The 113,755-nt window shown below is 66.2% G+C and carries 97 protein-coding genes, 2 tRNA genes and 1 pseudogene (1 of these 100 cut by a window edge); 49 read left to right on the plus strand and 51 right to left on the minus strand.

Annotated elements, in window-relative coordinates; all coding sequences use genetic code 11:
* Positions 1-594 precede the first annotated feature (594 nt).
* Positions 595-1,764 (plus strand): trypsin-like serine peptidase, encoded by a 1,170-nt coding sequence (locus tag AC1DOQ_RS03815; RefSeq protein ID WP_477360434.1) that lies wholly within the window; start codon positions 595-597, stop codon positions 1,762-1,764.
* Positions 1,765-1,786: 22 nt separating this feature from the next.
* Here AC1DOQ_RS03815 and AC1DOQ_RS03820 read toward each other — a convergent pair whose 3' ends face one another.
* The gene (locus AC1DOQ_RS03820; RefSeq protein WP_477360436.1) at positions 1,787-2,563 is read right to left on the minus strand and encodes an enoyl-CoA hydratase; all 777 of its coding nucleotides are present in this window, start codon (positions 2,561-2,563) and stop codon (positions 1,787-1,789) included.
* Between the two features lie 83 nt (positions 2,564-2,646).
* On the opposite strand from AC1DOQ_RS03820, the gene AC1DOQ_RS03825 reads away from it, so the two are divergent.
* Complete coding sequence (locus tag AC1DOQ_RS03825) at positions 2,647-3,909, plus strand: MFS transporter (RefSeq protein ID WP_477360438.1); 1,263 nt, start codon at positions 2,647-2,649, stop codon at positions 3,907-3,909.
* 79 nt (positions 3,910-3,988) lie between these two features.
* On the opposite strand, the gene mltA is transcribed toward AC1DOQ_RS03825, so the two are convergent.
* Together mltA and apaG are read right to left on the minus strand one after the other, a co-directional pair.
* A complete protein-coding gene (gene mltA, locus AC1DOQ_RS03830; RefSeq protein ID WP_477360440.1) occupies positions 3,989-5,275 on the minus strand; it encodes a murein transglycosylase A in 1,287 nt (428 codons plus the stop codon).
* Positions 5,276-5,391: 116 nt separating this feature from the next.
* On the minus strand, positions 5,392-5,766 hold the full coding sequence (gene apaG / locus AC1DOQ_RS03835; protein ID WP_477360442.1) for a Co2+/Mg2+ efflux protein ApaG: 375 nt from the start codon (positions 5,764-5,766) through the stop codon (positions 5,392-5,394).
* A gap of 97 nt (positions 5,767-5,863) precedes the next feature.
* Here apaG and rpe point away from each other — a divergent pair, with 97 nt between their 5' ends.
* The 8 genes from rpe to AC1DOQ_RS03875 all read left to right on the plus strand — a co-directional run bounded on the left by rpe (position 5,864) and on the right by AC1DOQ_RS03875 (position 12,567).
* A complete protein-coding gene (gene rpe, locus AC1DOQ_RS03840; protein WP_477360444.1) occupies positions 5,864-6,538 on the plus strand; it encodes a ribulose-phosphate 3-epimerase in 675 nt (224 codons plus the stop codon).
* Positions 6,538-7,248 carry a phosphoglycolate phosphatase gene (locus AC1DOQ_RS03845; RefSeq protein WP_477360446.1) on the plus strand — a complete coding sequence of 237 codons (711 nt, stop codon included), beginning with the start codon at positions 6,538-6,540 and terminating at the stop codon, positions 7,246-7,248. The genes rpe and AC1DOQ_RS03845 overlap by 1 nt, the downstream gene beginning before the upstream one ends.
* A 207-nt stretch (positions 7,249-7,455) precedes the next feature.
* Positions 7,456-8,958, plus strand: coding sequence for an anthranilate synthase component I (gene trpE, locus AC1DOQ_RS03850; RefSeq protein WP_477360448.1), 1,503 nt, complete (start codon positions 7,456-7,458; stop codon positions 8,956-8,958).
* A 1-nt stretch (position 8,959) separates the two neighbouring features.
* Positions 8,960-9,523: an anthranilate synthase component II gene (locus tag AC1DOQ_RS03855; protein WP_477360450.1), complete on the plus strand. Its 564-nt coding sequence runs from the start codon at positions 8,960-8,962 to the stop codon at positions 9,521-9,523.
* A gap of 1 nt (position 9,524) precedes the next feature.
* Entirely contained in the window at positions 9,525-10,559 is a 1,035-nt protein-coding gene (trpD, locus tag AC1DOQ_RS03860; protein WP_477360452.1) for an anthranilate phosphoribosyltransferase, read from the plus strand.
* A gap of 1 nt (position 10,560) precedes the next feature.
* Complete coding sequence (locus tag AC1DOQ_RS03865; protein ID WP_477360454.1) at positions 10,561-11,196, plus strand: LysE family translocator; 636 nt, start codon at positions 10,561-10,563, stop codon at positions 11,194-11,196.
* A gap of 9 nt (positions 11,197-11,205) precedes the next feature.
* Positions 11,206-12,006: an indole-3-glycerol phosphate synthase TrpC gene (gene trpC, locus AC1DOQ_RS03870; RefSeq protein ID WP_477360456.1), complete on the plus strand. Its 801-nt coding sequence runs from the start codon at positions 11,206-11,208 to the stop codon at positions 12,004-12,006.
* Positions 12,007-12,060: 54 nt separating this feature from the next.
* Positions 12,061-12,567, plus strand: coding sequence for a TonB C-terminal domain-containing protein (locus AC1DOQ_RS03875; protein WP_477360458.1), 507 nt, complete (start codon positions 12,061-12,063; stop codon positions 12,565-12,567).
* A 9-nt stretch (positions 12,568-12,576) separates the two neighbouring features.
* Here AC1DOQ_RS03875 and AC1DOQ_RS03880 read toward each other — a convergent pair whose 3' ends face one another.
* The 9 genes from AC1DOQ_RS03880 to AC1DOQ_RS03920 form a co-directional block, all read right to left on the minus strand.
* Positions 12,577-12,825: a DUF1272 domain-containing protein gene (locus AC1DOQ_RS03880; RefSeq protein WP_477360460.1), complete on the minus strand. Its 249-nt coding sequence runs from the start codon at positions 12,823-12,825 to the stop codon at positions 12,577-12,579.
* A gap of 27 nt (positions 12,826-12,852) precedes the next feature.
* Complete coding sequence (locus AC1DOQ_RS03885) at positions 12,853-14,229, minus strand: serine hydrolase domain-containing protein (RefSeq protein WP_477360461.1); 1,377 nt, start codon at positions 14,227-14,229, stop codon at positions 12,853-12,855.
* A 64-nt stretch (positions 14,230-14,293) separates the two neighbouring features.
* The gene (locus AC1DOQ_RS03890; protein WP_477360964.1) at positions 14,294-15,307 is read right to left on the minus strand and encodes a GlxA family transcriptional regulator; all 1,014 of its coding nucleotides are present in this window, start codon (positions 15,305-15,307) and stop codon (positions 14,294-14,296) included.
* An 11-nt stretch (positions 15,308-15,318) separates the two neighbouring features.
* Positions 15,319-17,148 carry a M61 family metallopeptidase gene (locus AC1DOQ_RS03895; protein ID WP_477360463.1) on the minus strand — a complete coding sequence of 610 codons (1,830 nt, stop codon included), beginning with the start codon at positions 17,146-17,148 and terminating at the stop codon, positions 15,319-15,321.
* Positions 17,149-17,226: 78 nt separating this feature from the next.
* Positions 17,227-17,814, minus strand: coding sequence for a nucleotidyltransferase family protein (locus AC1DOQ_RS03900; protein WP_477360465.1), 588 nt, complete (start codon positions 17,812-17,814; stop codon positions 17,227-17,229).
* 7 nt (positions 17,815-17,821) lie between these two features.
* Positions 17,822-20,056 carry a xanthine dehydrogenase family protein molybdopterin-binding subunit gene (locus AC1DOQ_RS03905; RefSeq protein WP_477360467.1) on the minus strand — a complete coding sequence of 745 codons (2,235 nt, stop codon included), beginning with the start codon at positions 20,054-20,056 and terminating at the stop codon, positions 17,822-17,824.
* A gap of 9 nt (positions 20,057-20,065) precedes the next feature.
* Positions 20,066-20,530 (minus strand): (2Fe-2S)-binding protein, encoded by a 465-nt coding sequence (locus AC1DOQ_RS03910; protein ID WP_477360469.1) that lies wholly within the window; start codon positions 20,528-20,530, stop codon positions 20,066-20,068.
* Positions 20,531-20,686: 156 nt separating this feature from the next.
* Entirely contained in the window at positions 20,687-21,409 is a 723-nt protein-coding gene (locus tag AC1DOQ_RS03915; RefSeq protein WP_477360471.1) for a DsbC family protein, read from the minus strand.
* Between the two features lie 40 nt (positions 21,410-21,449).
* The gene (locus tag AC1DOQ_RS03920) at positions 21,450-22,700 is read right to left on the minus strand and encodes an FAD-dependent monooxygenase (RefSeq protein ID WP_477360473.1); all 1,251 of its coding nucleotides are present in this window, start codon (positions 22,698-22,700) and stop codon (positions 21,450-21,452) included.
* A 131-nt stretch (positions 22,701-22,831) separates the two neighbouring features.
* Between AC1DOQ_RS03920 and AC1DOQ_RS03925 the strand changes: the two genes are divergently transcribed.
* Positions 22,832-22,907, plus strand: a tRNA-Phe gene (locus AC1DOQ_RS03925).
* Positions 22,908-23,514: 607 nt separating this feature from the next.
* Positions 23,515-25,911, plus strand: coding sequence for a bifunctional diguanylate cyclase/phosphodiesterase (locus AC1DOQ_RS03930; protein WP_477360475.1), 2,397 nt, complete (start codon positions 23,515-23,517; stop codon positions 25,909-25,911).
* Between the two features lie 270 nt (positions 25,912-26,181).
* Here AC1DOQ_RS03930 and AC1DOQ_RS03935 read toward each other — a convergent pair whose 3' ends face one another.
* A complete protein-coding gene (locus AC1DOQ_RS03935; RefSeq protein ID WP_477360477.1) occupies positions 26,182-27,030 on the minus strand; it encodes a hypothetical protein in 849 nt (282 codons plus the stop codon).
* Positions 27,031-27,299: 269 nt separating this feature from the next.
* Here AC1DOQ_RS03935 and AC1DOQ_RS03940 point away from each other — a divergent pair, with 269 nt between their 5' ends.
* On the plus strand, positions 27,300-27,644 hold the full coding sequence (locus tag AC1DOQ_RS03940; protein WP_477360479.1) for a zinc ribbon domain-containing protein YjdM: 345 nt from the start codon (positions 27,300-27,302) through the stop codon (positions 27,642-27,644).
* A gap of 18 nt (positions 27,645-27,662) precedes the next feature.
* Here the strand turns inward: AC1DOQ_RS03940 and AC1DOQ_RS03945 are convergent, their stop codons facing one another.
* Complete coding sequence (locus AC1DOQ_RS03945) at positions 27,663-29,534, minus strand: PKD domain-containing protein (protein WP_477360481.1); 1,872 nt, start codon at positions 29,532-29,534, stop codon at positions 27,663-27,665.
* Positions 29,535-29,962: 428 nt separating this feature from the next.
* On the opposite strand from AC1DOQ_RS03945, the gene AC1DOQ_RS03950 reads away from it, so the two are divergent.
* Both AC1DOQ_RS03950 and AC1DOQ_RS03955 read left to right on the plus strand, forming a co-directional pair.
* Positions 29,963-30,334, plus strand: coding sequence for a COG4315 family predicted lipoprotein (locus AC1DOQ_RS03950; RefSeq protein WP_477360966.1), 372 nt, complete (start codon positions 29,963-29,965; stop codon positions 30,332-30,334).
* A gap of 94 nt (positions 30,335-30,428) precedes the next feature.
* Positions 30,429-31,172, plus strand: coding sequence for an HAD family hydrolase (locus AC1DOQ_RS03955; RefSeq protein WP_477360483.1), 744 nt, complete (start codon positions 30,429-30,431; stop codon positions 31,170-31,172).
* On the opposite strand, the gene AC1DOQ_RS03960 is transcribed toward AC1DOQ_RS03955, so the two are convergent.
* The 4 genes from AC1DOQ_RS03960 to AC1DOQ_RS03975 all read right to left on the minus strand — a co-directional run bounded on the left by AC1DOQ_RS03960 (position 31,121) and on the right by AC1DOQ_RS03975 (position 34,675).
* Positions 31,121-31,570 carry a hypothetical protein gene (locus AC1DOQ_RS03960; RefSeq protein ID WP_477360485.1) on the minus strand — a complete coding sequence of 150 codons (450 nt, stop codon included), beginning with the start codon at positions 31,568-31,570 and terminating at the stop codon, positions 31,121-31,123. The two genes, AC1DOQ_RS03955 and AC1DOQ_RS03960, sit on opposite strands and share 52 nt — an antisense overlap.
* Positions 31,557-32,705, minus strand: coding sequence for an MGDG synthase family glycosyltransferase (locus AC1DOQ_RS03965; protein ID WP_477360968.1), 1,149 nt, complete (start codon positions 32,703-32,705; stop codon positions 31,557-31,559). The genes AC1DOQ_RS03960 and AC1DOQ_RS03965 overlap by 14 nt, the downstream gene beginning before the upstream one ends.
* A 109-nt stretch (positions 32,706-32,814) precedes the next feature.
* Positions 32,815-33,504: a hypothetical protein gene (locus AC1DOQ_RS03970; protein ID WP_477360487.1), complete on the minus strand. Its 690-nt coding sequence runs from the start codon at positions 33,502-33,504 to the stop codon at positions 32,815-32,817.
* Between the two features lie 28 nt (positions 33,505-33,532).
* The gene (locus tag AC1DOQ_RS03975; protein ID WP_477360489.1) at positions 33,533-34,675 is read right to left on the minus strand and encodes a branched-chain amino acid ABC transporter substrate-binding protein; all 1,143 of its coding nucleotides are present in this window, start codon (positions 34,673-34,675) and stop codon (positions 33,533-33,535) included.
* Positions 34,676-34,743: 68 nt separating this feature from the next.
* Between AC1DOQ_RS03975 and AC1DOQ_RS03980 the strand changes: the two genes are divergently transcribed.
* Positions 34,744-35,655, plus strand: coding sequence for a PEP-CTERM sorting domain-containing protein (locus AC1DOQ_RS03980; protein WP_477360491.1), 912 nt, complete (start codon positions 34,744-34,746; stop codon positions 35,653-35,655).
* Here AC1DOQ_RS03980 and AC1DOQ_RS03985 read toward each other — a convergent pair.
* The 3 genes from AC1DOQ_RS03985 to AC1DOQ_RS03995 all read right to left on the minus strand — a co-directional run bounded on the left by AC1DOQ_RS03985 (position 35,608) and on the right by AC1DOQ_RS03995 (position 39,307).
* Entirely contained in the window at positions 35,608-36,549 is a 942-nt protein-coding gene (locus AC1DOQ_RS03985; RefSeq protein ID WP_477360493.1) for a LysR family transcriptional regulator, read from the minus strand. The genes AC1DOQ_RS03980 and AC1DOQ_RS03985 overlap by 48 nt on opposite strands.
* 52 nt (positions 36,550-36,601) lie before the next feature.
* Entirely contained in the window at positions 36,602-36,946 is a 345-nt protein-coding gene (locus AC1DOQ_RS03990; RefSeq protein WP_477360495.1) for a CzcE family metal-binding protein, read from the minus strand.
* A 288-nt stretch (positions 36,947-37,234) separates the two neighbouring features.
* Positions 37,235-39,307, minus strand: a complete 2,073-nt coding sequence (locus tag AC1DOQ_RS03995; RefSeq protein WP_477360497.1) for a M13 family metallopeptidase — start codon at positions 39,305-39,307, stop codon at positions 37,235-37,237.
* 156 nt (positions 39,308-39,463) lie between these two features.
* Between AC1DOQ_RS03995 and AC1DOQ_RS04000 the strand changes: the two genes are divergently transcribed.
* From AC1DOQ_RS04000 to AC1DOQ_RS04010, 3 genes are all read left to right on the plus strand, one after another.
* Positions 39,464-40,327, plus strand: coding sequence for a CAP domain-containing protein (locus AC1DOQ_RS04000; protein ID WP_477360499.1), 864 nt, complete (start codon positions 39,464-39,466; stop codon positions 40,325-40,327).
* A gap of 131 nt (positions 40,328-40,458) precedes the next feature.
* Positions 40,459-40,887: an organic hydroperoxide resistance protein gene (locus AC1DOQ_RS04005; protein WP_477360501.1), complete on the plus strand. Its 429-nt coding sequence runs from the start codon at positions 40,459-40,461 to the stop codon at positions 40,885-40,887.
* Positions 40,888-41,090: 203 nt separating this feature from the next.
* A complete protein-coding gene (locus tag AC1DOQ_RS04010; RefSeq protein ID WP_477360503.1) occupies positions 41,091-42,545 on the plus strand; it encodes a catalase in 1,455 nt (484 codons plus the stop codon).
* Between the two features lie 16 nt (positions 42,546-42,561).
* On the opposite strand, the gene AC1DOQ_RS04015 is transcribed toward AC1DOQ_RS04010, so the two are convergent.
* Positions 42,562-43,254 carry an alpha/beta fold hydrolase gene (locus tag AC1DOQ_RS04015; RefSeq protein ID WP_477360505.1) on the minus strand — a complete coding sequence of 231 codons (693 nt, stop codon included), beginning with the start codon at positions 43,252-43,254 and terminating at the stop codon, positions 42,562-42,564.
* A 124-nt stretch (positions 43,255-43,378) separates the two neighbouring features.
* On the opposite strand from AC1DOQ_RS04015, the gene AC1DOQ_RS04020 reads away from it, so the two are divergent.
* The 8 genes and pseudogenes from AC1DOQ_RS04020 (at position 43,379) to AC1DOQ_RS04055 (ending at position 49,492) form a co-directional block, all read left to right on the plus strand.
* A complete protein-coding gene (locus tag AC1DOQ_RS04020; RefSeq protein WP_477360507.1) occupies positions 43,379-43,864 on the plus strand; it encodes an acyl-CoA thioesterase in 486 nt (161 codons plus the stop codon).
* Between the two features lie 507 nt (positions 43,865-44,371).
* Positions 44,372-44,962: a choice-of-anchor J domain-containing protein gene (locus tag AC1DOQ_RS04025; RefSeq protein ID WP_477360509.1), complete on the plus strand. Its 591-nt coding sequence runs from the start codon at positions 44,372-44,374 to the stop codon at positions 44,960-44,962.
* A gap of 30 nt (positions 44,963-44,992) precedes the next feature.
* A complete protein-coding gene (locus tag AC1DOQ_RS04030) occupies positions 44,993-45,412 on the plus strand; it encodes a post-PEP-CTERM-1 domain-containing protein (RefSeq protein WP_477360511.1) in 420 nt (139 codons plus the stop codon).
* A 3-nt stretch (positions 45,413-45,415) separates the two neighbouring features.
* A complete protein-coding gene (locus tag AC1DOQ_RS04035; RefSeq protein ID WP_477360513.1) occupies positions 45,416-46,894 on the plus strand; it encodes a PA domain-containing protein in 1,479 nt (492 codons plus the stop codon).
* A gap of 81 nt (positions 46,895-46,975) precedes the next feature.
* Positions 46,976-47,051, plus strand: a tRNA-Phe gene (locus tag AC1DOQ_RS04040).
* A gap of 441 nt (positions 47,052-47,492) precedes the next feature.
* Entirely contained in the window at positions 47,493-48,734 is a 1,242-nt protein-coding gene (locus tag AC1DOQ_RS04045; protein WP_477360515.1) for a hypothetical protein, read from the plus strand.
* A 74-nt stretch (positions 48,735-48,808) separates the two neighbouring features.
* Positions 48,809-48,946, plus strand: a pseudogene (locus AC1DOQ_RS04050) (slipin family protein); the annotation flags it as partial.
* Positions 48,947-49,063: 117 nt separating this feature from the next.
* The gene (locus AC1DOQ_RS04055; RefSeq protein WP_477360517.1) at positions 49,064-49,492 is read left to right on the plus strand and encodes a hypothetical protein; all 429 of its coding nucleotides are present in this window, start codon (positions 49,064-49,066) and stop codon (positions 49,490-49,492) included.
* Positions 49,493-49,563: 71 nt separating this feature from the next.
* Here AC1DOQ_RS04055 and proX read toward each other — a convergent pair whose 3' ends face one another.
* From proX to AC1DOQ_RS04130, 15 genes are all read right to left on the minus strand, one after another.
* Positions 49,564-50,613, minus strand: coding sequence for a glycine betaine/L-proline ABC transporter substrate-binding protein ProX (proX, locus tag AC1DOQ_RS04060; RefSeq protein ID WP_477360519.1), 1,050 nt, complete (start codon positions 50,611-50,613; stop codon positions 49,564-49,566).
* A gap of 15 nt (positions 50,614-50,628) precedes the next feature.
* Entirely contained in the window at positions 50,629-51,699 is a 1,071-nt protein-coding gene (gene proW, locus AC1DOQ_RS04065) for a glycine betaine/L-proline ABC transporter permease ProW (protein ID WP_477360521.1), read from the minus strand.
* Positions 51,696-52,931 (minus strand): glycine betaine/L-proline ABC transporter ATP-binding protein ProV, encoded by a 1,236-nt coding sequence (gene proV / locus AC1DOQ_RS04070; protein ID WP_477360523.1) that lies wholly within the window; start codon positions 52,929-52,931, stop codon positions 51,696-51,698. The genes proW and proV overlap by 4 nt, the downstream gene beginning before the upstream one ends.
* A 359-nt stretch (positions 52,932-53,290) precedes the next feature.
* Positions 53,291-54,199, minus strand: a complete 909-nt coding sequence (locus AC1DOQ_RS04075) for a hypothetical protein (protein ID WP_477360525.1) — start codon at positions 54,197-54,199, stop codon at positions 53,291-53,293.
* 121 nt (positions 54,200-54,320) lie between these two features.
* Positions 54,321-55,688 (minus strand): 2-hydroxycarboxylate transporter family protein, encoded by a 1,368-nt coding sequence (locus tag AC1DOQ_RS04080; RefSeq protein ID WP_477360527.1) that lies wholly within the window; start codon positions 55,686-55,688, stop codon positions 54,321-54,323.
* A 65-nt stretch (positions 55,689-55,753) separates the two neighbouring features.
* Positions 55,754-58,219 (minus strand): glycoside hydrolase family 31 protein, encoded by a 2,466-nt coding sequence (locus AC1DOQ_RS04085; protein ID WP_477360529.1) that lies wholly within the window; start codon positions 58,217-58,219, stop codon positions 55,754-55,756.
* Positions 58,216-59,466: a sugar MFS transporter gene (locus tag AC1DOQ_RS04090; RefSeq protein ID WP_477360531.1), complete on the minus strand. Its 1,251-nt coding sequence runs from the start codon at positions 59,464-59,466 to the stop codon at positions 58,216-58,218. Before AC1DOQ_RS04090 ends, AC1DOQ_RS04085 begins: the two co-directional genes overlap by 4 nt.
* 30 nt (positions 59,467-59,496) lie before the next feature.
* Positions 59,497-61,944 (minus strand): GH92 family glycosyl hydrolase, encoded by a 2,448-nt coding sequence (locus AC1DOQ_RS04095; protein WP_477360970.1) that lies wholly within the window; start codon positions 61,942-61,944, stop codon positions 59,497-59,499.
* Positions 61,944-62,879, minus strand: coding sequence for a carbohydrate kinase family protein (locus AC1DOQ_RS04100; protein ID WP_477360533.1), 936 nt, complete (start codon positions 62,877-62,879; stop codon positions 61,944-61,946). Before AC1DOQ_RS04100 ends, AC1DOQ_RS04095 begins: the two co-directional genes overlap by 1 nt.
* Positions 62,872-64,089, minus strand: a complete 1,218-nt coding sequence (locus AC1DOQ_RS04105; RefSeq protein WP_477360535.1) for an AGE family epimerase/isomerase — start codon at positions 64,087-64,089, stop codon at positions 62,872-62,874. Before AC1DOQ_RS04105 ends, AC1DOQ_RS04100 begins: the two co-directional genes overlap by 8 nt.
* A gap of 22 nt (positions 64,090-64,111) precedes the next feature.
* Complete coding sequence (locus AC1DOQ_RS04110) at positions 64,112-65,098, minus strand: LacI family DNA-binding transcriptional regulator (protein WP_477360537.1); 987 nt, start codon at positions 65,096-65,098, stop codon at positions 64,112-64,114.
* A 162-nt stretch (positions 65,099-65,260) separates the two neighbouring features.
* Positions 65,261-67,927 carry a beta-mannosidase gene (locus AC1DOQ_RS04115; protein WP_477360539.1) on the minus strand — a complete coding sequence of 889 codons (2,667 nt, stop codon included), beginning with the start codon at positions 67,925-67,927 and terminating at the stop codon, positions 65,261-65,263.
* Positions 67,924-69,444, minus strand: a complete 1,521-nt coding sequence (locus AC1DOQ_RS04120; protein WP_477360541.1) for a tryptophan halogenase family protein — start codon at positions 69,442-69,444, stop codon at positions 67,924-67,926. Before AC1DOQ_RS04120 ends, AC1DOQ_RS04115 begins: the two co-directional genes overlap by 4 nt.
* 56 nt (positions 69,445-69,500) lie before the next feature.
* Positions 69,501-72,536: a TonB-dependent receptor gene (locus AC1DOQ_RS04125; RefSeq protein WP_477360543.1), complete on the minus strand. Its 3,036-nt coding sequence runs from the start codon at positions 72,534-72,536 to the stop codon at positions 69,501-69,503.
* 422 nt (positions 72,537-72,958) lie between these two features.
* On the minus strand, positions 72,959-73,168 hold the full coding sequence (locus tag AC1DOQ_RS04130; RefSeq protein WP_477360545.1) for a hypervirulence associated TUDOR domain-containing protein: 210 nt from the start codon (positions 73,166-73,168) through the stop codon (positions 72,959-72,961).
* A 195-nt stretch (positions 73,169-73,363) separates the two neighbouring features.
* Here AC1DOQ_RS04130 and AC1DOQ_RS04135 point away from each other — a divergent pair, with 195 nt between their 5' ends.
* From AC1DOQ_RS04135 to AC1DOQ_RS04150, 4 genes are all read left to right on the plus strand, one after another.
* Positions 73,364-73,885 (plus strand): host attachment protein, encoded by a 522-nt coding sequence (locus tag AC1DOQ_RS04135; RefSeq protein ID WP_477360547.1) that lies wholly within the window; start codon positions 73,364-73,366, stop codon positions 73,883-73,885.
* 185 nt (positions 73,886-74,070) lie between these two features.
* Entirely contained in the window at positions 74,071-75,690 is a 1,620-nt protein-coding gene (locus AC1DOQ_RS04140) for a methyl-accepting chemotaxis protein (protein WP_477360549.1), read from the plus strand.
* A 93-nt stretch (positions 75,691-75,783) separates the two neighbouring features.
* Positions 75,784-76,350, plus strand: coding sequence for a lipocalin family protein (locus tag AC1DOQ_RS04145; protein ID WP_477360551.1), 567 nt, complete (start codon positions 75,784-75,786; stop codon positions 76,348-76,350).
* Between the two features lie 103 nt (positions 76,351-76,453).
* A complete protein-coding gene (locus AC1DOQ_RS04150; RefSeq protein WP_477360553.1) occupies positions 76,454-77,341 on the plus strand; it encodes a helix-turn-helix domain-containing protein in 888 nt (295 codons plus the stop codon).
* Positions 77,342-77,356: 15 nt separating this feature from the next.
* On the opposite strand, the gene AC1DOQ_RS04155 is transcribed toward AC1DOQ_RS04150, so the two are convergent.
* From AC1DOQ_RS04155 to AC1DOQ_RS04190, 8 genes are all read right to left on the minus strand, one after another.
* Positions 77,357-77,896, minus strand: a complete 540-nt coding sequence (locus AC1DOQ_RS04155; RefSeq protein ID WP_477360555.1) for a DUF2058 domain-containing protein — start codon at positions 77,894-77,896, stop codon at positions 77,357-77,359.
* Between the two features lie 45 nt (positions 77,897-77,941).
* The gene (locus AC1DOQ_RS04160; protein WP_477360557.1) at positions 77,942-79,114 is read right to left on the minus strand and encodes an extracellular catalytic domain type 1 short-chain-length polyhydroxyalkanoate depolymerase; all 1,173 of its coding nucleotides are present in this window, start codon (positions 79,112-79,114) and stop codon (positions 77,942-77,944) included.
* Between the two features lie 10 nt (positions 79,115-79,124).
* Complete coding sequence (locus tag AC1DOQ_RS04165) at positions 79,125-79,541, minus strand: CopG family transcriptional regulator (RefSeq protein ID WP_477360559.1); 417 nt, start codon at positions 79,539-79,541, stop codon at positions 79,125-79,127.
* 56 nt (positions 79,542-79,597) lie between these two features.
* On the minus strand, positions 79,598-80,896 hold the full coding sequence (locus tag AC1DOQ_RS04170; RefSeq protein ID WP_477360561.1) for an MFS transporter: 1,299 nt from the start codon (positions 80,894-80,896) through the stop codon (positions 79,598-79,600).
* Between the two features lie 18 nt (positions 80,897-80,914).
* Positions 80,915-83,404, minus strand: coding sequence for a family 20 glycosylhydrolase (locus AC1DOQ_RS04175; protein ID WP_477360563.1), 2,490 nt, complete (start codon positions 83,402-83,404; stop codon positions 80,915-80,917).
* A 4-nt stretch (positions 83,405-83,408) separates the two neighbouring features.
* A complete protein-coding gene (locus AC1DOQ_RS04180) occupies positions 83,409-86,063 on the minus strand; it encodes a TonB-dependent receptor (RefSeq protein WP_477360565.1) in 2,655 nt (884 codons plus the stop codon).
* A gap of 211 nt (positions 86,064-86,274) precedes the next feature.
* The gene (locus AC1DOQ_RS04185) at positions 86,275-86,475 is read right to left on the minus strand and encodes a DUF2905 domain-containing protein (protein WP_477360567.1); all 201 of its coding nucleotides are present in this window, start codon (positions 86,473-86,475) and stop codon (positions 86,275-86,277) included.
* Positions 86,476-86,537: 62 nt separating this feature from the next.
* Entirely contained in the window at positions 86,538-88,193 is a 1,656-nt protein-coding gene (locus AC1DOQ_RS04190) for a methyl-accepting chemotaxis protein (RefSeq protein ID WP_477360569.1), read from the minus strand.
* 252 nt (positions 88,194-88,445) lie between these two features.
* Here AC1DOQ_RS04190 and AC1DOQ_RS04195 point away from each other — a divergent pair, with 252 nt between their 5' ends.
* The 6 genes from AC1DOQ_RS04195 to AC1DOQ_RS04220 all read left to right on the plus strand — a co-directional run bounded on the left by AC1DOQ_RS04195 (position 88,446) and on the right by AC1DOQ_RS04220 (position 96,589).
* On the plus strand, positions 88,446-89,648 hold the full coding sequence (locus AC1DOQ_RS04195) for an ABC transporter substrate-binding protein (RefSeq protein WP_477360571.1): 1,203 nt from the start codon (positions 88,446-88,448) through the stop codon (positions 89,646-89,648).
* A gap of 2 nt (positions 89,649-89,650) precedes the next feature.
* On the plus strand, positions 89,651-92,053 hold the full coding sequence (locus AC1DOQ_RS04200; protein ID WP_477360573.1) for an ATP-binding protein: 2,403 nt from the start codon (positions 89,651-89,653) through the stop codon (positions 92,051-92,053).
* A gap of 225 nt (positions 92,054-92,278) precedes the next feature.
* Positions 92,279-92,914 (plus strand): apurinic/apyrimidinic endonuclease family protein, encoded by a 636-nt coding sequence (locus tag AC1DOQ_RS04205; RefSeq protein ID WP_477360575.1) that lies wholly within the window; start codon positions 92,279-92,281, stop codon positions 92,912-92,914.
* Between the two features lie 227 nt (positions 92,915-93,141).
* Entirely contained in the window at positions 93,142-94,068 is a 927-nt protein-coding gene (locus tag AC1DOQ_RS04210) for a bestrophin family protein (protein ID WP_477360576.1), read from the plus strand.
* Positions 94,069-94,072: 4 nt separating this feature from the next.
* On the plus strand, positions 94,073-95,578 hold the full coding sequence (locus AC1DOQ_RS04215; protein WP_477360578.1) for a succinate CoA transferase: 1,506 nt from the start codon (positions 94,073-94,075) through the stop codon (positions 95,576-95,578).
* A gap of 57 nt (positions 95,579-95,635) precedes the next feature.
* Positions 95,636-96,589: an alpha/beta fold hydrolase gene (locus AC1DOQ_RS04220; protein ID WP_477360580.1), complete on the plus strand. Its 954-nt coding sequence runs from the start codon at positions 95,636-95,638 to the stop codon at positions 96,587-96,589.
* A 57-nt stretch (positions 96,590-96,646) separates the two neighbouring features.
* On the opposite strand, the gene AC1DOQ_RS04225 is transcribed toward AC1DOQ_RS04220, so the two are convergent.
* Together AC1DOQ_RS04225 and AC1DOQ_RS04230 are read right to left on the minus strand one after the other, a co-directional pair.
* Positions 96,647-97,342 (minus strand): hypothetical protein, encoded by a 696-nt coding sequence (locus AC1DOQ_RS04225; protein WP_477360582.1) that lies wholly within the window; start codon positions 97,340-97,342, stop codon positions 96,647-96,649.
* Positions 97,343-97,514: 172 nt separating this feature from the next.
* A complete protein-coding gene (locus AC1DOQ_RS04230) occupies positions 97,515-98,717 on the minus strand; it encodes a serine hydrolase domain-containing protein (protein ID WP_477360584.1) in 1,203 nt (400 codons plus the stop codon).
* A 109-nt stretch (positions 98,718-98,826) separates the two neighbouring features.
* Between AC1DOQ_RS04230 and AC1DOQ_RS04235 the strand changes: the two genes are divergently transcribed.
* Both AC1DOQ_RS04235 and AC1DOQ_RS04240 read left to right on the plus strand, forming a co-directional pair.
* Positions 98,827-99,813, plus strand: a complete 987-nt coding sequence (locus AC1DOQ_RS04235) for an LLM class flavin-dependent oxidoreductase (RefSeq protein ID WP_477360586.1) — start codon at positions 98,827-98,829, stop codon at positions 99,811-99,813.
* A gap of 124 nt (positions 99,814-99,937) precedes the next feature.
* Positions 99,938-100,219, plus strand: a complete 282-nt coding sequence (locus tag AC1DOQ_RS04240) for a hypothetical protein (protein WP_477360588.1) — start codon at positions 99,938-99,940, stop codon at positions 100,217-100,219.
* Between the two features lie 23 nt (positions 100,220-100,242).
* Here the strand turns inward: AC1DOQ_RS04240 and AC1DOQ_RS04245 are convergent, their stop codons facing one another.
* On the minus strand, positions 100,243-100,836 hold the full coding sequence (locus tag AC1DOQ_RS04245; protein WP_477360590.1) for an isochorismatase family protein: 594 nt from the start codon (positions 100,834-100,836) through the stop codon (positions 100,243-100,245).
* Between the two features lie 145 nt (positions 100,837-100,981).
* Here AC1DOQ_RS04245 and AC1DOQ_RS04250 point away from each other — a divergent pair, with 145 nt between their 5' ends.
* On the plus strand, positions 100,982-102,694 hold the full coding sequence (locus AC1DOQ_RS04250) for a M1 family metallopeptidase (protein ID WP_477360592.1): 1,713 nt from the start codon (positions 100,982-100,984) through the stop codon (positions 102,692-102,694).
* A gap of 63 nt (positions 102,695-102,757) precedes the next feature.
* Here the strand turns inward: AC1DOQ_RS04250 and AC1DOQ_RS04255 are convergent, their stop codons facing one another.
* Together AC1DOQ_RS04255 and AC1DOQ_RS04260 are read right to left on the minus strand one after the other, a co-directional pair.
* A complete protein-coding gene (locus AC1DOQ_RS04255) occupies positions 102,758-103,171 on the minus strand; it encodes a hypothetical protein (RefSeq protein WP_477360594.1) in 414 nt (137 codons plus the stop codon).
* Positions 103,172-103,345: 174 nt separating this feature from the next.
* Positions 103,346-106,120 carry a M16 family metallopeptidase gene (locus AC1DOQ_RS04260; protein WP_477360596.1) on the minus strand — a complete coding sequence of 925 codons (2,775 nt, stop codon included), beginning with the start codon at positions 106,118-106,120 and terminating at the stop codon, positions 103,346-103,348.
* Positions 106,121-106,252: 132 nt separating this feature from the next.
* Here AC1DOQ_RS04260 and AC1DOQ_RS04265 point away from each other — a divergent pair, with 132 nt between their 5' ends.
* From AC1DOQ_RS04265 to AC1DOQ_RS04305, 9 genes are all read left to right on the plus strand, one after another.
* Positions 106,253-106,813: a GNAT family N-acetyltransferase gene (locus tag AC1DOQ_RS04265; RefSeq protein ID WP_477360598.1), complete on the plus strand. Its 561-nt coding sequence runs from the start codon at positions 106,253-106,255 to the stop codon at positions 106,811-106,813.
* Between the two features lie 112 nt (positions 106,814-106,925).
* Entirely contained in the window at positions 106,926-107,495 is a 570-nt protein-coding gene (mepK, locus tag AC1DOQ_RS04270) for a peptidoglycan L,D-endopeptidase MepK (RefSeq protein ID WP_477360600.1), read from the plus strand.
* 11 nt (positions 107,496-107,506) lie between these two features.
* Positions 107,507-108,331 (plus strand): hypothetical protein, encoded by an 825-nt coding sequence (locus AC1DOQ_RS04275; RefSeq protein WP_477360602.1) that lies wholly within the window; start codon positions 107,507-107,509, stop codon positions 108,329-108,331.
* Entirely contained in the window at positions 108,328-108,645 is a 318-nt protein-coding gene (locus AC1DOQ_RS04280) for a hypothetical protein (protein ID WP_477360604.1), read from the plus strand. Before AC1DOQ_RS04275 ends, AC1DOQ_RS04280 begins: the two co-directional genes overlap by 4 nt.
* A 71-nt stretch (positions 108,646-108,716) precedes the next feature.
* Positions 108,717-110,066, plus strand: coding sequence for a M20/M25/M40 family metallo-hydrolase (locus AC1DOQ_RS04285; protein WP_477360606.1), 1,350 nt, complete (start codon positions 108,717-108,719; stop codon positions 110,064-110,066).
* Positions 110,067-110,106: 40 nt separating this feature from the next.
* Positions 110,107-110,550, plus strand: a complete 444-nt coding sequence (locus AC1DOQ_RS04290; RefSeq protein ID WP_477360608.1) for a thioesterase family protein — start codon at positions 110,107-110,109, stop codon at positions 110,548-110,550.
* A 66-nt stretch (positions 110,551-110,616) separates the two neighbouring features.
* Positions 110,617-111,237, plus strand: a complete 621-nt coding sequence (locus AC1DOQ_RS04295) for an RNA polymerase sigma factor (protein ID WP_477360610.1) — start codon at positions 110,617-110,619, stop codon at positions 111,235-111,237.
* Positions 111,238-111,251: 14 nt separating this feature from the next.
* Positions 111,252-111,740 (plus strand): hypothetical protein, encoded by a 489-nt coding sequence (locus tag AC1DOQ_RS04300; protein ID WP_477360612.1) that lies wholly within the window; start codon positions 111,252-111,254, stop codon positions 111,738-111,740.
* A gap of 20 nt (positions 111,741-111,760) precedes the next feature.
* On the plus strand, positions 111,761-112,837 hold the full coding sequence (locus AC1DOQ_RS04305) for a hypothetical protein (RefSeq protein WP_477360614.1): 1,077 nt from the start codon (positions 111,761-111,763) through the stop codon (positions 112,835-112,837).
* 61 nt (positions 112,838-112,898) lie between these two features.
* Here the strand turns inward: AC1DOQ_RS04305 and AC1DOQ_RS04310 are convergent, their stop codons facing one another.
* A protein-coding gene (locus AC1DOQ_RS04310; RefSeq protein ID WP_477360616.1) for a catalase crosses the window boundary here: on the minus strand, positions 112,899-113,755 show its 3' end. It continues 1,534 nt past the right edge of the window; the window shows 857 of its 2,391 coding nt (coding positions 1,535-2,391); its start codon lies off the right edge, out of view — the gene reads right to left on this strand; the stop codon is at positions 112,899-112,901.

Below are 113,755 nucleotides of genomic sequence, written 5' to 3' on the forward strand. Positions count from 1 at the left end.
TGTCATGTCGCGTCATGTCGCCCACTCAAAATACTGACCGTTACTCATTGCTGAGCAACGTTATACTTTTTGTGAACATTTGATAATTTAAGCATTCAGCACCCCGAAGGATGCTGGCACTTCATCAAACGCCCACACTTATCGACTGTTGATTGTTAAAGATCGTATTCGGTACTGCCTTGCTGCATCCGGCGAATCGTTTTGTTCGTCAGCAGCAGAGAAGTGAGATTATGCCGTGTTTCGCTTACCTCGTCAACTCCATCTTTTTCTTCAGCGCCAGCGGTGTTATCAAAACACCTAGCTCAACTACTTGATTTCGTTCAGCTTTTCCTGCGCTGCAGAAGCAGGAGGCGCACTATAGCAAACGGCACTGGGGCGCGCAAGTCCCGTTCCAAACAAGCCACAAGTAAAAGCTTGAGCAGAGAACATTGCTCCGGGACACTCGGCCGTATTGACGCTCATCATTGGACAGCAAGATCCCCCGAACTTCCCCCGATTGCGCTCTTAAGCTGAGTTCGCAGCATTTTTTGACGCGTCCATCCCGGCATCGATGCCTGCCGCCGGGCCAATCGACGAGACCCATTCGGAGGCAATATGAAATTCCTCGCGCATACCTGCGTGCCCGTTCTCGCGCTCTTGCTGTTCGGCGCAGCGCCCTGCCAGGCGCAAGACAAGCAGGACAACCGACAAGGCAGCAAGCTGGCCAACAATATGGTGAGCCTGACCAACCCGGACGCCAGGGCGATCGCCGCCTACTGGACGCCGGCGCGCCTCAAGGCGGCCCGCCCTCTTCCCCTGCCGCTGGCGTCGTCGAGGGTCATCCGCCAGCAGGCGCAGCCGCGCACCGACGAACAGGTCCAGGGGGCCGACGGCCGTGCCCCGGCCATGCAGACGCCGCCATCCGTGATCAAACAGCTGTTCAAACCGGACGCTACGCAAAAGCACGGCACGGACGTGGTGTCCCCGGGGGCCGTCGGCGTCTTCGGCGCGCATTACACCAGCAGCCGCGTCTTCCCCATGTTCACCGGGGCGGCCGCGCCCTTCTCCGCGGACCGCGCCTATCCCTATATAACGGCAGGCACGCTGTTCTTCTCGATCGACGGCCAGCCCTACCTCTGCTCGGCGTCGGTGATCCAGCACCGCATCGTCGCCACCGCCGGCCATTGCGTGCATAGCGGGACCGCGAGCGGTTTCTACAGCAACTGGCTGTTCGTGCCGGCATTTCGCGACGGCAGCGCGCCCCTGCTGACCTGGAACTGGCGCGTCGTGATCGTCACCGGTGACTGGGCATTCGGCGGCGGCGAGGTGCCGAATGCCGCGGATTACGCGATGATCGCCTTCGACGACCAGCCGGTGGGAGGCCGTACGCGCGCCCTGGGCGACCTGACCGGCTGGCTCGGCTGGCAGACCCTCAGCCTGGCGGACAACCACACCTCCAAGCTCGGCTATCCCTGCAATCTCGACGGTTGCGAGAAAATGCAGATGATCACCAGCGCGGCCTTCCAGGTCGTGGAGCCGAACAATGTCGAATATGGTTCGGATGCCGAGGGCGGCTCCAGCGGCGGCCCGTGGATCCAGAACTTCCAGCAATTGCAGGACGGCGGCGGCACCGGCAAGAACAATGGTTCGAACCGGGTGGTCGGCGTGACGTCCTACGGCTACGTCCCGCGCGACCCCAAGGTCCAGGGCGCGTCGATTCCCGACGGCCGGTGGATCAATCTCCTCGGCACCCTGTGCGGCTGGGCACCGGGGAATTGCCTCTGATATAAACCAGAGGCAAGCAGGATCACAGGCCTTCGAAGTTCGGCTTGCGTTTCTCCAGGAAGGCCTTCATGCCCTCCTTCTGCGCCGGCGTACCGAAGCCGGCGTGGAAGTAGCGGCGCTCGTAGCGCACGCCTTCGGTCAGCGTGGTCTCGAAGGCGCGGTTGACCGAGTCCTTGATCTGCATGGCGACCGACACCGGCATCGCGGCGATGGTGTTCGCCACCGCCAGCGCTTCTTCCATCACGCTATCGGCCGGGAACACGCGCGACACCAGGCCGGTGCGCTCGGCCTCGGCGGCGTCGATCATGCGGCAGGTCAGCAGCATGTCCATGGCTTTCGACTTGCCGATGGCGCGCGGCAGGCGCTGGGTACCGCCGGCGCCCGGGGTCACGCCGACCTTGATTTCCGGCTGGCCGAACTTGGCGCTGTCGGCGGCGATCAGGAAATCGCACATCATCGCCAGCTCGCAGCCGCCGCCCAGCGCATAGCCGGAGACGACGCCGATCACCGGCTTGCGCACGTTCAGGATGTGCTCCCAGTTGCGGCCGATGTAGTTGCCGGGATAGGTATCGGCATAGGTGTAGTCGGCCATCGCGGCGATGTCGGCGCCCGCCGCGAACACCTTCTCGCTGCCGGTCAGGACGATGACGTTGACGGCCGGGTCGGCGTCGAACCTGGCCAGCGCGTCGCCCAGCTCGTTCATCATATTGTCGTTCAGCGCATTCATCGCCTTCGGACGGTTCAGGCGGATCACGACAACCTTGCCGTGATTCTCGATCAGCAGGTCAGAATATTCCATGGGACATCCTTTAATAAGATAACCCTTCGATTGTAGCGCCTTGGGTGGCATAAATGGCAAGGGCGCTTTGTTATCATTGCGTGGTGTCTCCAATTACTTTCCTCCGCAAACTGAACGGCGATCCGCAGCTGCGCAATCCCGATTTCCGCCGCTTCTGGTTCAGCAGCATCCTCAGCAATTTCGGCGCCCAGATCACGCTGCTGGCCCTGCCCATCTGCGCGGCCCTGCTGCTGCACGCCACCCCGGCCCAGATGGGCACGCTGGCGGCGCTCGGCTCCCTGCCCTTCCTGTTCTTCGGACTGCCCGTCGGGGTCCTGCTCGACCGCAGCCGGCGCCTGCCCGTCATGCTGTGCAGCGACGCGATGGTGGCGCTGAGCCTGGCCAGCGTCCCCTTCGCCTGGTGGCAGGGCTGGCTCAGCATCCACTGGATGTACGCGGTCGAGTTCGTCCTCGGCACCGGGCTGGTGGTGGGTGGCGGCGCCGAGCAGATCTACATGACCTTCCTGGTGGGGCGCGACGGCCTGATCGATGCGCAATCGAAGTTCGCGGCCACCGAATCGGCCTCGCGCCTGCTCGGTCCCGGCCTGGCCGGCGTTCTGGTGCAGGCGCTGGGCGCGCCCTTCGCCATCCTCTTCAATGTGGCGGGCTTCACGGTCTCGCTCTGGAACCTGCGGCGCATCGAGGCGCGCGAACCGCAGCCGGTGCCGCCCGAATCCCACGTCTTGCGCGACATGCTGGACGGCCTCGCCTTCGTCTGGCGCCAGCCGGTGCTGCGCCTGCTGGCCTGGACCTCGGCCTGCTGGCACCTGCTGTTCTACGGTTACATGGCGCTCTACGTGCTGTTCGCCACCCGCGTGCTGGGGATGTCGCCGGGGATGATGGGTACGGCCCAGATGCTGGGCGGGGTCGGCGTGCTGGCCAGTTCGGTGCTGCTGAAGCCCCTGTCGGCGCGCTTCGGCTCCGGCGGCACGGTGGCGATCGGACTGTGTGCCTCGGCGATCGGCTTCGTGCTGATGCCGGCCATTCCGCGCGACCTGTTCGGCAGCAGTACGGCCAGCGCGGCCGCCTATGCGCTGGTGGTGTTCTGGCTGGATTGCGGCGCCACCCTGTTCTTCCTGCCCTACCTGGCCCTGCGCCAGCGCGTGACGCCGGACGCCTTCCTGGGCCGGATGACCTCGACCATGCGCTTCATGACGGTGGCGATGGCGCCGGTGGGCGCGGCCGGCGCCGGGCTGCTGGCGGAACGGATCGGCGTGCGCGCCGGCCTGGGCGTGGTGGCGGCCGGCGCCCTGCTGCTGACCCTGGGCACGCTGTTCGGCACCCGGCTGCATCGCATCAAGGCCTAACTGGAACTCTGCCTGAGCTCCACCATCGTCACCGGCATCGTCAGGCCGCGCGCGGCCGCCTGAGCGGCCTGCGACACGCTCAGCGCGACGCCTGCACGGTCGCCGGCCGGGGCAACAGCACCCACAGCTGGCCGCGCTGCTTCATGCGGCCCGCATTGTCGGCCGCCTGGTCGCCGAAGCCGAAGAAGAAGTCGGCGCGCACGGCGCCGCGGATGGCGCCGCCGGTATCCTGGCCCATCACCAGGCGCTGCAGCGGCACCTCGCCGGCCGGTTCGGTGGTCGACAGGAAGATCGGCGCGCCCAGCGGCAGGAAGGACGGATCGATCGCCACCGAGCGGCTCGGGCTCAAGGGCACGCCCAGCGCGCCTTTCGGGCCGACGCCCGGATCCGGCAGGCGCTCCTCGCGGAAGAAGATATAGCTCGGATTGACGTTCAGGAGTTCCTGGCGGCGCTCCGGATGGGCGGCGATCCAGGCCTTGATGCCCTGCGCCGAGGCCTGGCCGGCCGTCAGTTCGCCCTGCTCGACCAGCCAGCGCCCGATCGCCTTGTAGGGATGGCCGTTCTGGTCGGCGTAGGCGATGCGCACCGTCTCGCCGGAATCGTCGAGCTGCACCCGGCCCGAACCCTGGACTTCCAGGAAGAAAGCTTCGACCGGATCGTCCACCCACACCAGTTCCTTGCCCGGCAGGCGGGCGCGCTCGATCTCGGCGCGGGTGCCGTAGGGCACCACGGTCTTGCCGACCAGGCGGCCGCGCAGGCGCATGCCCTTCAGGCTCGGATAGACGCTGGCCAGGTCGACGGTGACGAGATCGTCCGGCACCTTGTAGATCGGGGTCTGGTAGGCGCCGCCGCGCTTGCGCGAGCCGTGCAGCATCGGTTCGTAGTAGCCGGTGATCAAGCCGCTGTCCGCGCCATCGGCGGCCCGCACCAGGTTGGGCACGAAATACGTTTCGAAATACTGGCGGATCGCCACGCCGTCGCCGGTATCGACCAGCTTGGCGGCCGCGCAGGGCGTCTTCCAGTCCGGCTTGTTTCCCAGCGCGCGGCAGGACGACAGATAGGCCGGCCAGGCCTGGCGCAGGTCGTCCTCCTGCCAGCCCGGCAGCGCCTCGAAGCCGACCGGGGTCAACAAGGGAGCGGCGGGCGGCTGCTGCCCCGGTCCGTTCGGCACCGGCGCTACCGGCGGCGGGATCTTGATGGGTGGCTGGGGCTGGGGCTGGGGCTGAGGCTTCGGCTGGGGCGAAGGCACAGGCCGGGGTTTCGGCGCCGGTTTCGGTGGCGCCGTGGTACAGGCGGCCAGCAAGGCGGCAATGGAAACCAACCCGGCGAGGCCGCGGGCGGGTACACTTCGGCGTGTCGAAAACATAAGGAACCGTTATGTGGATACTGGTATTGGAAGCGGGGGCGGCCCTGTGCCTGCTGATCTTCATCGTCTGGTGGACGATGTTCTCCGGGCGCAAGTAATGCCCGGGCGGCGCAGGCTCAGTGCAGGGCGCGCGGCAGCGACAGTACGAATTCCGGGATCGTGACTTCGAAGCGGTGGCCATCCTCGGCCACGAAGAAGTATTCGCCGGTCATCGAGCCCTGGGCCGTTTCCAGCTGGGTGCCGCTGGTGTATTCGAATTCCTCGCCCGGCTTGAGCAGCGGCTGGTGACCGACCACGCCCAGGCCGCTCACTTCCTGGGTCTTGCCGCTGGCATCGGTGATCACCCAATGGCGCGAGATCAGCTGGGCCGGCACATCGCCGGTATTCTTGATCGTGATCGTGTAGGTGAACACATGCAGTGTCCGGTCCGGTTTGGATTGTTCCGGCAGGTACTGGGTCCTGACATTGATCGCGAAATCGTAGACGGCCATGGCTTTCCTTTTTTCTAAGGCGCCATCATACAACGGTGGCGGAAAGCGCGGCGTCGTACAATAGCGGTCTTTCTGAATTGCAGACTTCCAGACCGCCATGACCACATACCGCATCGCTCCCAGCATCCTGTCCGCCGACTTTGCCCGCCTGGGCGAGGAAGTCAGGAATGTCGTTGCCGCCGGCGCCGACATCATCCACTTCGACGTGATGGACAACCACTATGTCCCGAACCTGACCATCGGCCCGATGGTGTGCCAGGCCATCCGTCCGCACGTGCAGGTGCCGATCGACGTCCACCTGATGGTCAAGCCGGTCGACCGCATCATCCCCGACTTCGCGAAAGCCGGCGCCAACATCATCACTTTCCACCCGGAAGCCTCCGAGCACATCGACCGCTCGCTGCAGCTGATCCGCGACAACGGCTGCAAGGCCGGCCTGGTGTTCAACCCGGGCACCCCGCTGCACTACCTCGACCACGTGATGGACAAGATCGACATCATCCTGATCATGTCGGTCAACCCGGGCTTCGGCGGCCAGTCCTTCATTCCGGAAGCGCTGAAGAAGGTCGCCCAGGCGCGCCGCCTGATCGACGAATCGGGCCGCGACATCATGCTGGAGGTCGACGGCGGCATCAAGGCCGACAACATCGCCGCGGTGGCTGCCGCCGGCGCCGACACGTTCGTGGCCGGCTCCGCCATCTTCGGCAAGCCCGACTACAAGGCCGTGATCGACGCCATGCGCGCCGAACTGGCCTCCAGCCAGGCAAAGTAATGAGGGCGGGCGCCGCGGCAATCCAGGCCGCCATCATCGACCTCGACGGCACCATGCTGCACACGGTGCCGGATTTCGAACTGGCGCTGAACGGCATGCGCGCGGAGTTCGGCCTTGCCCCGATCGACCAGGCCACCATCGAACCGATGGTCGGCAAGGGCTCGGAAAAGCTGATCCGCGACGTGCTGGCCCTGGACTACGACAGCGCCCGCATCGACGCCGTGTTCGATGAGGCCATGGCCGCCTACCAGCGGCACTACCTGGCGATCAACGGCGAACGCGCCACCCTGTTCCCGGACGTGATCGAGGGACTGAAGGCCCTGAAGGCGCAGGGCCTGCGCCTGGCCTGCGTGACCAACAAGCCTGTTGCTTTCACTTTGCCCCTGCTGGACAGGAAGGGCCTGGCGCCCTGGTTCGAGCTGGTCTACGGCGGCGACTCGCTGCCGAAGAAGAAGCCCGACCCCCTGCCCCTGCAGCAGGTCTGCCGCGACTTCGGCCTGCCGCCTTCAGCCGTGGTGGCGATCGGCGATTCGAGCAACGACGCCGAGGCGGCGCGGGCCGCCGGTTGCTTTGTGCTCACAGTGCCATATGGTTATAACCACGGAATGCCTGTGCAAACTATTAATTCCGATGGTATAGTTGATTCGCTGCTCGATGCAGCGAAGCTGATATCTGCTCACAATACGAGTAACAGCGGCACGTCAAACTAACTTATCTATACATGTTTTTCACCAAAAAACACACCGTCAACCAAACCGGCGCCCTCGAGGCCTGGCTGTGGCGACGCTGGCAATCCTGGGCTAACTAACCCCCGTTGATTGCTGCCGATGCACGCCTCTGCGTGTACAACCAACCGGCAGGTTTTTTGAAGAAAACGCCGGCCGCTCTCCCTCCTCGCGGCCGGTCCGGAGAAAAGCATGACCGAACTCGAATTCAAATCGCTCGCCACGCAAGGCTATAACCGTATCCCCCTGATCGCGGAAGCTTTCGCCGATCTCGAAACCCCGCTCACGCTCTACCTGAAGCTGGCCCAGAGCCAGGATGCCGGCAAGAACACCTTCCTGCTCGAGTCCGTGGTCGGCGGCGAGCGCTTCGGGCGCTACTCCTTCATCGGCCTGCCGGCGAAGACCCTGCTGCGCTCGACCGGGGACGGCAAGGGCATCATCGTCGAACGGAACGGCGAGGTCATCGAAACGCACGAAGGCAATCCGCTCGACTTCATAGAGGCCTACCAGCAGCGCTTCAAGGTCGCGCTGCGCCCGGGACTGCCGCGCTTCTGCGGCGGCCTGGCCGGCTACTTCGGCTACGACACCGTGCGCCACATCGAGAAGAAGCTGGCGGGCAAGGCGCCGAAGGACGAGCTGGGACTGCCGGACATCCAGCTGATGCAGACCGAAGAGCTGGCCGTGATCGACAACCTGTCGGGCAAGCTCTACCTGATCGTCTACGCCGATCCATCCCAGCCGGAAGCCTATGCGCGGGCGCGCCAGCGCCTGAAGGACCTGCGCGTGATGCTGCGCCGTAGCGTCGATGCACCGGTGACCTCCTCTTCCGTCCGCACCGAAGCCGTGCGCGACTTCAGCAAGGAGGATTACCTGAAGGCGGTGGCGGTGGCCAAGGAATACGTGATGGCCGGCGACCTGATGCAGGTGCAGATCGGCCAGCGCATCCGCAAGCCCTACGTGGATTCGCCGCTGTCGCTGTACCGCGCGCTGCGTTCGCTGAACCCCTCGCCCTACATGTACTACTACAACTTCGGCGACATGCAGATCGTCGGCTCCTCGCCGGAGATCCTGGTGCGCAATGAACAGCAGCCGGAAGGCGGCCGCAAGGTGACCCTGCGTCCGATCGCCGGTACCCGCCCGCGCGGTTCGACCCCGGAACGCGACACCGAGCTGGCCCACGAGCTGCTGAACGACCCGAAGGAGGTCGCCGAGCACGTGATGCTGATTGACCTGGCGCGCAACGACATCGGCCGCATCGCCAAGACCGGCACGGTCAAGGTGACCGACCAGATGGTCATCGAAAAATACTCGCACGTGCAGCACATCGTCTCCAACGTGGAGGGTGAGCTCAAGGACGGCATGTCCAACCTGGACGTGCTGCGCGCCACCTTCCCGGCCGGCACCCTGACCGGTGCGCCGAAAGTGCGGGCGATGGAAGTGATCGACGAGCTCGAGCCGGTCAAGCGCGGCATCTACGGCGGCGCCTGCGGCTATCTCTCCTTCGGCGGCGAGATGGACGTGGCGATCGCGATCCGCACCGGCGTGATCAAGGACGGCAACCTGTACGTGCAGGCGGCTGCGGGCATCGTGGCCGATTCCATCCCCGAGATGGAATGGCTGGAAACGGAAAACAAGGCACGTGCCGTGCTGCGCGCGGCCGAGCAAGTGCAAGACGGACTGGATGGGGAGATCTGACATGCTGCTCATGATCGACAACTACGACTCGTTCACCTACAACATCGTGCAGTACTTCGGTGAGCTGGGCGAGGATGTGCGCACGGTGCGCAACGACGAGATCACGCTCGAACAGATCGCCGGCATGAACCCGGACCGCATCTGCATCTCGCCGGGCCCGAAGAGCCCGAAGGATGCCGGCGTCTCGGTCGACGTGCTGAAGGAATTCAAGGGCAAGAAGCCGATCCTCGGCGTCTGCCTCGGCCACCAGGCGATCGGCGAAGCCTTCGGCGGCAGGATCATCCGCGCCAAGCAGGTCATGCACGGCAAGACCTCGAAGATCGCCCACACGGGCGAAGGCGTGTTCAAGGGCCTGCCCAGCCCCTTCACCGTGATCCGCTACCACTCGCTGGCGATCGAGCGCGCCTCGCTGCCGGCCTGCCTGGAAGTGACGGCATGGACCGACGACGGCGAAATCATGGGCGTGCGCCACAAGGAATTCGACATCGAGGGCGTGCAGTTCCATCCCGAATCCATCCTGTCCGAGCACGGACACGCCATGCTGAAGAACTTCCTGGAGCGCTGACATGATCACCCCGCAAGAAGCGCTCCTGCGCTGCATCGAACACCGCGAAATCTTCCACGACGAGATGCTGCACCTGTTCCGGCAGATCATGTCGGGCCAGATGTCGCCGACCATGGTCGCGGCCATCACCATGGGCCTGCGCGTGAAGAAGGAAACCATCGGCGAGATCACCGCCGCGGCCCAGGTCATGCGCGAGTTCTCGACCAAGGTGCCGATGGCCGACACCACCAACCTGCTCGACATCGTCGGCACCGGCGGCGACGGCGCCCACACCTTCAATATCTCGACCGCCTCGATGTTCGTGGCCGCCGCCGCCGGCGCGCGCGTGGCCAAGCATGGCGGCCGCAGCGTGTCTTCGTCCAGCGGCAGCGCCGACCTGATCGAAGCCCTGGGCGCCGAGATCGACCTCAAGCCCGAGCAGATCGCGCAATCGATCGCCCAGACCGGCATCGGCTTCATGTTCGCGCCCAACCACCATGCGGCGATGAAGAACGTGGCGCCGGTGCGCCGCGAACTGGGCGTGCGCAGCATCTTCAACATCCTGGGACCGCTGACCAATCCGGCCGGCGCGCCGAACATCCTGATGGGCGTGTTCCACCCCGACCTGGTCGGCATCCAGGTGCGCGTACTGCAGCGCCTGGGCGCCGAACACGCGGTGGTGGTGTGGGGCCGCGACAATATGGACGAAGTCTCGCTGGGCGCCGGCACCATGGTCGGTGAACTCGTCAACGGCGAGATCCGCGAATACGAGATCCATCCGGAAGACTTCGGCCTGGCCATGATCTCCAGCCGCAACCTGAAGGTCGCGAACGCCGCCGAATCGCAGACGCGCGTGCTGGAAGCCCTGCGCGGCGAACCGGGTCCGGCGCACGACATCGTGGCGCTGAACGCCGGCACCGCACTGTACGCGGCCGGCGTCGCCGCCTCGATCGAAGAGGGCCTGCAGAAGGCGCGCGCCGCCATCGCCTCGGGCGCCGCGCTGGCCAAGCTCGACCAGTTCGTCAGCGTGACGCGCCAGCTCGGCGCCGCGAACTGAGATGCTGGGCATCCACGACCTGCCCGTCTTCATCGTTTCGGGGCTGCTGCTCAACATCCTGCCCGGCCCCGATTCCCTGCTCATCATGACCCGCAGCGCCACCCAGGGCTGGCGCGCCGGCAGCGCGGCCGCGATCGGCATCGGCGCCGGCACCTGCGTGCACATCCTGGCCGCCGCGCTGGGCCTGTCCGCGGTACTGGCGACGTCGAGCGCGGCCTTCACGGCGGTCAAGCTGGTCGGTGCGGCCTATATCCTGTGGATGGCAGTCGGCCTGTTGCGCAGCAAGAAGCAGGAAGGCCAGGTCCAGGCCTTGGCGCTGCCGCGCCTGCCCTACCGGACGATCTTCGCCCAGGGGTTTCTCACCAATGTGCTGAACCCGAAGGTGGCGCTGTTCTTCCTCGCCTTCGTTCCGCAATTCATCCGTGCCGACGCGCCGGACAAGGCCCTGGCCTTCATCGTCCTCGGCTGCATTTTCAATCTCAACGGCATGCTGTGGTGTAACGCGCTGTCGCTGTTCACGGCCCGGGCGAGCGCACGCCTCAAGCTCGACCCCGTCGTGTCCCTGTGGCTCAAGCGCATCACCGGCAGCCTGTTCGTCTGGCTCGGCGTCAAACTGGCGCTGTCGAAGCAATCCTGAAGGTCCATCATGTCCGACATCCTGAACAAGATCCTGGCGGTGAAAGCCGACGAAGTCGCCGCCGCCAAAAAATACCGCGACCTGTACAGCCTGCGCGCCGACGTCGAGGGCGACAGCGAACTGCGCGGCAATCTGCGCGGCTTCGAGGCCAGCCTGCGCCGCAACATCGGGGCCGGGCGCGCCGGCGTGATCGCCGAAGTGAAAAAGGCCTCGCCGTCCAAGGGCGTGCTGCGCGCCGACTTCCAGCCGGCCGCCATCGCCGAGAGCTATGAAAAGGGTGGCGCCTCCTGCCTGTCGGTGCTGACCGACGCCCAGTTCTTCCAGGGCTCCCCCGACTACCTGAAACAGGCGCGCGCCGCCTGCGAACTGCCGGTGATCCGCAAGGATTTCATGGTCGACCTGTACCAGGTGTACGAAGCGCGCGCGATGGGCGCCGACRCGATCCTGCTGATCGTCGCCGCCCTCGATCATGGCCTGATGGCGGAACTGGAAGCCTGTGCCCAGGAACTCGGCATGGATGTGCTGGTCGAAGTACATGACGGCGACGAGTTGAACGCTGCGCTGCGCCTCAAGACGAGGCTGCTGGGCATCAACAACCGTAACCTGCGCAGCTTCGAGGTCACGCTCGACACCACCATCGGCCTGCTGCCGAACATCCCGGCGGAGCGCCTGGTGGTGACCGAGTCCGGGATCCTGGCGCCGGCCGACGTCAAGCGCATGCGCGACGCCAGCGTGCATGCCTTCCTGGTGGGCGAGGCCTTCATGCGCGCGCCCGATCCTGGCACGGAGTTGCGGCGTTTATTCGACTAGCAGTACTATCGGAAGACCGTCGCGAGCGACAGCAGGTTTTGGGAGATTCCGGTCATGAAGACGATCAACCGCACTTGCCTGGCACTCATGTTTTTGATCGCAGGCTTGAGCGGATGCTCGAGCGTGATCACGGCCACGACGGCCGTCGCCTCCTCGGTCGGCCATGTCGCCAGCGCAGTCGTCCGCCCCTTCACCTCTTCCCCGCCCTCGAAACCCTCTCCGGCGGGACTGGACGACTACAAGACCCAGGTCGCCCAGCACGTCCTGCAGCACAATCCCGAGCGCAACTTCAACGGCAAGCTGCCGCCCATGCTGCCGGCCATCGTGGTGCTGGAAATCACGGTCGACCGCGACGGCCGCCTGGCCGAGGTCGCGGTGCAGCGCTCGCGCGATCCGGACGCCTCGCAGATCGCCCTCGACTCGATGCGCCGCAGTACCCCGCTGCCGCCTCCGCAACAGCTGGCGCAGGCGACCGGCACGCTGACCTTCTCGGAAACCTTCCTGTTCGCGGACGCAAACCGCTACCAGTTGCGCAGCCTGGCCGGGCCGCAGACGCCCTGAATGGCGGCGCTATGCCGCCTGAGGGCAACCGCCCTGCTTCACGATCCGCTCGGTCGATGCGGGATTGTTCGCGAGCTTTTCCAGGGCTCTTCCGGGACGGGCGACCATCTCGCCGCCACAGTTCGGGCAGGTGTTTTTCAAGACCTTCGTAGCGCAATCCGTACAGAAGGTGCACTCGAAGGAACAGATCCTTGCCTCGGCCGATTCCGGTGGCAGGTCCTTGTCGCAGCATTCGCAGTTGGGACGCATTTGAAGCATCGTGTTCTCCTGAATTTGTAGAGGCTCTCAATCGATCCGCGGGGCCGTGATCCGCTCGCGGTTCTGGTGCAGGACCAGAAAGCCGGCCCGCTCCGGGTCACGCTCGTCGAACACCAGTTGCGCATCGACGGCCTTGAAAAAATAGCGGTTCGCCGCTTCCGGGTAGATTTGCAGCTGCCTTTGTCCGGACAGCTGGGCGAACAGCTGCCCGTCCTTGCTGGTCACGCTGAACATCATGTCCGGCGCCAGCCGGTAGCGCCCGACGAGGCGGGAAAAGACGGCGGGATCGACCCTGGCCTCGCGATGCGCCGGCGGCAGCCCCAGCGCCAGCCGCGCGAGCTCGTCGGCGATCCGTCCGACCGTCGCCTGCTCGCCATGATTGCCCAGCACGATCACGGTCAGCTGTTCAAGAGGGTAATACGCGAGCACGGATTCGTAGCCGTTCCAGGAGCCGCCGTGCTGATAGACCTTGCGCGAGAGCCGGTTCTCGATGAACCAGCCCAGGCCGTAATGGTGCCCGCCATCGGTGAACACGGCGGCAGTACTGTCCGGGCCGAGGACCTTGCCCTTCACCAGCATCTGCTGCCAGGCCAGCAGGTCGTCGACCGTGCTGACCATGGCGCCGGCGGCGTAGGCATTGCTGATGTCGGCCGGTCCGGCCCGGACCACGCCGTCGACGCCATCGGCATAGGGCTGCGCGGTCTTCTCGAGTATCCCGCGGCCGTCGTCATAGCCGGAATGCCTCAAGCCCAGCGGTCCCAGCAGCTTCTGTTCAAGATAATCCCGGTAAGGCATGCCGCTGACCGCCTCGATGACGCAACCCAGCAGGACGTAGCCGGTATTGTCGTACTCGAACTTCGTTCCCGGCTCGAATTCGAGCGGCAGGTCTTTCACCAGGTCGATGAGCTGGCGTGGCGTGTGCCTGATGCGGCTGATCCTGTCGTCGAAGCCGTCGAGCATCGTGTAGCGGGGTATGCCGGAGGTATGCTGGAGCAACTGCCGTATGCTCACCTTCTGCCAGGCCGGCGGCAGGTCGCGGACATGCTTGCCGACCGCATCGTCGAGCAGCAGCTTGCGCTCATCCACGAGCCGCATGATCGCGGCGGCCGTGAATTGCTTGCTCACCGATCCGATCCGGAACCGGGTGTCCGGCGTATTCGCAATTCCCCATTCGCGGTTGGCGGCGCCGAAGCCCTTGCGAAACAGCGGCTTGCCGTTCCTGGCGACCAGTACGGTGCCGCTGAACAGCTCGTTGCGCACGTAATCCTGTACCAGGGCGTCCGCCTGGGAAGCATAACCCGTAGACGGCAAGTCTTTGGTCGCCCCTGCATCGGCAAACGGCGATGACAGGCCGGCCAGCAACAGGGCCGCATGCGCCATCCATCCCTTCAAGCTCCAGTTCATTGCTTCCTTCCCTTATGCAATCAAACGACAGCGTAAGGGAAGGCATATTTGGCAGCAATGACATTCACCCCAAGATTTCTGCCAAACTGCCGGCACTGCGGAAACGCTCCCGGAATTCGCTGGGCGAGGTATGCAGCTGGCGCTGGAAGCCGATCCGCATGGCCTCGGCCGAATGAAAGCCGCAGCGCGCCGCCACCTGCGCGATGGACAGGTCGCCGTCCGTCAGCAGGCGCCGCGCCTCGTCGATGCGCAGCAGCTGCACGTATTTGCCGGGCGTGACCCGCATGGCGGCCGTGAAGCGGCGCACGAAATTCCGCGGGCTCATGGCAAGGCGCGCGGCCAGGGCCTCGATCGACAGGTCCTCGCCCACGTGCTCGGCCATCCAGTGCGCCAGCGCGTCGAAGCGTTCGCGCTGGTCGCCGGTCGCGGCGTGCATCAGGCGGGTGCTGAACTGCGATTGCCCGCCCGGACGCTTCATGAAGACCACCAGCTCGCGCGCCACCGCGCGTGCCAGCTCGCTGCCCAGGTCGTGCTCGACGAGCGACAGGGAAAAATCGATGCCGGCCGTGATGCCGGCCGAGGTATGGAATTTGCCGGCGCCGACGAACAGGGCGTCGCGGTCGATGTGCACCGCCGGGAAGCGCGCGGAAAACTCGTCGAAATGCGCCCAGTGCGTCGTCGCCCGGCGGCCGTCCAGCACGCCGGTCGCCGCCAGCGGAAATGCGCCGGTGCAGATGGAAGCGACCCGCTGCGCGCGCTCGCACAGCCCCGCCAGCGCCGCGACCAGGCGCGCATCCTCGGCGGCCACGCGGGCGCCGCGGCCGCCGGCGACGAGCACGGTGCCTGCGGCCAGCGCCGCATCGAAGATGCTGGCTTGCGCCTGCAAGGCGATGCCGGAAGTGGTGGCGAGCATGCCGGCGCCTGGGCCGGCCAGGCCGACCTCGTAGGGCGCCGGGCGGCCCGCCGCCATGCTCAGCTCATTCGCAGCCGTGAACACATCCAGCGGGCCGGTGATGTCGAGCATCTGGGCCGGCGGCAGGCCGACGATCAGGATGCGATGCGGGCCGGCCGCCGGCAAGGGCAAGCCGCTCAGCTGGCGCTGGGCCGCGCGATCGCCGCCGCCCGGCGCGTACCCGGCACCACCCCGATGGTGATGACCGGCGCCACGCAGCCCTGCAGCGCCACGTCGAAGCGCATCAGCTCGTCGCGGCGGAAGGCGTGCACGGTGACGGTGTCGCCGACGCGGTAGCGGGACAGCAGCGGGTCCAGGTTCGACGGGTTGCCGTTCACGCGCAGGCCGTCGACGGCGATCAGGATGTCGCCCGCCGACAGCCCGGCCTGGTGGGCCGCGCCGCCTTCGTGCACCTGGCTCAGCTTGACACCCAGCGGGTCGCGGCCGACGCCGATGTTCAGGGAAGGCTTGCTGCTCTTGCGCTCATCCGTCACCTTGATGCCGAAGGGCGCATACAGCTTGGTCAGCGGGATGTCCTCGGTGCCGCGCACATGGCGGTCGAAGATCGATTTCAGGCGCAGGCCGCTGACTTCGTCGAACAGCGCTTCCACCTCCTTGTCCGTGACCCCGCGGCCGCTACCGGATGCGCCGGCGTAGAAGTCGCGGCCATAGCGTTCCCACAGCGCGCGCATCAGGTCGTCCAGCGATTTCGCACCGCCGGTCTTGGCGCGGATGCTCAGGTCGAAGGCCAGGCCGACCAGCGAGCCCTTGGTGTAGTAGCTGATGATGGCGTTCGGCGCATTCTCGTCCTGGCGGTAGTACTTGGTCCAGGCGTCGAAGCTGGATTCCGCGATGCTCTGCTTGGTGCGGCCGCTGCCGCGCCAGACGTTGCTGACGGTCTTGCCGAGCAGCTTGAAATACGTCGCCTCGCTGATGATGCCGCTGCGGACCAGCATCAGGTCGTCGTAGTAGCTGGTGAAGCCTTCGAACAGCCACAGCAGCGGCGTGTAGTTCTCGACCTGCAGGTCGTAGGGCGCGAACACGGCCGGCTTGATGCGCTTGACGTTCCAGGTGTGGAAGTACTCGTGGCTGCACAGGCCGAGGAAGGTCACGTAGCCTTCGCTGCGCTCGGCGGTCTTCGGCGCGGCGGTGGTCGGCAGGTCGGCGCGCGAACAGATCAGGGCCGTCGAGGCGCGGTGTTCCAGGCCGCCGTAGCCGTCGCCGACCGCCATGGTCAGGAAGACGTAGCGGTCCATCGGCGCTTTTTTGGTCTTCGGCTCGAAGAAGGCGATCTGGGTTTCGCAGATGGCTTTCAGGTCCTGCTGCAGGCGCTCCATGTCCAGGTTGGGCACGCGGCCGGTGACGACGATGTCGTGCGGGATGCCATGGGCCTTGAAGGAGGCGAGCGCGAAATCGCCCATCTCCACCGGATGGTCGATCAGGTCGTCGTAGTCGGCGGCGATATAGGTGCCGAAGCCGTAGCGCCTGGCGCCCAGTTCGGGCAGCGAGGTCGCCACGCGCCAGTCGGCGGCGGCCGGGTCGCTTGGGCGCTGGATGTCGACCTGGTGCGGCGCCGCTTCCTGGCCCTGCACGCGCAGGAACACGCTGGTGCCGTTGAAGAAGCCGTGGGTCTGGTCGAGGTGGGCGGCGCGCACCGACAGGTCCCAGGCATAGACTTCGTAGTGCAGGGTCAGCGGGCCGGCCACCGGCGCCGCGCGCCAGCTGTGCTTGTCGAGCTTGACCAGGTCGACCGGCTGGCCGGCGGCGTCGGCGCGGATGCGCACGATATTGCGCGCGAATTCGCGGATCATGTAGCTGCCCGGGATCCAGGCCGGGAGCACGAACACCTGCCCTTGCGGGTCTGGCACGGCGACGGTGACGGTGACGTTGAACAGGTGGCCCGCGAGGTCCTTCGGCACGATGGTGTACTGCACACCGGCCGGCTTCTTCTGACTTGTTTTTTTCATGGTATTGAACAATCTCTCTCTTATCCGCCGTAGTTTAATCGGATTCTTCGGCCGGAGGTGGTTCAAACCGTACAGTATCTAGATGTCGGCGGGAGTGTCAATATCGCGGAAGATGCCGCGATCCGCGACCGCGATCCCGGTGACGGGGAAGGATTGCAGCAGGCGGCGCGCGCCCTGGTCGCCGCGCAGCGCCAGCAGCGCGTCAAGGTGGACGCGGCCGAAGCCGACCGGATTGCCGCGCCGGCCATCCAGCACGGGGGCGGCGATCGGCGCCCCGGCGGCCAGCGCCTCGGACAGCAGGCGCAGCGTGGCCGGCGCCACATGCGGCATGTCGCCCAGCGCCACCAGCCATGCTGCGGGTTCTCTCGGCAGGGAAGCACGGATCGCGTGCACCAGCGAGGCGCCCATGCCGGTATCCGCCTCGGGACAGACGGTGACCTCGCAGCCGATGGAGGACAGGAGCGCGCCCACGCCGCCATCGTCGGGCGGCACCACGGCAATCACGCCGGAGACGGCGGCCAGCAGCTTGCGCGCGCTGGCGGCGACCACCGGCTCGCCGCCGGGGCCGGGCAGGACCTGGAGCAGCTTGTTACGCTGCCCCAGCGGATCGAAGCGGCGCCCCCTGCCCGCGGCCAGCAGGATGCCAAGGACAGGGAGCGTGCTCATGACAGGCTCAGCTTGAGGCGAGGTCGAACGGCAGCTTGCGCAGCCGCTTGCCGGTCAGCTTGAACAGGGCGTTGGCGAAGGCCGGCGCCAGCGGCGGCAGGCCCGGCTCGCCCAGGCCGGTCGGCGGATCCTCGGACGGCACGATGTGCACCTCGACTTGCGGCATGTCGTTCATGCGCGCCACCGTGTAGTCGCCGAAGTTCTGCTGCTCGACCACGCCATCCTTCAGCGTGATGCGGGCGCCCGGCAGCGTGGTGCCCAGCGCCATCAGGGCGGCGCCCTCGACCTGGGCCGCGATCGACAGCGGATTCACCGCCAGGTTGCAGTGCACGCCGGCGACCGCCTTGTGCAGCTTCGGCGTGCCGTCCTTGCTCATCGATGCTTCGACCACGTAGGCGACCACGGTGTTGAAGGACTCGTGCACCGCCACGCCCCAGGCATGGCCTTTCGGCAGGGTCTTCCTGCCGTAGCCGGACTTGGCCACCGCCAGGTCCAGCGCCGCATGGTGGCGAACGTGCTTCTTGTCGATCAGCTTCTTGCGGTAGGCGACCGGGTCGACGCCGGCGGCATGCGCGGCCTCGTCGATCAGGGTCTCCATCACGAAGGCGGTGTGGGTCGAGCCCACCGAACGCCACCACAGCACCGGCACGTTGGCCTTGGCGATGTGGGCCGACAGGTTCATCGGCACGTCATAGGGTTCGCCGATGCCTTCGACCATGGTGCTGTCCACGCCATTCTTGATCATGAAGTTCTCGAACGGCGTGCCGGCGGCGATCGACTGGCCGACGATGACGTGGTCCCAGGCGACGATCCTGCCCTGGGCGTCCAGCTTGAGGTCGGCGCGGTGCACGTGCGACGGACGGTAGTAGCCGCCGCGGATGTCGTCCTCGCGGCTCCAGATCATCTTCACCGGACCGCTGCGGCCGGCCGCCTTGTAGGCCTTGGCGATATTGACCGCTTCGACCACGAAGTCCGAGGTCGGCACCGCGCGCCGGCCGAAGCCGCCGCCCGCCATCATCGTGTGCAGGGTCACCTGCTCGGGCTTCAGGCCGGCGGTTTTCGCTGCCGCGGCCTGGTCGCCGGTCTGGAATTGCGAGCCGACCCACAGGGTGCAGCTGTCATCCTTCAGGTCGACCGTGCAGTTGATCGGTTCCATCGGCGCGTGCGCCAGATAGGGGAATTCGTACACCGCCGAGATGGTCCTGGCGGCGCTGGCGGCCGCGGTATCGGCCTTGCGGGCAACCGCGCCCTGGGTCTTGGACAGCTCGGTGAACTCGGCCAGCTGGGCGGCGGAATCGAGCTTGCCGACGGCGCCGGTATCCCATTCGATCCCGAGGGCGTCGCGGCCCTGCTTGGCCGGCCAGTAGCCCTCGGCGATCACGGCGACGCCGCGTCCGCCGCGGTCCACCGGAATCTCCACCACTTCGAGCACGCCGCGGATCGCCCTGGCTTTCGAGGCATCGAACTTCGCCACCTTCGCGCCGAAGACCGGCGGATGCGCGACCACCGCGACGGCCAGCTTGCCGCCTTCCGGCTTGAAGTCGAGGCCGAACTGCTGGCGGCCACTGGATTTGGCGCGCGCGTCGAGGCGCTTCACCGGCTTGCCGATGTAGCGGAACTGCTTCGCTTGCTTGAGGGTGACGGTGTCCGGCACCGGCTGCTTCATCGCGGCGTCGGCCAGGGAGCCGTAGCTCGCCTTCTGCCCCGCCGGGCCGTACACGACGCCCTTGGCGGTGCGGCACTGGGCCGGCTGGACTTTCCACTGTTCGGCGGCGGCCGCCACCAGCATCGCGCGGGCGCGGGCGCCGACTTCGCGGTACTGGGTGAAGGAGTGGGCGATGGTGCCCGAGCCGCCGGTGATCTGCATGCCGAACGCCGGGTCCTTGTACACGTCGGCGGCCGGCGCCAGCTCGGCGCGCACCTGCGCCCAGTCGGCATCGAGTTCGTCGGCGATCACCATCGGCAGCGAGGTGTGCACGCCCTGGCCGAATTCGAGGCGGTTGACGATCACGGTCACGGTATTGTCCGGCGCCACGCGCAGGAAGGCGTTCGGCGCATAGACGACGGGTTTCGCATCGGCTGCGCGCGCCAGCCGTCCGCCGGACGGCAGCACGAAGCCCAGCACCAGTCCGCCGGTCGCCGCCGCGCCGGCCTTCAGGAAGCCGCGGCGCGAGCTCGTAGCGAATGCGCTGCCCTGCGCGGTGCCCGGCAGGCCCGCGTTGTTGAACCATTGTGGTCGCATGTCGGCTCCTTACGCGGTGGCGATGGTTTTAGCGGCATCCTTGATGGCCGCGCGGATCCGTTGATAGGTGCCGCAGCGGCAGATATTGCCGCTCATGGCGTTGTCGATGTCGGCATCGCTCGGCGCCTTGTTCACGCGCAGCAGCGCGGTGGCGCTCATCACCTGGCCGCTCTGGCAGTAGCCGCACTGCGGCACGTCGTGCCTGACCCAGGCGTCCTGCACCGCCTTGCCGACCTTGTCCGACTCCATCGCCTCGATGGTGGTGATCTTCTGGCCGGCGGCCGCCGAGATCGGCGTGACGCAGGAGCGGATCGCCTCGCCGTTCAGGTGTACGGTGCAGGCGCCGCACAGGGCCGCGCCGCAGCCGAACTTGGTGCCGGTCATGTTGAGGTTGTCGCGCAGCGCCCAGAGGATGGGCGTGGAGGGATCGGCGTCGACTTGCTGGTCGCGCCCGTTGATGTTCAGAGTGACCAAGTTCTACTCCCTAGGTTTTGGACGGGGTTTGCTGCTCTTTATTGTGTTCGTGGGCACGGAGTGCCCACCCTACATGTTGTTGACGTCGTGGGGTGGGCACCCCGTGCCACGCACATATCGTTGATGGCGTAGGTGGGCGCCGTGCCCACGCAAATCTTACTGCTTGATCGATTCCAGTTTCTTCTCGAGCGTCGGCAGGTCGACCGCACCCGGAATGCGCGAGCCGTCGGTGAAGAAGATCGCCGGTGTGCCCTGGATCTTCAGCTTCTGGCCCAGCGCCAGGATCTTGTCGTTCGGGGTCTCGCAGCTGGCCGGGGCCGCCGGGGCCGCCTTGCCGCCGATCATCCAGTCATCCCAGGCCTTGCCGCGGTCCGGCGCGCACCAGATGTTCTTCGACTTCACGAAGGAGTCGTCGGACAGGATGTTGTACATGAAGGTGTAGATGGTGACGTTGTTCAGGTCCTTCAGCGTGGTCTGGCGCAGGCGCTTGCAGTAGCCGCAGTTCGGGTCTTCGAACACGGCGATCACGCGCTTGCCGTCGCCATGGACCTGCTTGATCGCGTCGTTGAACGGCAGGTCGGAGAACTTGATCTTGTTGATGTCGTCGATGCGCTCGCGGGTCAGGTCGCGCGTGGTCTTGGCATCGTAGACGTGGCCGATGATCAGGTATTCGCCCTTCTTGTCGGTGTACAGGATGTCGCCGGCGACGCGCAGCTCGTACAGGCCGCCGTAGGGCGTTTCCTTGATCGATTCGATTTTTGCCCCGCCCAGGCGCGGCTCGATATTCTTCTTGATGGTCGCCTCGACCGAGTTCTGCGCGCCGACGCAGGATGTGACGAGGCCGGCCGCCAGCAGGACGGCGAGTTTGGTCTTACCCATGAAAACTATTCCTTAAAGATTGTTGGGGCTAGCCGCCCGCTTACTTGCCAAGTGCGTGGGAGATCAGCCTGCGCTTTACGAAGGGCAACTTATCCAGCAAGTTTAATCCCAAATTGCGCACCACGCGCACCGGCTCGAGATTGGCGCCGAACAAACGTTCGAGCCCATCGGTTGCCAGCTGCATGAGGAGGACGTCTTCCTTGCGTGCACGTGCATAGCGCGCCAGCACGCGTTCGTCGCCGATGCCGTGGTGGGTTTCGCGCGCATTCACGATGCGCAGCAGGTCGACGATGTCGCCGAAACCGAGGTTCATGCCATGGCCGGCCAGCGGATGCACGGCGTGGGCGGCGTCGCCGATCAGGGCCACGTGCGGCGCCGTGATCGCGTGCGGGCGCACCAGCGCCAGCGGGATCGCCTTGACCGATTCCGGCTGCAGTGGCTTGAGCAGGCCGAGCTGCGTTTCCGAGTATTCGCCGAGGCGGATCGCCAGCTCGCCGAGCGACTCGTTCATGATGGTATCGGCCAGGGTTTCCGGCGCCGACCACACCAGCGAGACCTTGTCTCCCGGCAGCGGCAGCAGGGCGATGATGCCGTCCCTGCAAGTAAACCACTGGTGGGCGACGTTGTGGTGCGGTTTTTCGCAGGAAAAATTGGCGACGATGGCGTGCTGGTGGTAGGAGCGGTAATCGATACCGATGTCGCACTGGCCGCGCACCCAGGATTCGCGGCCGTCGGCGCCCAGCAGCAGCTGGGCTTCGATCGGTGCGCCCTCTTCGAGTTCGACCTTGGCCCCGAGCGGGCTGCAGCTCAGCCGGCAGGCACGGCCGGTGACGATGTCGACGTTCTGGGCGAAGCGCAGGGCGGCGTCCAGCGCGGTGTTCAGGTTGCTGTCCTCGACGATCCAGGCCAGGGTGCCGGTATGGGCGCCGAAGGCGTCGAAGCCCAGGTGGCCGCCCTGCTCGCCGTCGCCCTTGATGTCCATGGCGTCGACCGGGGCCACGCGCGTCATGTCGAGGGCGCCCCAGACCTTCAGCGAAGACAGCAGCTTCTGCGCCGTATGGTTGAGCGCGTAGACGCGCACATCCCAGGGCTTCTCGCCACCCGGCGCCGACCCGGCCGCCTCTTCCGCGCCCGGACGCGCAGGCGGCACCAGCAAGGTGACGCTGTGCCCGGCCTGGGAAAAGCCCAGGGCGGCGGTCTTGGCGATCGCGCCGTTACCCACGATGCAGACGTCGCTCTGGCGGCGGCCGTCGGCACGATAATGTGCGGAGGAAGAGGTCTGAGTAGTCATGCAGGCATTATATCGCTTTGCCCTGGGACGGCTTCGCCCGCCTGCCGCGGGGCGCTTCCGCGGGCTCGTGAAAAAATTGCCGCTCAGGACTTGCGACCTTGGAAGTCACTGGCTATAATCATGCCTCTCTTGGCCTGGTAGCTCAGTTGGTAGAGCAGAGGATTGAAAATCCTTGTGTCGGTGGTTCGATTCCGCCCCGGGCCACCAAGAACATCGTTCGCGCAACGCCCACTCATGCAAGTGGGCGTTGTCGTTTCTGGGATTCGCAGCCGTCGTGTCCGGTCCCTTTCCGGGCTAGCCCTTTTGGGACCACCAAAAGCGTGCTCCTGGTTAGTGCCTCGCTGTCCGCCAGTTTCAGTTTCCCAATGATAGTCGGCGAACAATTTGACTTGCAGGGCATCCGACGCAGGCCACTCATCCTAAGCGCTTCGACCATTTCCTTACGGTACGCCCTGCAGTCTCATTTAGTTCTCCACGTCGACGGGTTTGTCCCTGGTCGGTTAAGATTTCCCCAACAGGCACGCTGGCGCAGTCCGAGCTTCGCGTGCAAAGCTCACAGCGATTCCCGGACCCGCTGGCGAAGTCGCTGATGCGCAACAGTTCTGTGGCGACACCGCTTGTATTCACGGCCTTCTGCTTTAAACAAACCACGGGAACAAAGATGAGGTTCGGATCATTTCGCAAGCGCACGTCGAGGCGCCGCCCCCGCAGCACTGGAATACGATACGCTCTTGCAAGGCTGCGTGCGCAGCATCAGAGGCTACAGGCAAGGTTTGACCTCATTCGGCAGGGAACGTCGGACGGCCTGTGGGACATGGAAGTTACCAACGCAGATGTTACTGCCGCCGACAACCCATTCTGGTGGTCCGATCAGTTCCGGCGTCTCCTCGGCTTTCACGACGAAACCGACTTCCCCAACGTCCTGCGTTCATGGTCCGATCTGCTCCATCCGGATGATCGTGGGCCGACGCTGCAAGCATTTCGGGCGCACATCGAGGATCTTACCGGCAACACACCCTACGATGTCACCTACCGGCTACGCTGCCGGAATGGGCAATTCCGCTGGTTCCGCGCGCTCGGACACACCCAGCGCAGTCCAGATGGCCGGGCCTTGCGTTGCGCCGGTGCGCTGACCGACCTTACTGATCGCAATGCGCTGGTCAGCCTGAAGCGGTATGCGGAAACGATCATCGCCACGCTGCCGGTAGGTCTGGTTGTACTCGACGCGAACTTGCGGATCCGGAGTGCGAACAGTGTTTTCTGCGGCATTTGCGGGGATGAAAGCGAGTCCGCCCTGATCGATCGCGATATCAGGGAAGTGCTGCCGGAGGATGGCTTGCGGGACGGCGCACGCGCCATTCTTGACGGAGGCGCTGCCCGTCACGGCATCGAGTTCGGGGTTGCCGGCAAGCGCCTGAGGGTCGCGCTTGCTCATGTCGAGATCGAAGATGGCGACCATGGCTTGCTGGGGCTTGTGGAGGACATTACCGAGGAATACCGCCTGCGCGAGCTGGCGCACGAACATGCGGAGCGTCACCGCGACCAGGCCTCGCTGCTCGACAAGGCACGCGACGCAATCATCGTGCGCAGCCTGGACGGCGCCGTACTGTACTGGAACAAGGGCGCCGAGCGGCTGTACGGGTGGCGTGCCGACGAATTGCTGGGCCAGCAAATCCTCGGCATCCTGTATGGGCCGGGGACTGCGCTGAATGAGGCATTCGCCGCCGTTCAGGATGACGGGGAATGGTACGGCGAACTGACGCAGCGGTGCCGGGACGGCTCGGAAATCGCGGTCGAGGAACGTTGGACGCTGGTGCGCGACGCGAACGGCAATCCGAAGGCGATCTTCACGATCAGTACCGACATCAGCGAGCGCAAGAAAAGCGACGCGAAGATCCGTACCCTCGCGCTCTACGACACCCTGACCGGTCTACCGAACAGGACACTTCTCGCGCAGCGGTTCGCGGAAGCGCTCGCCGCGGCGGGGCGCCACCACATCGGGCTGGCTGTGCTTTTCATCGACTTGAACCGTTTCAAGGAAATCAATGACATCAACGGCCATGTCGCCGGCGACGAAGTGCTGGTCGAGGTGGCGCGCCGGTTCCGTAGCATACTTCGCGAAGATGAGATGCTTGCCCGGCTTGCCGGCGATGAGTTCGTCGTCCTGGTGGAGGGAAAATCGGCGCAGACCGGGGTGATCCTTGCAGAGCGACTGGAACGGACGCTGGCCGAACCGATCGTGTCGTGCAGCGGTACGTTTTCAGTCAGCGTGTCGATCGGTATCGCGACCTATCCGGCCGATGGCACGACGATGGAGGACCTGCTGAAGCACTCCGACATCGCCATGTATCGTGCGAAGGCGAGCGGCGGCGGCCACATGTCGTACGCGCCGCAGATGAGCGAGGGCCTGGCGGAACGCATGGACCTCGCCCGGGACCTCGGCAAGGCGATGGAGGCGAATGCCCTGCAGTTGCACTATCAGCCACAGGTCAATATTGCGACAGGCGAACTGGTCGGCGCCGAAGTGCTGCTGCGTTGGCACGATCCACTGCGTGGCTGGGTTAGCCCGGCAACCTTCATCCCGATTGCCGAGGCGCGCGGAATGATCGGCGCCCTCGGAAAGTGGGTGCTGCGTAGCGCGTGCGCGCAACTGAAGGCGTGGAGGGAGATGGGAATCCGCTTCCCCGGGCGGCTCTGGGTGAACCTGAGCGTCCAGCAGCTTGAGGACACCAATCTAATCGAAGACGTTCGCCACGCGCTGGACGGGGCTGGTGTGATGCCGGAATGCATCGGGCTAGAACTGACTGAAAGCGGCTTGATGACCAACGTGGAACATGCGACGTCCATGATGGACCAGCTCAAACGTGCCGGCCTGTCGATCTCGATCGACGACTTTGGCACCGGCTACTCATCGCTGGCCTATCTGAAGCGCCTCCCGGCGGATAAGCTCAAAATCGACATCTCGTTCGTGCGAGACATGCTTGTCGATCGGCAGGACTACGCCATCGTCACCATGATCATCGGCATGGCCCGTACCTTGGGCCTGCAGGTAGTTGCCGAAGGCGTCGAGCAGCGCGCCCAGGCCGATGCCCTGTGCGCGCTCGGCTGTAACGAAGCCCAAGGCTTCTGGTTTGGCCGCCCACAGCCACCAGAAGCATTCGCGGCGCGCTGGTTGAGTTCCCAGACTGGTACATTCATTCCAGAGCGCTAAGTGTGAAGTTGCATTACCAATTTGGCGTATGATCCAAGGGCCCGTGATCACGGGTCCTTACGGCGATGAAGTCAGCCTGTCCATCATCCAGTCAAACCAACTGTCCAACGCCTGTCGAGCAGGCAGCGGGGCCGTGGCAGACCGTCTGTTTCGGCCGGTTTCCTGAACGGCTTCCGCGACGCGACGGTTGTCCTATCGTGGAAGCAAGACGAGATTTGGACAAACCTGTTCGGCCGGGAGGCTCAGATCTCGTCTTTTTTGAGTTCATCCTCAGCTGGCGGTGATCTTTTCGAACACTTTGACGGCCGTCCCACCGCCGGGGACCAATGCACTGGCCAACTCCGATCCCATTTCGAAAAGCATTTCACGCGTGGTGATCGCCTGAAGCTTTTCCTTGAACCACTGACCGTTCTCGATCACTTCACCCGTCAGGCCGTCAACTTCAATCACGCCCACCTTGTCCTCGGTCGTCCAGGTAAATTCGAACGCAAACACCGGGCGGTAATACAGGAAAATTTTTTCAATCGTTACGATGTCTTCCTGAAACTCATGGGCATGGATTACCTCTGCGTCCAGCGTCTGGCGGATCTTTTGTACCAACATCGGCAAGCGCAATTGAGGGACAATCGCTTCGGACAATTCTAGTACCGTATGTTCCTGCACCTTGTATTTGTTGATGTAATTCGACAAAACGCTCTTCTTAAGGTCGCGCGATAGCCCGTCAAGATAGTCTTCGTAATTGATTTTCCTATGGGAGTACTCGACTGCCTGCAGATTGATCGATCGTTTGTTTCCCTGTTCCGCGACCGAATATTCCTTCCCGTTGATGAGCACCTTGTTCGCATACGCGTTACCGATCTCTACAGGATAGGTAAGCTCGCGTGAATAATCGACCGAGCGCGTCGTCATCACATGCCAGAAGGGCTCATAACGCAATACGTGCTTCGAAAGGAGAACAGTTTCTTCCTTGGGACGCTTGAAAGGGTTCAACTTCGCCAGCAGTCCAAAAGCATTCAACTTTTTCTGATTTGCCTGCTCGGTGGCAGCACTCAGAGGATAGACTTGGTCGAACACAAATACTTTTTCGGCATTGTTCGAATATTGAAGAAGTTCCGCCATATAAGCCCCAAAGAAATAGTTGTATATTAATCCACCTTCTTTGAGTTAAGGTAATTCATTTACATGCAGATGCGCCAGAGCAACGCTCATCATAGAGCCGGGTTTGGTATGATCTGATAGGAACTGGATGCGACTGAGGTCGACACTTGACGCTGAAATGAAAAATCCTCGTGTCGCTGATTTGATTCCGCCCCAGATCACCGAAATTTTAAGAAGACACCAGCTCCCGTTAGCGTCTTCTTCCCATCTTGCCAACACCGATACTGCCCATGACGACCTTACCTCCCTGCCCCGCCTGCAGCTCCGAGCTCACCTACGAAGACGGCTCCGGCAACTACGTCTGCCCCGAATGCGCGCATGAATGGCCGATCGCTGCCGATGCCGCCCCGGAAGAAGCGGCGCGCGTATGGCGCGACGCGGCAGGCAATGTATTGCAGGATGGAGACTCCGTCACCGTCATCAAGGACCTCAAGCTCAAGGGCGGTGGCGGCGTCATCAAGCAGGGCACCAAGGTCAAGAGCATCCGCCTGGTCGAGGGCGACCACGACATCGATTGCAAGATCGACGGTTTTGGCGCGATGAGCCTGAAGTCGGAATTCGTGCGCAAGAATTAAGCACGCCGCCGACGCTCGCTACTCCCGCAGTATCCTCCCCGCCACCAGCGCGCCGCCGGCAAGACCGGGGCGCGCGCCCTGGCTGTCGTAATCGACCACCTCCTTGTGCGTCACGGGATCGGCATGCCAGACCTTCAGGCCGAACCGTCCGCCTTTGCCGGCCGTCGTACTCAGGCTGAACCTGTAATCGCCCGCGCCATTGATCGTGCCGCTGCCCTCGAACTGTCCATCCGCCCCCTTCAAGGCCACGGGCTTCAGGCTGGCGCTGCGGAAGCTCAATCCGGGAAGATCGAAATGCAGCCGGGCCCCGGCGCCGGACAAAAAGCGGAAAGACGCCCTGGCGGAACGGCCCGGCGCCCGCCCGATCGCGCCCGGCGGCGAAACGACGCTGCCGCTGCCCACCACCACGCCGCCGGACGGGTCGTAGACGACCACCTTGCGGCCGACCGTGGCGCTGCGTCCGGCAGCGTCGACGACCGTGGCCCGCACCGGATAGATGCCCGGCGCAGCGTAGCTGTGGCTGGCGGTGGCACTGCCGGCGCCGGCGCTGCCGTCCCCCCATGACCAGGTAATGCCGCGCGCCGCGCGCCCGCCCGCATCGCCGAAGCTGAGCGATACGGCCAGCGGCGCCCCCACCTTCACCATGTCCGCCGCCGCGATCGGGCCGAGGGCGTAAGTCCCCGTACCGCCATCGTCCGGCTCCAACAGCACCAGGCCGGCGTTCGACGTCGCCACGATGGCGCCCTTGTCGTTGATCGCCAACGCATCATCCAGCGCGAGCCCGGCGGGCGCATCGCGCAGGCGCGTGTTCAGGTCGATCATGCCCTGGCGCGCGGACCACAGGAAGGCGCGCGAATCGCCGCTCGCATTGTCGGCTGAACCAACGATCTGCCCCTTGCCGTTGATGTCGATGGCGCGCGATTGCAGACCGCCGAACGTACCGAGATCGCGCATGCCGCCGGTGCGCGTCCATGCCATCGCGTGCTGCCTGTCGGTGCCGAAATCGATCACGCCGGCGGCCTGCATCTGGGGGTTCATCGCAAGCACGAAGGATTCCGTGCCCCCGGCCGTGCCGAGGTCGAGCATGCCGCCGGCGCGGGTCCACACGAAGGCGTGGTAAAGGTAGCCGTTGGCGGGCCCGGAGAAAGCGCCCGCGACCTGGTCCTTGGGACCGAGCGCGTAGGGGTAGGCATCGCCGCCGCCGGGGCCGGAGATATCGATCAGGCCGCTTGCCCGCGTCCACACGAATCCCGCGCGGTTCATGGCGGCCGTATCGGAATTGCCCGCGATCAGGTCTGCATCGTTAATCAAGCTCGCGCTGGAAAAGCTGGCGATGCCGGCCGTGAACGCGCCCAGGTCTTCGATGCCGCTGGCGGCGCTCCAGCGGAAGGCATGCGGCGGCGTCAGGCTGCCCCAGGAGGTGCCTGCCACCACGCCGCGGTTGTTGATCGCCGCCCCCGCCGACGCCGAGGCCCCGGGCACGACGCCGAGATCGACCATGCCGCTGCCGCTGCGCCACACGAAGGCATGCTCGAGGCCGGAAGGAAGCGAGGAATGGCCGGTCACCTGTCCCGCGTCGTTCAGGTCGACGGCATTGGTGCCCGGACCGCCCAGTGTGCCGATATCGGTCGTCACGGTGCCGTCGTAGAAGTAGCCGCGCGAGCCGGCGCCCGACTGCATCGAGAACGACACCTGGCCCTTGCTGTTGATGACCGGCAGTTCGCTGAGGTCCCCGCTGCCCAGGTTGATCACGCGATAGCGCGTCGGCGTTACCGCGGTCTGCGGCCCGGCAGGCCCGGCGCCATGCGCGGTCGCCAGGCCGGCGAGCAGGCAAGGCAGCAGCCAGAGCGAAGACCTTCCCGGTCCACCTGTTCCATGTAGGAGTCGCATTTTTTCCCCAAGTTAAGAAGTCAGCTAGTACTTTGAGCCGTCGGCACAGTGCCGAGTTTTGCCCAAGACTTCCGCCCATGAGGCCTGTCAACGCAAAGGAAGGATGCGAAAGCGCTGCACGCGGGTAGATATGAAAACGCCAACCTCGACGGGTTGGCGTTTTTTACGCTGATCAGTGGAAAAACAGATAGATCAGTACAAGAACGATGGCCGGCACGCCCAGAATCCACGCCAGGAAATATTTGCCCATGATCGTGCTCCTTTACGAAGTTATGCAATGAGTACGGATCCATGGTGCCTTGCAAGGATGCCATTGTCCGTACGCTAATACACAAAGTGCGCCGGCAGGCTTCCGCGCAGGACTACAATGGCCCGGCAGTTCACAACCTATCCGCGGTCTGAAGCATTCACAGGAGACTTCCATGAACATGAAATCAGTCAGCCTTGGTTCTGCAATCCTGCTTGCCGTATTCTCCCTGTCCGCACACGCGGCCGACCTGCCCGTCAAGAAGGTCAACGGCATGCTGGTCGATTCGAAGGGCATGACCGTCTATACCTTCGACAAGGACGCCGCCGGCAGTGGCAAGAGCGCCTGCAGCGGCGCCTGCGCGCAAAACTGGATGCCGGTGATGGCGGGCGACGCCACGCTGTCCCCGCCCTACTCCACCGTCACGCGCGAAGACGGCAGCAAGCAGCTCGCCTATCACGGCAAGCCGCTGTACACCTTCGTCAAGGACAAGAAGCCGGGCGACAAGGCCGGCGACAAGGTGAAGGACATGTGGCATACCGTCACCGATTAAGAAGCGATAAGCAGGTGGCGGCGTCATACACCGGTAACGATCGCGCTTGTATGATGAGTGAACTCCAGCAAGGAAAACCGGGCGCCAGGCACTCATGTACAAAAGCGACAAACGGCTGTTGATCCTCGACGCGGACGGCACGACCATCGATGCGTTTTCCGCCATCGAAGCGGCGTTCGCGCGGCACGGACTGGCGATCGGCGACGAGACCAGTTTCCGCAAGCGCCGCCACCTGCTGAAATACCTGGGGGGCTTGAAGGAGTTCCCTTCGATCATCAAGAACAATCTGCGCAAGGGCAGCCGCGCGCGGCTGGTCGACAGCCTCACCGAGGTCTACCGGCAGGAAGCCCGGCTCTACGAGGGCATTCCCGAACTGGTCCGGACCCTGATCGCGGCGCCCGACATCGCCGTCGGCATGGTCACGCGCAACATCACCAACGAGCCGCTGGAGACGCTGCGCCAACTGTTCGCACGCTACGACATCGACATCAGCGAGCTCGATTTCTTCGTCCACATCCCGCTCAGCGAGAAGAAGACCAGCCAGTTCCGCGCGATCCGCGAGCAGTTCGGCATCAACCCGGCGCGCGCCTATGTGTGCGGGGACGAGCACAAGGATTTCGCGGCCGCGATCGGCTCCGGCATGCATCCCTTCATGGTCTCCTACGGTTTCGAAGACTACGGACGGCTGACGGAAAAATTCGACATCCCGCACGAGCTGATCTCGCGCACCTCGGCCGAGCTGTGCCTGCGGGTGCGGCACGCCCTCGGCCTCGGCCACCATCCCGCTCAGCAGGTAACCCTGAACAGCAGAATACAGGCGGCCCCGAAGACCCAGTAGTCGACCGGCGCGCCCCACAACCAGTGCTTGTGCCAGGGCACGTACTCGCGCCGGAAACGGCGCCAGCCGAAGGCGGGATTGACGACGAACCAGAGGAAATCCTCGGCCACCCAGAACAGCATGATGCAGGCCAGCACCCGACCCTCCAGTCGCAGCGACCACTCGCCCATGAAGCACAGCGGGAAATGGAAGATGATGCCGATGAAGGAAAACATCCAGGCGTGGTAGCCCGTCATCGGACGGCCGCCCCAGAACAGGTCGAGCAGGCGATGGTTCTCGATCCGCCAGGTGGGCAGGTTGGCGGCCCAGCCGCCGTCTCCTTCGATCTCGACTTCGACGCGCGCAAAGAAATAGGCGGCGACCAGCACGCCGGCCAGTGTGAACTCAAGAGTGTGCATCGTGGCTTTCGGCTTGCTGCAGGACCACCGCCAGCACCTGCATGGCGGCGCGCGGGCGCCCCAGATCCCTGGCGCGGACGCGCATCGCCCTCAGCCGCGATGGACAGGCCAGCAGCGCACGGACGCGGTATTCCAGGGCCGGCAGGTCGGCGGCCTTCAGCGCAGCGCCCTGCTCGAGCAGGAAGTTGGCATTGCATTCCTCCTGCCCCGGAATCGCGGAATTGACGATCATGGGCAGGCCCATCGCCAGGCACTCGGCCGTGGTCGAGCCGCCCGGCTTGGTGATGACCAGGTCGGCGCAGGCCATCAGGCGCTCGACCTTGTCGGTATGGCCCTGCGGCGCCAGCCGGCCGGGAAAGTCGGCCGCCAGTCGCCGAAGCGCGGCCAGCTGCGCCGCATTCCTCCCCGCCAGGACGATCATCTGCAGGCCGCTGTCCGCCTCCAGCAGGCGCCGGGCCACGCCGCTCAAATCGCCGAGACCTGCCCCGCCGCCCATCAGCAGCACCGTACTCACCCAGGGGTCGAGGCCGAGCGCATGCGCGCATTCGATGCGGCCGGGACGCGCCGCGAAGCCCGGCATGACGGGGATCCCGGTGACGTGGATCGCCTGTCCGGACACGCCATGGCGGCGCAGCTGGAAAGCCACTTCCTCGCTGGCGGCAAAGTAGCCGGCGACGTGGGGATGGACCCACATGCGGTGCAGGTCGAAGTCCGTGACGTGTACCCACACCCGGCAGCGCAGGCGGCCGCTGCCGGCTTCGCGCGCCAGGATCTCGGCCGGCAGGAAGTGGGTGCAGACGACGATGTCCGGGTCGCGCCTGGCGACTTCCTCGACCAGGGGGCGGCTGTCGCGCGCTTCGATGCGGCGGCGCAGGCGGTCGATCCAGCCGTCCGCGCGCTCGCGGTTGGTCCAGCGGTAGATGGCGCTCCACAACCCCGGCATGCGCTTCACCAGGAACAGGTAGAGGTCGGTGTAGACCCGGCGCAGGCGCCGCGTGGCGAAGGCGGTGGCATCCAGGTGGCCGACGTCGGCCTGCACGCCGGCGACCGCGGCCCAGGCCTGGATGGCCTCGGCCACCCGCGTGTGCCCGGCGCCGGCGGGAACGCTGAGCAGCAGGATCTTCTTGCCGGCCATGGGCGCGTCGAAGCCGGTATCCCTCACGATCTGCATTCCCCTGGCATACGGCCCCCGAAAGATGGTTGCCGCCTACTCTAGACCGGCATCGTGACAGGAACGTGACGCGCTAGCTGTTGTGGTCGTGGTCGTGGTCGCCGGAGGCGTGGCCGAGACCGAGTCCCATGCCCATTCCCATGCCGCCGCCGCCTTCTCCTCCACCGCCACCGCCGCCCTTACCGGCGCCGGCGCCGCCTTCTCCCTTGCCGCGCGCGCCGCCGCTGCCCTGGGTGCGGGTCGGTCCCTGCAGCGGGATCGCGACATCCCGCGGCATCGGCCCCAGGTCCAGCGCCTCACGGATGAAGTCGCGCAGCGAGACCACCAGCTCCGCCGTGTGGATCGGACGTCCGGCCGCCATGTCGCTGGCGGCCTGGCCGGCCATCCGGCAGTGTTCCTCGGTGCCGAGCAGCAGGATGTCGGCCAGCGCCGCCTCGACGGCATCGCGGATGCGCCGCGAGCGCTCGGAATTCACGCGCGCCGCCTCCGCCGCTGACGGCACAGTGCCATCGGCCGCCGGCGGCGCCGCGCGCAGCTCGCGCAGGTGGGTCGGATCGACGGTCAGTTCGCCGGTGAAGGAGCCGCCCAGCGTCCGGTAGGCCGCGATCAGGGTCCGCAGGCGCTCGTTGATCTGGCGGTTCATGCGCTCGCGGCGCTGCTGGATGGTCTGCATCATCAGCACCCGGATGCCGACGCCGATCAGGGTGACGATGGCAAGGCTCATCAGCGTGGTAAACACGCCCTGCCAGGAACTGAGATCCATGTAGCGCACAGGCCCCCCCGCCCAGCGATCAGCGCACCACCTGCAGCTTCACCTGCTTGCCGTCGCGGTAGGTGTAGAGCGTCAGCGCGGCATTGTGCAGGTCGCCGTTGGGGTCGAAGGCGATGTCGCCGGTGACGCCGTGGTACTTGATCTTCGCCAGCGCCGGCAGGAACTTCGCCGGGTCGGTCGAATTCGCCTGCTGCATCGCCTGGGCGAACACCATGGTGGCGTCGTAGGCATAGGGCGCATAGGTCTGCAGCGGAATCTTGTAGCGCTGGCGGTAGCGTTCGGCGAAGGCGGCGGCGGCCTTTTCTTCTTCTGCGCTGCCGACGCCGCCGGCCACCACGCAGATCACCCTGCCGTTGCCGAGGGCGTCGCCGGCCAGCTGCGGCAGCTTTTCCGAGCACACCCCGTCGCCGGAGACGAGGGTCGCGCCGATGCCGAGCGCCTTCATCTGCTTGAGCATGGGACCGGCCACCGCATCCATGCCGCCGTAGAAGATCACGTCCGGCTTGTGGGCGCGGATCTGGGTCAGGATGGCGTTGAAGTCGGTCGCCTTGTCGTTGGTGAACTGGCGGCTGACCAGCTGGGCGCCGCCCACCGCTTTCACGCCTTTCGTGAATTCGTCGGCCAGGCCCTGGCCGAAGGCGGTGCGGTCGTCGATCACCGCGATCTTCTTCGCCTTCAGGGTCTTGATCGAATACGCCGCCAGCGTGTGGCCCACCAGGCTGTCGCTGGCCACCACGCGGAAGGCGGTCTTGTAGCCTTGCCGGGTATACAACGGCGTGGTCGCCGCCGGGGAAATCTGCGGGATGCCGGCGTTGTTGTAGATCTTCGAGGCCGGCACCGTGGTGCCCGAATTCAGGTGGCCGACCACCGCCACCACGCCGTTGTCGACCAGCTTCTGCGCCGCCGCCGTGCCCATCTTCGGATCGGCGCCGTCGTCCTCGGCCTGCAGCACGAGGCGGACCTTCCTGCCGCCGATGACCGGGGCTTTCGCATTCAGGTCGTCGATCGCCATGCGCGCGCCGTTCTCGATGTCCTTGCCCTGGTGGGCGCCGGTGCCGGACAGCGGCGACGCGCTGCCGATCCTGACGTCGAGCGGGGCCTGGGCCCGGGCGGAGGATGCGGAAAGAAGCAGCAGGACGGGCAGGATGACGGCTGGACGCATGGGCTTTCCTTTCGATGGGATGTCCGATTGTACAATCCTGCGGAAGATAACCAGATACCGGAGACGACATGCCCATCCGCCACGTCCTGCCCCGCACCATCCTCGCCCTCCTGGGCGCCGCATCCCTGCAGGCCGCGGCCGCGCCGGCCACCACCATCCTCTTCGTCGGCAACAGCTTCACCTTCGGCGCGCCGGCGGGTGCGGCGCCGCTGGTGCAGGGCTACCGGCCGGACAGCGTCACCGACCTGAACGGCACCCACATCGGCGGCGTACCCGCCCTGTTCAAGGCCTTCACCGTGCAGGCCGGCCTGGACTACGAGGTGAGCCTGGAAACCTCGCCCGGCAAGGGCGTCGACTGGCATTACGAGCACAAGCTCGCCACCATCGCCCGCCCCTTCGACAAGGTCGTTCTGCAGAGCTACAGCACGCTGGATGCCGCCAGGCCGGGCGATCCGGCCACGCTCATCAAGTATTCCGGCCTGCTGGCCCAGGCCTTCCACGACAAGAATCCGAAGGTCGACGTGCGCCTGGCCGCGACCTGGTCGCGCGCCGACCAGACCTACAAGCCGGGCGGCGCCTGGTACGGCCAGCCGGTGTACCAGATGGCGCTCGACGTGCGCGCCGGCTACGACAAGGCGGCCCGGGCGTCGCCGCTGATCGGCGGCGTGATCCCGGTCGGCCAGGCCTGGAACCGCGCGATCGCCAGCGGGCTGGCGGACCCGAATCCCTACGACGGCATGGACACGGGAATCAATCTGTGGGCGCCGGACGACTACCACGCCAGCGTCTACGGCTACTACCTGGAGGCGCTGACCATCTTCGGCAGCGTCACCGGCCGCGATCCGCGCTCACTGGGCGCCGGCGACTACGTGGCGAAGGAACTCGGCATCGGCGCCGACACCGCGGCCGCGCTGCAGAAGGTGGCGGCGGAGTCACAGGTCGCCGAAGTAGGCCATGTCGCGTCCGATGGCCGGCGGTAGTTCGCGCTTGAGCAGGTCGATCCAGGCGCGCGTCTTGGCATCCACGAAGCGGCCGGAAGGCAGCAGCGCGAAGATCGCGATCTCGGGCGAGCGCCAGCCGGGCAGGACCTGCACCAGCCGGCCGCTGCGCAGGTCGTCGACCGCGCTGTAGGCCGGCAGCAGGGCGATGCCCAGCCCGCGCAGCGCGCCGTCGAGCAGCACCTCGGCGGTATTGCCGATCAGGGGGCCTTCGGGATCCAGGGTCACGTGCTCGTCGCCGCGGTCGAGCTGCCAGCAGGAGCTGAACGAGGAGGTCACCAGCCGCAGGCAGGTGTGCCGGGCCAGGTCTTGAGGATGCTGGGGCGTGCCGCGCTGCGCGAGGTAGTCCGGCGCCGCGCACAGCACCGAGAACATGCGGCCCAGCTTCAGCGCCACCAGGGCGGAATCGGGCAGGTAGGGCGCCAGGTAGATGCTGACGTCGATGCCCTCGGCCAGCAGGTCGGGCGGGCTCTGCGAAGAGCTGTACTCGAGGATCACGCGCGGATTCGCCGCGCAGTAGGTGGAGACCAGCGGCGTCACGTAGCGGTTGCCGAAGGCCGTCATGCTCATCACCCGCAGGCGGCCGGACGACTGGTGGGCGGCGCCGCCGACCTCGCCCTCGGCCTGGGCGACCATGTCGAGGATGGCCTTGCAATGCTCGGCATAGCGCTCGCCGGCGCCGGTGGCGGAGATGCGCCGCGTGCTACGGTGCAGCAGCTTGGTCTGCAGGCGGTTTTCCAGCAGGGTCACGAGGCGCGAGACCTGCGCCTTGGACATGCCCAGGTGTTCGGCGGCGGCGGTGAAGCTGCCGCCATCCATGACGTGCACGAAGGCGTTCATCGCGTGCAGCAGTCCGTAATCGAGATCCTTGCGCATAGTCCGCCATATTACCAGCGCGCGGCGCGCGGCATCGTGCGCGCCTTAGTACTTAGTTACCCTGGTACAGCGGGTTGTCCGACACGTAGGCGGTGACGGGGTGGTTCAGCAGGCCCTGCGGCGCGATCAGCGCCAGGTCGAAGGGAACCACGTGGGCGCTGCCGTTCTGGAAGGTCCAGCTGAAGGAACGGTCGCCGACGACGAAGCGCACGGTCGAGCCGCCGGTGACGTTGACGTGGCGGGTGGCGTCGGTGACGACGATGACCTGGTCGACCGCGGCCTGGGCCGGCGCGGCATTGCCGCGGAGGTCGGCCTGTTGGACGCCGGCGAAGGCGGCGGTGCTGGCGGCGGCCAGGGTCATGGCGGTGAGGACGGGGAGGATCAGCTTGGTTTTCATGTTCGTTTCCGTTTCTATGTGCGCGGCGCCGCCACGGCGCCGCGCGTTGTTCTGGTGTGCCACCTGGCGTCGGTGGCACGTCAGTCGCTTGTTGTAGCGTTTTTCTGACAGGCAAATGGTAATCGCCGGAAACGAAGCGAAAAATAGCGATGGAGGGGATTGTTCGTTACGTATGACGTAACAATCGGACTGAAAAGACGGCGTACACGCCACAAAACGTCGTCCCCGCGAAGGCGCCTCGCTGCGCGAGGCCCCTGCGCGGGGACGACGAATTTCAAGCGACAGCGATTACCAGAAAATCACGCGATCTTCCGGCGCCAGGTACATCTTGTCGCCCGGCTTGACGTCGAAGGTCTCGTAGAAGCCCGGGTGGTTGCGCAGGCTGCCGTTGACGCGGAATTCCGCCGGCGAGTGCGGGTCCGACTTGACCTGGGCGATCAGGGCGGCGTCGCGCGCCTTGCCGCGGCGGGCCTGGGCCATGCCCATGAAGATGCGCTGCTCGGCGGTGTAGCCGTCGATCACCGGTGCCGGCTTGCCCTTCAGCGAGATCCTGTAGGCGCGGCTGGCCATGATGGCGCCGGCGTTGTCGGCGATGTTCTCGCCCAGGGTCAGCTCGCCGTTCAGGTGGTAGCCGTCGACCGGGCTGTAGCCGGCGTACTGGTTCACCAGCACCTTGGCCTTGGCGCGGAATTTCTCGCCGTCTTCCTTGGTCCACCAGTTGCGCAGGTTGCCGTCGCCGTCGTACTGCGAACCCGAGTCGTCGAAGGCATGGCTCATCTCGTGGCCGATCGAGATGCCGACCGCGCCGTAGTTGATGGCCGGCTCGGCGTCCGCGTCGTACAGCGGGGCTTGCAGGCGCGCCGCCGGGAACACGATCTCGTTCATGGTCGGGCTGTAGTAGGCGTTCACGGTCTGCGGCGTCATGCCCCATTCGCTGCGGTCGACCGGCTTGCCCAGCTTGCTGACGTTACGGTTGTGCTCGAACTCGCGGGTACGCATCACGTTGCCGACCAGGTCGTCACGCTTGATGGTGAGCGAGGAGTAATCGCGCCACTTGTCCGGATAGCCGACCTTCACCGAGATCTTTGCCAGCTTGGCCTGGGCGGCCTTCTTGGTCTCGTCGCTCATCCAGTCCAGGGTCTCGATGCGTTCCTTGTAGGCCAGCATGAAATTGTGGACCATCTCTTCGACCTGCTTCTTGCGCTCGGCCGGGAAGTAGTGCTCGACATAGACCTTGCCGACCACTTCGCCGAGGTCGCGGTTGACCTGGGCGATCGCGCGCTTCTCCAGCGGGCGGTTGACCTTGGTGCCGCTCAGCACCGCGCCGCGGAAGGCGAAGCTCTCGTCTTCGAAGGCCTGCGACAGGTAGTTCGCATAGGCGCTGATCAGGCGGAAGCTGAAGTAGGACTGCCAGGTCTCGACCGGGGTCGCGGCAATGATTTTATCCAGGCCCTGCAGGTAGGACGGCTGGCTGACCACGACTTCGGTCGCCTTGCCGACGCCGGTGTCCTTCAGGTAGGTGGCCCAGTCGAAACCCGGGGCCAGGGTCTTCAGCTCGGCGACCTTCATCTTGTTGTAGCGCTTGACCGGGTCGCGGTTCTCGACGGCGCTCCACTGCACCTTGGCGATCTCGGTTTCCAGCGCCACGATGGCCTTCGCTTCGGCGGCGGCATCCTTGTGGCCGGCCAGGCTCAGCATCTTCTCGACGTGGGCCAGGTACTTGGCGCGGGTGTCGGCTAATCTGGCCTCGTCCTGCAGGTAGAAATCGCGGTTCGGCATGCCCAGGCCCGACTGCGAGATGCCGACGATGTAGCGGGTCGAATCGCGGCTGTCCTGGCGCACGCCCATGTTCACCGGCGAACCGGCGCCGATGCGCTCGAAGTGGGCGGCCAGCCTGGCCAGCGCCTTCTTGTCCTTCAGCGCGGCGACGCGCGCCAGCTCGCCCTTCAGCGGGGCCAGGCCGAGTTCGTCGCGGCGCTGCTGGTTCACGTAGCTGGTGTAGAAGTCGCCCATCTTCTGGGTGTCGGAACCGGCTTTCGCGTTCTTGTCCTGGGCGGCCTGTTCGATCAGGGTGCGGATCTGCTGCTCGACCTTGTCGGCGGCGATGTTGAAGGCGCCCCAGCTGGAGCGGTCGTTGGGGATGTCGACGTCCTTCAGCCACTTGCCTTGCGAGTAGCGGAAGAAATCGTCCTGCGGGCGTACCGCGGCGTCCAGCGCGCCGGCGTCGACGCCGGAACGGAAGCCGGCTGCCGCGCTCGAGGCCGCCGATGGTTCAGCTGCCGCAACGTTGGCGGGCGTGCCGGCGTGGGCAAGGCTGGCGAACAGGCCCGCGATCAGGGCGCTGCACAGGGTACGCTTCATTGTGTTGTCTCCAAGGTAGATCGGGTGATTCGAACCGTCGATCCTAATTTAATCTTTGCCTGATGCCAAGGTTTCATCATGGTTTTCGCATATGCATGTGTTGCTTCGAGAATGCTTCACCTTGCGATCCCGGTTCGCCGGCCCCATCATCCCGTCATGCCCGCATCGTCCCGACTGTTCACCGCCGCGCTCGCCTGTGCCGTGTTGGCCGCGGCGCCCGCCTTCGCGCGCGACGGCGACGAACTCGCAGCCCTGATCAACGCCTACCGCGCCGCGCCCGGCAGCTGCGCGGGCCGCGCCGTCCGCCCGCTCGCGCCGCTGGCGAACGAGACCGCATTGGCCAGGCTGCGCATCGGCTTCGGCACCTTTCTCGAACCGGCCCTGAAGCAGGCCGGCTACGCGGCCGACCGCGCCGAGATGATCTCGGTGAGCGGGCCGCAGGATGCGCAGGCAGCGCTGGACGTCATCCGCGGCAAGTACTGCGGCCGTATCCTGAGCGCCGAGTTCTCGGCGGTCGGCGTTTCGCGCAGCGGCAACGAGTGGCAGGTGATCCTGGCCCATCCGCTGGTCTACCCTGCCCTGCCCGATCCGGCGCAACTGAGCCAGGAACTGCTGGCCCGCGTCAACGAGGCGCGCGCCACGCCGCGCAACTGCGGCGCCCAGGCCTTTGGCGCGGCCCCGCCCCTGGCCTGGAACGAGACCCTCGCCGCGGCCGCCCTGGGCCACAGCCAGGACATGGCCGCCAAGCACTACCACAGCCACAAGGAACCAGGCGGCAGCGACCCGCCCGAGCGCGCCACCCGATCCGGCTACCACTGGAGCCGGATCGGCGAGAACATCGCCTCCGGCCAGCGCACGGTGGCGCAAGCCGTGAGCGACTGGCTGGGCAGCCCCGGCCATTGCGCCAACATCATGAATCCGGCTTTCACGGAGATGGGCGCGGCCTATGCCGTGAATCCGGCCAACGAGAACCGCACGCCCTTCTGGACCCAGATGTTCGGCCGGCCAACAGGGCAGTAAGGGACCTGCCATGTTTTCCGCTATCGTTTCGATAGCGACAATTAAATAGCACGCTATTTAATTTCGCGCTATGATTCATCCCATCGAAGCACACGACACACACGACACATCAACCACGAAAGGGTAAAGCGATGACCACCAAGCTCGACAAGGTCCTGTACACCGCAAAAGCACACACCACCGGCGGCCGCGAAGGCCGTTCCGTCTCCAGCGACAAGCTGCTGGACGTGCGCCTGGCGCCGCCGACGGAAATGGGCGGCAAGGGTGACGCCACCAATCCGGAACAGCTGTTCGCCGCCGGCTACTCGGCCTGCTTCATGGGCGCGATGAAATTCGTCGCCGGCCAGAAGAAGATCGCGGTGCCGGCCGATGCGGCCATCGACGCCAGCGTCTCGATCGGCCCGATCCCGGCCGGTTTCGGCCTGGCGGTGGAACTGGCGGTAAGCCTGCCGGGCATGGACCGTGCGCAGGCACAGGAACTGGTCGAAGCCGCCCACGGCGTCTGCCCCTACTCGAACGCGACCCGCGGCAACATCGACGTCACCCTGACCCTGGTGTAAACGCCGGCCTCAGCCGGATTCAAAAGCGCCGCCCTTCGGGGTCGGCGCTTTTTTTTCGCCCATGCCGAGTGAATTTATATTTTCTATCGGATCCATATAAATAGATAGATTGCGCATATGAGATGAAAGCTCTACCATGGATTCATCAATAAACGCTATCGAACCCTTGAAACCGATAGAAAATCATCCTCACAGGAGCTGACATGACCGATCTCACCACCGCCTCCGGCATTCCCGTCACCGACAACCAGAACTCGATCACCGCCGGTCCGCGCGGTCCGGTCCTGCTGCAGGATTTCCACCTGATCGAAAAGCTCCAGCACTTCAACCGCGAGCGCATCCCCGAGCGCGTGGTCCACGCCAAGGGCTCGGGCGCCTACGGCAGCTTCACCGTCACCCATGACATCAGCAAGTACACGAAAGCGAAGCTGTTCAGCGAGATCGGCAAGCAGACCGAGACCTTCCTGCGCTTCTCGACGGTCGGCGGCGAAAAGGGTTCGGCCGACACCGAACGCGATCCGCGCGGTTTCGCCCTGCGCTTCTATACCGAGGAAGGCAACTGGGACCTGGTCGGCAACAACACCCCGACTTTCTTCCTGAAGGACGGCATCAAGTTCCCGGACTTCATCCACACCCAGAAGCGCGATCCGCAGACCAACCTGAAATCGGCCCAGCATGTCTGGGACTTCTGGAGCCGCGCGCCGGAAAGCCTGCACCAGGTGACGATTCTGTTTTCAAGCCGCGGCACCCCGGACGGCTACCGCCACATGGACGGCTTCGGCAGCCACACCTACAGCCTGATCAACGAGGAAGGCCGGCGCGTGTGGGTCAAGTGGCACTTCAAGACCCTGCAGGGCATCAAGAACCTGCCTGCCGCCGAGGCGGTGCGCCTGGCCGGCGTCGACCCGGACTACGCCCAGCGCGACCTGTTCAACGCGATCGCGAAAGGCGACTATCCGCGCTGGAGCGTCGAGATCCAGGTGATGGACGACGAACAGCGCGCCGCCTGGGAAGCGAAAACCGGCTGGGATGCGTTCGACCTGACCAAGGTCTGGCCCCAGGGCGATTTCCCGCGCATCCCGGTCGGCATCCTGGAACTGAACCGCAATCCGGACAACTACCACGCCGACGTCGAGCAGGCCGCGCTGTCGCCGTCGAATATCGTGCCGGGCCTGGGCTACAGCCCGGACAAGATGCTGCAGGCGCGCCTGTTCGCCTACCACGACGCCCAGCTCTACCGTGTCGGCACCAACCACCAGCACCTGCCGGTGAACCGTCCGCGCTGCCCCTTCCACAACCAGCAGCGCGACGGCGCGATGGCGATCGCCAACGGCGGCGCTGCGCCCAACTACGATCCCGTGCGCGCCGGCGTCCCGGCGGCGGGCGGTTTCGGCCACGGCGACGCCGGCTGGCAGCTCGAGGGAACGGCGGGCCGCTACGACACCCGCGCCCTTGACGATCACTTCAGCCAGGCCGGCAATCTGTTCCGCCTGCTGGACGAAGAAGAAAAGCGCAACCTGATCGAGAACATCGCCGGCTCCCTCTCCCAGGCCGATGCCGCGATCCAGGACCGCCAGATCGGGCACTTCCTGAAGGCCGATCCGGCTTATGGCCAGGGCGTGGCGGAGGCGATCAAGGCGCGCGCGAACAAGGCCTGATCAGGACGGACTGCGGTCAGCCGCCGTGGCGCTCCAGCCAGGGCACGATGACCGCGGCGAGGCGCGCCGGCGCCTCGATCGGGATCATGTGCCCGCTATCCTCGATCACCTCGAGGGTGGCGCCCGGGATGCCGGCCTGCAGCTCGCGCGCCTCCTCCAGGCTGCGCAACTGGTCCTGGGCGGCCGCCACCACCAGGGTCGGGCAGCGGATTTCAATCAGGCGATCGAGGTCGCCGGGGCGCTCCAGCATCGACTGGCGCCGGAACACCTCGCCTCCCAGCCGCACCCCCATCGCCCGCACCCGCTCGATCAGCGCCTCGTTGTCGCGCTGCTTCGGATGCAGCGACGACGCCACCGCAATGCGGCTCAGGCCACTGAAGGCAAGCGACGGCGCCGCCTTGCCGATGGCGCCCTTGCGCTGCCTGAGCGCCGGGCTGTCGGGACGGGTCGAGGTGGCGATCAGCACCAGCGCCCGCACCCGCTCCGGCGCCAGGCGGGCGATCTCGCGCGCGACGTAGCCGCCCATCGAAAAGCCGACCAGCAGGAAAGACGGCGGTGCCGTCTCGAGCGCCCGGCGCGCCATCGCCTCGATCGTGCCGTCGTGGCGCAGGTCGGCGTGGTGGACCGGCGCGAAGCGCGCCAGCGGCACCTCGAGGTCGCGCCACAGGGTGTCGTCGGCCATGAAGCCGGGGACGAGCAGAAGAGCCATCGGATGATCCTTTCTGGGTAAGGTAGCAATTTTAGGGGCCTGAGCCTGCGGTTGCCTCACCGGGGTTTCCATGTCAGCATGCGGTGTCAGGTATCAAGTACCAGGAAATACGCAAGGAGAAAGAATGAGTCTTCCCAACCATCAGCTGAGCATGACGGTGCTGATGACCCCCGATACCGCCAATTTTTCCGGCAACGTCCACGGCGGCCACATCCTCAAGCTGCTCGACCAGGTGGCCTATGCCTGCGCCAGCCGCTATGCCGGCGCCTATGTGGTGACGATGAGCGTCGACCAGGTCACCTTCCGCCAGCCCATCCACGTGGGCGAGCTGGTGACCTTCCTGGCGGCCGTCAACTATACCGGCCATAGCTCGATGGAAATCGGCATCAAGGTGCTGGCCGAGAGCATCCGTACCCAGGAAGTACGCCACGTGAACAGCTGTTTCTTCACCATGGTGGCCGTCGGCGACGACAAGAAACCGGTGGCGGTGCCGCCACTGCAGCCGTCCACGCCCGACGAAGCCCGCCGTTTCGAAGAAGCGAAAGGGCGCAAGGAACTACGCCTGGCGCTCGACCGCCAGCACGCCGAGCGCGCCAAGGCACGCGCCTGACCCTCCCATCCTCCTGACCGCACACAGGCGCCGACCGGCGCCTGTTTGCGTTTACTGCCTCTTCGCCGCTGCGCCGGCGTAATCGTTGTCGGCAATCTTTACACCCGCTCGAACGCGGCTCAGCCTTGCTCCGGCGTCTTCCTCACCCCGCTTTGCCGATCGTATCGACAACGGCCTTCACAGGAGAATTGTTAATTTTACGTGAAATTTCCTTGTGTCATTTATGAGCATAGAATTTCATTTAATTCAATGGAACAACAGTAATTTCTTGTTAAAAATTACTTTCCAGTCGAAAAATCTTACATTTTGATGACATTTTTGCTTTTGTTAAAATTTCCCTATACGAAATCAATTGCTTACAGTCCTGGCACGTATCGTGCAATACATACGCCGTTGGCTACCCGCCAATCCGGGGCGCGAGGCAAGGCCCACCCATCGTTCATACACAGGAGCGCAATACAAATGATAAAGAAAGCGTTAGCCGCAATGGCACTTGCAGGAACGGCGATGTCGGCACAGGCCGGGGTCGTGCTCAGCGAGGGATTCGAGAACGTGGCAGGCCTGGCCGCCAAGGGATGGGTATTCACCAACAACAGTACCCCGGGCGGCCTCACTCCCGGCTGGTTCCAGGGCGACCAGAACATCTTCGGCGGCCAGGCGGGCAGCCCCTACTCGTACGCGGCAGCGAATTACAACGGTGCACCCGCCGGCGGCACGCTCAATGCCTGGATGCTGACCCCGATCTTCGACGCCAGCCATGGCGCCACCGTCTCCTTCTACCTGCGAGCCGACCACCTCGACGGTTATTTCGACCAGATCAACTTCGGCTTCGTGAATGCCAACGGCACCCTGACCGGCCTGGGCCTGACCTCGGTCAGCGCGGTCCCGGACAGCGACTGGGTCAAGTACACCGCTTCGGTCGGCACCAGCACGCTGGGCTCGGTCCGCTTCGCCTTCCAGTACACCGGCTCGGCCGACAACGCCAACTATGCCGGCGTGGACAGCCTGCGCGTCGACTTGCCGGAACCGGCCAGCATGGCGCTGATCGTCGGCGGCCTGCTGGGCCTGGGCGCGGCACGCCGCCGTTCGCGCGCCTGATCATTCCCGTCACGATTTCTGGAGACTCTCATGTCGAAACTGAATTCCATCCAGCGCCTGCTGGGCACCGGCGCCGCCGGACTGGCCCTGTGCGCCTTCGTCCTGCCCGCCGGCGCCCAACAGGCGCAGCAGGAAGCCGTGCAATCCACCGATTCGCAAACCGTGACCCGTGACGCCGACACCGGCAAGCTGCGCCCGGCCACCGCCGCCGAACAGGCCACCCTGCAATCGCTCAAGGCCAATCTGGCGCGCGAAGCGCCCAAGCCGACCCTGCAGAAATTCCACCTCAACGGCGCCACCGGCGTACGCCTGACCGACGAGTTCCTGACCGCTTCGACGGTCGTGCGCACCGCCGACGGCAAGCTCGAAATGGTCTGCACCGACGCGCATGGCAGCCAACCCGCCGCTGCCCATGTCCATTCCGCCGCCAACACCCCAGTTACGGAGTAATCCATGCTCACCCCCGTCATTTCGCGTTCGCTGATCGCCGCCGCCTGCGCCCTGACCTGCCTGGCTACCCAGGCCGCCACGATCAACATCACCAGCCGCGACCCGGCCGGCAAGGGCTTCAACGACCCGACCCCGGTGGCACCGGTGGGCGGCAACCCGGGCACCACCCTGGGCGAGCAGCGCTGGAACGTCTACCGCTACGTGGCCGGCATCTGGGAAAAGAACCTGCAGAGCAACGTCACCATCAACGTCAGCGCGGGCTGGGAAGCCCTGACCTGCAGCGCGACCTCGGCCACCCTCGGCAGCGCCGGCGCGTGGAACATCTGGCGCGACTTCCCGAACGCCAAGCCTGGCACCTGGTATCCGCAAGCGCTGGCCAACAAGCTGGCCGGCAGCGACCTGAGCGCCGGCCAGCCGGACGACGGCAGCGGCTACGGCAACGTCGACATCAAGACCCAGTTCAACATCAACCTGGGCAACACGGGCTGCCTGGACGGCTCGCCGTTCTACCTGGGCCTGGACGGCAATGCCGGCTCCAAGGTCAACTTCGTCGAGACCCTGCTGCACGAACTGGGCCACGGCCTGGGCTTCTCGGTGCTGACCGTGCAGACCTCGACCGGCAACCGCCTGAACGCCGCAGGCACCGGCTACGTCGCCACCGGCGGCACGCCCAGCATCTGGGAACAGTACATGTATGACAACACGGCCAAGAAGACCTGGCTGAACATGACTTCCCTGGAGCGCCGTGCCTCGGCCATCAACCCGCTGCAACTGGCCTGGATCGGCCCGAACGTGAAGGCAGGCGCCGGCATGCTCAAGCGCATCCCGATCATCCAGACCAATTCGCCGGCGCCCGGCGGCAGCATGAACATCGACTTCAACACGGCCAGCTTCGGCCCGCTGCCCCCGAGCAGCGGCACCCTGGGCGTCCTGGCCAACGTTGCAACCCAGGCCGGCGAAGCGGGTCCGGGCTGCAGCCCCTTCGACGCCGCCAACACGGCAGCGGTGAAAGGCAAGGTGGCGATCATCAGCCGCGGCAGCTGCCCCTTCGTCGACAAGGTCAGGAACGCGCAGAATGCCGGCGCGGTCGGCGTGATCCTGGCGAACAACGCAGCCGGTGCCCTGATCCCTGGCGGCAGCGACGGCAGCATCGTCATCCCGGCGGTCGGCGTCACCCAGGCCGACGGCAACGCGCTGAAGTCCGCCGTCAACACCGCCGTCGCCTACGGCAGCCGCAGCAAGCCGGGCACCGTCACCGCCGTCCTGACCGTCGATCCGGTGCGCATCGCCGGTGCGGACGCCAACGGCAACCCGCTGCTGTACACGCCGAACCCGCTGGTGTCGGGCTCGTCGGTATCGCACTGGGACGTGACCGCCTTCCCGAACCTGCTGATGGAGCCGAACATCAACCCCGACCTGACCACCGTCGTGGTGCCGCCGTACGACCTGACGCTGCCGCTGCTGAAGGATCTGGGCTGGTAATCGGCCGAGCTTCGCGGAACGTGGCGCCTTGTGCACGAAATTATGGATTTATCGTAACTTCGTGCTACAATGCGCCGCCTTGGCCTGGTAGCTCAGTTGGTAGAGCAGAGGATTGAAAATCCTTGTGTCGGTGGTTCGATTCCGCCCCGGGCCACCAAGAATGCCGTGAACAAAAACGCCAACCCATGCGGGTTGGCGTTTTTGTTTATGGCGCCAGGAATCTTCCTGTATGCCTGGTAGCACAACATCCATGCTGGCGCATGGCATGTCGATTGGCCCCTTGATGAAAGCTTATGCGCGACGCATTGCGGACCGGCGTTGACCGTCTCGGCGTGAAATAGAGCACACGGGACGCCGATTAGGCGTATGCTTTTGTTATTCAAGCGCCGTACTGCATGAAGTGACCCACACTGCCTGGTCGCGGTAATTCAACGGCAATGCACGGAACACGGCCGCTAGTGACGGCCACTCCCGGCACGACGCAAGTAGTACAGGGGAGCGTGCGAGGTCTCTACCGGTCGTCGCCACACTCGACGGCATGACACATCCCCGCCCCGCCCGCCACTCCTGCTTGCAACGGTCACATCGGGAGTACATCATGCGCCACACATTGAAAGCCGTCTTCGCTCACCGAAGCGATGCCCAGCACGTCCTGGACGAATTGCTTGCCTCTGGATATTCGCCCGCCGATACGGCCCTGTCGAACGAGCTCCCAACTACGCAAGACGACGACGCCGGATTGGACGGCGAGGACGCAAAAGCCGGCGGCCCGGTAAAACGACTCGCCGCGAGGCTGTTCCACACCGGACAGCGCGAGCATAGCGTCGCATATTCCGATGCATTCCTGCGCGGACACCACGTCGTGACGCTCACGGCCGATTCCGAACCGGATATCGCGCGCGCGGTCGCCATCATCGAGCGCTTCGGTCCGCTCGGCATCGAAACGCACGATGACGATTGGGACCATGGCAGCGTCGGCGCTGGACGAGGTGCCGGCCGGATGGCCCGCGCCTACCCGCCCGGTACCGAGCCAGGCGCCCTGCAGAGCCGCGCCCATGAAGACAGTCGCTACTTCGGCACCCAGCGTGCCGATGCGCCGCCGACCGGCAACACCTTCCAGGAAATAATGGGCGCGGACTCCCAATGGGTTCATCCCGACGACGGCAGGCTATATGTCCACACCCCGCCCACCTTTGCGGATTCGCACGGCGCGGTACACGGCGACGACATGGCGGCCTACCGCTATGGCAAGGAGATGCGTACCAGTGACAAGTACCGCAACCGTTCCTGGGACGAGGTCGAGCCCAGCTTGAAGAACGGCTGGGAAGCAGGCGCGAACGGCGCTGCGACCTGGGACGAAAGCAGGAATGCCGTACGCCGCGGCTGGAACAGCACCTCACCCGACATCGACGACGACAGTTATTACCGTACCCACTGGAACGCAATATACGCGCACGGTGCCAGCGATAGCGAGTACGGGGAGCACGCCCCGGCCTCCCCGTCCGACAGCGAAGCACAGCGCAGCGAGAATTATCGCAGCCGCGATTGGCGGAGCTCCCCTTCCGATGTCGAGGACGCCTGGAACGCGCGCCACGCGGGGCAACTATCGTCATGGGGAAACTTCAAGAATGCCGTAACCCATGGCTGGAACCGGATTCGGCTGGATACGGATACAAAGGAGACTGCCGGCCATTCATACGAAACGAGGCCCGGCACTGAAACGACGCACATGGCCACGCCCGAAGTGCCAGGGGAAACCGAACACGCAGGCAGTGCCGCGCCGGTCTGGGCCAAAGTGAAGGCGGCGGTACGCCATGGCTGGGAGCGCGTAAGGTCTTGATCGGTGCGTCCGCGCGATGCGCACTCCCGAAAAGGGAGCGCCGCCACTGGATGCCATTATCTGTACAGGAAATTTCCGTGGAAATTCGCGATGTTGCCATACCGGTCGTGCTGCAGGATGCCATGTCCCGCCAGGCACAGGCCGAACGCAAAAAGCAGGCGCGGGTCATCCTTGGTTCCGCCGAAGCCGCCATTGCCGGGAAATTCGTCGAATAGCCTGAACCCGTCAGCTGCTTCGCTGACACCAAATGCATCGGCACCTGTCGCTCCAGCAGACGTCTGGAACAAGGCTGCCGCCTGATTGAACGAGCAAGCGAAAAGAGGCAGGTCATGCGCCACGATCTCACAGCAGTCTTCAACAACCCGGTCGACGCCCAGGATGTACTGGACGAATTGCTCCGCTCCGGGTTTCCGCGCTCCGAAACCTCACTCGTCAGTCCTCCCGAGGTTGACGATACCAAACGCGTAGCCGACGCCGGTCACGGGGGAACGCTCAAGCAGATACTCACGCGGCTATTCGGGCCCTGGCACCATGCACCTGAGAGAATAGACGAATCGGCCTTCCTGCCCGGACGCCACGTCATCACCCTTACCGGAGCGCTTGAACTCGATTCCGTTCGGGCCATTGGCATCATGGAGCGCTCCAACCCCGTCTATATCGAAGACAGGCATAAGCAAGCCGGGCATGGCCCTGTTGGCGCGGTGTCGAAGCCGCCCGCCAAACGAAGCTTCCGCGTGCATAAGAGGCCATCGCGTTGACGAGTGCCTTGCCGTGACACGGTCAGTCGGGCATCCCTCACCACGAGGGGAAGCCGCAAACGGCGCTCGACTCAGGGCTTCGCCGCCGCCAGCGCCTGCGCGATCCAGCCATCGAACAGCTGCTGGTGGTATTTGATCCAGCCTGCCGTATGGCGCGCGATATCGGCCTGGCTGTTTTCGCCGGCCCGCATGCGCTCGTTTTGCGCATTGATGTCGGCGATCGGCAGGCGCATGACTTCGAACAGCTTCACGGCCGCGGGATTCCTGTCGGCCCAGGCGCGGTTCACGACGATGCGCGTCGTGTTGACGGCAAACCCATAGTCGCTGCCGTCGTCGAGACGGGTATTCGCGTTCTGCGGATTCGACGAAAACGGCACCTGCAGCCAGACCACATCCTTGCCCGGCACCAGCACCCCGCTCACCCAGTAAGGTGTCCAGGTGTAGTACAGGATCGGTTCGCCGCGCTGGTAACGGCCGATGGTATCGGCGATCAGGGCCGAATAACTGCCCTGCACATGCTTGACCGTGGCGCGCAGCTTGTAGGCGTCCATGTGGTTTTCGATCATCGCTTCGCAGCCCCAGCCCGGATTGCAGCCGGTCAGGTCGGCCTTGCCGTCGCCGTCCTGGTCGAACAGCTTCGCCAGCGCCGGGTCGCGCAACTGGCCGATATTCGTGATGTGGTACTTGTCGGCCGTCGCCTTGTCGATCAGGTAGCCTTGCGCGGCCGGACCGGCGTATTGGCCTACGCGCAGCAGCTTGCCGTCGCCGCCGGCATTGTCGTAATAGTCCTGGTGCAGGGGGTCCCAATGCACGGCCAGGAAGGTCGCGTCGCCGTTGGCAATCGCAATGTGCGCGGTCGGATAGTCGACTTCCTTGATCGGCTGCGTCTCGTAGCCCAGCTTTTCCAGGGCGCGGTCGACCAGCATGGTCTGGAAGGTTTCTTCGGCGATCGGGCTTTGCAGCGCCTGTACCTTGATGCCCTTGCCGGGCAGCCCGGCATCCGGCGTTTGCGCCATGGCCAGGCTAGTGGTCAGGGCAAGCGCGGCAAGCGCCAGGGCCGAGAACCACCGGAACCTGCGCTGCGCCTTGTGCGTGACTTCGTAGTGTTCGATACGATCCATTAGTTTCCCTTCTTCTTATTGTGCAGTGACGGACCTGGCGGGCGCCGACGCTTCGCCGCGCGCCGGACCGCCGCGCGCCAGGCGCAGGATGAAGCCGGCCGGGCCCGTCTGGTACCAGTGGCGCACGCCGCGGCGCGGTTTCCCCAGTGCCTGCGTCAGGCGGTCCAGGGTGATGGCCAGCAGCACGATGCCGAGGCCGCCCACGGTGGCCAGACCCATGTCCAGGCGGCCAATCCCGCGCAGCACCATCTGGCCCAGGCCGCCGACCGCGATCATCGAGGCGATCACCACCATCGACAGCGACAGCATCAGCGACTGGTTGATGCCGGCCATGATCGACGGCATGGCCAGCGGGAACTGCACGCGGGTCAGCAGCTGCCAGGGGGAAGCGCCATAGGCGCGCGCCGCTTCGACCAGGTCGGGACGGACCTGGCGAATGCCCAGGTTGGTCAGGCGCACCAGCGGCGGCAGGGCGAAGATGATGGTCACGATCACGCCGGGCGCATTGCCGATCCCAAACAGCATGACCACCGGCACCAGGTACACGAAGGCGGGCGTGGTCTGCATGGCGTCCAGCAGCGGGCGCAGGATATTCTGCGCGCGCTCGCTGCTGGCCAGGAAGATCCCCAGCGGCAAACCGATCGCCAGGCAGAAAGCCAGCGAGGTCAGCACCAGCGACAGGGTGATCATCGCTTCCGGCCAGACGCCCAGCATCGACAGGGCCAGCAGCGCCAGCACGGTGCCGACGGTCAGCGCGCGGCTGGTGAATTGCCAGGCCAGCAGGCCGATGATGGCGATCACCACCATCGACGGTGCGGCCAGCAGCAGCTCGCCCATGCCGCCCAGGGTGGCGTCGATCGGCGCGCGCACGGCCTGGAAGAACGGCCGGCAATGCGCGACCACCCAGCCCAGGCCCTGGTTGATCCAGGATTCCAGCGGCAGCGAACCATCGAAGAGTTGCGTCAGCTGGAAGCCGCCGGCGGGGTCGGGCGTGACGGCCGGCGCCGCCGCGTCGAGCCAGGAAGTATCGGTCGGCGGGGTCGGCAGCCACGGGTTCGCCTGGGCGGTGACGGTACTGGGATTCATGCTTGTCCTTTCTGTGTTTGTGGCTCGGCAATGGGAGGCGTATCGCGGTCGAGGAACCTCAGCAAGGTGGTCTTGCTGATGGCGCCGCGGAAGCTGCCGTCGCTGGCCACCACCGGCACCGCATACGGCAGTTGCGCCACTTGCCCGAACAGGCCCGCAACGGGCTCGTCCGCATTAATGGTCTGCACATCCGGCAGGTAGGCGTGCGACAGGCCCAGCGGACCGGTATGGCCGTCGAGCGCGCTGCGCAGCGAATCGGCCGACACCACCCCGAGGAACTGGCGCCGCGGATTGACGACATAGGCGTAGGCCCGGTCCTGCTCTTCCAGCATCGACAGCGCCGCGCGCGAACCGCGGCTCGGCGATTCCGACACCACGATCTGGCTCTTGCGGGCGATGTCGCCGGCCTTGAAGACGGCCGCCGCATCGACGCCGCGCACGAAGTTGCGCACGTAATCGTTGGCGGGCTTGCGCAGGATTTCCTCGGGCGTGCCCACTTGCACCACATGCCCGTCCTTCATGATGGCGACCCGGTCGCCGATGCGCATGGCTTCATCGAGGTCGTGCGAAATGAAGACGATGGTGCGGCGCTTGATCTGCTGCAGGCGCAGCAGCTCCGATTGCATTTCCGTGCGCATGATGGGATCGAGCGCGGAGAATGCCTCGTCCATCAGCAGGATCGACGGGTCGCAAGCAAGGGCGCGCGCCAGTCCCACGCGTTGCTGCATACCGCCGGACAATTCGTCGGGATAACTGGCGTCGTAGGCCGCGAGGCCCACCTGCTCGAGCGCCTGCCGGGCCAGCGCATGGCGCTCGGCCTTGGGAATGCCGGCCAGTTCCATGCCGAAGGCCGTGTTGTCCAGCACGGACACATGCGGCAGCAGGGCGAAGGACTGGAACACCATGCTGATGTCCTTGCGGCGCAGGGCGCGCAGCTGCGCATCCGGCAGCGTATTGATGTCTTCGCCGTCGATCAGGATGCGGCCGGCGGTCGGCTCGACCAGGCGGTTCAGCATGCGCACCAGGGTCGACTTGCCCGAACCGGACAGTCCCATGATGACGAAGATCTCGCCCGCCTCGATGGTAAAGCTGGCGTCGAACACGCCGATCGTGCATTCGGTCTCGGCCAGGATTTCCTGCTTGCCGGCTCCTTGCCGGACCAGTTCCAATGCCTGTTCCGGCTGGTCGCCGTAGACCTTGAAGACATGGTCGATGATGATTTGTTTTGCCACGTAGTGGTTCTCCTTCGATTTTGCAAAGGCAATGAAACCCTGGGCCGTTGGCGATGCAACGGCGCATCGGCGTGCGCAAGCGACGAACAGGACGAGGCACGCTTTTCCGGCGGCGTTGGTGCCGGTACCAGGGTGTCATGGGCGCGTTAAAAGAGGCTGGGTTTCAGGACTTTTAACGACGGATACGGGCGCTGGGGCCCAAGAATTATTTCCTGCTCGTTGAGAGGAAATACGGTACTGCGGAGATACTTTTGAACAAATATATTGCTGGAATGATAGCGCAAACAGACGCAAAAGTCCAGTAGCCTTCCAAACTGGAATGTGCTAGTGATGTTTCGCCAAGGCGAAAACCGGTACGCTCAGGGGGTGATTGCCGCTTCGATCGCTTGCGCATACTGCGCGGCGCCGGCCCTGGCGCCGCAGGCCTGCATATCGTCGTACAACCACATGAAACCGCCGGTAATGCCGGCCGCCGCCTTCCACGCGCTCATCTTTTTCCGCACGACGGCCGGCGAATCTCCCTGCCGGCAAGCCTTGCCGTGCAGGGACCACAGGCCCGGGTTCACGCGCATGCCCATCGCCGACGACCAGGCAGCGGGATCGTTGCGCGCGCCGCCGTCGTAGACCTGCAGGTAGATGGTGTCGACCTTGCCGCCGAGCGCATCCTTCAGGCTGCGCCAGTAGGCCTGCTTCGTGTAGGGCACCAGCGCGAGTTTGTAGCCCAGGGCCGCCAGCATCGTGCCGAAGCGGGCCGACGACGCCAGGTCGTAGGTACTTTCGTCGTCGAAGTTGGCGGCATCGGCGCCGGTCGCGGCTCTCAAGGCCTGGAAGTTGCGGTACAGGATGCTGCTCGGGCCGCTGCCCTGGGCGGCGACCAGGTCGCGAATCGCCGCGAAATCATTGGTGCCGCCCGAACCGATCGACACCTCGATGCGCCTGACCCCGGTCGGCTGCCGCTTGAGCGTGGCAAGCCGGGACGGCCAGTCCGGATCGCCCACGTAGCGGCCGTTGGCCACGAGCAGCTTGTCGTTGAGAATGAGGTTGCCGCTTTTGGCGTCGACGTGGATGCTCCACAGGATCACCGTGTCGAAGCCGGATGCGCGCAGGTCGTCCATTACCGCCTGGCCGCCGCTGTAGAAGGGGCCGCCGCCGAAGACCGCGGAATGATGGGGATTACCCGGTGCCGGGGCGGCGGCGAAGCTGGCGAAGGTGGCCAGAGTGCCGGCCAGGGCGCAGGCCAGCAGCGACGGCCGAAGACGAGCGAACATGCATGACTCCGATGTGAAGGATGAGCGATCGTTCCGGATAGTACAAAGGAAGCGTCGGCCGTTTCAGCAAATCCCCCGCATCGGGCTGCAATTTAGTGCTGTTTCCTAAACAAGCGGACGATTAGTGCAGCCTTGCCAGCGCAATCAGGGTCAGCGTGACGGTGATCGCGCCGCCGATGCGGGTGGCGATCTGCGCGAAGGGCATCAGCTGCATGCGGTTGGCGGCGGTCAGGATGGCGACGTCGCCGGTGCCGCCCTGGCCGCTGTGGCAGGCGTTGACGATCGCCGCCTCGATCGGATACATGTTCATCTTGCGGCCCACCACGAAGCCGGTGGCCATCAGGGTCACGACGGTCGACACGATGATGACCAGGTTGCTCACGTTGAAGGCGGCGACCAGCTTGTCCCAGGGCGTCATCGAGGCGCCGATGGCGAACAGCAGCGGATAGGTGACCGCGGTCGAGAAGAATTTATACACGACGTAGGAGCTTTGCTGCAGCTGGGGCGAGACGCCGCGCGACAGCTTGAACATCACGGCGACGAACAGCATCACCACCGGCGCCGGGAACTCGAACAGGCGGAAGGCCAGCATGCCCACCATGTAGAGCGAGATCGAGGTGATGCCGGCCGCCGCGATATGGCCGATGTCCATGTGCAGGGGAATGACTTCGGCCAGCGGCTTCGCATCGTCCTGCTCGCCCGGCTGCAGGCGGCCTTCGCCGGTCAGGTGCGGATGCTTCTTGCCGATCGCGTTCAGCATGCCGGCCAGCAGGATCGCCGTCAGGCTGCCCAGCATCACCGGCGGCAGTACCTGGGCGAAGATCTCGCCCTGGGCCTCGTGCAGGATGCCGGCATAGCCGATCGACAGCGGGATCGCGCCTTCGCCGACGCCGCCGGCCATGATCGGCGCGACCAGGTAGAAGAAGGTGTGGAAGGCGCCCTTGCCCAGCGCCACGCCGACGGCGGTGCCGACGATGCCGGCCGCCACCGAGCCGACGGCCAGCGGGACGAAGATCTTGACGAAGCCCTTGATGAGCACCGACCTGTCCATGCTCAGGATGCTGCCCACGATGATGGACGAGATGAACAGGTAGAGGAAGTTGGTGGACTTGGTGAAGTCGACCACGTTCTTCAGCACCGGCGCCGGGATCAGGTGGCTGAAGGCCAGGTAGGACGGGATGAAGGTGGCGAAGATCGCGGCGGCGCCGATGTTGCGGAAGAACGGCAGGCGCTTGCCCAGTTCCGCGCACGAGAAGCCGCCGACGGTCAGGATGGCGATCGAGACGCAGATATCGTTCGGCACCTTGCCGGTCGCGACGAAGCCGCCGATCAGCGCCAGCAGCAGCAGATAGACCGGCAGCGGGACGATGCCGAGACGCATGTCCATCAGTTTCCAGAACGGAAGGGACCTGGATGGGGCGGACGCTTGTACCTCGGTCTGGGCTTGGGCCGGCGCGTTTTGGAGCGGGAGTCGGTTAGCGTTTTTCATGAATACCAACGATAGGTCTGGTGAATATGACGCCACTCTAACCGTGCTTCCCCTTCAATTAGCTTTCAGTGTTCGAGCTCGATGCGCCGCACGTTTTCGTCCGGCAGCGGGATGCGCAGGCGCCGCGTGGCCGGATCGAAGTGCGCGTCCTCCACCGGCTTGCCGTCGATGCGGATGGCGGCCGGCGGCTTGTCGATGCCGAGGAACTCGACGGCGCCCACGCGCTGGTAGCCGGCATTCGGCGGGATCTCCAGCCGCAGGCCGCCCTCCTCCTGCCGCATCCCGATGGTGCGCGATGCCCCACTGCGGTAGCCGTAGCCGTCGCCGGCATCCTGGAACACGTGGCTGCTGCCGGTGGCGCCGGCGGCGACAAGCAGGGTCATTGGCACCGTCTTCATCTCGCCCGTGTGCTGCACCACCGGCGCCGTCGGAATGCCGGCGCCGGCGCGGACGAACAGCGGCAGCCGGTCCAGCGGCGCGGCCACCTGCGCCACCGTGCCGCCCGCATGCCGGCTGCCGTCCCACCAAGCGATCCAGGCATCGCCCTTCGGGAAAACCACTTCGCGGCTGGTCTGCCCTTCCTGCAGCACCGGCGCCACCAGCAGGTCGCCGCCGAGCAGGAACTGGTCGTCGACCAGGCTGGCGCGCGTATCGCCGGGGTACATGAACCACAGCGGACGCATCGGCGGCATGCCGGTGCGTTCGTTATCGGCGAACAGCGTGTACAGATAGGGCAGCAGGCGGTAGCGCAGCTCGATGGTGGCGCGGTTGATGCCTTCGAGTTCGGCGCCGAAGGCCCAGGGCTCGCGCGCGGCGGAGACGTCGTTCGAATGGGTGCGGAAGTAAGGCGTCAGCGCCGCCGCCTGCAGCCAGCGGGTGTGCAGCTCGGCGCCCGGACTGCCCATGAAACCGCCGACGTCGGCACCGACGAAGGGCACGCCCGACACCGACAGGTTGGTCAGCATCGGAATCGTCAGCGCCAGGTGGGACCAGGTCGGCGAATTGTCGCCGGTCCAGACCGCGGCGTAGCGCTGCACGCCGGCGAAACCGGCGCGCGTCAGCACCAGCGGTCGGCGCTCCGGCCGCAGCTTGCGCAAGCCCTCGAAGCTGGCGCGCGCCATCTGCATGCCATAGACGTTGTGGTATTGCGCATGGCTGCCGGGCCGGCCGTCGCCGGCGTGGCGGGCGTCGAGCGGGAAGGTCCGCTGCGGCCCGAGCGACAGCTCCGGCTTGTCGAAACCGTCGGCCGGAAACACGCCCGGCTCGTTCATGTCGTTCCAGAAGCCGTCGACGCCGAGGTCCAGCGCCGATGCGTACAGGCTGCCGAACCAGGCACGCGCCGCCGGCAGGGTGAAGTCCGGGAAGGCGCAGATGCCCGGCCACACCTTCTCGTGCAGCTCGCTGCCGTCGGGCTTGCGGACGTAGACGCCCTGCTCCCTGCCGCTGCGGTAGACGGCATAATTCTCATCGAGCTTGATGCCCGGATCGACGATGGTCACGGCGTGGAAGCCTTCTCCGTGCAGCCGGTCCAGCATCTGCTTCGGGTCGGGGAAGGTCCGGGCATTCCAGGTAAAGACGCGGAAGCCGTCCATGTGGTCGATGTCGAGGTAGAGCACGTCGGCCGGGATCCGGCGCTTGCGGAACTCCTGCGCGATGTCGAGCACCTTTTCCTGGCTCATATAAGACCAGCGCGATTGCTGGTAGCCCAGCGCCCACAGCGGTGGCAGGGCGCCGCGTCCGGTGAGGGCCGTGTAGTCGCGCAGGACGCCGGCCGGGCTGCGCTGTTCGCCGCCGGTGAAAACGTAGTAATCGAGCTCGCCGCCGTTCGCGCCGAAGCTGTAGCGGTGGGGCTCGCGCTTGCCCATGTCGAACCAGCTGCGCCAGGTGTTATTGAAGAACAGGCCGTAGCTCCTGCCCTCATGCAGGGCGATGAAGAAGGGAATCGCCTGGTAGGACGGATCGTGGCCCACCGCATAGGGAGCGACGTCCGAGTTCCACATCACCGTGGCTTGCTGGTGCCGCGACAGCGGCAGCGTCTTTTCGCCGAAGCCGTAGTACAGCTCGTAGTGGTCGCGGCGCATCGCGGTTTCGACCGCGCCCTCCTCCCTGTCGAAGGACATCGGACGCGCCGGGTCGTTGGCGAGCACCAGCCGGCCGGTGCCGTCGTACACCGAGATCGCCAGCTCGGGCGCGTTGCGGATCACCACCCGCGTGCCGCTGGCGGAGCGCAATTCGGTCACGGCGCCCCGCTTCGCCACGGTCGCCCTGGCGGTGGGCGGCGCGCCCTCGATCGCATAGGAGAGGTCAGGCGCAAAGCGGCCGGAAGGCGCCATCCGCACCCGCACCACGTCGGGCGTGGCGAAGCCGACATGGACCCGGGCGCCGCTGGACAGGCGCAGGTCCACGCCGTCGGCGGACGGCAGGGCCTGCACGACCTTGCCGGCGGGGCGCAGGGCCGCAGCGGCCGGCATGGCGGCCAGGGCCAGCAGGCTGGCTCCCGCCAGCGCCGGCAGGAGCCGTCTTCCGTTCACTGCTGCTTGCCGGCGCCGTACAGGCCGGCGAACCTCAGGCCGAAGTACAGGATGAAGGCATAGCAGGCGGCCGGCACCACGAAGGACCATTGCAGGCCAATCGAGTCGGCCAGCAGGCCCTGCACGAAGGGCACCACGGCGCCGCCGACGATGGCCATGCACAGGATGCCCGAGGCCTGGCCGGTGAATTTGCCGAGGCGGTACAGGGCCATGCTGAAGATGGTCGGGAACATGATCGAATTGCACAGGCCGACGGCGAGGATGGCCCACATCGCGGCCTGGCCGTGGCCGAAGATGGCGACCAGGATCAGCGCGATCGAGACGGCCGCATTGAAGGCCAGGGTCTTGCCCGGACTGACATAGCGCATCACCGCGAAGCCGACGAAGCGGCCGACCATGGCGCCGCCCCAGTAGTAGCTGACGTAGTGGGCCGCGTCCGCCGGGCCGAGGGCGGCGATGTGCGGCTCGCCGATGAAGTTGATCAGGAAGCTGCCGATGCTGACTTCACCGCCGACGTAGAGGAAGATGCCGATCGCCCCCATCAGCAGGTGGGGATGGGCCAGCACCGAGGCCTTGGTGGTGCTGTCGAGCTGCACCACGCCGTCGTCCGCGTGTTCGATCTTCGGCAGGCGGGCAAAGGCGAACAGCAGCGCCAGCAGCAGCAATGCGCCGGCCAGGGTCAGGTAGGGCTTCTGGACGCTGGCCGCCTCGCTGACCTGGGCGCCTTCGGCCAGGATCAGGATGCCGCCGAGGATGGGCGCGATGGTGGTGCCCAGCGAGTTGAAGGCCTGGGTCAGCGACAGGCGGCTCGAGGCCGTGCGCGGGTCGCCCAGCACCGTCACATAGGGGTTGGCCGCCACCTGCAGGATGGTGATGCCGGCCGCCAGCACGAAGAAGCCGAGCAGGAACAGCGCATAGCCGCTCATCGACGCCGGATAGAACAGCGCGCAGCCGCAGGCGGCGATCACCAGCCCGGTCACGGCGCCGTTCTGGTAGCCGATCTTCTTGATCAGCATGCCGGCCGGCAGCGAGACGATGGCGTAGGCGCCGAAGAAGCAGAACTGCACCAGCATCGCCTGCACGTAGTTCAGCGTGTAGAGCGCCTTCAGGTGCGGGATCAGCACGTCGTTCAGCGCGGTCAGCAGGCCCCACATGAAGAACAGGATGGTGATGATGACCAGCGGCCCGGTATTGCCCGTGCGGGCTTCCGATTGCGGCCGCAGCGCCGGCTGCGAAATATGTTCCATACGGTGTCTCCTATCGATTTTTTATCGTGCTTATAGTGCTGACGGCAGGTCGTCCGCCTGTGTGCCCCAGCCCGCGGTGTCCGGCTGCGGCGCGAGGCGGTAGCCGAGGGTGCCGCCGGCCTGCAGCTGCTCCCAGTCCAGCCACACCCGCGACAGCGGCTTGCCGGCCCAGTTCACCGACTGCACGAAGCGGCGCTCGCCGGCCCTGGCTTCCGGCGCCTCGATGCGCAGGGTATGGCCGTTGCCCATGTCGACTTCGGCGCGGGCGAAGCGCGGCGCATGCAGGATGAAGCGGCCGCTGCCCGGCGTGTCCGGATACATGCCCAGCGCGCTGAACAGGTACCAGGCCGACATGGTGCCGAGGTCGTCGTTGCCGGTCACGCCGCTGGGGCCGTTGCCGAACAGGGTCTCGGCCGCGCGCAGCACGGTGGTGGTCTTCCAGGGCTGGCCCATCAGGGTGTAGACCCAGGGGGCGTGCAGGTCGGGCTCGTTGTTCGGGTTGTAGCGGAACTGGCTGTAGTAGCTGTACGGTCCCACGACCCAGGACTTGCGCACGGCGTTCGGGTCGGCCAGCACGGCGTCGTAGTCGAAGAACAGGTCCAGGCGGCGCAGGGCTTCGGCCTTGCCGCCCATCGCCGCGGCCAGGCCCGGGATATCCTGGCGCACCAGCCACTGGTATTGCCAGGCCGTGCCTTCGTGGAAGCCGTGGTCGCCGCGCGGATCGAAGCCGCTGCCGACGTCGGCGAACCAGCTGCCGTCGTTCAGGCGCGGACGCGGGAAGCCGCGCTGGCCGGTCGGGGCGTCGACCACCGACGCGTCCCAGATCTTCTTCCAGTTGAGGGCGCGCTGCGACAGCGTCATCGAGTCGTCTTCCTCGCCGAGGGCCCAGGCCATCTTCGCCAGCGCGCTGTCGGCCAGCGCATACTCCAGGGTCGCCGAGGCGCCGTGGTGCGGGTCGGTGTCCATGCCCTTGGCCATGAAGGTGCGGTCGTACTGCACGAAGCCCTGGCGCAGGTAGCTGGGGTTGCCCGAGCGGCCCTGCGGGCGGATGTTGAACGGCGGGACGCCGAAGGCATTCTGGCGCAGCGCCTCATAAGCTTGGCGCTCGCGGCCCTTCAGCGCGCCGTAGCGCCACAGGTCGACCAGGAAGGGCGTGACCGGGTCGCCGGTCATCACATTGGTCTCGAAGTTGGCATAGCCCCAGCGCGGCAGCCAGCCGCCCTGCTCGCGGATCTTCAGCACGGAATTCGCGATGTCGCGCGCACGCTGCGGGCGCAGCATGGCCAGCAGCTGGTTCTGGGCGCGGTAGGTGTCCCACAGCGAGAAGTACTCGTAGTAGGTCCAGTCCCTGGCCGTGTGGACGTTGTCGTCGTAGCCGCGGTAGCGGCCGTCGGCATCGTTGCCGGTCATCGGCTGCAGCAGAGCGTGGTAGAGCGCGGTGTAGAACACGGTGCGGTCGTCGTTGCTGCCGCCCTCGATGCGCACGCTGGCCAGTTCGCGCTGCCAGGCCGCCTGCGCCTTGTCCTTCATCGCATCGAAGCTCATCGGCTTGCCCGCGGCCATGCCCTCGGCCCGCAGGTTGCTGCGCGCACCCTCGGCGTCGACGTGGGAGATCGCGCTGACCGCGGTGACGGCGCGGCCGTTCTTCAGGTCGAAGCTCAGCCAGACGCCATGCGGCTTGGCTTCGCCCGCCTGGCTGGGACCGTTCGCGTTCGGCCAGCCGCCGCGGTCGTCCCAGATGCCGTGGGCGATCACCGGGCGGTCGAACACGATGCGGAACCAGGTGGTGTACTTGGCGCCGCCGCAGAAGCTGTTGGTGACGATCTTGCCCTCGACGCTGCGGTCGTCCACCACCTTCACTTCGCTGCCGACCACGTTGTGGCGTTCGTTGGCCTGGCCCAGGTTGAGCAGCACGTGGCCGGTGGCGGCGCCGGGCGCGAAGGTGTAGCGCTCGGCGGCGGCGCGGGTCAGCGCGGTTGCCTCGGCGGTGATGCCGCCGTAGCTGGTGAGCTGGACCTTGTAGTAGCCGGCCTGGCCGACCTCGCCCTCGTGGCTGTATTCGGCGCCGTATTTCTTGTAGTCGAAGCTGCCCGGCTTGCTGGTGTCGAAATCGCCGCCGGGGCCGATGGTGCCGGTCACCGGCAGCACCGGCAGCTGCCCGCCCTGCTCCCAGCAGCCGGCGCCGGACACGTAGGAATGGCCGAAGCCGCGGATCCGCTTGTCGCTGTAGCGGTAGCCGGCGTAGTGGTCGGCGGTCGGGCTGACCTGGATCATGCCGAACGGCGCCGAGGCACCGGGGAAGGTATTGCCTTCGTCCTGGGTGCCGATGAAGGTGTTGACCGGCATAGGACCAGCTGACTGAGCGGCAGGGAGGGAAGCCGGCGCGGACGCGCTCTGCGCGGCCATGGGCAGCGCGAAGGCCGCCAGCAGCGCGGCGCACAGCGCCGGCTGGAACAGGGCAAAACGGGTACGGCTCATCACGGGGCTTCTCCTTCGAGCTGTTCGAATAGTTGTTGCATGGCCGCCGGCGGCGGCGGGGTGGCGCCGGACTGCAGGCAGGCGGCGGAACCGGCCGCCAGCGCCGCATGCAGGTGGGCCTGCAGCGGACGATCCGGATGGCCCGCCAGGCTGTGCAGCAGGCCGGCCACGCTGGCGTCGCCGGCGCCGACCGTGTCCACCACCGCCACCTTGGGCGCGCGCGCATCGCAGCGCTCCGCGCCGCGGTACAGGCTGGCGCCCTGGCCGCCGCGCGTCAGCAGGCAGATCGCGTCCGGATTGAAGCCGCGCAGATGCTGCAGCGCCTCGTCCGGTTCGTAGTGCGGGAGCAGGCCGCGCAGGTCGTCGTCCGACACCTTGATCACGTCGGCCAGGGTCGCCATGCTCTGCAGGGTCCACGCATACTCCCTGCCCATCACGTTGCGGTAATTCGGGTCGTAGCTGATCCTGACGCCGTGGGATTTCAGTTTTTTCGCCAGCGCGACCAGCTTCGAGGCCAGCGGTTCGCGCGCCAGGCTGATGCCGCCGAAGTGGGCCCAGCGCAGCGAATCCAGCCACTCCACCGGCAGCGCCTCGGGATCGAAATGCAGGTCGGCGCTGTCATCGCCGACGAAGAAGTAGCGCGGCGGCTCGCCTTGCTCCACCACGGCCAGCAGCGGCGAGCGCTCCACCCGCTGCATCAGGCCCAGGTTCAGGCCGACTTCCTCGCTGGCGCGCCACAGGGCGTCGCCGAAGCGGTCGCAGCTGACGGCGCCGGCAAACGCGGTGGGTTCGCCCAGCACCGCCAGCGCGCGCGCCACGTTCCATACGGAGCCGCCGACGCGGCTCACCCATTGTTCGCCGCCCTGGTGGATCATGTCGGTCAGCGCCTCGCCGGCGCACAGCATCAGCGGCGCCGTGTTGGTCGGATCAGGCATCGCCGGCCTCCCGCAGCACGGCCACGATGTCGTAGCAGGCGCCCATGGTGTGGTAATCGACCTTGCCGGCCGGGCTCTTCTCGTCGCTCAGCTTGCGGTTCTCGCGGTCGAGGATGCGGTACCAGGCGCCGTACTGGTGGTCGACCATGTGGGTCCAGCTGTAGGCCCACAGGCGCTCGTACCAGTCCCAGTATGTGGCGTTGCCGGTGCGCCTGGCCAGCATGGCGGCGGCTGCGGCGCTCTCGGCCTGTACCCAGAAATACTTGTGCCAGTCGCAGATCGTCAGGTCGGGCGCCAGCGAGTAGCACAGGCCGCCGTGCTCGGGGTCCCAGCCCTTCTCCACCGCCACCGTGAACAGTTTTTCGGCGGTCGGCAGCATCCAGTCGACGTCCTGGTCCAGCACGCCCTTGGCGCGCGCCTCCAGCTGCACCAGCAGCTTGGCCCACTCCGTGAAGTGGCCGGGCTGGTAGCCCCAGGGGCGGAACAGGTTTTCCGGATCGTCGATGTTGAACTTCCAGTCCGGCTGCCACTGGGCGTCGTAGTGCTCCCAGATCAGGCCGCCGCAGCGCTGCGCCTGGCGCTGGGTGATGTTGTAGGCCACGGTGTAGGCGCGTTCCAGGTAGCGGCGTTCGCCGGTGGCCTGCCAGGCGGCCTGCAGCGCCTCGCAGGCGTGCATGTTGGCGTTCTGTCCGCGGTAGCTGGAGAGCGTGCTCCAGTCCTGGCTGGCTTCGTCGGCGTACAGGCCGTCCGCCTCGTTCCAGAAGCGCTTCTCCATCAGCTCGAAGGTCTCGCCGATCCAGGCGCGCGCCTCTTCCACGCCGGCCATCGCCGCATGCGCGTAGGCCAGCAGCACGAAGGCTTCGCCGTAGGCGTGCTGGGTGCCGTCCTCGATGGCGCGGCCGTCCAGCATCCAGGCGTAGCCGCTGCCGTCCGGCGCGCGGTGGGCCTCGCGCAGGAAGCGCACGGCGTGGCGCACGCCCTCCAGGTAGGCCGGATCGTGGAAGTGGCGATAGGCCATCGCATAGGTGAACACGAAGCGCGTGCTGCTGACCAGGTGGCGGTGGCGCGGGTCGTAGATCGCGCCGTCGTCCTTGAAATACTGGTACATGCCGCCGGCGGGATCGATCGCGCGCGGATGGTAGAAGCGCATGGTGTGCTGCGCATGGTCGAGCAGGACGGCGGGGTCGCGGAAATTCGGGAGAGTAGTCATGGTAGGCATGGTTGGATGTGCATCAGTCGTCGCAACTGCTCTCGCGTACGATCATCTCGACGGGCACGGTTATCTGGGATGGGTTGTCGTCCGGTTGGTGAAGCAGTAAATCGATGCCGGCCCGCCCCAGCGCTTCCTTGTCCACGCGGACGGTGCTGAGCGGAGGAATGGCGGCGGCGGCGGCCGCGATGTCGTCGAAGCCGACGATCGCGATATCGTGGGGGATCTTCATCCCCTCGTTCAGGCAGAACTTCATGGCGGCCAGCGCCGTGCTGTCGTTGTAGCAGAAGACCGCATCGGCCGGCTTCGGCAGCGCGAACAGGCTGCGCATGGCTTCCGCCACCGCCTCCTCGCCTTCGTCGATGAAGGGCATGCTGACTTCGAGGCCGGGGTCGGCATGGACCCTGGCATCGAACAGCGCCTGGCGGAAGCCGCGGTTGCGCTGCTGAATGCTGTAGTGGGCCAGCGATCCGGACAGCATGGCGATGCGCTTGCGGCCGCAGCGCAGCAGGTGCTGGGTGGCCAAGTAGCCGCCGCGCAGGTTGTCCGGGTTGACCGAGGTGAAGCCGCGCCTGTGCATGTCCACCAGCACGATCGGCTTGCCGACCTGCTGCAGCGCGGCCAGCACTTCCGGCTCGAAGAAGCCGGCGCAGACGATGGCATCCGGCTGGTGCACCCGGATCTGGGCCAGCACCGGCTCGGCCGGATCGACCGCGATGAAGGACAGGGCGACACCCTCGCGCCGGCAGGCTTCCTCGGCGCCCTGCAGCACCGGCGAGAAGAAGGGGCTGGACGCCAGCGTGTTGTGCTGGCTGTGCAGCAGGAAGGCGATGCGGCGGATGCGTCCTTTCTTCAGCTGGCCGAAGTCGTAGTCCAGTCGCATGGCGGCCTCGCGCACCTTGCTGCGCGTGGTCTCGGTCATGCCGGCCTGGTTCTTCAGCGCCCGCGACACGGTGCCGATCGACAGGCCGGTGGCCTCCGCGATGTCGCGGAGGGTGGCCTGGCTCACGGCCGCACCTTGGAAATCGAGTGCATGAAGAGTCTCCAATGTCTTTGTTTATTAAACGCTTATGTGTGCGTTTTCAGGCGTGGGCTATGCTTGCTTACTGCTCGGTTAGTTTTATCGCAGCCGCCGCCTGCGTCAATGACGGCGGCCGCATCGGAGCGGTTTTTAGCGCAATTTAGTAAACATCTGCATGCCGGCCAGCGATCGTAAACGCAGCGATTGGCGCAGCGATTCGAGGCCGGACTTCGATGCCACGTGCAGCACCATGCTTTCGCCCGGCAGCAGGGTCAGGGCATTGTCGGACAGCTCGGCATCGAGTTCGCCGGCATCGATCCACACGGCGCGCGCGAACTTCGCCGCATGCAGTTCGAGGGCATAGCCGTCGCCGTCGCGGCGCCATTGCGCCTGCAAGCCCGGATCGGGCCACCGCATGTCCTTCGCGGCCCTGAAATACACGGCGCCGCGCGACGCCGGTTCGCCGTCGACGCGCAGGTCGAACACCGCGACGGTGGACGCCGGATCGGCGCCGCCGAGCAGCTCGGCGTCGCTGTAATCGAGGGCTTTCGCCGCCGACAGCGGCGCCAGCTCGACCGGCCTGCGCTCGTCGCGCAGCAGCTTGCCGTCGAGGGTCGTCAGGCGCAGGCGCAGCTCGCCCTTCACGGCATGCGTGCGGTCGTTGAGCAGGCTGACCGTGGTCTTGCCGTCGGGAGAACGCAGCGCGGCCACCGCCACCGGCGCATAGAAACGGCGTGCGTGGAATTGCAGCGCCTTCCAGCGCCCGAACCAGTCCACGCTGGACCAGGACGCGCCCGGCCAGACGTCGTTCAGCTGCCAGTACAGGGAACCCATGGTGAAGGGACGACTGGCGCGGTGGTGCAGCGCGGCCAGCTCGATGCCCTCGGCCTGCGCCGCCTGGCCCAGGTAGACGAAGGTCGCGAAATCCTTCGTCTGGCCGAATTCGTAGTCCACATACTTCATCAGCCTTTCGTTGCCCTTCCCGGCCAGGAACTTCTGGTGGGCCTCGATTACCGGCGTGGCGATGCCCTGCTCCGCGCGCCTGGCGAAGGCGTCGATGGTGCGCTGCACCGGCCAGGCCTGCAGGCCGTATTCGGACATGAAGCGCGGCGTGATCTCCAGGTACTTCGACGGCGGGTAGGCCGGGTTGCCCCAGACCTCCCAGTAGTGCATGTCGCCGCTGGCGGGCGTGTTGGCGACCTCCGCCAGGTCGTCGCCGGGCGAGCTGGCCCAGTAGGCGATGCCGCCGCCTTCTTCCGCCACGACCTTGCGCAGGTCGGTGCCGAACAGCTGCACATAGCCCTTCCAGACCCTGTCGGCCAAAGCCGGATCGGCGGCCTTCAGCTCCTTGCCCGCCCCCCAGTATTTCCAGGCGATTTCTTCCTCATTGTTGCCGCACCAGAGCGCGAGGCTCGGGTGGTTGCGCAGGCGCCGCACCTGGTCGCGCGCTTCCAGCACCACGTTGGCGCGGAAGGCGTCGTCATAGGCCGGCGGCATGCCGCCGCCGAACATGAAGTCCTGCCACACCAGCAGGCCCAGCTCGTCGGCCAGGTCGAAGAAGTCCTCGCTTTCGTAGTAGCCGCCGCCCCAGCTGCGCAGGAAGTTCATGTTGGCATCAACTGCCGACTGCAACACCCGGCGCAGCCGGGCCTTGCTCACGCGCGGCTGGAACATGTCGAAGGGGATGGTGTTCGCACCCTTGGCGAAGACGGGAATGCCGTTGACGGCGAAGTAGAAGCTGCGGCCCTTGTCGTCGGGGTCGCGTCGCAGTTCGATGCTGCGCAGGCCGGTGCGCGCGCCGGCCCTGGCGACCGCGCCCTGGCCGCCGTCCACCTCGAGCTCGTAGCGGTACAGCGCTTGCGCACCATAGCCGTTCGGGAACCAGCGCTGCGGACGGTCGACGTGCACCGGCAGTTCGACGCGGTTGGCGCCCGCATGCAGCTCGGCGCGGCGTTCGGCCGCCAGCGAGCGCCTGCCGTCCGGTGCGGTCTGCCACAGGCGGAGCGTGAAGGTGCCCTCGCGCACCGCGTCGAGGGAGGCGACCGCGGCGAGGTCGGCGCGCGCTTCCTCGACGCGGTCCTGGCGCAGCTGCAGGTCGTCGATGCGCAGCGCGTCCCAGCTCTGCAGGACAATCGGTTTCGAGATGCCGGCGGTGACGTAACGCGGTCCCCAGTCCCAGCCGTAGTGGTAACCGGGCTTGCGCACGAAGTTGGCGGTCATCGCGTCCTTCGGCTCGTCGCCGTAGGGCGAAGGATAGTTGCCGAGCAGCTTGTGCGGCATCGCCTGCACGCCCGGCAGCAGCCTGGCGATCGGCGAGCGGAACACGACGCGCAATTCATTGCCCTTCGCGCGCAGCTTGCCCTGCACCGGCACGCGCCAGGTGCGGAAGGCGTTATCGGCATCGAGTACCTTGCTGCCGTTCAGCCAGACCTCGGCATAGGTATCGAGGCCTTCGAACACCAGGTCGCTGCGCGCAGAATCCAGTGCCGTGCGCGGCGCGTCGAAGCGGGTGCGGTATTCCCAGTCGGCCAGGCCGATCCACTGCAGCTTCGCCTCGGGCGCGCCGACATAAGGGTCGGCAATCAGCTTGTTCGAGAACAGGTCGGTATGCACGGTGCCCGGCACCGTCGCCGCACGCCAGGGCGCGGCTTCGGCGTGGGCGGCGCCCTGGGGATTGCCGGGCAGGAGACGGAAACTCCAGCCCCTGTCGATGCGCACGCCCTCCGGCGCGACGGCCATGGCGGAGGCGGCCGCCACCGCGAGGCAAAACCCCAGCAGCAGGCGCGCGCCCGAGCGCAGGAATGGACGGCCGCTCATCGCGCGGGCGCCTTCCAGTAGCGCTGGATCCACTCCTCGTGGGTCGGCATCGAGTCCACCGCGCGCGCCAGCGAGCCGCGCATGCCTTCGACCAGCTCGACCAGCCGGTCTTCCGGCATCTCGTCCACCATCGGATGGTAGCCGCGCGGCTCGATGCCCTGCCCCAGCATCACCTGGACCCAGCTCGGCAGGGCGAAGAAATCCTCGCCGTTGCGGAAGTAGCGCCCGTCGGTGCGGAACAGTTCGATCGTCTGGCGCAGGGTCTCCGGCACCTCCATCGTGCGGCAGCGGTCCCAGAACGGGGTGTCGTTGCGTTCGGTGGCGTGGTAATGCAGGATGATGAAGTCGCGGATCCGTTCGTACTCGAAGGCGGCTTCGCGGTTGTAGCGCTCGATCAGCTGCGGATCGAAGTCGCGCGTGGGGAAGTAGCTCAGCAGGCGGGTGATGCCCGACTGCGCCGAGTAGATGCTGGTCGATTCCAGGGGTTCCAGGAAGCCGCTGGCCAGGCCCACCGCCACCACATTCTTGTTCCAGATTTTCTTGCGGATGCCGGCCGTGAAGCGCAAGGGACGCGGCTCGGCCAGCGCCTCGCCGTCCAGGTTGGCCAGCAGGGTCGCGGCAGCTTCGTCGTCGCTGACGTGGCGGCTCGAATAGACGTAGCCGTTGCCGGTGCGGTGCTGCAGTGGAATGCGCCACTGCCAGCCGGCCGCGCGCGCGGTCGAGTGGGTGTAGGGCGTGATCGGGGCGGTGCTGGCGCTGGGCACCGCCAGCGCGCGGTCGCAGGGCAGCCAGTGCGACCAGTCTTCCCAGCCGCTCTCGAGGGCCTGCTCGATCAGCAGGCCGCGGAAACCCGAGCAGTCGATGAACAGTTCGCCGTCGACCACCTGCCCGCTTTCCAGCGTCACCGATTCGACGAAGCCGTCGCCGGCGCGCCGGTTGACCTTGACGATCTTGCCTTCGATGCGCGTGGCGCCGCGCTGTTCCGCGAGTTCGCGCAGGAAGCGCGCGTACAGGGTGGCGTCGAAATGGTAGGCGTAGGCGATGTCGGCCAGCGGCGAATTCGGCGGCGCGTTATGGTCGCCGGGCGCGAACTTGCCGCGCGGCGCCATCACGGTCTGCGGCGAATACTCGCCGATCGGACCGGCGCGTCCGGCCTGGCGCAGCTTCAGCCAGAACTGGTGGAAGGGCAACGGCCCCAGCGAGCGGCCGATGGCGCCGAAGCCGTGGATATAGCTGTCGCCGATGCGGGTCCAGTCCTTGAATTGAATGCCCAGCTTGACGGTGGCCTGGGTACGTTTGACGAACTCGGCTTCGTCGATGCCGAGCCACTGGCCGTTGAACAGCCGGATGTGGGGAACACTGGCCTCGCCGACGCCGACGATGCCGATCTCTTCGGACTCGACCAGGCGGATCGAGGCGCCCTTGCCGAGGTAGGTGGCGAGGGCCGCGGCGGCCATCCATCCCGCGCTGCCGCCACCGACGATGGTGATGCTGGTGATACGGTTCTGCGTGCTCATTGCGTCCTCCAAAAAAAACTCCCCGGCTTGACCAAGCCGGGGAGGAAGGGGTGGACTCAGAACTTGTAGTTCAGGCCCACGTACGCAATGCGGCCGGCGTAGCCGCTGGAGTAGAAGCGGTCCTTGGTGTCGTTGCCCAGGTGGGCACGGGTCTCCTGCCTGGTCAGGTTCAGCACCGAAGCGGTCAGGCTCAATTGCTTGGTGATGTTGTAGGCCGCGTTCAGGTCGATCTGGCTGTACGGATCCTCATACACGTTCAGGCCGTTCTGCAGACCGTCCACCACTTCACCGCGGCGGTTGTACGAAGCGCGCAGCAGCAGCTTGTCGGTTTCGTAGAACACCGTCAGGTTGAGCTGGTTCTTCGCGCTGCCGACCAGCGGCGACTGGCCGATTTCGGTACCGTCTTCCAGCGTGATGGCGGCCTGGTTGGTCTTGTTGTACGTGTAGTTGAACTGGAAGCCCAGGCCGGACGCCAGCGTGTGCTGGGCGTACAGCTCGGCGCCCTGCGACACGCCGTTGCGGCCGCCGGCGCTGGTCGAGTAGTTCTGCACCGTCACGTTCTGGCCGCCGACGTTCAGGTTCACGTCCATCACCACCGGTACCGAGAAGTTGCTGACGTTCTTGCGGAACAGGTCGAGGCCGAGCACCGAGCCGCGCTGGTAATACCACTCCAGGCCCAGGTCGAACTGGGTGGCCTTGTACGGCTGCAGGTTCTTGTTGCTGCCCGAACCGAACCAGCCCGGGTTGCCGCCGCCACCGATCAGGCGGCGGTCGTTGACGTATTCCTGGCTGAAGTTCTGCAGGCCGCCCGGCGAAGCGATGTCGCCATAGCTCGGACGCGCAATCACCTTCGATGCGGCCGCACGCAGCAGCAGGGAGTCGGTGATGTCGTAGGCCAGGTTCAGGCTCGGCAGCACGTCGTTGTAGGTGCGGTCCAGCGAGCTGACGACGAAGGACTGGGTCCGTGCGATGCTGTCCGGCAGGGTCGTGAAGCCGCTGACGCAACCCGAACCGGCCGGTGCGCCGGCGGCCGGGGCGCCGCCTGCCTGGCAAGGCGCCGCCGTGCCGTTGGGGCCGTTGAAGAAGTAGTCCTTGTAGTTCTCGACCTGGTCGGTCGAGTCGGCATGTTGCTTGGTGCGTACGAAGCGCACGCCCACGTTGCCGCGCAGGCGGTCGGCCTTGATGTTGGCCTGCAGGTAGGCCGAGGAGATCTTCTCGTCGACGTTGTAGACGAAGTTGTCTTCGTTACGCGTCTGCATCTGACCGTAGGTCTTGTTCAGGTAATTGACGTAGGTCGCGTAGTCGATCGCCGGGAACGCGCTGGCCTTGATGCCACCGGCGATATTGCCCAGGGACTGGCCGTACAGGAAGGACGGCTGGAACTTGTTGGCGGTCGGGTCGCAACCGGCCTGGTAGCGGTTGTCGTAGTTGGCCGGATCCTTGCCCGGGCACACCCAGTAGTTGTTGCCGGTGTTGCGGTGGATGCCGCCGTCACGGTACTTGGCGCCGAACTGCAGCGAGTCCAGGAAGCTGACATCCGTATGCCAGGTGAAGTCGGCCTGGGCATATTTCTGCTGGTTGCTGTTGCGGGTCCACGAGGACGAAGTCGAACCGAGGTCGATCTCGCCGATGCCCTTCGCCAGGTTGGCCATCAGCTCGGGCGAGAAGGTCATGGTCGGCGTGCCGGCCGTGCTCCAGGCGCTGGCATAGTTACCGAGGGTCCAGCTGCCGTCCGCATTCTGCACGCGCGGCTTGATCGGCATGGTGAACTGCAGCGACGGACCGCCGCCGGCCCAGGTGCGGCCGGCCTTGAAGTCGGCGTCCAGCGACTCGCCGCGCCATTCGGCGCCGATGTCGAAGACCTGCGAGCGTGCTTTTTCGCGGTTGTAGCTGCCGGTGATCTGCGGGGTCGGGATGGTGCAGTCGTCAGGGCCCCAGCCGCCCGGCTTCTGGCCCGCGGCCTTGGCCTGGTCTTCGCTGCAGTAGTAGGTCTTGCCCGGATGGACGCTGTAGTTCGCGCCGGTGACGATGGTACCGCTCTTGTCGAAGGTCAAACCGTCGAGCATGCGGCCGCCCGCCCAGTTGCCGTCGCCGTCATAACGGGCCAGGTTCCATTCCGGGACCTTCAGCGTATTGGTCTGCGAGTTCTGCGACAGGTCGAAGCGGAAGTAGTTGGCCGTCAGGTTCAGATTGCGCATCGGCTTGAACTGCAAGGTCAGCTGGCCGCCCTTGCGCTCGCGGTCTTCGGTCTTGACGCTCTCGTTGACCGAGGTCGGCATCATGAAGTTGGTGTAGTACTTGCCGTTCTGGTCATGGAAGCCCGACTGGCCCCACCAGTACGAGCTCAGCTTCGAAGGCTTGCCGTTGACGTCGGTGGCCGGATGCGCATCGTAGTCGTCGCCATACCACTGCCAGTTCTCGGTGCTGGCGCTCATGGTGCGGGTGGTGCGCTTCTGCTGGGTGTAGCCGACCAGGATGCCGAAGCGGTTGCTCTCGTCATGCCAGGCGTACTGGCCGGAGAACTGGCCGTCGCCCTTCTTGGTGGTGTCGGCCCAGGTGCCTTCGGCGTTGACGAAGCCGCTGCCCGACTTCACGTCCAGCGGACGGCGGGTATGCAGGATCACGGTGCCGCCGATGCCGCCTTCGTCGATGCGCGCTTCCGGCGTCTTGAACAGCTCGGCGCTGGACAGCATGTTCGACGGCATAAGGGTGTAGTTGAACGAACGGGTCGGATCGCCGTTCGATTCGGCGGTGGCGACGTAGTTGCCGTTCAGTTCGGTCAGGGTCAGCTCCGACGACAGGCCGCGAACGCTGACGTTCTTGCCCTCGCCGCCGCTGCGGTCGATGATCACGCCCGGCACGCGCTGCAGCGCGTCGGCCACGTTTTTGTCGGGGAATTTACCGATATCCTCGGCGGTCACCACGTCGACGATCGCATTCGCTTCGCGCTTCTGGTCGAGGCTCTTCTGGATCGAATAGCGGTAGCCGGTCACCACCACTTTTTCCGGCGTCTTGGAATCCGCCTGGGTATCGGCCGCGGTGTCGGCCTGCGCGGTCTGCGCCTGGGCGGTGGCAATGCTCAACAGCGCCATGGCGACTGCCGTGGCAATGGGGGTCGCGCAGAGGCGCATGCCCTGTCGCGATGCAAGAACGTTCCTGAACATCATCTAAGTCTCCTTGTCGTGCCCTATGGATGGGCTTCTTTTCTGCAACCCGGTGGCAGGCTCAGGGAACATTTACTAAACGGTCCTGGCATCCCCTACGCCTTCGGGCATCGCACTTCGCCCTGTAGCTTTTATACAAAAGTTGCCGAGGGGAGCTCAACAAGATTTAAAAAAAGGCATGCAGTTTAGCCGTGTTTTCGTAAACATCGCCTGCATCGCGCATCCGATCCACATGGGCGCCCGGCACGAGGGGCTACCCTTGTTTCATAAACAGCAGGGGTTGGTCCATTGCGGACCGGCGCGAGGGAGCCTGGCGCATGCTGCGCCATAGGGTCGAATCGGGGGAGCGCTCAGATTTTCTTGAGTGCCGATGGCTTGTGCGCAGCCTCGGCCCCGGTCTCGTCGCTGACGACCAGGTATTCCGGATTTTCTTCCGAGGCGGCCACGCGGTGGCCCTTGATCTCGGTCGGCGCGGTCAGCTTCTTCCTGACCGTGCCGCGTATCGTCCCCTGCGACGAATGCCATTCCACTTTGTCGCCCGCCTTGAACGTCTGGCTCACGATGCCTCCTTGTCCTGGACAGTCATTTGAACATGGCGGCCTCCCGCGCCGCGTACCTTACCGCCCGGATACGTAACGCCAGCCATTTGCGACCTTGGCTATACTGAATTCAAGCCATGATCGGCGTGCAAGTCGGGCATTCCCGGATGCAATCGCCGGTCCACCTTCACGCTTCATAGACTGACAGGGGGTAATATGCAGACGACCTGGATTGTGTCGGCCAACGCGGGCCGAGCGAGGATTTTTTCGGAAGCCGATCCGTCGGAACCGCTGGAAGAAATCGAAGACATGGTCAATTCCGCCGCGCGCCTGCGCACCTCGGACATCAACACCGACGAGGCCGGGCGCACGGCCGCCGGCAGCAGCAGCCACAACATCGGCGGCAACGAGGCGGCGGGCTTCGCCCACAGTACCAAGAGCGGCGCACCCAACAAGACTTACCAGCCGGCCCAGACGCCGCAGGAGCACGAAGCCGAGCTGTTCGCGAAGGACATCTCGAAATACCTGATGGACGCCCACCAGGAAGGCCGTTTCCAGCAGCTCGTGATTTCCGCCTCGCCGCAATTCCTCGGCGCCCTGCGCAGCTACCTGCACCCGCAGATCAAGCCGCTGATCAAGCTCGAGGTCAACAAGGACTACACCCATTCGAACGCGCAGCAATTGCGCGAGCAGATCCGCGAGCAACTGCAGGCCCAGCGCGCCGGCAGGCTGCAATAAGACCGCGCGGTCTCCCCATCGAACGCCAGCCTCATCGGCTGGCGTTTTTTTATGTGGTAAATACGGCACGCCTACTGGCTTTTTTATGCGAAGAGACTACATCGTTCAATAACTGCTGGTATTGTTGCGGACTTTCTATCTTGCAACACCTGTTATAAACGGGTCATTATTGTAGCGGAGCTAATGTGATTCAAGCAGTAAGCGCCAGCGTGCGCCATCAACTCAAACTGGCCTTCGGGATCGTGATCGCGATTTCCTTCCTTTCCACCGGCCTGGCGATCTGGCGCCTGCAGACCCTGTCCCGCGATACCCAGGCACTCACCGAACAGCCACTGGCGAAGGAACGCCTGATCTCGAAGTGGCTGCTGAACACCTCGGTGGGCGCGAAGCGCACGGCGTCCGTGGTCCGTTCGGCGGATCCGGAGCTGGCGAGCTTCTATGCCGATGAAGCCAAGGTATCGACCGCGACCGCCAGCGCGCTCCAGAACAAGGTCAGCGAACTCTTGGTCACGCCCGAGGAAAAAGCCCTGTTCGACGCCATCGGGCAGATCCGCAAGGTGTACATCGGCGACCGCGAGCGCGTCACCCAGCTCAAGGCGGACGGCAAGCACGAGGAGGCGCTGGCCGCCTTCGACCGCGACTTCAAGCCGCATACCGACCAATACCTCGGCAAGGTCCAGGATCTGCTGGCGCTGCAGCAGAAGACCATCGACGAGCAGACCCGCGCCGTGCTGGCGAGCGCCCAGCACAGCCAGACCATGCTGATCGGCCTCAGCCTGGCAACCCTGGTGGCCAGCATCGCCGCCGGCGCCCTGTTCGCGCGCGCCCTGTTCCGCCGCCTCGGCGGCGAGCCGGCCCAGGCCGTGTACGTGGCGTCCCAGATCGCCGCCGGCAACCTGCGCGTGGACGTGAAGCTCGCCGCCGGCGACGAGCGCAGCCTGATGGCCGCGATGCGCCGCATGCGCGACAGCCTGGCCGGCATGGTGAGCCAGGTGCGCGAGAGCACGATCGCGATCGAGCAGTCGACGCATACGATCTCGGCCGAGTCCCAGGACCTGTCCAGCCGCACCGAGCGCCAGGCCGCGGCGCTGGAGGAAACCGCCTCGTCGATGGAAGAATTGACGCAGACGGTGGGACAGAATACCGAGAACGCCCGGCACGCCAGCGACCTGGCCGGCCAGGCGGCCGCGGTCGCCCGCGAAGGCGGCCGGATGGTGGGCCAGCTGGTCGACACCATGGGCCAGATCGACGAGTCGTCCAAGCGCATCGCCGACATCATCGGCGTCATCGACGGCATCGCCTTCCAGACCAATATCCTGGCCCTGAACGCGGCCGTCGAAGCGGCGCGCGCCGGCGAACAGGGACGCGGCTTCGCGGTGGTCGCCACCGAAGTGCGCGCCCTGGCCCACCGCTCCGCCGCCGCGGCCAAGGAAATCAAGGCCCTGATCGAAGACTCGACCCGGCGCGTGGAGAACGGCACGGCGCTGGCCCAGCGGGCCGGCACCACCATGACCGGCATCGTCGACGGCATCGAGCGCGTCACCACGATCATGGCCGACATCGTCGAATCCAGCCACGAGCAATCCTCGGGCATCGCCCAGGTCACCCAGACCGTCACGCAGATGGACCAGACCACCCAGCAGAATGCCGCCCTGGTCGAGGAAGCGGCGGCGGCCACTACCGCCCTGCGCGAGCAGGCCGCTGCGCTGGCCGGGCTGATGACCATGTTCGAGACCGCAGGCGAAGCGCACCGTCCTGCCGTGCCGGGCGCGCGTTCCGGCGATGCCCGCTTGATGCTGGCATGAGTTCACCTGCCTGAACGCTCGAATAGGCTCGATGGCGACGCCAGGCCGCCCATCCTGCTAGGATGGGCTTCCGACAAGCAACCCATCGACGCCATGCCCGTATCCCGCCTCGCCCTCGTCGCCATCGGCCTGCTCGGCGCCACCCTCACCGTGCTGGCCGCCGCGCGCGAACGCCACGAGCAGTCCGACCTGGTCCCGATCGATTCCCTCGACGTGCCGCGCTACCTCGGCGCCTGGTACGAGATCGCGAAATACCCGAACCGCTTCCAGAAGCAGTGCGACGGCTTCACCACCGCCCACTACAGCCTCGAGCGCGACGGCGGCATCCAGGTGATCAACCGTTGCCGCCGCGCCGACGGCCGCTTCGAGGAGGCGGTCGGCAGCGCCCGCCAGGTCGGCCCCGCCGATTCGCCGAAGCTGCAGGTGCGCTTCGCGCCGGGCTGGCTGTCCTTCCTGCCGATGGTCTGGGGAGATTACTGGGTGATCGACCTCGACCCCGATTACCAGCTGGCGGCGGTCAGCGAACCGAAGCGCGAATACCTGTGGATCCTGTCGCGCACGCCCACGGTGCCGCGCCAGGCCATGGCCGCCCTGCTGGACCGGCTCGAGCGCCAGGGCTTCGATGTGAACAAGCTGGAGGAGACCAGGCAGACACGTTGACAACACTTAGGGCATGCATACCACGTAATTGCTTGCCAAACAGGGGTTATTTACGGAATAGTCTTATTTCATATTTGTAATTATTTCGTAAAACAACCTTCGCATGAAGCCGCCCTCGCGCGTGTCGCGCCTGTATGAAGTGATGGACCTGATGCTGGATTCGGTCGGGGACCCGCTCGCGCTGAAAAGCCTGGCGGCCTCGGCCAGCTATTCGTCCTTCCACTTCGACCGCATCTTCCGCGAGCTGACCGGCTTCTCGGCAGTCGAATACCAGCGCAAGCGCCGCCTGCGCCGCGCCGCCCACCTGCTGCGCCATGAGCCGGACGTGGCGATCGTGCGCATCGCCCAGGATTGCGGCTTTCCGTCCAACGCGGCCTTCGCCAAGGCCTTCAGGCAGCAGTTCTCGATGTCGGCCAAGGCCTGGCGCGAAGGCGGCTGGCGCGCGTACATGGACCAGCAGGTGGGACGCGAGAGCGACGTCAGCTTCTTCGTCGCCGAACCGGACAACCTGGAAGTGCTGCTGGCGCCCTACTGCCCGCCGACGCCGGGCACCATCGCCGCGCGCATCGCCGTGCGCATGCTGCCGGCGGTGACCTTGCGCTACCAGCGCTTCTTCGGCCAGTCCGGCGCCGCCCTGTCGATCGCCTGCAATGCCGTGATCGCATCCTGCCAGGGCGCGGGACGGCCCTGGTACGGGGTGTTCGACGAGGATCCCGGCTTCACCGGGGAGAGCGAATACTGCTACGACTTCGGCTGCGCCGACGACGCCGGCCTCGACCCGGCCATGGGCATGCGCATCCTGCCGGCCGGCAGCTACGCCTGCCTCGACTTCCACGACGAGTGGCCGCGCTTCCGCTTCATGTACGAGGACTGGCTCGATAAGCAGTCGCTGTGGCGCCTGGACAGCACCCGGCCCCACATCCAGATGGTGGAACGCGACGCCGAGGGACGCTGGCGCGGCTGGCTGGCGCTGCCGGTCAAGAAGCGCTAGCCGGCCGGCCTTGCCTTACCAGGTGAAGTCGTCCGGGATCTTGAAGTCGGCATACGGATCGTCTTCCTCGACCGCCTGCGGCGCGGCCTTGGCGACCCGCACCACGCTCTCGGGCGCGCGCTCGGCGATCTTGTCGGCGATCACGCGCGGCACCAGCTCGAAGCCGCCGCCATGGCTGACGATGGCCAGGCGGCCCGCCACCAGGTGGTCGCGCACCTTTTCCGAGACGTGGATGCGCTCGATCTTGGTCCCGATCGTGAAGTTGTAGGCGATGTCGCCATTGCCCTTGGGCTGGCGGTTGGTCGTCACCATCTGCGCGATCTGGGCGGCGACCGCCTTCTGCGCCGCGGCGGCGTCGCGCTGGGCGTTCAGTTCGCGCGCACGCTCGGCCTGCTTGCGCTGGGTTTCGAGCGCCGCTTCGCGCGACTCGTTCTGCTTCTTGTCGCCGGTGCGCAGTTCGATCTTGTGCTGCTTGCTCTTTTCCTGGTTGGCCAGCTTGACCTTCTTCTTGTCGACCAGGCCGGCCTTGAGCAGCTGCTCTTGCAGGGAAACCATGATGTGCTGCCTTCAAAGTATGTGTGAAGCCGCAAGCATAGCAAATCACTGCGCAAGAAAAAACCGCAGCATTTCGGCCGAGGCATTCGGACCGGAAGCGACCGCGTAGGAGCCGGCCGTGCTGCCGCCCGACCAGGCGTGGGCGGCGCCGTGCAAGGTCCAGTGCTCCGCCACCGGCCGGCCGCCGCTATCGCGCGCCACGGACCTGGTGTAGTCCTGGCCACGCTCCTCGGTTTCCGTGACGCCGGCGCCGTGCACGAACTGCCGGTAGACTGCCTCGCCATTCGACGGATGGACGACGGCATCGAGGTCGCCATGGAAGACGATCGCCGGCACCGTCCTGGCGCCGGCCGCGGCCTTGTGTTTCTTCCTGCGCGCGCCCTTCATTGCGTTCAGCGCCGACATCAGGTCATGCGCACTGCCGACCGGCAGGCCGGAATGCACGCCGACGGCGGCGTACAGCTCGGGATAGCCGGCCGCCATCACCGCCGCCATCGCGCCGCCGGCCGACAGGCCCGCCACGTAGACCCGGCCGGCATCGGCATCGTGCTCACGCATCACCTGCCGCGTCATGCCGGCGATGAGCGAAGGCTCGCCGCCATCGCGGCCCTGGTGGGCGCCGTCGAACCAGTTCCAGCACTGCGAGTGATTCGCGTTGGCGGCCTGTTCCGGATACAGCACCAGGCAACCGTGTTCCTCGGCCAGCAGGTTCATGGTGGTGCCGGCGGCGAAGGCTTGCGGATCCTGCTTGCAGCCGTGCAGCATCACGACCAGCGGGCGTGGACCGGATGCCGGCCGCGACGGCACGTACAAGCGGTAATTGCGGGTGCCGGCCTCGTTGCCGAAGCTGCCTTCCAGGAACTGGCCGGGGCCGAGCGTTTCCGGACCGGGGACCTTGCCGCGGCCGGCAACGCCCTGTCCGGGCAGGTGAGAGGTGAAGCGCGCCATCCATTCCGGCATCGCCGCGGCGCCCGGGAAAGCCTCGGCATCCGGTACCGCCTTGCCCTGGCGCGCATGCGGCGCCCACGCCGGCGGCGGGTTCAGGTCGACGAAGGGCGCGCTTTGCTGCTGCGCCTGTGCCGCCGATGGCGCCGTCCCCATCAGGCCGGCGGCCTTGAGCGCCTCCTGGATGATCGCGGTGGCGGCGGCAGGGTCCTTGCCCTGGCTGGAGCGCACCGCGCCCAGGATATTGTCGACAAATTTTTCATAGGATTTCATATTCGGTTCCTCAGGATTCGATGCGGTCTGCCAGCGCCGCCTTGACGGCGCTGGAGGCGAGAAAGGCGCCCAGCACATGGATGGAAGCGATGGCTTCGCGTGCGAGCTCGGGGGTGACGTCGTCGTCGATGGAAGCGAGGCCGAGCACGTGGATCTCGAGCCGTTCGCCGCTGGCTACGCTCTTTTCCAGCTCGGCCTTCGAATAGCGCTGCATGCCCATCACATAGCGCTTGCGCGTAACGGTCTGGCGGATCGCCTCGCCATGCAGCTCGAGCTGCTTGCGGATCGCCATCCGCACGAAATCGGTGCGGTTGGTATAGAAGCCTTCCTCTACCAGCAGGTCCATCTGTGCCAGGTCGACGAGGCCGAGGTTGATGGTCACCTTTTCGGTGTCCGGAAATTTGATTTTTGATTCGACAAGTTTCATGAATATACTCTCCTTATACTCCATGTGGAGTATGAGGAGAGTATTTCAAGGGCCGATTATGGGTTTTCCGGCGCCAGGCGCACGAAACGCGTCAGCACCAGCACCGGAATTGCCGAAATCACAACCCACAGGAAGAAGTGCCGGTAGCCCAGCGCCTGCTGGATGTCGCCGCTGACCACCTTGGACAGCACGAAGCCCAGCTGCATGAAGCCCGAGCCCAGCGCGTAGTGGGCAGTCTGGTAAGGCCCGGCCGCGATCACCTGCATGATGAACAGGATCATGCCGACGAAGCCGAAGCCGTAGCCGAACATCTCGGCCGCCAGCGAGGCGGTGACGACGCCCAGCGATTCGGGCTGGGTCATGCTGAGGTAATAGAACACCAGGTTGGGCACGTTCATCGCCAGGATCAGCCAGGGCATCGCGCGCTTCAGGCCGATCCAGGACGTGAAATAGCCGCCAAGGATGCTGCCGACCAGGAAGGCGGCGGTGCCGGCGGTGCCGTAGATGGCGCCCACTTCCTGGGTCGACAGGCCCATGCCGCCGATGTCCCGGGCATCGCGCAGGAACAGCGGGCCGATGGTCTGGACCTGGCCTTCGGCGGTGCGGAACAGCAGGATGAACAGGATGCCCAGCCAGATGCCGGGCTTGGCGAAGAAGGCGCGGATCACGTCGACCAGCACGGCGACGGTGCCGCGCACGGTAGCCGCCGGCGCCGATGCGGGTCCCGCACTCGCGGGTGGCCCCGGCAGCGCCCAGGCATGATACAGGCCGAGCCCCGCCATCAGCGCGCCCAGCAGGCCGAACACGGTGGCCCAGGCGGCCTGCGGGCCGATGGACTGCTCGAGGTGGCCGGCCAGGATCACGAGTCCGCCCAGCGACAGGAACTTGGCGCCGTTGAAGAAGGCGCCCTGCCAGCCGGCGTAGGCGGCCTGCTGTTTCGCCGACAGGCTGGCGATGTACAGGCCATCGGCGGCGATGTCGTGGGTGCTGGAGGCCAGCGAGACCACGCCCAGCAAGGCGATCGCCAGCGCGAACCAGGCCGGCAATTGCAGGGCCAGGGCCAGCGCCGCCAACGCGATCCCGCCCGTGACCTGCAGGACCACCACGATGCGCTTCTTGCTGCGGAAGAGTTCCAGGAAGGGGCTCCACAAGGCCTTGAAGACCCAGGCCAGGCCGAGCAGGCCGGTCCAGCGCGCGATCTGCTCGTTGGGCACGCCCATGCTCTTGAACATCAGGCCCGCCACCAATGCCACGCTGTAGAAAGGCAGGCCCTGGGCCAGGTAAAGGCTGGGCACCCAGGCCAGCGGGTGGCGCAGCCTGTCGGGCGCCAGGTGATGCGGCTCTGCCTTGTCCATGCTCGGTGACCTTATTGTCTAAGCTTGTTCCAGTTCGATGGTGACGGTGCGGCTGCCGCGTCCGCGGGTGTCGAAGCTCCTCACCTTGAACACGCGGTCCTGTGGCCCGGCCTGCACCGGGCCCGTGTAGCGCGGGCTGGCCGCGCCCGGTTCGCTGCCGTCCAGAGTGTAATGCAGGGCCAGGCCCGGCAGGGCGACATTCGCGCGGATGGTCCGGCCGTCGTACAGCACGCCCGGCGGCGGCAGGCGGTAGCCGTAGGCCAGCGGGGCGCGGTCCAGGCGCGGCAGCTCGCGCTGGCCGAGGCGGTTGGCGAACTCGTTCCAGTCCGACTCGATGGCGGCGGCGCGCGCCTGCGGGTTGTCGATCCCGCTCCAGCCGGGATCGGGCGCCCAGGCCCGCTCCGCCAGCGCCACCATGCGCGGCGCCGCCAGGTATTCGATGCGGGCGCGCGAACGCGCGTTCTCGCCCCACAGCTGGCCCTGCAGGCCGATGATGCGCGTGCGGCCTTCGTCGGACAGGCGCGCCATCGCCGCCAGGCGCGCGGGCGGCAGCGCGCGTCCCATCGGGTCATTGGCGGCGCTGGCGATCATCTCCAGCGGGCAGAACACGAAGGCGTGGCGGGTCTCGACGAAACCGGCCCAGTAATAGCCCGGTTCCTGCGGGTCCTTCGCATAAGCCAGGTCGAAATAAAGGTTGGCGGCATTCGCCAGCACCACGTCGTAGCCGGCGTTGGCCAGGCGGTAGGCCACGTCTTCCTTGCCCGAACCCCAGGCATTATTCCAGGCATAGACCTGGAAGCCCGGCCCGTCGAAACCGGGCTTGGGCAGCGGCAGCGGCGCGCCCTCCACCGCCTGGGTATTCTCGTGCTGGGCCGGCGCGCAGCCCTCGGCCGTGGCCGCGCCATGCTTCAGCGCCGTCTCTTCCCAGCCGGCGAAGGCCAGGCCGTGCCTGGCCAGGATCGCGCGGCAGCGTTCGACGAAGTCCGCATGCAGCTGGCCGACGTCGGTCCAGCCGCGCTCGCGCATCAGGGCCTGGCAGACGGGCGAACCGAGCCAGGCGCCCAGCGGCACCTCGTCGCCGCCCGTGTGCACGGCGCGCAGCGGCACCCCGGCCTGGCGGTACAGCGCCGCCACATGGGCGACCACGGTATCGATGAAGCGGTCGATGGAGGGCAGTGCGATGCAGATCACGTTGTCGCGCCACATCTGCACCGATTCGTAGCGCGAAGCGTCGTCCGGATCGCTCAGCAGATAGCGCTCCGCGCCTTCGATATCGCCGGCCGCGCGCAGGCGGTCGTGACGCGCGCGCATCGCCAGCACGGCGGCGCGCGCATGGCCCGGCATATTGAACTCCGGGATCACCTCGATGTGGCGCGCGTGGGCATAACGCAGGATGGCGATGAAGTCGGCGGCATCGTAATAGCCGGTGCCGGCCGAGCTTTCGACGTCGGCGCCGGAACCGAAGGACGGCGGCAGGCTCTGCCCATCCGCGGCGACGCCGCGCCTGGAGCCGAGCGCGGTCAGCTCCGGCAGCGCATCGATCTGCAGGCGCCAGCCTTCGTCGTCGGTCAGGTGCAGGTGCAGCTTGTTCAGCTTGTAGCAGGCCATGCAGTCGAGCAGGCGCAGCACCGTCTCCCTGGACGAGAAGTGGCGTGCCACGTCCAGCATCATGCCGCGGTAGCCGAAGCGCGGCGCGTCCAGCACCCGTCCGCAAGGCAGGGTGCCGTCGGCTTCGAGCAGCTGGGCCAGGCTCTGGATGCCGTTGAACACGCCGTGGGCGCTGGCGCCGCGCACCAGCACCGAGCCGGCGCTGATTTCGAGCAGATAGGCTTCCGGCCCCGGCGCATCGATCTGGGAGACGGCCAGCTCGATGCGCGCTCCCGCTCCCGGCGGCAGGCCGGCCAGCAGCCCGCGCAGCAAGGCTTCCTCGCCGGCCAGGCCCTCGGCCGCGACGAGCGCGGACCCGGCGGCAAGCGCGCAGCATCCGCCATTGAAGCGCGCGCGCAGCGGCTTCGGCGTGATGCGGCCGACCGCCTCGCGCGGCAGCAGGTAGGACTCGGCGTTGTCGCGGTAGCGCCAGGCCGCGTCGGCGGGCGGCAGCAGGTCGCGTGCATTGCGGTGCAGCTGCTCGGGCCGCGCGAAGGGCTGGATCTCGGGATCGCCCAGGTCGCTGACACGGCCGTCGGCCTCGATCAGGTAGAAGCCGAGCGGCGCGTCGGTCACGCTGATGGCCCAGAACTGGGCCACGTAGCCGATTTCGAGCGCCTGGCCGGGCAGCCAGTCGGTTCCACTCGTCGAATGCAGGCGGAACAGGTCGCCGTTCAGGTGATCGATGCGGTAGCCCGCATCGACCGTGTTCGCCAGCACGCGGCGGCAGGTGTTGAAGTACACCGACCATCCCGCCGCGATCGGCGCGTGCGATGTATTGCGCAATACCAGCCTGGCGGAGAAGGCTTCATCTCCCACCAGGTTGGACAGGCATTCCCAGCTGATACCCACGACTGCCATCGGATTACAGCTTGCCGCGCAGGCCGAGGTAGAAGGTGCGGCCATTCGAGTAGAAGGCGCGCGGACGGTCCTTGTTCTCCGCGTACATCTTGATGGTCTCGTTGGTGAGGTTCAGCGCGTCGAAGGTCAAGGTCAGGTGCTCGGTCAGCTTGACGTTCACGGAAGCCGCCAGCGAGGGCATGCTGTCGACGTGCTGGCTGGCGCCGCGGTCCACGCCCGCCTTGTATGCCGAGCGGTAGCTGTAGGCCAGGCGCGCGCTGAAGCGCTCGTCCTCGTAGAAACCGGTCAGGTTCCAGGTGTTCTTCGAGGAGTTCAGCATCTCGCCGCCGTCATCCAGTTCGCCGTCCGCGTAGGTGTAGTTGGCCAGGAAGCCGAAGTTGTTCATCAGCGGCTGCTGCCAGCTCAGTTCCACGCCCTTGTTCTTGGCGCCGGTGTTGTACGGCGAGGTGATCTGGTAATCGGTGAACACGCCGCGCTTGTTGTTGTAGTAGCTGCCGGTGCTGGTGCCCTGGGCCACGATGGAGCCGAAGTCCATGTAGAACAGGCCGGCCGACAGCATCGCCTTCGGCGCGAAATACCATTCGGCCGAGAGGTCGAAGTTGGTCGAGCGCACCGGGTCGAGGTTGACGTTGCCGCCGCTGCCGGACAGGGCGTCGTCGTTCAGCGACACCGAGCCGCCCAGCGCGCTGTAGTCCGGACGGGCCACGGTCTTGGCGATCGCGCCGCGCACCACCAGGTCGGGGCGCACGTCGAACTTCAGGTTCACGCTCGGCAGGTAGTCGCGGTAGGTGCGCTTGAAGGTGGTCGGGGTATAGGGACCGAAGGCCGAGCCGGTGATCGGCGCGGTGCCGCCCGGCAGGTTCACGACCGTGGTCTGGCGGGTCTCGACCGCGCGCAGGCCGGCATTGCCGCTCCAGCCGTCGCCGCCGAATTCGGCCATGCCGTACAGGGCCGCGGTCTTCTCGGCGACGCGGAATTCGTCGAGCCAGTTATGGCGCAAGGTGTAGTCGAGCAGGCGGTTGCCCGGCACCGCACCCCAGGCGCCGAGGGCCGGACCGTCGTACTTGAAGTAGCCGTTGAAGACGTTGCCGCCCAGGTCCTTGCCGAAATCGGACGGATACATGCTGCCGTTCCAGACCGGGCCGGGATTGCTGAAGCCGTTCGGGCCCGGACGGGTTTCGAGCGGATGCTCGGCGGTGCGGTCGTGATCCGTGAAGCGGGCGCCGAAGCGCACCGCGTTCACCCATGGATTGTCGCGCACGCGCAGTTCGCCGTCGATCTGCGCATACTTTTCCTGGTCCACCGACTGCGCCTCGCCGCCGCCGGCCCAGGCGGTCGAGCCGGGCTTCGCGGTATTCCCGCCCGGGTAGCTGACGGTCGCCGGGGTCAGGCCGTTGAGGGCATAGACCATGCCGCCGTCGACGTTGTTCTGGTAGTAGACGTCGTCGCGGTCGTAGCCGACGCCGTGGGTCTTGCCGATGCGGCCCGTGAAACTCAGCTTGTCGCTCGGACGCCAGCGGCCGTTCAGGTCGACGTACCAGGATTCGCCGCCGGCATTCGGGCGGTAGATGTTGTCGACCTCGCCCGAATTGCTGACGAAGCCGGCGCCGACCAGGGTGCCGTTGCGGATCACCGGGTTCTGCGGAATCAGGCCGCTGCTGTTGATCGAGTTTGCCGGCGCTGCCAGCCAGTTGGTGTTCTGGTGCGGCGCCTGCAGCTTCGAATAGAAGCCGTTCAGGTCGATGCCGAAGTCGCGCGAGGGCTTGGCCTCGATGTCGAAGGCGCCGCCTTCGCGCTTCTTCTTCTGTTCGAACAGGGCGGCGCCGATGAAGGTCGGCACCGACACGCCGGCCAGCGCCGGATTGGCGACGGCGGCGGCGCTGGTCGCGCTGATCGGGGTATAGCCCAGCACTTCCTGGCCGTCGCGGCGCACGCTCTGCTTCTCCGAAAAGCCCTGCAGCAGCACGCCGAAGTTGTTTGCCGGGTTCTTCCAGCTCACCAGGGCCGACACCTGCGGCTCGGTCTTCTTCGACAAGTCGTTGTAGTTGGCCTGGATCGAGGCTTCGACGGTCAGCGGCTGGCGGAAGTCGAGCGGACGGCGGGTGATCACGTTGATGGCGCCGGAGACGCCGCCTTCGACCAGGTCGGCGGTCGCGCTCTTCTGCACGACGATGGAGCCGACCAGTTCCGAGGGCAGCAGCGAGAAGCTGCTGGAGCGGCCGACGTTGCCGCCGATCTGGTTCAGCACGAACCAGTCGCCGGTGCTGATCGCATGGCCGTTGAACAGGGTCTGCTGCAGGCTGGGGCTGGTGCCGCGCAGGCTGACGCGGTCGTTCTCGCCGAAGCCGCCCTCGCCGCCGGCAGAGGACTGGGTGTTCACGCCGGGCAAGCGCTGGATCGCATCGGCCACGTTCTTGTCGGGCATCTTGCCGATGTCCTCGGCCGTCACCACCTCGACCACCGCATCGGCGTTGCGCTTCTGGCGCAGCGACTGCTCGAGCGCGGCGCGCACGCCGGTCACGATCACCGTCTGCGCCTCGCCCAGGCCAGCCCCCTGCTCCTGGGCCTGGGCCTGGGCAGCCATGCCCATCACCAGCACCGATACCGCGCTCGCGATCGCGGTGCGTGCGATCGCCTTCCCTGCCTTCGACTCGTTCATGTCTTCGTCTCCAAAACTATGTCTCAACGTGAAGCTGCCAGTGTCGAATTCGGCGGACGCTGCAGCGTCTCTCGTCTTCGTATGGGGCGCATTGTGTCGTTGATTTCTTGGCCATGTTTGTCAAATCTTGCTATCGCGAATACGCGTGTTGATTTTTCGACACGCGCACGCGCCGGCAAGGAATGCGACCGGGATGGAGAAGAAGCGCCGCTCAGCGGCGGAAGAACCACAGCAGCAGCGAGACGACGACCGAGACGATGAGGCAGGTGACGATGGGGAAGCTGAAGCTGAAGCCTTCGCGGGCGATGTGGATGTCGCCGGGGAGGCGGCCGAACGGCAGGCGGCGCAGCCAGGGCCAGGCCAGGCCGGCGGCCAGCAGGATGAGGCCCAGGAGGATGAGGAGTTTTTGCATGTTCGTCCGTCGTCCTCGCGAAAGCGGGGACCCATACTGAGTGTCCAAGGTCGGTACATTAATCATACCAACTTGCTTCCAATGTACGGATTTCTGTGGCTTAGCGTGGATTCCCGCTTTCGCGGGAACGGCGTGGCAAGCTTCGGCGCCGCCTTGGCCGCCCCACTGGCGCCATCGAGCCTGAACACGCTCACCGCCTCGGCCAGGCTGTGCGCCTGCTCCTGCATCGATTCGGTGGCCGCCGCCGCTTCCTCGACCAGGGCCGCGTTCTGCTGGGTGACCTGGTCCATCTGGGCGATGGCGCCGTTTACCTGTTCGATGCCGATGCTCTGCTCGCGCGAAGCGGCCGAGATCTCGCTCATGATGTCGGACACACGCTGCACGCTGACGACCACTTCCTGCATGGTGGCGCCGGCCTCGCCCACCAGGCGGGTGCCGTTGCCGACCTTCTCGACCGAAGTGTCGATCAGGGCCTTGATTTCCCTGGCGGCCGTGGCCGAACGCTGGGCCAGGGCACGGACTTCGCCGGCCACCACCGCGAAGCCGCGTCCCTGCTCGCCGGCGCGGGCCGCCTCCACTGCCGCGTTCAGGGCCAGGATATTGGTCTGGAAGGCGATGCCGTCGATGACCGAGATGATGTCGACGATCCTGCGCGCCGACTCGTCGATCTCGCCCATGGTCGCGACCACCTGCCCGACCACTGCGCCGCCGCGCGCGGCCACGCTGGAAGCGCCGGCCGCCAGGGCGCTGCCCTGGCGCGCGTTGTCGGCGTTGTTCCTCACGGTGCCGGTCAGCTGTTCGAGTGCCGATGCGCTTTCTTCCAGCGAGCCGGCCTGCTGCTCGGTGCGGCTCGAGAGATCCAGGTTGCCGGTGGCGACTTCGGCGGCGGCGGTGGCGATGCTGTCGGCGCCGCTGCGCACCCGGGTCACCAGCGCATTCAGCCTGCCGGTCATGGCGTTCAGGGCGGCCATCAGTTCGCCGGTTTCGTCCTTCGCCACCTGGCCGACGCGAATCGACAGGTCGCCCTTGGCCACCGCGTTCGCCAGCGCGACCGCATCGCGCAGCGGCACCGTGATGCTGCGCGTCAGCCGCCAGGCCAGCACGCCGCCCAGCAGGACGGCCAGCACGCCGATGGCGACCAGCAGCCGGCGTCCGCTGGCCGCCACCTCGGCCACCCTGGCCTTGGCCTCGTCGAACAGGCGCGTCTGGTGCGCCGACAGGCGCCCGACCGCCTCGTCGTAGGCATTCACGGCCGGGATCATCCTGCTGTCGGCCAGGCGCTGGATGGCGGCCTGCTCCGCCTTGCCGCCATCCTTCAGGGCAAACACCTCGTCGCGCGCCGCCACATAGGTCTTGCGCAGTCCGGCCAGCTCGGCCAGCAGCGCCTTGCCTTCCGGGAGCACCACGAGGGAGTCGAGTTCCTTCTGGATGGCGGCGATGTCGGTGCTGTTGGCCTTCATCCGGACGTTGACCGCCTTCAGGTCTTCCGCATCGGTGGCGCGCAGGCGGGTGTCGATCAGGGCGCGGTTGAGCCGGCTGCTGGCGCGCCACTGGTCGGCCAGGCGCGCCTTGCGGATCGCAATGTCCATGTCCCCGGTGGCGCCGACCACCTGCTGCAGGCGCAGGGCGCCGATCACGGTCAGGACGATGGACAGGGCCAGTACGGCGGAGAACGCGAGACCCAGGCGCGTCCCGATCTTCAGCTGATGGAGTGGCATTTTCACCTCGGGGAAATAGAAAGGCTGCGCGCTACCGGCGACGTGGATGGAGGCCGGAGAGCGCAGCGACTAAGGGCGAGGATTTGGCCCGACGGGATGTCCGCGTCTCTTGATCCATCATACGCAAGTTCTGTCTTTACATCACAGGTGGTTGTGATAACGCAACATTTTTTTCCATTTGTGAAGAAATCCGGAGGTGCAGGCAAAACCGTTAAAATGGTCTTTCCCATTGCTAAATCGTCATCCGTTCCAGTGAACCCGTCCTTTCCGCCCCGTCTCCGCCGCTGGCTGCGCCGCGGCCTCGCCTGTTTCGCCCTGGCCGGAGGTCTGGCGCAGGCCGCCGCGCCGCAGCCGGTGCTGCTGGGAATCGACGGCGAGTTCGGGCTGGACAACAGCACCTCGGCCCAGGCCGTCGAGCTGGGCATGCGCGCGGCGATCGCCGAGATCAACGCGGCCGGCGGCGTGCTCGGTGGGCGTCCGCTCGCCGTGGTGACCAAGGACCATCGCTCGATCCCGGCGCGCGGCATCCGCAACATCCAGGAATTCGCGAAGATGCCGGACCTGGTGGCGGTGTTCGGCGGCCGCTTCAGTCCCGTCGTCATCGAGGAACTGCCGACCCTGAAGTCGACCCGCACCCTGTTCATGGCGCCCTGGTCCTCGGCCGACGCGATCGTCGACAACGACATGCGGCCGAACTACGTCTACCGCCTGTCGCTGCGCGACTCGCTGGCCATGCCGCGGCTGCTGCAGGCGGCGCAGCGGCGCCGGCTGCACCGCATCGGACTGCTGCTGACGAATACGTCCTGGGGCCGCAGCAACGCCGAGGCGGCCACCCGCGCGGCCGAGTCCATGCGCGGCATGCAGATCGTCGGCACTTCCTGGTACAACTGGCGCGACACCACCCTCGTCGACAAGTACCGGCAACTGCGCGCGGCCGGCGCCCAGGCGATCGTGCTGGTCGCGAACGACGACGAGGCGGCGGTGCTGGTGCGCGAAATGGCCGCGCTGCCGAAAGAGCAGCGGCTGCCGATCCTGAGCCACTGGGGCGTGACCGGCGGCGAGTTCGCGGAGCAGGCCGGGCCGGCACTGCGGCAGGTCGACTTTTCCGTGATCCAGACCTTCAGCTTCTGGAAGGCCGATCCGGCACGCGTGCGGCGCTTCCTGGCCAGCGCCGCCAAGGTGGCGAAGGTGAATCGCATCGAGGACATCAAGGGCCCGGTCGGCGCGGCCCACGCCTACGACCTCACCCACATCCTGGCGCAGGCGATCGAACGCGCCGGCAGCACCGACCGCAAGCTGGTGCGCGACGCGCTGGAACACCTGCCGGCCTGGCAAGGGCTGGTCAAGAACTACGCACCGCCGTTCACGCCGTCCCGCCACGAAGCGCTGGGCCGTGGCGACCTGCTGATGGCGCGCTACCGCGACGACGGCGTGCTGGTGCCGGCACAGGAGTGAGGATGGCGCCGGCCTTCCTTCCCGCCGGACTGTCGCGGCGCTTCGCGATCGCGGCCGCGATCCTGACGGCGGCCGCGATGCTGCTGATCTCGATCGTCTCGTTCTGGCTGATCGACCGCCAGCGCGACCGCGCCAACGACCTGCTGCAGCAGCGCGAGGTGGCCTTCCACGCGACCACGGTCGGCCACAACCTGCAAGCGCTGAGCACCCGCCTGGCGGACGTCGCGGCCAGCCCGATCCTGGCCACCGCCCTGGTCGACAGCGCCGGCAAGGAAACCTACCTGACGCCTTTCCTGCACGGGCTGCGGCAGATCAACGGGATCCCGGTACAGGTGATGTTCACCGACTTCGAGGGCAAGGAAATCGCCGACAACGGCACCACCGGCTTCGGCGAACGCGAAGCCGCCTGGCTGCGCGATCGGCTGGCCAGCGGCGACGAGCGCGCCGCCCTGCTGGACGGCGAGCTGCTCGGGGTCTACCTGCTGCGCTACTCGCGCACCCGCACGCCGGAGGGGGCGCTGATGTACAAGGTCCGCCTGGCCGACCTGAAGCCGGCGCCCTGGGCCGTGCTCGCCCCCGCCGGCGCCCGCCCGGCGCGGACGCGCGAGATCACCGCCCGGGTGCCGCTGCCGGCACGCCTGGCCCACCTCAAGCTGGTGCTGGGCGAGGACGAGCGACGGCTGCCGGAGCCGCTCGGTTCGCCGGCCCCGCAATACCTGATGATCGGCGCGATCACGGCCGCGCTGGCACTGACGGTGTTCCTGCTGGCCTCGCGCCTGGCGCTGGGGCTGACGCGCGACCTGCGCCGCCTGGAAGCCTTCTCGGCCAGCCTGGGCAACGCCGGCATCAGCACCCAGCGCGCGCCGCTGGCCGGCAGCCGTGAGGTGGTCAGCCTGGCCGGCGCCATCAACCGCATGCTCGACCGCCTGTACGAGCAGCATGCCCACCTGGAGGCGGAGCGCCGCAAGTTCCACCAGCTGTCGAACAACATCCCGCAGATGGTGTGGATGGCCGACGCCGACGGCAACATCCTCTGGTTCAACGACCGCTGGTACGAGTTCACCGGCGCCGCGCCGGGCACGGTGTCGCCGGCGGACTGGCAGAAGCTGCACGACCCGAGCATGCTGCCCGAGGTGATGCGGCGCTGGCAGCAGGCCGTCGTCAGTGGCGTCCCCGACCAGATGACCTTCCCGCTGCGCGGCGCCGACGGGCGTTACCACAGCTTCTTCTGCTCGATCGCGCCGCTGCGCGACGCCGGCGGCCGCATCCTCCAGTGGTTCGGCACCTGCACCGACGTCAGCCAGCTCGAAGAAGCCGAGCGCGCGGTGCGCTACAGCGAGGAGCGCCTGCAGCAGGGACTGGTGGCGGCGCGCATGGCGGTGTGGGAACGCGATCCGCATACCGGCACGGTCGGCTTCTCGGCCAATCTGCACAGCGTGTTCGGCAAGCACTGGAACAACGTCGCCGAGCTGTGGGAGCAAATCCATCCCGACGATCGAGCCTGCCTGGACGAGACGGTCGCCCGCGCAATCGGCAACGGCGGCGAGAACGGCGCCTACCACGCCACCTCGCGCCTGCGCCGCGCCGACGACGGCCGCTGGATCTGGATCGACATCCGCGGCCGCCTCGGGCTGGGTCCGGACGGCCGCAGCACCGTGGTGCACGCGATCGCGATCGACATCACGGAACGCAAGCAGGCCGAGGAAGCGCTGCAGCTGGCGGACCGCCGCAAGGACGAATTCCTGGCGATGCTGGCGCACGAACTGCGCAATCCGCTGGCGCCGATCGGCAGCGCGGCCGACATGCTGCGCATCGCCTATTCCCACGAGCCGCGCGTCAAGCAGATCAGCGAGATCGTGGCGCGCCAGGTGGCCCACATGCGCCACCTGGTCGACGACCTGCTGGACGTCTCGCGGGTCACGCGCGGGCTGGTGACGATCAGCCGCCAGGCGATCGACCTGCGGCGCGTGGTGAGCGAGGCGGTGGAGCAGTCGCGGCCCCTGGCCGAAACACGCCGCCACCAGCTCGAGGTGACGCTGCCGGATGCACCGCTGATGGTCGACGGCGACCATATCCGCCTGGTGCAGGTGGCCGCCAACCTGATCAACAACGCGGCCAAATACACCCACGAAGGCGGCCGCATCGAGGTTGCGCTGGCGGAGAGCGAAGGCCGCGCGCGCCTGACCGTGCGCGACAACGGCACCGGCATCGGCCCCGACCTGCTGCCGGTGGTGTTCGACCTGTTCACCCAGGGCTCGCGCACCCTCGACCGCGCCCAGGGCGGCCTCGGTCTCGGCCTGGCGCTGGTCCGCAAACTGGTCGAACTGCACGGCGGCGAAGTCTCCGCCAGCAGCCCCGGCCAGGACCAGGGCAGCACCTTCACCGTCACCCTGCCCCTCCTCTAATTCCTAAATTCGGGGTTAAATTCGGGGTCAGAGCACATTTCCGCCCCAATTCGGGGTCAGAGCACTTTTTGCAGAAATAGCCTCGGTAAAGAACGGTGATAGGCGCGCGCGGATCTCCTTCGCCAGGCCCCTTTTGGTTGGCGCGGTCGTACCGAGAAGCCATTGCCCAGAAATGTGCTCTGACCCCGAATTTTGGGCGAAATGTGCTCTGACCCCGAATTTGGGTTGCGGCACGGCACCGGCCGCCGCGCCACGGAGATGGGGCTGCGCCTGGTGATGCATCCGGACCAGTTCGTGGTGCTGAGCTCCGATTCGCCCGAGGTGGTAGCCAACAGCGTCAAGATCCTGCAGATGCATGCCGACATCATGGACCTGCTGGAGCAGCCGCGCTCGCCCTGGGCCGTGCTCGAGATCCACGGCGGCAAGGCCAATCGCAGCGACGCCCTGGTCGAACGCATCGCCGGCCTGCCCGATGCGATCCGCTCGCGCCTGTGCCTGGAGAACGACGAATACGCCTACAGCGCGGAGCAGATCCTGGACGTCTGCGTGCGCAGCGGCGTGCCGATGGTGTTCGACGCCCACCGCCACATCGTCAGCGAAAAGCTGTCCAGCTACGACGATCCGAGCGTGGCCGCAATGCTGGAAAAGGCGCGCGCCACCTGGCCGGATCCGGCGCACCAGATGGTCCACATCTCGAACGGACGCGAAGGCTTCAACGACCGCCAGCATGCGGACCTGATCTCGACGATGCCGGCGGCCTATGCGCGCGCACCGTGGATCGAGATCGAAGCCAAGAGCAAAGAGGAAGCGATCGCCGGACTGCGCACCTGGCAGTCGAGCCAGTCCGCGCGCATTGCCTGAGCTCGCTACGCTGCGCCGCACCATTCACCAACCGCATGGCGGGCATCAGGAATCGTAATTAGTCATTTCCGCGCGGCAGTATCAGAATGGTGCAAGGCCATTTCAACCGGACGCAGGCGTTTTTGCGCCCGTTGCACAATGAAGGCAACTCAAGCAGTTTCACATCCGACGATGCAGCAGACCGATCCCACCCTCATCCCGCAGCCGCGGCGCGGAACGGGACCGGCATGATCGTCCGCGACCGCCCTTCCGCCCTGCGCCTGTTCCTGGTGATGCGCGGTTCGGTGATGCCGAACATCTGGAAAAGCCTGCTCGGCACCGCCCTGCTGGCGGTCGCCGTCACCTGGACCCACGGCACGCTGTGGGGCCACAAGATCGCCATCGGCGCGATCCCCTTCACGCTGATGGGCCTGCCCCTCGCGATCTTCCTCGGTTTCCGCAACAACGCCGCCTACGACCGCTACTGGGAAGGCCGCAAGCAATGGGGCGAACTGGTCCTGCGCAGCCGCAGCCTGGCGCGCCAGTGCCTGTCGCTGATCGAGGCGGGCGGCACGCCCGACGGCGCCGTGCGGGAGCGCATGATCCGGCGTGCGATCGCCTTCGCGCATGCGCTGCGCCACCGCCTGCGGCGCACCGACCCCGCCGCCGATATCGAACCCTGGATCGCGCCGCAGGAATGGGAACGCGTGCGCGTCCTGCCCAACCTGCCGCACGCGCTGATGCTGGAGATGGGCGCCGACCTCGGGCACTGCCTGCGCGAGCGCCGCCTCGAACCCTGCCTGGCACCGGGCATCGACGCCACCCTGTCGGCGATGACCGGCGTGGCCGCGGCCTGCGAACGCATCCACGGCACGCCGATTCCGTTTTCCTACAGCCTGCTGCTGCACCGCACCGCCTACCTGTATTGCGTCCTGCTGCCCTTCGGCCTGGTCGACGCGATCGGCGACCTGACCCCGCTGGTGACGCTGCTGGTCGCCTACACCTTCTTCGGGCTGGATGCCCTCGGCGACGAGATCGAGGAGCCCTTCGGCACCTCCGACCACGACCTGCCGCTCGACGCCATCTGCCGCACCATCGAGATCGACCTGCGCAGCGCGCTGGGCGACACCAAGCTTCCCCCACCCCTACTGCCGGTCGACTACCGGCTCAGCTAGAAACATGAAGACTGAATACCTGGATCGTATCCGCTGCGCCAAGCTGCGCAATCGTGTCACCGGCGCCGCTGAAGCAGCAAGCTGGATCAAGGACGGCATGACCGTCGGCATGAGCGGCTTCACCCGCGCCGGCGACGTCAAGCTGGTCCCTGCCGCGCTGGCCGAACGCGCCCGCGCAGAGCCGCTGAAGATCACCCTGCTGACCGGCGCCTCGCTCGGCAACGATACGGACAAACTGCTTACCGAAGCGGGCGCGCTGTCGCGCCGCATGCCCTTCCAGGTCGACCCCGTGCTGCGCGCCGCCATCAACCGCGGCGAGGTGATGTACATCGACCAGCACCTGTCCGAGACCGTCGAACAGCTGCGCAGCCGCCACATCAAGCCGGTCGACGTCGCGGTGGTCGAGGCGGTGGCGATCACGGAGACGGGCGCGATCGTCCCCACCACCTCGGTCGGCAACAGCGCCAGCTTCGCGATCCTGGCCGACAAGGTCATCGTCGAGATCAACCTGGCCCAGACCACCGGCCTCGAAGGCTTGCACGACATCTGGATTCCCAAGAAGCGGCCGATGCGCGAGCCGATCCCGATCATGTCGGTCGAGCAGCGCGCCGGCACGCCCTTCATCGAGATCCCGCCGGAGAAGATCGTCGCCATCGTGATCACCGACCAGCCGGACAGCACCTCCTCGGTGCTGCCGCCGGACGAAGAGACCGCCGCCATCGCCGGCCACCTGGTGCGCTTCTTCGAGGACGAGATCGTCGCGGGACGCCTGGACGCCAGCCTGCTGCCGCTGCAGGCCGGCATCGGCACCATCGCCAACGCGGTGCTGGCCGGCTTCGTCGACAGCCCCTTCCACGACCTCACCATGTATTCGGAGGTGCTGCAGGATTCGACCTTCGACCTGTTCGATTCCGGCAAGCTCGAATTCGCCTCCGGCTCCTCGATCACCCTGTCGCCGGAAAAGAGCGCCCAGGTGTTCCGCGACTTCGACCGCTACCGCGACCGCCTGGTGCTGCGCCCGCAGGAAGTGTCGAACCATCCGGAAGTGATCCGGCGCCTCGGCATCATCGCGATCAATACCGCGCTGGAAGCCGACATCTACGGCAACATCAACTCGACCCACGTGAGCGGCACCCACATGATGAACGGCATCGGCGGCTCCGGCGACTTCGCGCGCAACGCCTACCTGTCGATCTTCGCCACCAAGTCGATCGCCAAGGGCGGCAAGATATCCTCGATCGTGCCGATGGTGACCCACGTCGACCATAGCGAGCACGACGTCGACATCATCGTCACCGAACTGGGGCTGGCCGACCTGCGCGGCCTGGCGCCGCGCGAGCGTGCCGAGACGATCATCGAACACTGCACGGCCGAACCCTACAAGACCATGCTGCGCGAGTACGTGGCGGAAGCCCAGCAGCGCGGCGGCCAGACCCCGCACGTGCTGGAGAAAGCCTATTCCTGGCACACGCGCTACCGCGAAACCGGCTCGATGCTGCCCAAGGATTGACGAAAGACCGCGGTCTGGTGTGCAATAAGCGGTATTGCCCATCCGCATGATGCCACCATGACCGCTGCTCCCGCCCCGACACCGAAACGCCGCCTGCGCAAGATCCTGCTTGCCGTGGGCGCCGTTGCCGCCGCCGTACTCGTCGCCATTCCCCTCGCACGCAATATGGAGCACGGCCCGCTCGGCGCCGACGCGCGGCGCCAGGCGCCCGGGCAGTTCGTCACCCTGTCGCACGGGATCGTCCACGTGCGCATCGCCGGTCCCGAACAGGGCCGTCCGGTGGTGCTGGTGCATGGCTTTTCGGTGCCCAGCTATGTGTTCGACAGCACCAGCGCGGACCTGGCGGCGGCCGGCTTCAAGGTGATCCGCTTCGACCTGTACGGGCGCGGCTGGAGCGACCGGCCGAAGGTCGACTACGACCGCCGGCTGTTCGCCGACCAGCTACTGGAACTGATGGATACCCTGCAGGTGCCGAAGGCCGACCTGCTCGGGCTGTCGATGGGCGGCGCGATCGTCGGACGCTTCGCCGCCGAGCATCCGGAGCGGGTGCGCAGCGTGGTGCTGGTGGCGCCCCTCACGCGGGCGCACGACATCAGCGTGATGGCCTGGCCGGGTGTCGGCGAATGGCTGACGCGCGCATGGTTCCTGCCTTCGCTGGCCACCAGCCAGCTTGAGGACTTCGCGCATCCGGAACGCGTGGCCGGCTGGGCCGAGCGCTTCCAGCCGCAGATGCGCTACGACGGCTTCGGGCGCGCGATCCTGTCGACCATCCGCCATCTGTCGAACGAATCCTCGCTGCCGGATTTCGAGAAGGTGGGCAAGAAGGGCCTGCCGGTGCTGCTGGTATGGGGCGATGCCGACAAGACGGTGCCCTATGCCGAACACGCCGACGTGCAGCGCGCGATCCCGCAGGCGCAGTTCGTGTCGCTGCCGGGACTCGGACATCTGCCGGTGGTCGAGGATCCGGCGGCGGTTCATCCGCAGGTGGCCGCCTTCCTCCGGCAACACTAAAAAAACACCAGCCCGCGAGCTGGTGTTTTTCATGGCGCCGGCGAACCGGCGCGACGATCAGTAGCCGCGGCCGCCGGTACCGCTGGTGCCGCCGCTGGTGGTGCTGGTGCCCGTGCCGGTGGTACCGGTACCGGTGGTGCCGGTGGCGCTGGTGCCGCTGCCGGAACCCGAGCCGGTGCCGCTCATGCCGGACGAGCTGGTGCCGGTGCCGGTGGTGCCGGTACCGGTTCCGGTGCCCATGCTGCCGCTGGTGCCCGAGGAGCCCGAGCTGCCGGTGCCCATGCTGCCGCTGGTGCCCGACGAACCCGAGGTGCCGGTGCCCATGCTGCCGCTGGTGCCGGAGGAGCCCGAGGTGCCGGTGCCGGTGCCCATGCTGCCGCTGCCCGAGGAACCGCTGGTGCCCATGCTGCCGCTGCCGGAGGTGCCGCTCGAACCCGACGAGCCGGTGCCGCTGCCGCTGCTCGACGAGCCGCTGCTACTGTCCATGCCGCTGCTCGAGCTGGAGCTGCCCGAACCGGTCATGCCGCTGCCGCTCGAGCCCGAGCTGCTGCTATGTTTACGCGCATGTTTCTTTTTGCTGGACTTCTTGTGGGTCGACGAAGTGCCGGTTGCCTGGTCGGACTGCGCAGTGGCGCTGGTACCGCCGGTGGTCGAGGAGCTGCCGCTCGTTTGCGCCTGAGCGCTCACGGCACCGAACATCGCCATCGCAACGGAAGCACCCAGCAGGCCTTTCAGTAACTTATTCATTTTCATGTCGCTCTCCTAATGGATTTGGGGCAAAAAGCTCAACAATATCAACAAGATAAATTGAGGGTTCGCAGTGTAGAACGGTCGCGGCAAAGCGTGCGCGCGTTAGCCGCACGGCAAAAAATCAGCAGCAAAAAAGCGACACGTTGATGCGTTTTTGCCCCCGATAACATCCATATCAGGGGTTTGCGGCCTGCGCCGCGAGCGTACCCAGCCTGGTATAAAGTTCCAGCACATTGCTCTTGTCGTCAGGGTAGACCCGGTTCGACAGCAGCACGTAGAAGGTGCGCGAGCCCGGATCGATCCACAGCACGCAGCCGGTAAAGCCCGTATGGCCGTAGCTGCCGACGGGGAACACGGTGCCGCGCGGACGCACCGCATAGGGCGAATTGATGTCCATGCCGAGGCCGCGCAGCGCCTCGATGCCGGCTGGCGACTGCGCCGTGGTCATCAGGCGCACGCTCTCCGGGCTGAGGATGCGCACGCCGTCCAGCTCGCCGCCGCGCAGCAGCATGCGGGCATAGCGCGCGACGTCGCGGGCGGTGGTGAACACGCCGGCCGACCCGGCCACGCCATCCATGCGGCGCGCGGTCGGGTCGTGCACCACGCCCTGCAGCAGCTGGCCGGGCGCGAGGTCGCCGTGGGCCGAACCGGCGCTCTCCGCACCCTTCTGGGTCGGCGCGATCAACGTGGCGCGGGCAGCATCCATGCGGCGCAGCGGCAGGTAGCCGGTATCGAGCATCTTCAGCGGCGCGAAGATGCGGGTGCGCGCGAATTCGTCGAGCGGCATGCCGGACACCTTCTGCACCAGCTGGCCCAGCAGGATGTAGTTGATGTCCGAGTAACGGAAGAAGGTGCCGGGCGGATGCGTCACCACCTGGCTGCAGGCCAGGGCGTGGGCGGCGGCATCGCCATGCCAGGCCGGCTTGGCCGGCAGCCCGGCCGGCAGGCCCGAGCTGTGGGTCAGCAGGTGGCGGATCGTGATGGCCTCCTTGCCGCCGTTCGCGCATTCCGGAAAGTAGGCGCTCAGTTTCGCGTCGAGGTCGATCTTGCCCTCTTCCGCCAGCTTCAGCACCGAAGGCGCGGTCGACAGCACCTTGCTCAGCGAGGCGGCGTCGTACACCGTCGATGTCTCGACGGGCCGCGCATCGGCTTCGTAGCTCAGGCGTCCATAGGCCCGCTCATAGACCGCACCGTCATGCTCGATGTGGAGCACCGCGCCGGGCAGCTTATGGGCGCCGATGGCTTCCTGCATGGCGGCGTCGACTTGCGGGATGGCGGGGTTGTCGAGACGGCCATGCGCGCAGCCGGTGAGCAGCAGGGCGATACAGGCGGCGGCGAACAGGGAGCGGCGGATTGGGGAGATGGCTGGGCGGGGCATGGTTGCTGTCGTTGGCGAAATTGAACCAAGGCATCATAGGCAGGCCACCAGCCGGGGTCAAGCGCGGTGCCTCCGCACGCAAAAAATCCGATCGGCGTATCATGCCTCCATGATTCCTCTCTCGATACTCGACCTCGCCCCCATCGTTGAGGGCGGCACCGCTTCCGATTCCTTCCGCAACTCGCTCGACCTTGCCCAGCATGGCGAGCGCTGGGGCTACCACCGCTTCTGGCTTGCCGAACACCACGGCATGCCGGGCATCGCCAGTGCGGCGACCTCGGTCCTGATGTGCCATGTTGCCAACGGCACCTCGACGATCCGCATCGGCGCCGGCGGCATCATGCTGCCGAACCATTCACCGCTCGTGATCGCCGAACAGTTCGGCACCCTCGCCTCGCTGTTCCCCGGCCGTATCGACCTCGGCCTGGGCCGCGCACCGGGCTCCGACCACACCACGGCGCGCGCGCTGCGCCGCAACCTGGCCTCGGATGCCGACGAGTTCCCGCAGGACGTGGTGGAGCTGATGGATTACTTCGCCGGCTCGCCGCGCCGGCCGGTAGCAGCGGTGCCCGGCGCCGGCCTCGACGTGCCGGTCTGGATCCTCGGTTCCAGCCTGTTCGGCGCCCAGCTGGCGGCGGCCCTCGGCCTGCCGTATGCCTTCGCCTCCCACTTCGCGCCGCAGATGATGATGCAGGCGATCGAGCTCTACCGCGCCACCTTCCGTCCCTCGGCCCAGCTCGACAAGCCGTACGTGATGCYCGGCTTTAACGTGTTCGCCGCCGACACGGATGCCGAAGCCCACTTCCGCGCGACCTCGATGCAGCAGGCCTTCATCAACCTGCGCAGCGGCCGCCCGACCAGGCTGAAACCGCCGGTCGAAGGCTATCTGGATCTGCTGAGCCCGCCGGAGCGGTCGATGCTGGATTCGGTGCTGTCGTGCTCGGCCATCGGCGCGCCCGGCACCGTCGCCGCCCAACTGAAGGCCTTCGTGGAGCGCACCGGCGCGGACGAGCTGATGATCACCTCGCAAATCTTCGACCACGCGGCGCGCCTGCGTTCCTACGAGATCACGGCCGAGATCGCCCGCTCTGCCTGATGCCGCCGGCACTGCCGCGGTCAACCGCGGCGGTGCCGGTAACGTTGTTTCCGTTGAATGGCGAACAGTCGGATCGGTTCGCCAGGCCTAGGCTAGCTTCATCCACCTGCTACCGGAGATAACCATGAAAGCCAAACTCATCGCCGTATCCCTCCTGCTGTCGCTGGCCTCGACCGGCGCCGCCTATGCCAAGCCCAGCTGCCTGAAAGGCGCGGCCGCCGGCGCCGTCGGCGGCCACTTCCTCGGCAAGCACCACCTGGCCGGCGCGGCCGTGGGCTGCGCCGTGGGCCACCACATGGCCAAGAAACAGGAACGCGAACAGGCTCGCGCCCAGGCCCAGGCGAATGCCCAGGCCCAGGCCAACGCCCAGGCGCAGAACGGCCAGGCGCAGGCTGCTCGCAAGTGATCCGGCGACGGCGCCGGTAATGCTCAGGCGTCGCCGGTGCCGGCTTGCAGGGCGTCGATCAGCTCGCGGGTCGAGCGCACCCTGCCCATGTTACGGAACACGTTCTCGCAGCAGTTCTTGTGCGCTTCCGCGTTTCCGCTGCTCATCGCATCTTCCACGAAAACCAGTTCGTAGCCACGGTCGAAGGCCGCGCGCGCGGTCGACTCGACGCCGTAGTTGGTGGCGATGCCCGTCATGATGATGGTCTTGATGCCGCGCCGGCGCAGCAGCTGGTCGAGCTCGGTAGCGTAGAAGGCGCCCCACTGGCGCTTGGTCACCACGTGGTCCTGCGCCTGCACCTGGGCCGACTCCGCCATGTACGATGCTTCCGGCGGCGGTGACGGCGTACCGGGCTTGAACATCGGATTGTCGGCAGGCGGCAGGCGCAGCTCGTCCAGCTGCACGCGCACGAAGATCACCATGCCGCCGCGGTCGCGCATCTCGCTCGACAGCAGCACGCAATTGCCCACCACGCGCTCGGCCGGGTGCGGCGCCAGTTCCCGGTTCACATTAAAGTTCTGCAAGTCGATCTGCACCAGGGCGGTGCGGGCGATGTCGATTTTCAGTTTGTCATTCATAAAATTAAATCCTCCTCGACCGCAGTATTCACCAGACCCGGTTCAGGCGGCGCGCAATGGGCGGCCTGCAGTTAATACAGACCGCGCCCAGGCTCTGTGATAAATTTCCGGGGATCAAAATTAGAGACGGCAAACGCCGCAGAACATGAAAAAAATCGCCATCGTCGGCGCAAGCGCGCTGCTGGCGGGCTGCGTCACCCCGCAGCCTTTCCTGACCGAATACAGCACCGGTTCCGGCGCTCCCCGCAGCGAAGCCCAGCAAGCCCTCGAATTCGACAAGGCCGACCTCAAGCTGCGCATCGAGCCGGACACCCGCAGCATCCGCGGCGACGTCACGCTCACCTTCGGCACCCGCGCGCCGCTCCATAGCATCGAACTCGACCTGGACCGCAACCTGCCGATCGACGCCATCGACGTCGACGGCCAGCCGCTGCCGGCTGGCAGCTGGCGCAACCCGGAAGGCAAGCTGACCATCGACCTGCCGCAGACCCTGCAACCCGGCAAGCAGGCAGTGGTGAGGGTGCGCTATCACGGCCAGCCCCACGTGGCCAAGCGCGCGCCCTGGGACGGCGGCTTCGTCTGGTCGACGACCCCGGACGGCAAGCCCTGGGTGGCGAGTGCCGTGCAGGGCGAAGGCTGCGACCTGTTCTGGCCCTGCATCGACCACCCGACCGGCAAGCCCAGGCTGGTCGACGAACACATCACGGTACCGAGTCCGCTGGTCGCGGCCGGCAACGGCATCGCCATGGGCATGGACGAGGCGGACGGCTGGCGCACCTGGCACTGGCGCACCAAGAACCCGAGCACCTACGGCATCTCGATCAACGTCGCGCCTTACCAGGTGCTGTCCGGCGAATACCGCAGCCGCTACGGCAACGTGATTCCGCTGCGCATGTGGTACCTGCCGCAGAACGAGGAAGGCGCGAAGCAATTGTTCGCCGAGTTCGCGCCGATGCTGGACTTCTTCGAGAGCACCATCGGCCCCTACCCCTTCGGCGACGAAAAGATGGGCGTGGTGGAGACCCCGCACAAGGGCATGGAACACCAGACCATCAATGCCTACGGCAACAAGTATGCGAAGACGGCCTATGGCTATGACGAACTGCTGCAGCACGAGTTCGCCCACGAATGGTTCGGCAACCAGCTGACCAACGCCAACTGGGACGATATGTGGCTGCACGAGGGACTGGGCAGCTATATGCAGCCGCTCTACATGCAGTACCTGCGCGGCGACCTCGAATACTTCGCTTCCCTGATGCACCAGCGCGGCATGATCGAGAACAAGGCGCCCATCGTGTCCGGCAAGCCAAGGCTGGAAGAAGACGTCTACGACACCAAGCGCGGCGGCCCCGGCCAGGACATCTACAACAAGGGTTCACTGGTCATGCACACCTTGCGCGGCCTGATCGGCGACCAGGCCTTCTTCCGCGCCGTACGCGAAGAGGTCTACGGCACCCCCGACCCGCGCCCCGGCAACTTCGCCCCGCGCTACGGCACGACGCCGGAATTCATGGCCATCGTCAAGCGCACGAGCGGACGCGACCTGGACTGGTTCTTCCAGGCCTACCTGTACCAGAAGGCACTGCCGGAACTGCAGGCCACGCGCAGCGGCAACACCCTGCAGCTGGCATGGAAGACGGAAAAGAACACGCCCTTCCCGATGCCGGTCGAGGTGCGCGTGGGCGACCGCGTGGTAAATGTGCCGATGGCGGATGGCAAGGGGAGTGTCGAGCTGCCGGAAGGGGCGGGCTATACGCTGGATCCGCATTCGAAGGTGCTGCGCAGGGAGCAGCATATCGAGCGCTATCACCAGTGGCAGGAAGAGCAGCGGAAGAAACGGGAGAAGGCGGCTACCTAAGGTTCGTGCCAAGTGTGAACGTCATTCCCGCGAAAGAAGGAATGACGTTCCCGAGCTAACCGATTACTTCGAAGCGTCCTGCATCTTCTCGCCAGTACGCTCCAGCGCGCGGCCGGTTGCCGCAGTCGCATCCTTGGCGCCTTCCTTCACGTTATGCGCTGCTTCCTTCGAAGTCTGACGCACTTCGGCGCCGGCTTCGTGCATGTTGGCGGCGGTACGGTCGGCCGCGGCATCGATTTTCGCGTTGGCGCGGTCGGTGGCGGCGTCGATCTTCTCGCCCGCACGGTCGGCGGCGGCGTTGGCGTTCGCGGCGGCTTCACGGGTTGCCGCGGCAGCGTTCGCACCGGCGTCGTCGACGGCTTTACCCGCGGTCTGGGCCGGGCCCATGTCCTTGTTGGTGGTGGTTTCGGCCTTGTGGCAGCCGGTGGCCAGCACGGCGACGGAGAACAGCAGGGCGGAAATGGTCGTGGTCTTCATGATGGGTTCCTTTTATTATTAAAAAATAAAGTGTATGGACGTATCCTACACTCCCATACTGCCGCGCACGATTGCCAATTGTGCCAAACCGTAACAAAAAATTATCCCTTTCCCCGGCCGGGCCGGCGGCGCCGTTACATCTGTTTTCAAACCCTGCCCACGGATGAGCGAGGGTCAGGGCAAAAGATTCCCATCGGCATCGATTTTGCGCACCTCGCCCATCCCCAGGGCGCGCACGTCGGCCTCGACCTTGCTCATGTCGCCCACCACGATCCATAGCTGCCGCGCCGGCAGGATCGTCCTTGCCGCCAGCGCATTCAGCTCGGCCGGGTTCACGGCCCAGACCTTGTCCGTGTAGGTGTTGTAGTAGTCCTCGGGCAAGTGGTATTGCAGGATGGTCGCGTAGCCATTGCCGAGCTGGGCGATGGTCTCGAAGGCGCCGGGCAGGCCCAGGGTCTCGTTGTCCTGCGCCGCCTTCAGTTCCGGTCCGCTGATGGGACGGGCGCCGGCGATGTCGGCGTATTCCCGGGCCAGCTCGCGCAGGGCCGGCGCCGTCTTGTCGGTCTGCACCGGCGAGGCGCTGTACAGGATGCGCTGCCCGACTGCCGCCACCAGCCCCGAGCCGACGCCATAGGACCAGTGCTTGTCCTCGCGCAGGTCCATGTTCAGGCGCGAACTGAAGGTGCCGCCGAAGACGTCGTTCAGCAGGTTCAGCGCCACCGCCTCCGGGGTATTGCGCGGCGGCGCCAGCTGGGCGCCGACGATCTCGCTCTGCAGGGCGCCGGGACGGTCGATCAGGTAGATCACGGTCTTGTCCGGCTGCGCCACCTGGCTCACGTTCTTGCGCGGCACTGTCCCCGCCTGCCAGCCGCCGAAGGCCTTTTCCAGCAGCGGCCGCAAGGACGCCATGGTGGTATCGCCCACCACCAGCAAGGTCGCATTGTTCGGCTTGAACCAGGCCTGGTGGTAGCGCACCAGGTCGGCCCTCGTCATGCGCGCCACCGCCTGCTCGGTGCCGGTGCCGGTCAGCGGCAGGCCATAGGCATGGTCCTTGCCATACAGGAGTCCCGGCAGCACGCGCAGCGCCATCGCCCGCGGCACCGTCTTTTCGCGGGCGATCGCGGCGATGCGCTCGCGCTGCAGGCGTTCGAAATCCGCCTGCGGAAAGGAGGGATGCAGCACCAGGTCGGCATACAGGCCCAGCGCCCGGGACAGGGTCGGCACCAGCACGTTCATGTTGACGAAGGCGCCGTCGAGGTTGGTGGCGGCGCCGAAGGAGGCGCCCAGCGCTTCCAGCTCGGCGCTGACTTGCAGGGAAGACCGCCTGTTTGCGCCATTCCGCGTTCCCTCCTCCAGCATGCGCAGGCTCAGGCTCGCCAGGCCCGGCAGCTCGTGCGAGCCCGAGGCGTAGCCGGCATCGATCATCATCGACAGGTTCACCACCGGCGCGCCGTGGCGTTCGGCCAGCACCACCTTCAGGCCGTTCGACAGGGTCGCCGCCTGCATCGGCGGCAGCCGCAGCTTTTCGGGCTGTCCCGGCGGCGCCCCCTTGCTGCGGTCGAGCGTGGTAATCGAGGCCGCCAGGCCGGCCGGGAAAGGATCGACCTCCAGGATATAGTCGCCATCGCCGAGCCATTCGGCCATGGCCTGGCGCACCATCGCCGGGGTCGCCGCCCGGATGCGCTTCAGGTAGGTCTTGTAGCAGTCGGGGTCGCCCGTAAACGTCATGCAGCGCGCCAGCATGTCGCTCTTGCCGCCGAAGCCGCCGACGCGCTCGACGCTGCGCGCGTACTGCGCCAGGATCGCCGTCTTCGCCAGGCCCAGTTCGTCCTCGCGCGGGCCGCTCTTCATGAGTGCGCGCAATTCCTCGTCGGCGATGCCTTCCATGCGGACGACGTCGGCGCCGGGTCGCGCCGTCAGGTTGATGCCGAACTGGCCGGCGATCTCGCTCGAGTCGTCGCTGGAAAACGCCGAGGTCGCCAATTGCTCCCTGACCACCAGGCGCTGGTAAAGGCGCGAAGTCTTGCTGCCGCCCAGCACGTGGGCCGCCAGGTCCAGCAGCGCCTCTTCCGGCGTATCCGCGCCGGGAACGTTCCAGATCCGGTAGATGCGCGCCTGGGGCACGCGGTCCTGCACGGTCTCGCGATGGGTGCCGCTGCGTCTGGCGATCCATGCGCGCTGTTTCGCCACCGGCGGGCCGGGTGGGATATCTCCGTAGTAATGCTCGACCTTCTCGCGCGCCTGGGCGGGCGTGACGTCACCGGCCAGCACCAGCACCACATTGTTCGGGCCGTAGTTGGTCCTGAACCAGTTGCTGACGTCGCTCATGGAGGCGGCGTCGAGGTCGTCCATCGAGCCGATCGTGGTCCAGGAATAAGGGTGACCCGCCGGCCAGGTATTCTCGGTAACGATCTGCTCGACCACGCCATAGGGCTGGTTCTCGCGCTGGCGCTTCTCGTTCTGCACCACGCCGCGCTGCAGGTCCAGCTTCTTCTGGTCGAGCACGCCCAGCAGATGGCCCATGCGGTCGCTCTCGGCGAACAGGGTGTAGTCGAGCATCGAGGTGGGCACGGTCTCGAAGTAATTGGTGCGGTCCTTGTTCGTGGTGCCGTTCAGGTCGCTCGCGCCGATACCCTCCAGGGCGGAAAGAAAGGTCTTGTTGAAGTTGGCGCTGCCCGAAAACATCAGGTGCTCGAACAGGTGGGCGAAGCCGGTCTTGCCCGGCTTCTCGTTCTTGGAACCGACGTGGTACCAGGTGTTCACCGCCACCACGGGCGATTTGTGGTCTTCGTGCACGAGGACGGTCAGGCCGTTCTTCAGCACGAACCTCGTGTAGGGAATATCGGGGATGGGGATGTCGACGGCGGCCGGCGGCGCGGCTGCGGCGATCGGCGCCAGCAGGGCCAATGACAGGACCAGGAATACGCGTGGGCGAATCGGCAGACGCATGCTGTGCCTCCGGAAATCTGGCCGACCATTCTAAGCCAGCGCGGCGTGCGCACGGCATCCGCAAGGCCGCCGCTGCTTGCCGTGGATTCAAACTGCTGAGTACACTGAGCGTTTCGAGGAGAGAGGCGGCCGATGCAACTCACTGACACGCTGTTACGAAGCAACCGCCTGGTCCTGTCCCCTCCACGTCCCGGCGACGCCGGCGGGATGCTGGACTACCAGCAGCGCAATCGCCTCGGCTTCCAGCCCTGGACACCGAAGCGGGACCCGCACTTCTACACGCTCGAGGGAACACAGGCACGTATCGCTTCCATGCAAGCAACTATGCGTGACCAGCAAGCCCTGCATTTATTGCTGCGCCTGCCCGACAGCGGAAGCATCGTCGGCGAGTGTGCCTTCACGAACATCGTGCGCGGGCCATTCCAGGCCTGCCACCTGGGCTTCTCGCTATGCCGCACGTTCCAGGGAAAAGGTTTCATGGAGGAAGGGCTGCGCTGCGCGATCGGCTTCGTGTTCGAGGAGATGGGACTGCACCGCGTGATGGCGAACTATCGTCCCGAAAACGAACGCAGCCAGCGGCTCCTGACGCGGCTCGGCTTCGAGCACGAAGGCCGGGCCCGCGCTTATCTGCACATCGATGGGCAATGGCGGGACCACATCCTGAGCTCCCTGATCAATGAGGCTTACGTATGAGAAATCTTCCCGCCTTGTAGTTCTGGACTGACAGCCCGTGGGGAAATACGCCTCCTGCATGCATTGCGCATGAGGCGTATCATGTCTCCTTGCGAACTCGTAAGGAAAGCTCATGAACCAACGACGCTCATTCCTCAAAAGCTCCGCCATGCTGGCCTCTGTCCTCGGGGCGCCGGCGGTGATCCGGTCCGCGAAGGCGGCCAATATTCCATCCACGAACGCGGCCGCCGTGGCGCCGAACGAACGGGTCTTGCGCCTGTACAACACCCACACCGGCGAAAGCCTGCGCAGCATTTTCTGGGCCGAAGGCCAGTTCATCCCGGACGCCTTGCAGGACATTAATAAACTGCTGCGCGACCACCGCAACAACAAGATCTCGGCCATCGATCCGAAGCTGCTGGTTTTGCTCGACCGCATCAGCGCCCAGTACAGCAGCCACCCGACCATCCACGTGATTTCGGGCTACCGCTCGCCGGAAACGAACGAGAAATTGCACGAGAACACGACCGGCGTGGCAAAGCACAGCCTGCACATGGAAGGCAAGGCCATCGACGTGCGCATTCCCGGCCAGGACCTGGCCAAGCTGCACAAGATCATCATGGCGGAGAAGGCGGGCGGGGTCGGCTATTACCCGGACTCGCAATTCGTCCACATGGACGTCGGCCGCGTTCGCTACTGGTAAGGGTGCCCGCGATGCGCCCCAGCGGTTTTCCGATCGCGCTTGCCCTCGCTGCCCTGCCGGCCCTGGCGCCGGCGCAGCAGGCAAATCCGGAGGTGCCGGAGGGCAAGCCGCAAACCGTCACCGTGACCTCGACCCGCGATCCGGTCGACAAGTCCTACCGCAAAATGATCCGCAGCATGGAGCGCTTCGAGCGCGAGCATGCGCTGGCACCCCAGGCCAGCTTGCGCTTCCGCCTGCTGCCGCGTACGCCGAAGGTGAACATGCGGGACATCACCCTGCGCGCCCTCGGCGACCACATCGCGGTGCCGATCCCGGTGGCGGAGGACAATACCTTCGTGCTGCCGCGCAACGAGCAGGCCCTGCGCGAAGACGCCGCCGTGGTCGCCAACCGCAAGACCACCAGCATGACCTGGCGCGCCCAGGTGATCACGCCGGGCTTGCCGCCCGGCACGCGGCGCCTGGGCGACCTGCGCCTGGAATGCCTGGTCGGCATGGAGGCGGGGCTGGTATCGAACAGCTCGCCGCTGTTCGGCTGGATTTCGAATGCCCTCACCACGCCGGAACAGGTCTGCAACAGCCCGGACGGCAACTTCCTGTTCTTCACGGAGCGCCCCGTGTTCTCGGTCACCCTGCACGCCGGCGAGCGCAGCGAGATCCTGCCCTTCCGCATGCTCTACGCCGGCGGCGACCAGAGCCCCGGCATGCTGGAATACTGCGACTGCCAGGTCTTGCTCGACCGCACCTATTACGCACCGATCTGGGACCGCAGCTGGCCGGACGACACCCTGGTCAGCTTCGAGTACATGATTGACCCGCCGGCGGAGGTCCAGCCATGAAGCCGCTCATCGCCTTGCTGGCCTCGGCGCTGCTGCTCGGCGGCTGCGCCACCAGCCCGAACGAGCCCGGCAAGATCGTCGCCGAAGACCGTTTTTCGCAAGTCGTCGTCCCCGGCCGCACCACGCGCGCCGAACTGCTGGCCGCCTTCGGCCCGACCAGGAACGTGGTGTTCGACAGCGGCTATGAAGCCTGGCTCTACGAAGCGAATGCCGGCGCCGGCCGCCACACCGAACTGGTGCTGCTGCTGGACCCCGCCGGGGTCGTTCAAAAGATGCGCCGCCGCCCGCCTTATCCCACCGATCCGCAACGCTGAACCCGCGTCCATACAGCCAGCCGGCACCGAATCGGTGTACAGTTGAGCATCATTACTTTTGGAAAGATGCGATGCGCAGGACGGTGAAGGCAATGCTGGGGCTGGCGGCAGGCGTGGCGATGCAGGTGGCGGTGGCTCAGCAAACTCCGCAGCAAACGCCGCAGCAACTGAGCCCGGTGGAACAGCAGATCGTGGCCGAGATCCGCGCCCACGCGCCGCAAGCCCTGGAACTGCTCCGGCAAAGCGTCCTCATCAACAGCGGCACGATGAACCAGGCGGGCGTACGTGCCGTCGGCAAGCTGTTCCGCGACCAGTTCGACGAACTCGGCTTCAAGACGCGCTGGATCGAGCTGCCGCCCGGGATGCAGCGCGCCGGCCACCTGCTGGCCGAGCGCCAGGGCAAGCAAGGCAAGCGCCTGCTGCTGCTGGGCCACCTCGACACCGTCTTCGAACCCGGCAACACCACCCCGGCCTGGGAGCCGCAGCCCGGCCCCGACGGCACGGTCCTCAGCATCAAGGGCCAGGGCGTGTCCGACATGAAGGGCGGCGACGTCGTCATCGTCGAAGCCCTGCGTGCCCTGCAGCGCGTGGGCGCGCTCGACGGCACCCGCATCGCCGTCATGCTGACCGGCGACGAGGAAGAAGCCGGCAATCCGAAGAGCATCTCGCGCGGCGACATGGTCGACATCGCCAAGCGCAGCGACGTCGCCCTCAGCTTCGAAGGCAGCATCACCGGCAAGGACGGCATGGCGGCCGCCACCGTCGGGCGGCGCTCGACCGCCTTCTTCGAACTCGAGGTCAAGGGGCGGCAGGCGCACTCGATGGGCGTGTTCGGCCCGGGCGGCTATGGCGCCGTGTACGAGGCGGCGCGCATCCTCGACGCCTTCCGCCAGCAGGTGGTGGAACCCGGCCTCACCTTCAACCCGGGCGTGATCCTGGGCGGCACCGAGGTGGCCTTCGACGACGAGCATTCGCGCGGCACCGCCTTCGGCAAGACCAATGTGATCGCGAATACCGTCACCGTGAAGGGCGACCTGCGCTACCTGGACTATCCCCAGCGCGACCGCGCCCAGGCGCGCATGCGCGAGATCGTGGCCCGCAGCCTGCCGGGCGCCAGCGCGGCGATCAACTTCCGCGACTCCTACCCGCCGATGGCGGTCACGCCCGGCAACCTGAAGGTGCTGGAACAGTATTCGCGGGCCAGCCAGGACGCCGGCCTGGGCCCGATCGGCATGGTGCCGCCGGAATCGCGCGGCGCCGGCGACATCCAGTTCGCCGCGCCCTACGTCGACAGCCTCGACGGCCTCGGCGCCAGCGGCGGCGGCGCCCATTCGCCCAACGAAAGCCTGGAAGTGGCCTCGATCGAGCGCAGTGCGATCCGCGCCGCGCTCTTGATCTACCGCCTGACCCGCCAGGACTGAGACCAGCTACGCTATCCGCTCCGGATAGGAATCACGAACCATGGCACGCTTACAACTCGACTTCCCCGAAGACCAGTATTACTACACGACCTTGCTGACGGTGCGCGTCACCGACATCAATGCCGCCAACCACCTCGGCAACGACTCGATGATCTCGATGATCTCCGAGGCGCGCGCCCGCTTCCTGTTCGAATTCGGCGTCCCCGAAACCGAGCGCGACGGTACCGGCATCATCGTCACCGACCTCGCCACCACCTACCGCGCCGAAGCGCATGCGCGCGACCAGCTGCTGTTCGAAGTCGGCGTCATGGATTTCAACAAATACGGCGGCGACATCATCTTCCGTATTACCCGCCCGCGCGACAAGAAGCTGGTGGCGATGGCCAAGCAGGGCTTCGTCTTCTTCAACTACAAGACCAGCCAGGTCGTGGCGATGGCGGACGATTTCCGATCCAAATTTGACCGCGTAAACTGGATCGATTAAAAAAATCCAAAAATACCTGGAACTTTTTTAGTTCCGTGGCGGAATATGGGTAAAGAACCGCTACCCATGAACACGACCTCCGCCACTTCCGACACCGACCTGCTGCGCGCCATGCGCAGCGCTTCGGCCAATGCAGCAGACGCCTTCGCGGCCCTGTACCGGCGCCACCAGGGTCCGCTGTACCGCTTCGCCCTGCTGCGTTGCGGCTCGCCCGGCACCGCCGCCGACGTGGTGCAGGAAGCCTTCATGGGCCTGCTGACCGAACGCTTCCGCTTCGATCCGCTGCGCGGCCAGCTGCAGGCCTTCCTGTTCGGCGTGGCGCGCAAGCTGATCCTGAAGGGCGAGGAAGGCGGCCGCCGCCACGTCGCCCTGCCCGGCGCGGAGGCCCGGGACGATGGTCCCGAAGAGGATCCCGAGCCCGACCTGCCGCTGGACGAAGGCGGACCGCTGGCGCGGCTGCTGGACAACGAGGCCGCCGAGCAGGTGCGGCGCGCCCTGGCCCACCTGGCGCCCCACTACCGCGACGTCGTCATCCTGTACGAAATGCACGAACTCTCCTATGCCGAGATCGCCGACATCTGCCAGGTCGACATCGGCACCGTGCGCTCGCGCCTGTCGCGCGGCCGCGCAGCCCTGGCAAAACGCCTGGCCGGCTGGCGCAATGCGCCCGACCTGGCCCAAGCTTGAGAAGGACAGCCCACATGGACACCCGAGAACCGATCGCCCCCCTGATCGACGCCCTGCGCGCCGAGATGGCAAAGCAGGACGCCCCACGCGGCGTGGAAAAAGAGCTGATGCAGGCCTTCGCCCGCCAGTTTCCGCAAACGCCCTGGTACCGCCGGCTGGCGCTGCGCCGCTGGGCGCTGGCCGGCGGCCTGTCGACCGCGGTGACGGCCGTGACCGTCTTCAGCCTGCTGCTGCACAACCCGCGCCTGGCCGTGGATCCGGACGCCCGCAGCCGTCCGCTGATATCGCGCGACGGCGGCGGCCTGTTCATCGCGCTGGAGTCGCCCGAGCGCATCGAGCAGGAGCCGGCGCCGCGCATGGTCGAAACCGAAGTATCCCGCAGCAGCCTGGCGCCGCTGGGGGTTCCGCTTACCCCGGAAAACGCCGGGGATACCGTTCGCGCCGAGATGCTGCTCGGCGCGGACGGCCAGCCGCTGGCGCTGCGCCTGACTTCCGTTAATTGACTATTCAAACCGAGGATGCCATGAAGACCAAACAACTCGTTCTTGCAGTACTCCTGGCCAGCCTGGCCATTCCCGCCCTGGCCGAAGAGGCTCCCGCCGGCGACCCGCGCGCCGGGGCAGTCAAGGTCCAGGCGGATCGCTTCTTCGTGGGGCGCGACGGCACGTTCAGCACCTCCGGACCGGCCACCTTCACCATCACCCGCGACACTGCGATCCGCCCGGTCAAGGACGCCCCCTACAGCGCGCAGATGGTCACGGAGCGCCAGCAGAACCTGGCCGACGGCAACCAGATCGCCGACCGCCACACCACCATGGCCTACCGCGACAGCGCCGGCCGCACCCGCCAGGAAGTGGTCGACGCCAGGGGCGAGCTGAAGGTGATCACCATCCACGATCCGGTCGCCGGCGCCACCTGGATCCTGAAGCCCCAGGACCGCACCGCGACCAGGATCGCCCGTGCCGGCGATGCCGCGCGCAAGGCCGCCGAGGCCGGACGGAAAGCGGGAGAGGAAGCCCGCGCCCGGGTCGAGCAGATGCGCAGGGACGGCACCCTGCCGAGCGTCGAACGCCGCAAGCTGGACGACGGCAGCGAAGAGATCATCGTCAAGCGCGTGGCCCGCGTGAACCCCGAGCTGCGCCAGAACATCCAGCAGGACGTGCACATCCAGGTATCGAAGGCGCTGGAGGAAAACAGCGAGGCCCTGCGCGCCGCCCAGGTGCGCCTGGCGCCGCTGACGGCCGGCGTGTTCGGCGACATGAAATGGGCCTCGAAGGCCAGCACCAAAGACCTCGGCACCCGCGAGTTCAACGGCATCAAGGCCGAGGGCAAGCTGCGCAGCTACGAGATCCCGGCCGGCGAGATCGGCAACCGCAACCCGATCGTGGTCTCGGACGAGACCTGGTACGCGCCGGACCTGCAGGTGACCGTCTACACCAGGCACAGCGATCCGCGCAGCGGCGACACCGTATTCCGCCTCGATAATCTGAAACGCGGGGAACCGGCGCCCGCCCTGTTCACCGTGCCCTCCGACTACACGGTCAAGGATCCGCTGGCCAAGCTGGCCGCCAGGGCGGAGAAAGCCGAAAAGGCGCAGTAAGCACGAAAAAACGCCGGCATCGGCCGGCGTCCACGTTTGTCACAGGGATGCGAAAGCGCTGTTACACCATCGGCGGATCGGTTTCGCGCGCGAAAGCGCGATGGCCGGCCAGCGCGGCCTGGAAGTCGGCCAGTACGCCATCCACCAGCAGGGCCGGATCGTTCGAACCGTCCGGCAGCGTCGTCGGTACCATCGCCTTGGCCAGCAGGTCGGCGCCGCTGCCCATCACCAGGATCGGCTTGCAGTGACGGTACTGCTCGCGCACGAAGTCGATGGCATGGGCATTTCGCGCCAGGGCGTCGGCGGCGCCATCCGGCACGATCATGCCGTCGTACATCACCGATGGGCCGGCCTCCAGCGAGATCTCGACATCCAGAGCGGTACCGCCTGCCGACTTGACCTTGCCCAGCATACCGCCCACCAGGCGCGGCACCGCGCCGGCTTTCAAAAGGCCGGTGTACAGGTTGTTGACCTGGGCCTCGTCAACGCCCGGCGCCACCAGGATCGCAACGCGGCGCGTACGGATGCCTGTCTCTCCGGGACGACTCATCAGGGACAGCGCCGGCGACGGCGGATAATCCGGCACCTCGCCATCGAAAGCGCGCGGCTGCGGCGCCGGCACCTCCATGCCCAGGCCTTCGGCGACCTTGGCGACAAGGTCTTTGTCGACATTGCCCAGCAGGGCAAGGATGCGCTGGCGCACGGCCGGGGTTTGTACCCGCGTCAACTCGAAACGGAAAGCGTTCGCGATATGGGCTTGTTCTGCCGGGGTCTGGCTCTGGTAGAACAGGCGCGCCTGGCCATAGTGCTCGGCAAACAGCGCCGGATTTCCGCGTACCTTGTCCTCGGTGGTGAAGCGCTCCGGAAAACTGGTAAAGCCCATCTTTCCGGCCTGGAAGGGGCAACCACCGCCCAGCG

The organism is Massilia sp. 01N417, assembly GCF_056399645.1.

What these genes read in the sequence shown, in the direction of transcription:
- AC1DOQ_RS03970 (WP_477360487.1), bottom strand. Translation starts at nt 33,504, where the DNA reads ATGGATCTCAGTTCCTGGCAGGGCGTGTTTACCACGCTGATGAGCCTT.
- AC1DOQ_RS03975 (WP_477360489.1), bottom strand. Translation starts at nt 34,675, where the DNA reads ATGCGTCCAGCCGTCATCCTGCCCGTCCTGCTGCTTCTTTCCGCATCC.
- AC1DOQ_RS04285 (WP_477360606.1), top strand. Translation starts at nt 108,717, where the DNA reads ATGCGCAGGACGGTGAAGGCAATGCTGGGGCTGGCGGCAGGCGTGGCG.
- AC1DOQ_RS04275 (WP_477360602.1), top strand. Translation starts at nt 107,507, where the DNA reads ATGCGCCCCAGCGGTTTTCCGATCGCGCTTGCCCTCGCTGCCCTGCCG.
- AC1DOQ_RS04145 (WP_477360551.1), top strand. Translation starts at nt 75,784, where the DNA reads ATGCCCGTATCCCGCCTCGCCCTCGTCGCCATCGGCCTGCTCGGCGCC.
- AC1DOQ_RS04200 (WP_477360573.1), top strand. Translation starts at nt 89,651, where the DNA reads ATGGCGCCGGCCTTCCTTCCCGCCGGACTGTCGCGGCGCTTCGCGATC.
- AC1DOQ_RS03855 (WP_477360450.1), top strand. Translation starts at nt 8,960, where the DNA reads ATGCTGCTCATGATCGACAACTACGACTCGTTCACCTACAACATCGTG.
- AC1DOQ_RS04075 (WP_477360525.1), bottom strand. Translation starts at nt 54,199, where the DNA reads ATGTTCGCTCGTCTTCGGCCGTCGCTGCTGGCCTGCGCCCTGGCCGGC.
- AC1DOQ_RS03960 (WP_477360485.1), bottom strand. Translation starts at nt 31,570, where the DNA reads ATGCACACTCTTGAGTTCACACTGGCCGGCGTGCTGGTCGCCGCCTAT.
- AC1DOQ_RS04010 (WP_477360503.1), top strand. Translation starts at nt 41,091, where the DNA reads ATGACCGATCTCACCACCGCCTCCGGCATTCCCGTCACCGACAACCAG.
- AC1DOQ_RS04300 (WP_477360612.1), top strand. Translation starts at nt 111,252, where the DNA reads ATGGACACCCGAGAACCGATCGCCCCCCTGATCGACGCCCTGCGCGCC.
- AC1DOQ_RS04055 (WP_477360517.1), top strand. Translation starts at nt 49,064, where the DNA reads ATGCGCCACGATCTCACAGCAGTCTTCAACAACCCGGTCGACGCCCAG.
- AC1DOQ_RS04100 (WP_477360533.1), bottom strand. Translation starts at nt 62,879, where the DNA reads ATGCCTGATCCGACCAACACGGCGCCGCTGATGCTGTGCGCCGGCGAG.
- AC1DOQ_RS04255 (WP_477360594.1), bottom strand. Translation starts at nt 103,171, where the DNA reads ATGAAGACCACGACCATTTCCGCCCTGCTGTTCTCCGTCGCCGTGCTG.
- AC1DOQ_RS03920 (WP_477360473.1), bottom strand. Translation starts at nt 22,700, where the DNA reads ATGACTACTCAGACCTCTTCCTCCGCACATTATCGTGCCGACGGCCGC.
- AC1DOQ_RS03990 (WP_477360495.1), bottom strand. Translation starts at nt 36,946, where the DNA reads ATGAAAACCAAGCTGATCCTCCCCGTCCTCACCGCCATGACCCTGGCC.
- AC1DOQ_RS03880 (WP_477360460.1), bottom strand. Translation starts at nt 12,825, where the DNA reads ATGCTTCAAATGCGTCCCAACTGCGAATGCTGCGACAAGGACCTGCCA.
- AC1DOQ_RS04045 (WP_477360515.1), top strand. Translation starts at nt 47,493, where the DNA reads ATGCGCCACACATTGAAAGCCGTCTTCGCTCACCGAAGCGATGCCCAG.
- AC1DOQ_RS03895 (WP_477360463.1), bottom strand. Translation starts at nt 17,148, where the DNA reads ATGAAAAAAACAAGTCAGAAGAAGCCGGCCGGTGTGCAGTACACCATC.
- AC1DOQ_RS04210 (WP_477360576.1), top strand. Translation starts at nt 93,142, where the DNA reads ATGATCGTCCGCGACCGCCCTTCCGCCCTGCGCCTGTTCCTGGTGATG.
- AC1DOQ_RS03950 (WP_477360966.1), top strand. Translation starts at nt 29,963, where the DNA reads ATGAAATCAGTCAGCCTTGGTTCTGCAATCCTGCTTGCCGTATTCTCC.
- AC1DOQ_RS04030 (WP_477360511.1), top strand. Translation starts at nt 44,993, where the DNA reads ATGTCGAAACTGAATTCCATCCAGCGCCTGCTGGGCACCGGCGCCGCC.
- AC1DOQ_RS04080 (WP_477360527.1), bottom strand. Translation starts at nt 55,688, where the DNA reads ATGAAAAACGCTAACCGACTCCCGCTCCAAAACGCGCCGGCCCAAGCC.
- AC1DOQ_RS04000 (WP_477360499.1), top strand. Translation starts at nt 39,464, where the DNA reads ATGCCCGCATCGTCCCGACTGTTCACCGCCGCGCTCGCCTGTGCCGTG.
- AC1DOQ_RS04155 (WP_477360555.1), bottom strand. Translation starts at nt 77,896, where the DNA reads ATGGTTTCCCTGCAAGAGCAGCTGCTCAAGGCCGGCCTGGTCGACAAG.
- AC1DOQ_RS04105 (WP_477360535.1), bottom strand. Translation starts at nt 64,089, where the DNA reads ATGACTACTCTCCCGAATTTCCGCGACCCCGCCGTCCTGCTCGACCAT.
- AC1DOQ_RS04175 (WP_477360563.1), bottom strand. Translation starts at nt 83,404, where the DNA reads ATGGCAGTCGTGGGTATCAGCTGGGAATGCCTGTCCAACCTGGTGGGA.
- AC1DOQ_RS04250 (WP_477360592.1), top strand. Translation starts at nt 100,982, where the DNA reads ATGAAAAAAATCGCCATCGTCGGCGCAAGCGCGCTGCTGGCGGGCTGC.
- AC1DOQ_RS03815 (WP_477360434.1), top strand. Translation starts at nt 595, where the DNA reads ATGAAATTCCTCGCGCATACCTGCGTGCCCGTTCTCGCGCTCTTGCTG.
- AC1DOQ_RS04220 (WP_477360580.1), top strand. Translation starts at nt 95,636, where the DNA reads ATGACCGCTGCTCCCGCCCCGACACCGAAACGCCGCCTGCGCAAGATC.
- AC1DOQ_RS04015 (WP_477360505.1), bottom strand. Translation starts at nt 43,254, where the DNA reads ATGGCTCTTCTGCTCGTCCCCGGCTTCATGGCCGACGACACCCTGTGG.
- AC1DOQ_RS03845 (WP_477360446.1), top strand. Translation starts at nt 6,538, where the DNA reads ATGAGGGCGGGCGCCGCGGCAATCCAGGCCGCCATCATCGACCTCGAC.
- AC1DOQ_RS04090 (WP_477360531.1), bottom strand. Translation starts at nt 59,466, where the DNA reads ATGGAACATATTTCGCAGCCGGCGCTGCGGCCGCAATCGGAAGCCCGC.
- AC1DOQ_RS04180 (WP_477360565.1), bottom strand. Translation starts at nt 86,063, where the DNA reads ATGAACGAGTCGAAGGCAGGGAAGGCGATCGCACGCACCGCGATCGCG.
- AC1DOQ_RS04185 (WP_477360567.1), bottom strand. Translation starts at nt 86,475, where the DNA reads ATGCAAAAACTCCTCATCCTCCTGGGCCTCATCCTGCTGGCCGCCGGC.
- AC1DOQ_RS03900 (WP_477360465.1), bottom strand. Translation starts at nt 17,814, where the DNA reads ATGAGCACGCTCCCTGTCCTTGGCATCCTGCTGGCCGCGGGCAGGGGG.
- AC1DOQ_RS04280 (WP_477360604.1), top strand. Translation starts at nt 108,328, where the DNA reads ATGAAGCCGCTCATCGCCTTGCTGGCCTCGGCGCTGCTGCTCGGCGGC.
- proW (WP_477360521.1), bottom strand. Translation starts at nt 51,699, where the DNA reads ATGAATCCCAGTACCGTCACCGCCCAGGCGAACCCGTGGCTGCCGACC.
- AC1DOQ_RS04170 (WP_477360561.1), bottom strand. Translation starts at nt 80,896, where the DNA reads ATGGACAAGGCAGAGCCGCATCACCTGGCGCCCGACAGGCTGCGCCAC.
- AC1DOQ_RS04025 (WP_477360509.1), top strand. Translation starts at nt 44,372, where the DNA reads ATGTCGGCACAGGCCGGGGTCGTGCTCAGCGAGGGATTCGAGAACGTG.
- AC1DOQ_RS03995 (WP_477360497.1), bottom strand. Translation starts at nt 39,307, where the DNA reads ATGAAGCGTACCCTGTGCAGCGCCCTGATCGCGGGCCTGTTCGCCAGC.
- AC1DOQ_RS03930 (WP_477360475.1), top strand. Translation starts at nt 23,515, where the DNA reads ATGGAAGTTACCAACGCAGATGTTACTGCCGCCGACAACCCATTCTGG.
- AC1DOQ_RS04265 (WP_477360598.1), top strand. Translation starts at nt 106,253, where the DNA reads ATGCAACTCACTGACACGCTGTTACGAAGCAACCGCCTGGTCCTGTCC.
- AC1DOQ_RS04290 (WP_477360608.1), top strand. Translation starts at nt 110,107, where the DNA reads ATGGCACGCTTACAACTCGACTTCCCCGAAGACCAGTATTACTACACG.
- AC1DOQ_RS03985 (WP_477360493.1), bottom strand. Translation starts at nt 36,549, where the DNA reads ATGCGCAAGGATCTCGATTACGGACTGCTGCACGCGATGAACGCCTTC.
- AC1DOQ_RS04305 (WP_477360614.1), top strand. Translation starts at nt 111,761, where the DNA reads ATGAAGACCAAACAACTCGTTCTTGCAGTACTCCTGGCCAGCCTGGCC.
- AC1DOQ_RS03955 (WP_477360483.1), top strand. Translation starts at nt 30,429, where the DNA reads ATGTACAAAAGCGACAAACGGCTGTTGATCCTCGACGCGGACGGCACG.
- AC1DOQ_RS04035 (WP_477360513.1), top strand. Translation starts at nt 45,416, where the DNA reads ATGCTCACCCCCGTCATTTCGCGTTCGCTGATCGCCGCCGCCTGCGCC.
- AC1DOQ_RS03980 (WP_477360491.1), top strand. Translation starts at nt 34,744, where the DNA reads ATGCCCATCCGCCACGTCCTGCCCCGCACCATCCTCGCCCTCCTGGGC.
- AC1DOQ_RS03875 (WP_477360458.1), top strand. Translation starts at nt 12,061, where the DNA reads ATGAAGACGATCAACCGCACTTGCCTGGCACTCATGTTTTTGATCGCA.
- AC1DOQ_RS03915 (WP_477360471.1), bottom strand. Translation starts at nt 21,409, where the DNA reads ATGGGTAAGACCAAACTCGCCGTCCTGCTGGCGGCCGGCCTCGTCACA.
- AC1DOQ_RS03885 (WP_477360461.1), bottom strand. Translation starts at nt 14,229, where the DNA reads ATGAACTGGAGCTTGAAGGGATGGATGGCGCATGCGGCCCTGTTGCTG.
- AC1DOQ_RS04115 (WP_477360539.1), bottom strand. Translation starts at nt 67,927, where the DNA reads ATGAGCGGCCGTCCATTCCTGCGCTCGGGCGCGCGCCTGCTGCTGGGG.
- AC1DOQ_RS04120 (WP_477360541.1), bottom strand. Translation starts at nt 69,444, where the DNA reads ATGAGCACGCAGAACCGTATCACCAGCATCACCATCGTCGGTGGCGGC.
- AC1DOQ_RS04190 (WP_477360569.1), bottom strand. Translation starts at nt 88,193, where the DNA reads ATGCCACTCCATCAGCTGAAGATCGGGACGCGCCTGGGTCTCGCGTTC.
- AC1DOQ_RS03965 (WP_477360968.1), bottom strand. Translation starts at nt 32,705, where the DNA reads ATGGCCGGCAAGAAGATCCTGCTGCTCAGCGTTCCCGCCGGCGCCGGG.
- AC1DOQ_RS04160 (WP_477360557.1), bottom strand. Translation starts at nt 79,114, where the DNA reads ATGAAATCCTATGAAAAATTTGTCGACAATATCCTGGGCGCGGTGCGC.
- trpD (WP_477360452.1), top strand. Translation starts at nt 9,525, where the DNA reads ATGATCACCCCGCAAGAAGCGCTCCTGCGCTGCATCGAACACCGCGAA.
- AC1DOQ_RS04095 (WP_477360970.1), bottom strand. Translation starts at nt 61,944, where the DNA reads ATGAGCCGTACCCGTTTTGCCCTGTTCCAGCCGGCGCTGTGCGCCGCG.
- mltA (WP_477360440.1), bottom strand. Translation starts at nt 5,275, where the DNA reads ATGTTTTCGACACGCCGAAGTGTACCCGCCCGCGGCCTCGCCGGGTTG.
- AC1DOQ_RS04215 (WP_477360578.1), top strand. Translation starts at nt 94,073, where the DNA reads ATGAAGACTGAATACCTGGATCGTATCCGCTGCGCCAAGCTGCGCAAT.
- AC1DOQ_RS03820 (WP_477360436.1), bottom strand. Translation starts at nt 2,563, where the DNA reads ATGGAATATTCTGACCTGCTGATCGAGAATCACGGCAAGGTTGTCGTG.
- AC1DOQ_RS03940 (WP_477360479.1), top strand. Translation starts at nt 27,300, where the DNA reads ATGACGACCTTACCTCCCTGCCCCGCCTGCAGCTCCGAGCTCACCTAC.
- AC1DOQ_RS04020 (WP_477360507.1), top strand. Translation starts at nt 43,379, where the DNA reads ATGAGTCTTCCCAACCATCAGCTGAGCATGACGGTGCTGATGACCCCC.
- AC1DOQ_RS04165 (WP_477360559.1), bottom strand. Translation starts at nt 79,541, where the DNA reads ATGAAACTTGTCGAATCAAAAATCAAATTTCCGGACACCGAAAAGGTG.
- rpe (WP_477360444.1), top strand. Translation starts at nt 5,864, where the DNA reads ATGACCACATACCGCATCGCTCCCAGCATCCTGTCCGCCGACTTTGCC.
- AC1DOQ_RS04225 (WP_477360582.1), bottom strand. Translation starts at nt 97,342, where the DNA reads ATGAAAATGAATAAGTTACTGAAAGGCCTGCTGGGTGCTTCCGTTGCG.
- AC1DOQ_RS03945 (WP_477360481.1), bottom strand. Translation starts at nt 29,534, where the DNA reads ATGCGACTCCTACATGGAACAGGTGGACCGGGAAGGTCTTCGCTCTGG.
- proX (WP_477360519.1), bottom strand. Translation starts at nt 50,613, where the DNA reads ATGGATCGTATCGAACACTACGAAGTCACGCACAAGGCGCAGCGCAGG.
- AC1DOQ_RS04150 (WP_477360553.1), top strand. Translation starts at nt 76,454, where the DNA reads ATGAAGCCGCCCTCGCGCGTGTCGCGCCTGTATGAAGTGATGGACCTG.
- AC1DOQ_RS04005 (WP_477360501.1), top strand. Translation starts at nt 40,459, where the DNA reads ATGACCACCAAGCTCGACAAGGTCCTGTACACCGCAAAAGCACACACC.
- trpE (WP_477360448.1), top strand. Translation starts at nt 7,456, where the DNA reads ATGACCGAACTCGAATTCAAATCGCTCGCCACGCAAGGCTATAACCGT.
- AC1DOQ_RS04125 (WP_477360543.1), bottom strand. Translation starts at nt 72,536, where the DNA reads ATGGCGCTGTTGAGCATTGCCACCGCCCAGGCGCAGACCGCGCAGGCC.
- AC1DOQ_RS03905 (WP_477360467.1), bottom strand. Translation starts at nt 20,056, where the DNA reads ATGCGACCACAATGGTTCAACAACGCGGGCCTGCCGGGCACCGCGCAG.
- AC1DOQ_RS04260 (WP_477360596.1), bottom strand. Translation starts at nt 106,120, where the DNA reads ATGCGTCTGCCGATTCGCCCACGCGTATTCCTGGTCCTGTCATTGGCC.
- AC1DOQ_RS04240 (WP_477360588.1), top strand. Translation starts at nt 99,938, where the DNA reads ATGAAAGCCAAACTCATCGCCGTATCCCTCCTGCTGTCGCTGGCCTCG.
- apaG (WP_477360442.1), bottom strand. Translation starts at nt 5,766, where the DNA reads ATGGCCGTCTACGATTTCGCGATCAATGTCAGGACCCAGTACCTGCCG.
- AC1DOQ_RS04230 (WP_477360584.1), bottom strand. Translation starts at nt 98,717, where the DNA reads ATGCCCCGCCCAGCCATCTCCCCAATCCGCCGCTCCCTGTTCGCCGCC.
- AC1DOQ_RS03935 (WP_477360477.1), bottom strand. Translation starts at nt 27,030, where the DNA reads ATGGCGGAACTTCTTCAATATTCGAACAATGCCGAAAAAGTATTTGTG.
- AC1DOQ_RS04135 (WP_477360547.1), top strand. Translation starts at nt 73,364, where the DNA reads ATGCAGACGACCTGGATTGTGTCGGCCAACGCGGGCCGAGCGAGGATT.
- AC1DOQ_RS04295 (WP_477360610.1), top strand. Translation starts at nt 110,617, where the DNA reads ATGAACACGACCTCCGCCACTTCCGACACCGACCTGCTGCGCGCCATG.
- AC1DOQ_RS04245 (WP_477360590.1), bottom strand. Translation starts at nt 100,836, where the DNA reads ATGAATGACAAACTGAAAATCGACATCGCCCGCACCGCCCTGGTGCAG.
- mepK (WP_477360600.1), top strand. Translation starts at nt 106,926, where the DNA reads ATGAACCAACGACGCTCATTCCTCAAAAGCTCCGCCATGCTGGCCTCT.
- AC1DOQ_RS03865 (WP_477360454.1), top strand. Translation starts at nt 10,561, where the DNA reads ATGCTGGGCATCCACGACCTGCCCGTCTTCATCGTTTCGGGGCTGCTG.